Annotated in this window: 86 protein-coding genes, 1 tRNA gene and 2 pseudogenes; 50 read left to right on the forward strand and 39 right to left on the reverse strand. The window is 62.3% G+C overall.

The genetic code is table 11. The annotated features are described in order from the left end of the window. Window positions 1-527 precede the first annotated feature (527 nt). The 3 genes from B2M20_RS00005 to B2M20_RS00015 all read left to right on the forward strand — a co-directional run bounded on the left by B2M20_RS00005 (window position 528) and on the right by B2M20_RS00015 (window position 3,495). The gene (locus B2M20_RS00005) at window positions 528-1,064 is read left to right on the forward strand and encodes an invasion associated locus B family protein (RefSeq protein WP_079445063.1); all 537 of its coding nucleotides are present in this window, start codon (window positions 528-530) and stop codon (window positions 1,062-1,064) included. Window positions 1,065-1,214: 150 nt separating this feature from the next. Then, on the forward strand, window positions 1,215-2,642 hold the full coding sequence (gene tldD / locus B2M20_RS00010) for a metalloprotease TldD (RefSeq protein ID WP_079445064.1): 1,428 nt from the start codon (window positions 1,215-1,217) through the stop codon (window positions 2,640-2,642). A gap of 331 nt (window positions 2,643-2,973) precedes the next feature. Continuing rightward, window positions 2,974-3,495, forward strand: a complete 522-nt coding sequence (locus B2M20_RS00015; RefSeq protein ID WP_244553361.1) for a hypothetical protein — start codon at window positions 2,974-2,976, stop codon at window positions 3,493-3,495. Window positions 3,496-3,520: 25 nt separating this feature from the next. Here B2M20_RS00015 and B2M20_RS00020 read toward each other — a convergent pair whose 3' ends face one another. Then, window positions 3,521-4,264 (reverse strand): DUF4336 domain-containing protein, encoded by a 744-nt coding sequence (locus B2M20_RS00020; RefSeq protein WP_079445066.1) that lies wholly within the window; start codon window positions 4,262-4,264, stop codon window positions 3,521-3,523. A gap of 297 nt (window positions 4,265-4,561) precedes the next feature. Between B2M20_RS00020 and B2M20_RS00025 the strand changes: the two genes are divergently transcribed. Then, the gene (locus tag B2M20_RS00025) at window positions 4,562-5,482 is read left to right on the forward strand and encodes a pirin family protein (RefSeq protein ID WP_079445067.1); all 921 of its coding nucleotides are present in this window, start codon (window positions 4,562-4,564) and stop codon (window positions 5,480-5,482) included. Window positions 5,483-5,545: 63 nt separating this feature from the next. Here the strand turns inward: B2M20_RS00025 and B2M20_RS00030 are convergent, their stop codons facing one another. Then, entirely contained in the window at window positions 5,546-6,547 is a 1,002-nt protein-coding gene (locus B2M20_RS00030) for an adenosine kinase (protein ID WP_079445068.1), read from the reverse strand. Between the two features lie 121 nt (window positions 6,548-6,668). On the opposite strand from B2M20_RS00030, the gene murJ reads away from it, so the two are divergent. The 4 genes from murJ to B2M20_RS00050 all read left to right on the forward strand — a co-directional run bounded on the left by murJ (window position 6,669) and on the right by B2M20_RS00050 (window position 10,778). Continuing rightward, on the forward strand, window positions 6,669-8,228 hold the full coding sequence (murJ, locus tag B2M20_RS00035; RefSeq protein ID WP_079445069.1) for a murein biosynthesis integral membrane protein MurJ: 1,560 nt from the start codon (window positions 6,669-6,671) through the stop codon (window positions 8,226-8,228). A 99-nt stretch (window positions 8,229-8,327) separates the two neighbouring features. After that, a complete protein-coding gene (gene trpS / locus B2M20_RS00040) occupies window positions 8,328-9,371 on the forward strand; it encodes a tryptophan--tRNA ligase (RefSeq protein WP_079445070.1) in 1,044 nt (347 codons plus the stop codon). A 135-nt stretch (window positions 9,372-9,506) separates the two neighbouring features. Then, window positions 9,507-10,001, forward strand: coding sequence for a universal stress protein (locus tag B2M20_RS00045; RefSeq protein ID WP_079445071.1), 495 nt, complete (start codon window positions 9,507-9,509; stop codon window positions 9,999-10,001). A 213-nt stretch (window positions 10,002-10,214) separates the two neighbouring features. Then, complete coding sequence (locus B2M20_RS00050) at window positions 10,215-10,778, forward strand: NifU family protein (protein WP_079445072.1); 564 nt, start codon at window positions 10,215-10,217, stop codon at window positions 10,776-10,778. Between the two features lie 130 nt (window positions 10,779-10,908). Here B2M20_RS00050 and B2M20_RS00055 read toward each other — a convergent pair whose 3' ends face one another. Next, window positions 10,909-12,009, reverse strand: coding sequence for a DUF2778 domain-containing protein (locus B2M20_RS00055; RefSeq protein WP_079445073.1), 1,101 nt, complete (start codon window positions 12,007-12,009; stop codon window positions 10,909-10,911). 302 nt (window positions 12,010-12,311) lie between these two features. Here B2M20_RS00055 and tsaB point away from each other — a divergent pair, with 302 nt between their 5' ends. The 18 genes from tsaB (at window position 12,312) to pnp (ending at window position 32,393) form a co-directional block, all read left to right on the forward strand. Beyond that, a complete protein-coding gene (tsaB, locus tag B2M20_RS00060) occupies window positions 12,312-13,010 on the forward strand; it encodes a tRNA (adenosine(37)-N6)-threonylcarbamoyltransferase complex dimerization subunit type 1 TsaB (RefSeq protein WP_079445074.1) in 699 nt (232 codons plus the stop codon). Beyond that, entirely contained in the window at window positions 13,007-13,489 is a 483-nt protein-coding gene (rimI, locus tag B2M20_RS00065; RefSeq protein WP_079445075.1) for a ribosomal protein S18-alanine N-acetyltransferase, read from the forward strand. The genes tsaB and rimI overlap by 4 nt, the downstream gene beginning before the upstream one ends. 144 nt (window positions 13,490-13,633) lie before the next feature. Continuing rightward, entirely contained in the window at window positions 13,634-14,083 is a 450-nt protein-coding gene (locus tag B2M20_RS00070; RefSeq protein ID WP_079445076.1) for a Fur family transcriptional regulator, read from the forward strand. A 207-nt stretch (window positions 14,084-14,290) separates the two neighbouring features. Further along, window positions 14,291-15,712, forward strand: coding sequence for a tRNA (N6-isopentenyl adenosine(37)-C2)-methylthiotransferase MiaB (gene miaB, locus B2M20_RS00075; RefSeq protein WP_079445077.1), 1,422 nt, complete (start codon window positions 14,291-14,293; stop codon window positions 15,710-15,712). Window positions 15,713-15,716: 4 nt separating this feature from the next. Continuing rightward, on the forward strand, window positions 15,717-16,766 hold the full coding sequence (locus B2M20_RS00080) for a PhoH family protein (RefSeq protein ID WP_079445135.1): 1,050 nt from the start codon (window positions 15,717-15,719) through the stop codon (window positions 16,764-16,766). A 62-nt stretch (window positions 16,767-16,828) separates the two neighbouring features. Continuing rightward, window positions 16,829-17,338, forward strand: coding sequence for an rRNA maturation RNase YbeY (gene ybeY / locus B2M20_RS00085; RefSeq protein WP_158081476.1), 510 nt, complete (start codon window positions 16,829-16,831; stop codon window positions 17,336-17,338). Beyond that, window positions 17,339-18,466: a hemolysin family protein gene (locus B2M20_RS00090; protein WP_079445078.1), complete on the forward strand. Its 1,128-nt coding sequence runs from the start codon at window positions 17,339-17,341 to the stop codon at window positions 18,464-18,466. Between the two features lie 2 nt (window positions 18,467-18,468). Continuing rightward, window positions 18,469-20,070: an apolipoprotein N-acyltransferase gene (gene lnt / locus B2M20_RS00095; protein WP_079445079.1), complete on the forward strand. Its 1,602-nt coding sequence runs from the start codon at window positions 18,469-18,471 to the stop codon at window positions 20,068-20,070. Window positions 20,071-20,281: 211 nt separating this feature from the next. Continuing rightward, window positions 20,282-20,698, forward strand: coding sequence for a helix-turn-helix domain-containing protein (locus B2M20_RS00100; protein ID WP_079445137.1), 417 nt, complete (start codon window positions 20,282-20,284; stop codon window positions 20,696-20,698). A 19-nt stretch (window positions 20,699-20,717) separates the two neighbouring features. Beyond that, window positions 20,718-21,506, forward strand: coding sequence for a tRNA (guanosine(46)-N7)-methyltransferase TrmB (gene trmB, locus B2M20_RS00105; protein ID WP_079445080.1), 789 nt, complete (start codon window positions 20,718-20,720; stop codon window positions 21,504-21,506). Window positions 21,507-21,842: 336 nt separating this feature from the next. Continuing rightward, window positions 21,843-22,622: a ribosome maturation factor RimP gene (rimP, locus tag B2M20_RS00110; protein WP_079445138.1), complete on the forward strand. Its 780-nt coding sequence runs from the start codon at window positions 21,843-21,845 to the stop codon at window positions 22,620-22,622. 3 nt (window positions 22,623-22,625) lie between these two features. Beyond that, window positions 22,626-24,233, forward strand: a complete 1,608-nt coding sequence (nusA, locus tag B2M20_RS00115; RefSeq protein ID WP_079445081.1) for a transcription termination factor NusA — start codon at window positions 22,626-22,628, stop codon at window positions 24,231-24,233. 261 nt (window positions 24,234-24,494) lie between these two features. Beyond that, on the forward strand, window positions 24,495-25,160 hold the full coding sequence (locus tag B2M20_RS00120; RefSeq protein WP_079445082.1) for an RNA-binding protein: 666 nt from the start codon (window positions 24,495-24,497) through the stop codon (window positions 25,158-25,160). 68 nt (window positions 25,161-25,228) lie between these two features. Next, a complete protein-coding gene (gene infB / locus B2M20_RS00125) occupies window positions 25,229-27,847 on the forward strand; it encodes a translation initiation factor IF-2 (RefSeq protein ID WP_079445083.1) in 2,619 nt (872 codons plus the stop codon). A 152-nt stretch (window positions 27,848-27,999) separates the two neighbouring features. Further along, the gene (rbfA, locus tag B2M20_RS00130; RefSeq protein WP_079445084.1) at window positions 28,000-28,413 is read left to right on the forward strand and encodes a 30S ribosome-binding factor RbfA; all 414 of its coding nucleotides are present in this window, start codon (window positions 28,000-28,002) and stop codon (window positions 28,411-28,413) included. Window positions 28,414-28,418: 5 nt separating this feature from the next. Beyond that, window positions 28,419-29,645, forward strand: a complete 1,227-nt coding sequence (gene truB, locus B2M20_RS00135; RefSeq protein WP_087881076.1) for a tRNA pseudouridine(55) synthase TruB — start codon at window positions 28,419-28,421, stop codon at window positions 29,643-29,645. A gap of 2 nt (window positions 29,646-29,647) precedes the next feature. Beyond that, a complete protein-coding gene (gene rpsO / locus B2M20_RS00140; protein WP_079445085.1) occupies window positions 29,648-29,917 on the forward strand; it encodes a 30S ribosomal protein S15 in 270 nt (89 codons plus the stop codon). A 322-nt stretch (window positions 29,918-30,239) separates the two neighbouring features. Next, window positions 30,240-32,393 carry a polyribonucleotide nucleotidyltransferase gene (pnp, locus tag B2M20_RS00145; protein ID WP_079445140.1) on the forward strand — a complete coding sequence of 718 codons (2,154 nt, stop codon included), beginning with the start codon at window positions 30,240-30,242 and terminating at the stop codon, window positions 32,391-32,393. A 195-nt stretch (window positions 32,394-32,588) separates the two neighbouring features. Here the strand turns inward: pnp and B2M20_RS00150 are convergent, their stop codons facing one another. Further along, window positions 32,589-33,503, reverse strand: a complete 915-nt coding sequence (locus B2M20_RS00150; RefSeq protein ID WP_079445086.1) for a LysR substrate-binding domain-containing protein — start codon at window positions 33,501-33,503, stop codon at window positions 32,589-32,591. A 253-nt stretch (window positions 33,504-33,756) separates the two neighbouring features. Between B2M20_RS00150 and katG the strand changes: the two genes are divergently transcribed. Then, window positions 33,757-35,949, forward strand: coding sequence for a catalase/peroxidase HPI (gene katG, locus B2M20_RS00155; protein ID WP_079445087.1), 2,193 nt, complete (start codon window positions 33,757-33,759; stop codon window positions 35,947-35,949). 341 nt (window positions 35,950-36,290) lie between these two features. Next, window positions 36,291-36,887 carry a glutathione S-transferase family protein gene (locus tag B2M20_RS00160; protein ID WP_079445088.1) on the forward strand — a complete coding sequence of 199 codons (597 nt, stop codon included), beginning with the start codon at window positions 36,291-36,293 and terminating at the stop codon, window positions 36,885-36,887. Between the two features lie 53 nt (window positions 36,888-36,940). On the opposite strand, the gene fabI is transcribed toward B2M20_RS00160, so the two are convergent. The 3 genes from fabI to fabA all read right to left on the reverse strand — a co-directional run bounded on the left by fabI (window position 36,941) and on the right by fabA (window position 39,782). Next, the gene (gene fabI / locus B2M20_RS00165; protein WP_079445089.1) at window positions 36,941-37,774 is read right to left on the reverse strand and encodes an enoyl-ACP reductase FabI; all 834 of its coding nucleotides are present in this window, start codon (window positions 37,772-37,774) and stop codon (window positions 36,941-36,943) included. 177 nt (window positions 37,775-37,951) lie between these two features. Continuing rightward, window positions 37,952-39,175 (reverse strand): beta-ketoacyl-ACP synthase I, encoded by a 1,224-nt coding sequence (gene fabB, locus B2M20_RS00170; protein WP_079445090.1) that lies wholly within the window; start codon window positions 39,173-39,175, stop codon window positions 37,952-37,954. A gap of 82 nt (window positions 39,176-39,257) precedes the next feature. Continuing rightward, window positions 39,258-39,782: a bifunctional 3-hydroxydecanoyl-ACP dehydratase/trans-2-decenoyl-ACP isomerase gene (gene fabA / locus B2M20_RS00175; protein WP_079445091.1), complete on the reverse strand. Its 525-nt coding sequence runs from the start codon at window positions 39,780-39,782 to the stop codon at window positions 39,258-39,260. Between the two features lie 491 nt (window positions 39,783-40,273). Here fabA and irrA point away from each other — a divergent pair, with 491 nt between their 5' ends. Continuing rightward, window positions 40,274-40,780 carry an iron response transcriptional regulator IrrA gene (gene irrA / locus B2M20_RS00180; RefSeq protein WP_079445092.1) on the forward strand — a complete coding sequence of 169 codons (507 nt, stop codon included), beginning with the start codon at window positions 40,274-40,276 and terminating at the stop codon, window positions 40,778-40,780. A gap of 109 nt (window positions 40,781-40,889) precedes the next feature. Here irrA and B2M20_RS00185 read toward each other — a convergent pair whose 3' ends face one another. Next, window positions 40,890-41,393 (reverse strand): SH3 domain-containing protein, encoded by a 504-nt coding sequence (locus B2M20_RS00185; RefSeq protein WP_420799254.1) that lies wholly within the window; start codon window positions 41,391-41,393, stop codon window positions 40,890-40,892. Window positions 41,394-41,798: 405 nt separating this feature from the next. Between B2M20_RS00185 and B2M20_RS00190 the strand changes: the two genes are divergently transcribed. Further along, window positions 41,799-42,800: a 2-hydroxyacid dehydrogenase gene (locus B2M20_RS00190; protein ID WP_079445094.1), complete on the forward strand. Its 1,002-nt coding sequence runs from the start codon at window positions 41,799-41,801 to the stop codon at window positions 42,798-42,800. A 157-nt stretch (window positions 42,801-42,957) separates the two neighbouring features. On the opposite strand, the gene B2M20_RS00195 is transcribed toward B2M20_RS00190, so the two are convergent. After that, the gene (locus B2M20_RS00195; RefSeq protein WP_079445095.1) at window positions 42,958-43,758 is read right to left on the reverse strand and encodes a HesA/MoeB/ThiF family protein; all 801 of its coding nucleotides are present in this window, start codon (window positions 43,756-43,758) and stop codon (window positions 42,958-42,960) included. A gap of 181 nt (window positions 43,759-43,939) precedes the next feature. Between B2M20_RS00195 and B2M20_RS00200 the strand changes: the two genes are divergently transcribed. Next, on the forward strand, window positions 43,940-45,274 hold the full coding sequence (locus B2M20_RS00200; RefSeq protein WP_079445141.1) for a serine protease: 1,335 nt from the start codon (window positions 43,940-43,942) through the stop codon (window positions 45,272-45,274). A 32-nt stretch (window positions 45,275-45,306) separates the two neighbouring features. Here the strand turns inward: B2M20_RS00200 and mutM are convergent, their stop codons facing one another. Continuing rightward, on the reverse strand, window positions 45,307-46,188 hold the full coding sequence (mutM, locus tag B2M20_RS00205; protein WP_079445096.1) for a bifunctional DNA-formamidopyrimidine glycosylase/DNA-(apurinic or apyrimidinic site) lyase: 882 nt from the start codon (window positions 46,186-46,188) through the stop codon (window positions 45,307-45,309). Between the two features lie 33 nt (window positions 46,189-46,221). Further along, on the reverse strand, window positions 46,222-46,602 hold the full coding sequence (locus B2M20_RS00210) for a glyoxalase superfamily protein (protein WP_079445097.1): 381 nt from the start codon (window positions 46,600-46,602) through the stop codon (window positions 46,222-46,224). A 122-nt stretch (window positions 46,603-46,724) separates the two neighbouring features. On the opposite strand from B2M20_RS00210, the gene ubiE reads away from it, so the two are divergent. The 4 genes from ubiE to dut all read left to right on the forward strand — a co-directional run bounded on the left by ubiE (window position 46,725) and on the right by dut (window position 51,005). Then, a complete protein-coding gene (ubiE, locus tag B2M20_RS00215; RefSeq protein ID WP_079445142.1) occupies window positions 46,725-47,483 on the forward strand; it encodes a bifunctional demethylmenaquinone methyltransferase/2-methoxy-6-polyprenyl-1,4-benzoquinol methylase UbiE in 759 nt (252 codons plus the stop codon). Continuing rightward, a complete protein-coding gene (gene ubiB / locus B2M20_RS00220) occupies window positions 47,480-49,048 on the forward strand; it encodes a 2-polyprenylphenol 6-hydroxylase (RefSeq protein WP_079445098.1) in 1,569 nt (522 codons plus the stop codon). Before ubiE ends, ubiB begins: the two co-directional genes overlap by 4 nt. Window positions 49,049-49,113: 65 nt before the next feature. After that, a complete protein-coding gene (gene coaBC, locus B2M20_RS00225; protein WP_079445099.1) occupies window positions 49,114-50,550 on the forward strand; it encodes a bifunctional phosphopantothenoylcysteine decarboxylase/phosphopantothenate--cysteine ligase CoaBC in 1,437 nt (478 codons plus the stop codon). Next, entirely contained in the window at window positions 50,547-51,005 is a 459-nt protein-coding gene (gene dut, locus B2M20_RS00230; protein WP_079445100.1) for a dUTP diphosphatase, read from the forward strand. Before coaBC ends, dut begins: the two co-directional genes overlap by 4 nt. An 18-nt stretch (window positions 51,006-51,023) precedes the next feature. On the opposite strand, the gene B2M20_RS00235 is transcribed toward dut, so the two are convergent. Beyond that, window positions 51,024-51,269, reverse strand: a complete 246-nt coding sequence (locus tag B2M20_RS00235) for a hypothetical protein (protein WP_079445143.1) — start codon at window positions 51,267-51,269, stop codon at window positions 51,024-51,026. Between the two features lie 369 nt (window positions 51,270-51,638). On the opposite strand from B2M20_RS00235, the gene B2M20_RS00240 reads away from it, so the two are divergent. The 7 genes from B2M20_RS00240 (at window position 51,639) to trxA (ending at window position 64,259) form a co-directional block, all read left to right on the forward strand. Then, a complete protein-coding gene (locus B2M20_RS00240; RefSeq protein WP_079445101.1) occupies window positions 51,639-54,155 on the forward strand; it encodes a PAS domain-containing sensor histidine kinase in 2,517 nt (838 codons plus the stop codon). Continuing rightward, on the forward strand, window positions 54,152-55,675 hold the full coding sequence (gene tsaE, locus B2M20_RS00245) for a tRNA (adenosine(37)-N6)-threonylcarbamoyltransferase complex ATPase subunit type 1 TsaE (RefSeq protein WP_079445102.1): 1,524 nt from the start codon (window positions 54,152-54,154) through the stop codon (window positions 55,673-55,675). Before B2M20_RS00240 ends, tsaE begins: the two co-directional genes overlap by 4 nt. 105 nt (window positions 55,676-55,780) lie before the next feature. Beyond that, window positions 55,781-56,101, forward strand: a complete 321-nt coding sequence (locus tag B2M20_RS00250) for a PilZ domain-containing protein (protein WP_079445103.1) — start codon at window positions 55,781-55,783, stop codon at window positions 56,099-56,101. A gap of 289 nt (window positions 56,102-56,390) precedes the next feature. After that, window positions 56,391-57,113, forward strand: a complete 723-nt coding sequence (locus B2M20_RS00255; RefSeq protein WP_079445104.1) for a nucleotidyltransferase family protein — start codon at window positions 56,391-56,393, stop codon at window positions 57,111-57,113. A gap of 75 nt (window positions 57,114-57,188) precedes the next feature. Beyond that, window positions 57,189-60,341, forward strand: a complete 3,153-nt coding sequence (gene addB, locus B2M20_RS00260) for a double-strand break repair protein AddB (protein ID WP_079445105.1) — start codon at window positions 57,189-57,191, stop codon at window positions 60,339-60,341. After that, window positions 60,335-63,841 carry a double-strand break repair helicase AddA gene (addA, locus tag B2M20_RS00265; protein ID WP_244553362.1) on the forward strand — a complete coding sequence of 1,169 codons (3,507 nt, stop codon included), beginning with the start codon at window positions 60,335-60,337 and terminating at the stop codon, window positions 63,839-63,841. Before addB ends, addA begins: the two co-directional genes overlap by 7 nt. Before the next feature lie 97 nt (window positions 63,842-63,938). Further along, complete coding sequence (trxA, locus tag B2M20_RS00270; protein ID WP_011313390.1) at window positions 63,939-64,259, forward strand: thioredoxin; 321 nt, start codon at window positions 63,939-63,941, stop codon at window positions 64,257-64,259. A 214-nt stretch (window positions 64,260-64,473) separates the two neighbouring features. On the opposite strand, the gene B2M20_RS00275 is transcribed toward trxA, so the two are convergent. The 11 genes from B2M20_RS00275 to B2M20_RS00325 all read right to left on the reverse strand — a co-directional run bounded on the left by B2M20_RS00275 (window position 64,474) and on the right by B2M20_RS00325 (window position 74,678). Continuing rightward, window positions 64,474-65,802 carry a bifunctional folylpolyglutamate synthase/dihydrofolate synthase gene (locus tag B2M20_RS00275; RefSeq protein WP_079445106.1) on the reverse strand — a complete coding sequence of 443 codons (1,329 nt, stop codon included), beginning with the start codon at window positions 65,800-65,802 and terminating at the stop codon, window positions 64,474-64,476. After that, entirely contained in the window at window positions 65,799-66,758 is a 960-nt protein-coding gene (accD, locus tag B2M20_RS00280; RefSeq protein ID WP_079445107.1) for an acetyl-CoA carboxylase, carboxyltransferase subunit beta, read from the reverse strand. Before accD ends, B2M20_RS00275 begins: the two co-directional genes overlap by 4 nt. A 339-nt stretch (window positions 66,759-67,097) precedes the next feature. Then, entirely contained in the window at window positions 67,098-67,928 is an 831-nt protein-coding gene (gene trpA / locus B2M20_RS00285) for a tryptophan synthase subunit alpha (protein WP_079445108.1), read from the reverse strand. After that, entirely contained in the window at window positions 67,925-69,169 is a 1,245-nt protein-coding gene (gene trpB / locus B2M20_RS00290; protein ID WP_079445109.1) for a tryptophan synthase subunit beta, read from the reverse strand. The genes trpA and trpB overlap by 4 nt, the downstream gene beginning before the upstream one ends. Before the next feature lie 150 nt (window positions 69,170-69,319). Beyond that, complete coding sequence (locus B2M20_RS00295) at window positions 69,320-69,997, reverse strand: phosphoribosylanthranilate isomerase (protein WP_079445110.1); 678 nt, start codon at window positions 69,995-69,997, stop codon at window positions 69,320-69,322. A gap of 172 nt (window positions 69,998-70,169) precedes the next feature. Further along, complete coding sequence (locus B2M20_RS00300) at window positions 70,170-70,517, reverse strand: LapA family protein (RefSeq protein ID WP_079445111.1); 348 nt, start codon at window positions 70,515-70,517, stop codon at window positions 70,170-70,172. Between the two features lie 84 nt (window positions 70,518-70,601). After that, window positions 70,602-70,907 (reverse strand): integration host factor subunit beta, encoded by a 306-nt coding sequence (locus B2M20_RS00305; RefSeq protein ID WP_009796612.1) that lies wholly within the window; start codon window positions 70,905-70,907, stop codon window positions 70,602-70,604. 166 nt (window positions 70,908-71,073) lie between these two features. After that, on the reverse strand, window positions 71,074-72,051 hold the full coding sequence (gene sppA / locus B2M20_RS00310; RefSeq protein ID WP_079445144.1) for a signal peptide peptidase SppA: 978 nt from the start codon (window positions 72,049-72,051) through the stop codon (window positions 71,074-71,076). A gap of 174 nt (window positions 72,052-72,225) precedes the next feature. Further along, on the reverse strand, window positions 72,226-72,963 hold the full coding sequence (locus B2M20_RS00315; protein WP_079445112.1) for a sulfate transporter family protein: 738 nt from the start codon (window positions 72,961-72,963) through the stop codon (window positions 72,226-72,228). A gap of 231 nt (window positions 72,964-73,194) precedes the next feature. Next, complete coding sequence (locus B2M20_RS00320; RefSeq protein ID WP_079445113.1) at window positions 73,195-73,683, reverse strand: peroxiredoxin family protein; 489 nt, start codon at window positions 73,681-73,683, stop codon at window positions 73,195-73,197. Next, on the reverse strand, window positions 73,680-74,678 hold the full coding sequence (locus tag B2M20_RS00325; RefSeq protein WP_079445114.1) for a YiiX/YebB-like N1pC/P60 family cysteine hydrolase: 999 nt from the start codon (window positions 74,676-74,678) through the stop codon (window positions 73,680-73,682). Before B2M20_RS00325 ends, B2M20_RS00320 begins: the two co-directional genes overlap by 4 nt. A 324-nt stretch (window positions 74,679-75,002) precedes the next feature. On the opposite strand from B2M20_RS00325, the gene B2M20_RS00330 reads away from it, so the two are divergent. Together B2M20_RS00330 and B2M20_RS00335 are read left to right on the forward strand one after the other, a co-directional pair. Continuing rightward, window positions 75,003-76,439 (forward strand): flavin monoamine oxidase family protein, encoded by a 1,437-nt coding sequence (locus tag B2M20_RS00330; protein WP_079445115.1) that lies wholly within the window; start codon window positions 75,003-75,005, stop codon window positions 76,437-76,439. Further along, window positions 76,436-77,104 carry a Dph6-related ATP pyrophosphatase gene (locus tag B2M20_RS00335; RefSeq protein ID WP_079445116.1) on the forward strand — a complete coding sequence of 223 codons (669 nt, stop codon included), beginning with the start codon at window positions 76,436-76,438 and terminating at the stop codon, window positions 77,102-77,104. The genes B2M20_RS00330 and B2M20_RS00335 overlap by 4 nt, the downstream gene beginning before the upstream one ends. Before the next feature lie 51 nt (window positions 77,105-77,155). Here B2M20_RS00335 and pheT read toward each other — a convergent pair whose 3' ends face one another. From pheT to infC, 6 genes are all read right to left on the reverse strand, one after another. Next, complete coding sequence (pheT, locus tag B2M20_RS00340; RefSeq protein ID WP_079445117.1) at window positions 77,156-79,594, reverse strand: phenylalanine--tRNA ligase subunit beta; 2,439 nt, start codon at window positions 79,592-79,594, stop codon at window positions 77,156-77,158. Continuing rightward, entirely contained in the window at window positions 79,591-80,697 is a 1,107-nt protein-coding gene (gene pheS, locus B2M20_RS00345; protein ID WP_079445118.1) for a phenylalanine--tRNA ligase subunit alpha, read from the reverse strand. The genes pheT and pheS overlap by 4 nt, the downstream gene beginning before the upstream one ends. Window positions 80,698-80,702: 5 nt before the next feature. Continuing rightward, the gene (locus B2M20_RS00350; protein WP_079445119.1) at window positions 80,703-81,203 is read right to left on the reverse strand and encodes a DinB family protein; all 501 of its coding nucleotides are present in this window, start codon (window positions 81,201-81,203) and stop codon (window positions 80,703-80,705) included. A gap of 33 nt (window positions 81,204-81,236) precedes the next feature. Continuing rightward, window positions 81,237-81,596 (reverse strand): 50S ribosomal protein L20, encoded by a 360-nt coding sequence (gene rplT / locus B2M20_RS00355; RefSeq protein WP_079445120.1) that lies wholly within the window; start codon window positions 81,594-81,596, stop codon window positions 81,237-81,239. A 71-nt stretch (window positions 81,597-81,667) separates the two neighbouring features. Further along, a complete protein-coding gene (gene rpmI / locus B2M20_RS00360; RefSeq protein WP_011508684.1) occupies window positions 81,668-81,868 on the reverse strand; it encodes a 50S ribosomal protein L35 in 201 nt (66 codons plus the stop codon). Between the two features lie 405 nt (window positions 81,869-82,273). After that, a complete protein-coding gene (gene infC, locus B2M20_RS00365; protein ID WP_079445121.1) occupies window positions 82,274-82,813 on the reverse strand; it encodes a translation initiation factor IF-3 in 540 nt (179 codons plus the stop codon). Window positions 82,814-83,021: 208 nt separating this feature from the next. Here infC and B2M20_RS00370 point away from each other — a divergent pair, with 208 nt between their 5' ends. Continuing rightward, complete coding sequence (locus B2M20_RS00370) at window positions 83,022-83,798, forward strand: alpha/beta hydrolase (RefSeq protein WP_079445122.1); 777 nt, start codon at window positions 83,022-83,024, stop codon at window positions 83,796-83,798. A gap of 97 nt (window positions 83,799-83,895) precedes the next feature. On the opposite strand, the gene B2M20_RS00375 is transcribed toward B2M20_RS00370, so the two are convergent. The 3 genes from B2M20_RS00375 to B2M20_RS00385 form a co-directional block, all read right to left on the reverse strand. Continuing rightward, window positions 83,896-86,136, reverse strand: a complete 2,241-nt coding sequence (locus B2M20_RS00375; protein ID WP_079445123.1) for a DUF2235 domain-containing protein — start codon at window positions 86,134-86,136, stop codon at window positions 83,896-83,898. A 234-nt stretch (window positions 86,137-86,370) separates the two neighbouring features. Further along, window positions 86,371-88,059 (reverse strand): PAS domain-containing protein, encoded by a 1,689-nt coding sequence (locus B2M20_RS00380; RefSeq protein WP_079445124.1) that lies wholly within the window; start codon window positions 88,057-88,059, stop codon window positions 86,371-86,373. A 550-nt stretch (window positions 88,060-88,609) separates the two neighbouring features. Further along, window positions 88,610-88,684: transfer RNA gene (locus B2M20_RS00385), tRNA-Gly, on the reverse strand. A gap of 288 nt (window positions 88,685-88,972) precedes the next feature. Between B2M20_RS00385 and B2M20_RS00390 the strand changes: the two genes are divergently transcribed. From B2M20_RS00390 to B2M20_RS00400, 3 genes are all read left to right on the forward strand, one after another. Further along, complete coding sequence (locus B2M20_RS00390) at window positions 88,973-89,908, forward strand: thioredoxin family protein (RefSeq protein WP_079445125.1); 936 nt, start codon at window positions 88,973-88,975, stop codon at window positions 89,906-89,908. Between the two features lie 213 nt (window positions 89,909-90,121). After that, window positions 90,122-90,796 carry an LON peptidase substrate-binding domain-containing protein gene (locus B2M20_RS00395; RefSeq protein WP_079445126.1) on the forward strand — a complete coding sequence of 225 codons (675 nt, stop codon included), beginning with the start codon at window positions 90,122-90,124 and terminating at the stop codon, window positions 90,794-90,796. 136 nt (window positions 90,797-90,932) lie between these two features. Next, complete coding sequence (locus tag B2M20_RS00400) at window positions 90,933-91,133, forward strand: Trm112 family protein (RefSeq protein ID WP_079445127.1); 201 nt, start codon at window positions 90,933-90,935, stop codon at window positions 91,131-91,133. Window positions 91,134-91,246: 113 nt separating this feature from the next. Here the strand turns inward: B2M20_RS00400 and B2M20_RS00405 are convergent, their stop codons facing one another. The 4 genes and pseudogenes from B2M20_RS00405 to B2M20_RS00420 all read right to left on the reverse strand — a co-directional run bounded on the left by B2M20_RS00405 (window position 91,247) and on the right by B2M20_RS00420 (window position 95,110). Then, a complete protein-coding gene (locus B2M20_RS00405; RefSeq protein ID WP_079445128.1) occupies window positions 91,247-92,596 on the reverse strand; it encodes an ammonium transporter in 1,350 nt (449 codons plus the stop codon). Window positions 92,597-92,633: 37 nt separating this feature from the next. Beyond that, window positions 92,634-93,007, reverse strand: a pseudogene (locus tag B2M20_RS00410) (P-II family nitrogen regulator). A gap of 355 nt (window positions 93,008-93,362) precedes the next feature. Then, the gene (locus tag B2M20_RS00415; RefSeq protein ID WP_079445129.1) at window positions 93,363-94,679 is read right to left on the reverse strand and encodes an ammonium transporter; all 1,317 of its coding nucleotides are present in this window, start codon (window positions 94,677-94,679) and stop codon (window positions 93,363-93,365) included. Between the two features lie 92 nt (window positions 94,680-94,771). Further along, the gene (locus B2M20_RS00420) at window positions 94,772-95,110 is read right to left on the reverse strand and encodes a P-II family nitrogen regulator (protein ID WP_079445130.1); all 339 of its coding nucleotides are present in this window, start codon (window positions 95,108-95,110) and stop codon (window positions 94,772-94,774) included. A 233-nt stretch (window positions 95,111-95,343) separates the two neighbouring features. Here B2M20_RS00420 and B2M20_RS00425 point away from each other — a divergent pair, with 233 nt between their 5' ends. Beyond that, window positions 95,344-96,228, forward strand: coding sequence for a DUF4339 domain-containing protein (locus tag B2M20_RS00425; RefSeq protein WP_079445131.1), 885 nt, complete (start codon window positions 95,344-95,346; stop codon window positions 96,226-96,228). A 112-nt stretch (window positions 96,229-96,340) separates the two neighbouring features. Here B2M20_RS00425 and tesB read toward each other — a convergent pair whose 3' ends face one another. Then, on the reverse strand, window positions 96,341-97,201 hold the full coding sequence (gene tesB / locus B2M20_RS00430) for an acyl-CoA thioesterase II (RefSeq protein ID WP_079445132.1): 861 nt from the start codon (window positions 97,199-97,201) through the stop codon (window positions 96,341-96,343). Between the two features lie 169 nt (window positions 97,202-97,370). Here tesB and B2M20_RS00435 point away from each other — a divergent pair, with 169 nt between their 5' ends. Beyond that, entirely contained in the window at window positions 97,371-98,591 is a 1,221-nt protein-coding gene (locus B2M20_RS00435) for a ubiquinone biosynthesis hydroxylase (protein ID WP_079445133.1), read from the forward strand. A gap of 235 nt (window positions 98,592-98,826) precedes the next feature. On the opposite strand, the gene B2M20_RS00440 is transcribed toward B2M20_RS00435, so the two are convergent. Both B2M20_RS00440 and B2M20_RS18835 read right to left on the reverse strand, forming a co-directional pair. Continuing rightward, window positions 98,827-99,486, reverse strand: a complete 660-nt coding sequence (locus B2M20_RS00440) for a DUF3800 domain-containing protein (protein ID WP_158081475.1) — start codon at window positions 99,484-99,486, stop codon at window positions 98,827-98,829. A gap of 90 nt (window positions 99,487-99,576) precedes the next feature. Continuing rightward, window positions 99,577-99,663 (reverse strand): annotated as a pseudogene (locus tag B2M20_RS18835) (IS5/IS1182 family transposase); the annotation flags it as partial.

Consider the following 99,663-nt stretch of genomic DNA (forward strand, 5'->3'; position numbering starts at 1 on the left):
CGCCGCTCCGCCAAACGCTAATCCCAGAAACCGGCGGCCAAACCGGCGGCCAGACTGGCCCATCGACATCTTCATGCCGCTCGCGCTCCTTGTCATAAATAAACCCTAAACAAGCCCCTAAGCAGTTCCCGCCGAGGACGAGCCTGCTGCTCCTCTGACGCTTCCGCAAACAGCCTGCGCGCCGTTTAGCTAGAATGCGTCCAAAGCCGCCCCTCTCAAACCATAATTTGTCGCGCCTCGCAAGGACCAAGGACAGCGAGTTGAGCGATGCTTAAAACGGCCGTGCGGCGCGTGGGCTATAAACGCATCGGGCCGACGACGCGGAGCGAAACACAGGGTTCACGGCAGGACGCCGCTTGACAGGCGGATTGTCCGATGTAGGCACAGGCTCGGCCGCTTCGCAGATTCGGCCGTGGTTCGGGCTAATCCGGGCCGGGACCGCCTTCAAGGCGCCGTCATTGACCGTCAGGCGGCGAGGCATGGTCGAAAGCAGGGGATCGACCCGGATGGAGCCTTCTAAACAACATATGAGATATGCATTCCCGCGCATGGCGGCTCGGCGGCAGCCGCTCCGCGCTTTGGCGGGCTTCGCCGCCGCACTTCTCGTGGTCGGCTTTACCAGTGCGGCCGAGGCCCAGGGAGCCGTCAAATCCGTTCATGGCGATTGGCAGATCCGCTGCGATACTCCTCCCGGAGCGAAGGCCGAGCAATGTGCCTTGATCCAGAGCGTGGTGGCGGAGGATCGCTCCAATGCCGGTCTGACCGTGATTGTGCTCAAGACCGCCGACCAAAAAAGCCGGCTGATGCGCGTGGTGGCGCCGCTCGGCGTGTTGCTGCCCTCCGGCCTCGGGCTGAAGCTCGACAACGTCGACGTTGGCCGCGCCGGTTTCGTGCGCTGCCTCCCAAACGGCTGTGTCGCCGAGGTCGTTCTGGACGACAAGCTGCTTGGGCAATTGCGCAGCGCAAAGACGGCGACATTCATCATCTTCGAAACACCCGAGGAAGGCATTGGCTTTCCACTCAGCCTGAACGGGCTCGGCGAAGGTTACGACAAGCTGCCCTAGAGCCCGAATCTGAAGCTCGCCTCAGCGAGTAGCGCGACGCCACTCGAGAAGTTCGGCAGAAAAAGCCTCCCATCTGGCGGTAATCATACCTATCTTGAACTTCTGTCCGCCTGAACCATACGGAACGGGCACGTTGCATCCGGAGTTCGCATGACCAGCCCCACTAGCACATCTCTGCTCGAACGCGCGGATCTCGACCGCGATTCCGTACGCAACGAAGTTGCGCGGGGCCTCAAAGGCGCGGACGATGGCGAACTGTTTCTCGAATATAACCAGAGCGAAGCTTTGATGTTCGATAACGGCCGGCTCAAGCAGGCGACCTATGATACCTCGCAAGGCTTCGGCCTTCGCGCGGTCAAGGACGACGCCGTCGGCTACGCCCATTCGTCCGACGTTTCGCTGCCCGCTCTGATCCGCGCTGCCGATGCCGTCGGCGCCGTGCGCGGCGGCTATCAGGGCACTTTCGCGGCCGCTCCCTCCCATACTAACGTACGGCTTTACGGCGATGACAATCCGCTCGATGGCCTCGGCTTCGAGACCAAGGTCAAGCTGCTTGCCGAAATCGACGCCTATGTCCGCGATAAGGATCCGCGGGTGCGTCAGGTGTCCGTCAGCCTCGGGGCGACATGGCAGGTCGTTGAAATCATGCGGCCGGACGGCGAAAGCTACCGCGATGTCCGTCCGCTGGTGCGAGTGAACATCTCCGTCGTCGCCGGACAGGGCGACCGGCAGGAAACCGGCAGCCAGGGCTATGGCGGCCGCGAAGGCTATGCCCGCTTCATCGAGACCAAAGCGTGGCGGTCAGCGGCAGAGGGCGCTATCCGTCAGGCGCTGATCAATCTGGAATCGATCCCTGCGCCCGCCGGCGAGATGGACGTGGTGCTCGGCCCGGGCTGGCCCGGCGTGATGCTGCACGAAGCGGTAGGACACGGCCTCGAAGGCGACTTCAACCGCAAGAAGACGTCCGCTTTCGCGGGGCTGATGGGTCAGCAGGTCGCGGCCAAAGGCGTCACCGTGGTCGACGACGGCACCATTTCGGCCCGACGGGGCTCCCTTTCCATCGATGACGAGGGCACGCCGACCAACCGCACCGTGCTGATCGAGGACGGCATCCTGGTCGGTTACATGCAGGATCGTCAGAACGCACGGCTGATGGGAATGAAGCCGACCGGCAATGGCCGCCGTCAGGACTATGCCCACGTACCGATGCCGCGCATGACCAACACCTATATGCCGGCGGGCGATCGCGATCCGGCGGAAATCCTCGCGTCGGTGAAGAACGGCATCTATGCGGTCAATTTCGGCGGCGGCCAAGTCGACATCACCTCGGGCAAATACGTGTTCCAATGCACCGAGGCCTACCTGATCGAGAACGGCAAGATCGGCGCTCCGCTGAAAGGCGCCATGCTGATCGGCAACGGGCCAACCGATTTGCATCGCATCACCATGGTCGGCAACGATGTCGCGCTGGACGACGGCATCGGCACGTGCGGCAAGAACGGTCAGGGCGTACCCGTTGGCGTCGGTCAGCCGACCTTGCGAATGGAGCGAATAACGGTCGGAGGAACGGGCGGATAACGCGGATACGTCCGCATCCGCCGCGACGCCCATGGCGCCAATGCTCCACATTGTTGTTTTGACGCGCTTTCTTCACGCGAACTGGAATCCACTTCGCTCGAACGCGATAGCCGCCTGCGACATGAGCAAATGGCGCCGCTCGTCTACATCAAGGATTGCCGTCAGTACGGCCATCCGCCAACTGGCGGCTCGCGGTCGTAAGTCGCTGTTCCGGGCGACGAACACGCGCGTGTGAACCATATTTCCGATATTCGCTTGAACCCGAACCCATCATCAGGAACCTAATCGTACAGGTCGCGTTTTTGTTTCTGACTGTGCGTTGGTGGGTATGATGCCGATCTTCCGTTATTTTGTGGTGATGGGTTGCTGCCTTGCAGGCTTGCTTTTTGTCGCTGGTTTGCTGTGGCCCAGTGATCACGTGGAGATTGCTGATAACCGCCCGGCTGCCATAAACGTGGCAGCATCAACGGCAGAATCCGGATCTGCGAGCCAGGCATCGGCCGCAGGGCAGGCGGTTCTCAATACAATAGATAATTGGCGCCGGTCGGAGAAACGTTTCGAGCGGGCGAAGCAACATCCCCATCCTGTCGTCTATCCGAACGTCGCCACGCTGGCGCCAACCCCCGATCGTCTGCAGTGGGAACGCCATCTCCGTTATCTGCCGGCGGACCACGTCTACGAAGCGCGGGCGGAAATGCCGAAGGAAGCGACCGCGGAACGGTCCAAGGTCGCCGCGAAGCCAGCGACGCGTAAGCATATTGCCCATGCCCGCCCGGCAAGGATCGCGCAAGAGGCCGAGCGCCCGCGCTATGCCCGCAACGCCGCGTGGAATCCGTTCGGTCTGTTCGACTGATGCCGGCGGCCTCGCGAGCCCACCGTTATCGCAATAGCCACCGGAAGGCGCGGCGTAATTCGTCCGTGCCATTGCAATCGTACCATCGGCCATGGGCCAGAATAATCCGCTCCGGATTCCAGTCGATCATAGATTCCACGGCAAACCTCAACCGCGCCTTGTTGCGATAGGATGCACGCATGTCGCGCGGCATCGATCCGTTCGGGTCCTGCGCGCAGCCGAGCCGCGTCAGCCAGCGCATGAAAACTGAGTGCAGCTTGTGAGGCTCAAAATTCTCGATCAGATCGGTCACCACCAGCGTCCGGCTCCGGCGATGAAAGAAAACGACTTCCGTCATGTAGCTGCCCTCGACCGGAAGCGTCGCCACGCTGCTGTCCCAGGGGTAACCCCGATCCCGGTCAAGCGCTTGGCAATCGAAATCGATACGGCTGCCTGCCTGCTCGCGGATGCGCGGCGCGAGATAGACCTCGGTATCAGTAAAGGCGTTGTGCCAGTCCGGAATCCACCAGTAGTGGATCCGGTTGGGTCCGATGACCCAGCGCGGCCGGCCGAGGCCTTCGACACTCCGCTTGAGTTCGGGCGTCAGCCGCGTCGGCGAATGGACAAGCAAATCGCTCCCGATGCGGATGACTGTCATGCGGGTCGAGAACGGCATTTTCAGCAAAGGCGGGCCGAAGAGGATCGTCGGACCATCGACGATCCAGACGTCGTCGGCGACGCGCTTAAGCGTGTCGAGCGGCGGATAGGTCGCGGGCGTATCTCGTTCCATGGCACGACTGTCCAGCGCATCCCAAAACTGACCAATCTTCGGGCAAGATTACGCTCACCCAACGGACAAGAACAAAGTTTGATCCAGTGAACGACGGCTTCGTGAAGCCGGAATTGAAGTCCATTCTCTCCCGCGCGGTTGTCAACCGACCGACCGCGATAATTCAGAGCATGATCCCGAGAAGTAGAAACCGGTTTTCGGACAAGATCATGCTCAGTCAAAGAATCAAAAGAGTTTGATTTCAACGCAGCTGAATCGACCTTTAGGGTTCAATCGTTATTGTCTGATGGAGACATCATGAGCTGGCTTCCTTCCAACGACCCCACCCTCGGCGATCCCAAATCCTGCGATGCGCTCGAACTTGTCATCGTGCCGCGCACCCGAGATCTCGGCGACGGATTCGCCGTGCGCCGGGCGCTGCCTCATGGCAGGCGACAGATGGTCGGCCCGTTCATCTTCTTCGACCATTTCGGTCCGGTGCAGTTCGTCTCCGGCAAGGGCATGGACGTGCGGCCGCATCCGCATATCGGACTGGCCACCGTCACTTACCTGTTCGACGGCAGCATCATGCACCGCGACAGCGAAGGTAACATCCAGGAAATCCAGCCGGGCGCCATGAACCTGATGACCGCGGGTCGCGGCATCGCACATTCCGAACGCACGCCCGACGCGCAGCGTGCCAGCGGGCAGATGATGCTCGGCCTGCAAAGCTGGATAGCGCTGCCGAACGACAAGGAGGAGATCGCGCCGTCCTTCCAGCACTACGGCGCTGCCAGCCTGCCAACGGTGCAGGACAAGGGATTCCGCGCCCGTATCATCGCCGGCCGTTCGTTTGGCGCAACCTCGCCGGTCGAGATGGTGTCACCGTGGTTCTACGTCGAGGTCGCTCTCGAGGCCGGCATGAGCGTGCCGCTCGACGCGGACCACGAAGAGCGCGCGATCTATATCGTTGACGGCGAGATCGAGATCGCGGGCGACCGATACGAAGCGCCGCAGCTGCTGATTTTTCGTCCCGGCGACCGCATCACGGTACGCGCGACAAAGCCGGCGCGTATGATGTTCCTTGGCGGCGACGCGCTCGAAGGACCGCGGCACATCTGGTGGAATTTCGTCTCCTCGAGCAAGGAGCGTATCGAACAGGCAAAGCAGGACTGGAAAACCGGCCACTTCGCACCCGTGCCGAACGAGCACGAGTTCATTCCGTTGCCGGAAAACTGATCTTTATGTTGACGCGTTTTCGTTACGCGAACAGGTCACCACTTCGCTTGAAAACGCTATGGCCTACACCGGCAAGCCGTTCGCTTGTGCCAGTTCCTTGAGCGACACCTGCGGCCGTGCGCCGATGTGCTGAATGACCTCTGCCGCGGCGAGCGCGCCGAGCCGCCCCGCGTCTTCGTGGCTCGCGCCGCGCACCAGCCCAAACAGGAAACCGGCGGCGAACAAATCGCCGGCTCCCGTGGTGTCGACCAACGTGTCGATGGAGCACGCCGGGACCGCCGTTGTTTCATCCTTCGTCACGACGACGCAGCCCTTCTCGCTGCGGGTGACGATGCCGAGCGCAATGTCCTCGCGCAATTGCGCCAGCGCCGTTTCGAAGTCGGAGGTCTGGTAGAGCGAATGCAGTTCGGTCTCGTTGGCGAAGATCAGATCGACGGCGCCGCTTCGCATCAATTGCAGAAATTCGTCCCGGTAGCGATCGACGCAGAACGCATCCGATAAGGTCAGCGCGACTTGTCGCTTGGCGTCATGCGCGATCTGCGATGCCTTGAGAAACGCCTCCTTGGCGGCTTTGGGGTCCCACAGATAGCCCTCGAGATAGAGGATCGACGCGGCGGCGACGGTGTCCGGATCGATGTCCGCCGGCGACAGATCCTGAGCCGCGCCAAGATAGGTATTCATGGTGCGCTCGCCGTCCGGCGTCACCAGTATGTAGGAACAGCCGGTGGCGGAGCCGTCGGATGCTGGCGGCGTATCGAAGGCCACCTTGGCGGCCCGAATATCATGGGTATAGAGACGGCCGATTTGATCGTCCTTCACCTTGCCAACATAGGCGGTGCGAGCCCCGAACCCCGCAAGACCGACGATGGTATTTGCGGCCGAGCCGCCCGACATCTCGGTCGCGGGTCCCATGTCGGCATAGATCGAGGCCGCGCGCGCCTCGTCGATCAACGCCATGCCGCCCTTGGTCATGCCGTGGGCGGCGAGAAAGCCCTCATCGGTCCGCACCAGAACATCGAAAATCGCATTGCCGATCGCAAGCACGTCGTATTTCGCTGCAGTCATTAAGAATATCCTGTCGCGGCAATTGCGGTAAAGCGAGGAATCCGGTCAGACTCCTGACCTGTGAAGGTGCCGCGTATCACGGCACCTCCATGCCATCAAGCACGGTACGGCCAACCTCGCCATGATCCGCTCCGTCCTCACAGTCTCCTCAGGCACCCTGGCCTCGCGGCTGCTTGGTTTCGCGCGCGATGCGCTGACCGCGGCGCTGCTCGGCGCGGGCCCGGTCGCCGACGCTTTTCTGATGGCGTTTCAGCTCATCAACGTGATCCGCCGGATGCTCGGTGAAGGTGCCCTGAATGCGGCGCTGGTGCCGGCGTGGATGCGCCTGCGCGACGGTAGCGGCCTTGCCGCCGCATCGGCCTTCGCCGGCAACGTGCTCGCAACCGTGAGCGCGATGCTGATTGCGCTGGCCGTGATCGCCGGCGTGGCGATGCCGCTTCTCATGAGGGTGCTCGCGCCGGGTTTTGTCGGCAGCGAGAGCTTGCAACTCGTCGTCACCGACGCACGGCTGATGCTGCCCTATCTCGCTTTCGCAGGTCCCGCGACCGTCATCATGAGCCTGCTGAACGCCCGGCATCGCTTCGCGATCACCGCGTTCTCGCCGCTGCTGTTCAATGTCGCCCTGATCCTCGTCGCGGTGCTGCTGCTGTCGTTGCATCAGGACTCACATTTTGCCGCAGTGGTGATGGCGACAACCGTCGGCGTCGCGGGATTGCTGCAACTCGCGGTGCTTGCGCTCCTGACTCGCCGCGACGATCTCGCAAGTCCCTTACGAATATCGCTCGATCCCGGAATGCGGGATTTTGCCCGTAAGGCCGTCCCCGGCATGATCGCGAATTCAGGGCCGCAACTGCTGATCTTAGCCGGCGCAATCGTCGCGTCGACATCGCCGTCGGCCGTGTCGTGGCTTTACTTCGCAAACCGCCTGATCGAGTTGCCGCTGGGAATGATTGGCGTCGCCATCTCCACCGTGCTGGTGCCCGAAATGACCCAAGCCCTCAACAAGGGCGACAGAGCGGCGATGGTCAATGCCGAGTCACGCGGGATCGAACTGGCGGGAGCTCTCGCCTTGCCCGCGGCGGTCGGCTTGATCGTCCTCAGCGAGCCGATCGTGCGGGTGCTGTTCGAGCACGGCGCGTTTACCGCGGCCGACACGAGCGCAACGGCGCTCGCGCTGGGCTGTCTTGGCTTCGGCCTTCCCGCCTATGTGCTGATCAAGGCGCTGTCTCCGGCGTTCTTCGCACGCGGCAATACAATGACGCCGCTTATGGCCACACTGAGGGGCGTGGCGGTCGCGATGGTACTCGCGTTCGTATTCGGACGGCTGTTCGGGGTCGCGGGAATAGCTGTCGCCGTCGCGCTCGGTGCATGGAGCAATGCGGTGAGTCTCGTCCGCAGCATTGCTGGTACCTTTGGATTTTCCATCGATGCCGAAGCGCGCCGGCGTCTGCCGCGCATCGGGCTGGCGGCGCTCGTGATGGGCGGCGTTTTGTGGTTCGCTGGTCGGCTACTATACCCAATGTCCAGCGTGCACGGGTTGCTCCAGGCCGCCACGCTGGTCGTCCTGATCGCCGCAGGCGTCGTGATCTACGGCCTGCTGCTGTTGACGTTCAGGGTCATCGATCGGAACGACATACAAGCCGCGCTGATGCGATCGCGATCCGGCGACTTGCGCGCTTAGATTCCGCGTGGCAATGGACGGCGCGCCGGACCGAAGGCATGAGCCCCGCGTTTCGCCGCATGTTTTCCGAATCGCGCGCGGGCAAGCAGGAACCAAACGATGACGACACGGGTTTTTTCAGGCGTTCAGCCGACCGGCAATCTGCATCTCGGCAATTACCTCGGCGCCATCGTTAATTTCGTAAAATTGCAGGCTGACCACGAGTGTCTCTATTGCGTGGTCGATCTTCATGCCATCACCGTGCCCGTCGCCGTCTGGGGCGGGCCCAATGAGCTCCGCCGCGCCACCCGCGAAGTGACGGCAGCCTTTATCGCGAGCGGGATCGATCCGAAGCAGCACATCATCTTCAACCAAAGTCAGGTGGCCGGGCACGCCGAATTGACGTGGGTGCTCAACTGCGTGGCGCGGCTCGGCTGGCTCAACCGCATGACCCAGTTCAAGGAAAAGGCCGGCAAGGATCGCGAGAACGCGTCGGTCGGGCTTTACGATTACCCGGTTCTGATGGCGTCGGATATCCTGGTCTATCGCGCGACGCACGTTCCGGTCGGCGAGGATCAGAAACAGCACCTCGAACTCAGCCGCGACATCGCGCAGAAATTCAACAACGACTTTTCGGAGTCGATCGCCGCCAACGGTCATGGCGACACATTTTTTCCGCTGCCGGAGCCCGTGATCACGGGGCCTGCGACGCGGGTGATGAGCCTGCGCGACGGCACCAAGAAAATGTCCAAGTCGGATCCGTCCGATTATTCGCGCATCAATCTGACTGACGACGCCGATGCCATCGCGCAAAAGATCCGTAAGGCCAAGACCGATCCGGAACCTCTGCCGTCGGAGGAAAAGGGGCTGGAAAACCGCCCCGAGGCCGACAACCTGGTCGGCATCTATGCGGCGCTCTCAGGGAAGCCCAAATCCGCGCTCCTCGCAGAGTTCGGTGGCGCGCAGTTCTCGAGCTTCAAATCCAACCTCGTCGATCTCGCGGTCGCAAAGCTATCGCCGATCGCTCGCGAGATGAAACGGCTCACCGACGATCCGGCCCATGTCGACCAGATTCTGATCGAGGGCGCCGAGCGTGCCAGCGTGATCGCATCGGAGACCATGGACGCGGTGAAGGACATCGTCGGTTTCATCCGCGGGCGCTAAAGCCTTTCCGTTTGCGAACCGATATCCACTTCGCTCGAAAACGCTATAGTATGTCGCGGTCCGGAACCTGCTTGTCGAGGCAGCCGGTGCCGTGGCAGCATAGCGACGGGTTGCTGATTCAGCATCGGGACATGCATGAGCGCACAACGTCGAAGCTACGAGAGCGGTCACAAGCCAAAATATCTGGTCGTGGTCGATGACAGCGCTGAATGGGATCGCGCCGTTTATTACGCCAGCCGCCGCGCCATCCGCGTCGGCGGAGGCATCGTGATGTTGCGGGTGGTGGAGCCGGAAGACCGCAATCAGGAATGGCTCGGTGTCGCCGAAGTGATGCGGGCTGAGGCCTACGAAGGTGCGGATGCGGCGCTCGAGCGCGCCTCCGGCCGAGCCAACGGGATCGCCGCGATTACGCCTGAACGAATCATTCGCGAAGGCGATCCGCTTGAACAAATTCTGGATGTCATCGAGAAGGACGTGGATATTTCGATGCTGGTGCTCGCCGCCGCCGGCGGTCCCGAAGGTCCCGGCCCGATCATCACGACGCTGGCCAAGACCGCTGGAAACTTTCCGATTCCAGTGACGATCGTGCCCGGCACCCTGACGAACGACGCGATCGACGCGCTGTCCTAGAGCATGATCCCAAAAAGTGGGAACCGGTTTTCGGATAAGATCATGCTTAATCAAAGAAGGGTGATTCCACGAAGTCGGATCAGGCTCCAGGCTATTTCCGTCCATTCGGCCGCGGAACGGCTGCCCCGCTGGCGCCCTTGATCGTGCCTTCGTGATCGCTATCTGCTAGAGAACCCACGCGCCGGCCTTGAACCGGCGGCGACGGAGAGATCGATGTTCATTCAGACCGAAGTCACCCCCAATCCCGCTACCTTGAAGTTCCTCCCGGGCCGCACCGTGCTCGGCAAAGGAACAATGGAATTCACCGACCCCAGCACGGCCGGCCGCTCAATGCTCGCCGTGAAGCTGTTTGCCGTGCACGGCGTCACCGGCGTTTTTTATGGCTCGGATTTTATCACGGTGACGAAGGACGACAGCGACTGGCAACATCTCAAGCCGGCCATCCTCGGCGTCATCATGGAACACTACATGTCGGGCGCGCCGCTGTTGACGGACGGCGAGGGCGAGACGAACACAGACAACGACGTTGAATTTTTCGATGAAGCAGACGCCGAGACTGTGACCTTGATCAAGGATCTGATCGAGACGCGGGTGCGGCCGGGAGTCGCCGATGACGGCGGCGATATCACCTTCCGCGGCTTCAAGGATGGCGTCGTTTACGTGAACATGAAGGGTTCGTGCTCGGGATGCCCGTCATCGACCGTGACCTTGCGAAATGGCATCCAGAACCTTCTGAAACATTTCGTGCCCGAGGTCGTCGAAGTGCGGCCGGTCTAGAAGAGCGCGTCTTTTCGCAGGAGGCTTTGGCCTTTCCGCTTTCTGATGGATTCAGAAGCGGGCTCTCTGAATTTTTATTGGACGCGTTCTTCACGCGATTCCGGTATCGTCTGGCTCGAAACGCTATAGTTCAGAGTTTGGCAACGACAACCAGCCGCTTGATTTTGCCGCTCTTATAGGCGTTTAGAAACGCGTGGTAGTTCTTGAACGACACGCAGCCGTTGGAGGCGCCGCTCGGCCCAAGCATGTAGGTATGTGCCAGCAGCCCGGTGCGCCCGTATATCTTATCCTCGCCGCCGATCGGTTTCAGCCTGATCGCCTCCACGCCGTGGAAAGGGCGTTCACGCAACGACAGATCGTAGGTGTGTGGCGGCGTCACGCCGCGCATTCTCCTGTCGGCAGAACGCGGATCGTCCATCATATTGCCAAGCCCGGAATGCGCCTCAAGTGTATTGCCGTCCGGGAGGTAGACCTTACGCGCGGAAATATCATAGACGGCGGTGAATTGGTTGTATTGCGGGATGCGGCCGAGCGTCAGGCTCTCACCGTCGCTGGTCACCCCGCCGTCCGGTGCAGCGAACGCCAGTTGCAGGCCGGCCGCGGGCTTGCCGAACAGTCTCTCGAAGATCGACGGTTTCTTCGGCTCCGGCTCGACAGCGGCGGGGACTTCCGCGACCTCGCGGGAAGAGCTGGCAGCCTGCAGCTGACGCAGTTCGGACGGACGCGGGGCTGGCATCGGAACAATCGCGGCGACTTGGGGTGCCGGCGGGAGCGGCAGGGTCTCAGGTGCGGTCTCGACCGGAATTGAGGCTACGGTCTGCGGGGCATCCTGAGCCGGCTCAAATGAGCCGGGCGGCGGCCCGAGGAAGCGCGGACCATAGAGCCATGCCGTGCGGGCTCGCGCTTCAGGATCTTGAGCACGGGCCTTGGCCACAGGCGTTCCGGTGGTCGCCCTCACCACACGCGGCGCGGGTATTTCCCCCAATGCCTCGTAGGCCGCCGCGATGCGACGAACCGGTTCCACCGAAAGCCTGGATGCAAGCGGCGGTAACGATGCGGTCACCAACTCCGTGGGTCCGCCGGATACATGGGTATAAAGGGTCCAGGCGCAGGCCAGCCCGATGCAGGCGAGCGCGGCGGCGCCCAGAATATTTTGCGGGACCGCCTTGCGGGGCGAGTCGGCGGAATAGGCCGCCACATCATAGTAACGTCTGCCCGTAACGTATGTCATTCGCCCCACGTCCAGAGACACTCTACTTCCGATCCCTGCAGGCAGTGCCCGATAGTCTGCACGCCGCCGGCATGTCCGGATCAAGACTGCGCATGGCTGATTCGGTAACCCCAAGTTCCAGCGAAGCTGTTCGCAGACTCGCTGAGCGCCATTAAGGCGACTTTTAGTTAAATGCGGATTAAATCTGAGCCGGACCCCGAGACCACGGTAAACAGCCAGATCGCGGCAATCTGGTGTCTAAAACTCGGGTTCCTTCGTCCAAACCGCAGGTAAATCCTGGGCAGGGGTGCTAATCTGGCCCCATGCTCGTCCTTGCGATCGACACCGCACTCGATGCCTGCGCCGCTGGCGTCCTGGACACCAACGCCGGCCGCCTGATCGCTCAGGAAACGCTACCGATGAGGCGCGGCCACGCAGAAACTCTGATGCCGCTGATCGCCAGGGTCATCGAATCCGCCGGGATCGCCGTTGCGGCGCTGGACCGCATCGTCGCGACCACCGGTCCCGGCAGCTTCACCGGCCTGCGGGTGGGGCTGTCGGCCGCGCGCGGCATCGCGCTTGCCGCCGACAAACCGGTGGTGGGCGTGACCACCCTGGCAGCCTTTGCCGCACCGGTTATCGGCGAAAACCGCAAGTCGCCGGTGATCTCCGCGATCGATGCCCGACATGATCAGGTTTATTTTCAAACGATAAGTGGTGACGGCGCCACGCTGGTCCACCCGCGTGTCGCGCCGATCGAGGAGGCGCTCGCCGCGTCGCGCTTCGGCGCTCCGCATCTGGTCGGGAATGCCGCAAAACTTCTCGCCGACCGCTGGCCGACGCACCTAGCGCCCCCCGTCGCGGTGGATCCGCAGCCCGCACCTGATATCGCCTGGGTGGCATGGCTCGGCGCAGCAGTCAGTCCGAACGCCGCGCCGCCCCGCCCATATTACCTGCGCGCGCCCGACGCTAAGCCGGCCGGCAATTTCTTGCTTAAAACACAGACGCTGGCCGCATTATGATGAATTGGTTCCCAGGCAAAGAGCGCGCCGCTCCCATTGTCGAGCCCGCGAGCCCAAACGACACGGCGCGCCTTGCGGCGATTCACGGCGCATCGTTTCACCGCGGTTGGGGCGAAAGCGAATTCGAGGCCATGCTCGCCGAGCGCAACACACTGGTTCAGCGTCTGCGGCTACGATCGAACGTGATCGGGTTTGCCGTGTCACGCATCGCTGCGGACGAGGCTGAAATCCTGTCGATTGCAATCGACGCCGGCTATCGCGGCCAGGGATTCTCGCCCGGTCTGCTGTTCACGCACCTTGGCCACCTCGCCGGACGCGGCGTGCGGACCGTATTTCTCGAAGTCGAGGAAAATAATCAGCCGGCGCGGCGTCTCTATGAACGCGCCGGCTTTGTCGTTGTCGGACGTCGCGAACGCTACTATCGCGAGGCGGGCGGTCAGGAACTGAACGCATTGGTGTTGCGCCGTAACTTGTCGTAATATCCAAGCGGTGGCAAAAGGAACTAGGAAAACCATCGGCAACGGTGCATCGGTTTTTTGTCCGGTCGCACTCCCTTCCATCGTTCGCGCGCATTATCTACGTTTCTATGAGCGGATCATGCGCCATCGGAACCGGACACTTTGATGACGGCTCTTAAATCAACGTCCGTGCAGGAACCCACTAAAATTGAGGGGCGTTGCGCGGCCACTGGAATGCGTATGACCGAACAGCGCCGGGTTATTGCGCGCGTGCTGGCGGAGGCCTCCGATCATCCGGACGTCGAGGAGCTCTATCGACGCTGCGTCGCGGTGGATGACAAGATCTCGATCTCGACAGTCTATCGCACGGTGAAGCTGTTTGAGGACGCCGGCATCATCGAGCGGCACGATTTTCGCGAAGGACGCGCGCGCTATGAGACGATGCGCGACAGTCACCACGATCATCTGATTAATCTGCGCGACGGCAAGGTTATCGAATTTACGTCGGATGAAATCGAGGAGCTGCAAGCTGAGGTCGCGCGCAAACTCGGCTACAGGCTGGTCGACCATCGGCTCGAGCTCTATTGCGTTCCGATGGACGACGATAAGTCCTGAGTGCCTGTCGAAACGCTGCTACGCCGTAAGCTCCTCAGTGCGAAGTCATTTCGTGTGGGGCTCGTGCCGCCATGCTGACGCAAAGACAAGGACGTCCGGCGCGACCTCACCGATATCGGACAAGGGACGGGCGCTGGATTTTCGCCGCCCTCGCCTATAAGTGAACAGGGCGCCAATAAGCGCGCCACGTCCACCGAGCCAGGTTCCATGACGCCGCCGCGCAAGCTGCACATCAAGTCCTACGGTTGCCAGATGAACGTCTACGATGCCCAGCGCATGGCGGACACGCTGGCGCCGGAAGGATATGTCGAGACAGCCAGCGTTGAGGATGCCGACCTCGTCATTCTCAACACCTGCCACATTCGCGAGAAGGCGTCCGAGAAGGTCTATTCCGAACTCGGCAGGCTGCGCGCCGCCAAAGATCAGGCGGCGCGTGATGGCCGCGGCATGAGCGTTGTTGTCGCCGGTTGCGTCGCGCAGGCCGAGGGCGAGGAGATCATTCGGCGCGCGCCGGTGGTCGATGTGGTGGTGGGTCCGCAGAGCTATCATCATTTGCCGCAATTGCTCTTGCGCGCAAAGACCGACGGCCGCGCACTGGAGACCGAATTTCCGATCGCAGACAAATTCGGCTTTCTGCCGCAGCCGTCACGGCAGGCAATTCGTTCTCGCGGTATCTCGGCGTTCGTGACGGTGCAGGAAGGCTGCGACAAGTTTTGCACCTTCTGCGTCGTGCCTTATACGCGCGGTGCCGAAGCGTCACGTCCGGTGGCGAAGATCATCGAGGACGTCGAGCGCCTGGCAGGCAACGGCGTGCGGGAGATCACCCTCATCGGGCAGAACGTCAACGCCTATCATGGCGACGGTCCCGACGGGCAACCCTGGCCTTTCGGCAAGCTGCTGTATCGTCTCGCCGAAATTCCGGGCATCGTCCGGTTGCGCTACTCGACCAGCCATCCGCGCGACGTCGAGGACTCTCTCATCGATGCCCACCGCGATCTCGACGCCCTGATGCCGTTCGTGCATCTGCCGGTGCAGTCCGGATCCGACCGCATTCTCGCCGCCATGAACCGCAGACATACCGCTGATGACTATCGCCGGGTGATCGACCGGTTTCGTCATGTCCGGCCGGACATCGCGTTCTCGTCGGACTTCATCGTCGGCTTCCCGGGCGAAACCGAGGAAGATTTCGCCGCGACCCTCGCGCTCGTCGGCCAAATCGGATACGCTGCCGCCTATTCGTTCAAGTACTCGCCGCGGCCAGGAACGCCGGCGGCGGAAATGCAGGAGACGGTGTCAACGGCCGACATGGACGAGCGACTGGTGCGGCTTCAGAACCTGATCGACAGCCAGCAATCCGCCTTCAACCGGACTGCGCTGGGCAGGACGGTTGATGTGCTGTTCGACCGTGCCGGACGCAAGCCGGGCCAGATCGCCGGCCGCACCCCCTATCTGCAGCCCGCCCATGTAAATGCATCCGACGCCATCATCGGACAGGTGCTACCCGTAACCGTGGCGAGCCTGGAACGTTACAGCCTGTTCGGAACGCTGGCGTCCATGCCGACATTCCGCGCGCAGTTGAACGATGCTGCGCCGGCCGGCGCACAGTTCCAGACGACCGCCGGAGTCTGAACCCTTGCCCAAGAGCGCATCGGATTCCCTTCCACTTGCTCCCAGCCGGAAACCCGACATACACGGCCCGCCCGAAACGCAGGTCGTCATCGATTTCGAGGACAATCGTGCGGTATCCGCGCTGGTCGGCCCTTATGGACAGAATCTCGCACAACTCGAGCGGCGACTCGGAGTGGTCGTCGATTCGCGCGGAAACCACATCACCATCACCGGATCGCGCGACGGCTGCGACGCGGGACGGCGCGTGCTGGAAATGCTCTACACCCAGGCAGCGCAGGGCCATGATCTCTCGCAGGGCGAGGTCGAGGGTGCGATTCGCGCCGTGATCGCACAAGGCTCGCTGTTCGAATACGATGCCAAGGCGCCGCCCTCGACGTTTGAGGCCATCAACCTGCGCAAGCGCCCGGTGCGGGCCCGCACAGCCGCGCAAGATCTCTATATCCGCGCCCTGAAGCGTCATGAACTGGTATTCGGCATCGGTCCCGCGGGCACCGGCAAGACCTGGCTCGCGGTGGCGCAGGCCGCGCAACTGTTCGAGCGCAAGGAGGTCGATCGCATCATCCTGACGCGCCCCGCGGTCGAGGCCGGCGAGCGGCTGGGCTTCCTGCCGGGAGATCTGCGCGAAAAGGTCGACCCGTACCTGCGGCCGATCTACGACGCGCTATATGATCTGATGGACTCCCGCATCGTCGAGCGCGCGCTGCAAAGCGGCGAGATCGAGATCGCTCCGCTCGCCTTCATGCGTGGACGCACCCTGACCAATGCGGCGATCATCCTCGATGAGGCGCAGAATACCACCTCGATGCAGATGAAGATGTTTCTGACACGACTGGGCGAAAACAGCCGCATGATCGTCACGGGCGATCCCTCGCAAGTCGATCTGCCGAACGGTCAAACATCGGGACTGGCGGAAGCGACGCGGCTGCTCGAGGGTGTCGAGGGCGTAGCTCAGGTGAGATTTACCGCCGAGGACGTCATCCGTCATGAACTGGTCGCACGGATCGTCGCCGCCTATGAAGGGTTGTCACGGCGGCCGGCCACCGGAAAAACCTGATGCCGGACATGAGTGTAGAGAAGGGCCGGCCTGCGCAAGGCGCTGGCGGCGAAAAACATACAATGATCAGCTCCGCTTCTCCCGTGACTGAAATCCTTGTGGTCGCCGATTGCTGGCGAGCGGAGGCGGATGCCGAGGCTATCATTCATCGCGCCATCGAGACCGCTGCCGGGATGGTCGATGAGGACACCGGCGATGCCGAGCTCGCGATCATGCTGACTGACGACGCCGGCATCCACACGCTCAATGCCAACTGGCGCGGCATCGACAAGCCGACCAATGTCCTGTCATTCCCGGCGCTACAGCCTACGGGTCCGTCCCTTCCCGACGATCCGCCGCGTATGCTCGGGGACATTGCGATCGCCTATGAAACTCTGCGCCGCGAGGCCGATGACGAACACAAACCGTTCAGTCATCACCTCAGCCATCTGGCTATCCATGGGTTTCTGCATCTGATCGGTTACGACCACGAAACCGATGGAGAAGCAGGAGAAATGGAAAACCTCGAGCGGAGAATTCTGGCGCGGCTCGGGATTCCAGATCCCTACGCACCCCAAGAATGGACGACGTGAGTGCCTTCGGAAGACCAACCCAGCGATAACCGGCCGGCGCAGGAGAATCGCAACCTGCCGGTACCCGTGCACAATGGCGAGGTGCTGCGCCCGGCCCCCGAGCGCTGGCTGATGCGTGCGATCCGCTCGCTGTTTGGATGGAAGGCGGGATCAGTCCGAGCCGACCTTCAGGTGGTGCTTGACGCCTCGACGCCGGACGAGGCCAGCTTCACCGCCATTGAGCGCACCATGCTGCGCAATATCCTCAGCCTGCACGAACGGCGCATCGCCGATGTGATGGTTCACCGCGCCGATATCGTCGCAGTCAGGCGCGACATTCCGCTCGGCGAACTGATCAACCTCTTCGAAAGCGCGGCACATTCCCGTCTGGTGGTTTATCACGAGAATCTCGACGATCCCGAAGGCATCGTTCACATTCGCGACCTGCTGGCTTTCATGGCTGCGCGCGCGCGCGCCACACTGCCGTCCACGGCGAAACGCAAAAAGAAACCGCCGCCTGCCGGTCTCGATTTGCGCGCTGTCGATTTGGCGCTGCCACTGAGCGAAGCCAACATTATTCGCAAGTTGCTCTACGTGCCGCCGTCCATGCCTGCGATCGACTTGCTCGCGCAGATGCAGGCCTCGCGAATCCATCTGGCGCTCGTCGTCGATGAATATGGCGGCACCGACGGCCTGGTGTCGATCGAGGACATCGTCGAGCAGGTCGTCGGCGAAATCGATGACGAGCACGACGGCGATGAGCCGCCATCGATCGTGCGCCAGACCGAGAATTCCTTCATTGCCGACGCCCGCGCCAGCCTCGAGGACGTCTGCGCCATGATCGGCGAGGCGTTCGAAACCGGCGAAGCGGGCGAGGAGGTCGACACGCTCGGGGGCTTTCTCGTCACGTATGTCGGTCGCCTGCCGGTGCGGGGGGAGGTCATTTTAGGGCCGGGACCGTTCGAGATTGAAGTGCTCGATGCCGACCCTCGCCGCGTCAAGCGGCTGCGGATCGGACTGCGCAAGGAGCGTCCCCCCGTTCGACCGCGCGACGGGCGACGACGAGAGAATGCATCGGATATAACCTCTCAACCGCACGGCGATTCGGCCTCTCTTTCACCGCCGGGCGATGGAGGCGAAACCCCGTGAGCATGAGCATCGCAGGCAGCGCCAGAACGGCGGGCCTTGCCATTACGTTGTCATGGGGTTGGAAGCGCGCCCTCGTTGCGCTTGTCTCCGGCGCCCTCTCCTCGCTTGCCATGGAGCCTTTCAACGTCTGGCCGTTGCTGTTCGTAACCTTCCCGGTCGCAACCTGGCTGATCGACGGATCGGCCGCCGGCCGTCTCGGCGGCGTGCCGGCCGCGGCGCTCGCCGGCTGGCTGTTCGGGTTCGGTTATTTCGTTCCCGGACTCTACTGGATCGGTAACGCCTTTCTGGTCGATGCACAGACTTTCGCATGGCTGATGCCGTTCGCCGTCATCGGCCTGCCGGCCTATCTCGCACTCTTTACGTCGCTTGGTTTCGCCCTGGCGCGCTTGATTTGGACCAAGGATGCTTCGCGCATTCTCGCGCTCGCCGCCGCGCTGACGGTCGGCGAATGGCTGCGCGGACACGCTCTGACAGGGTTCCCTTGGAATGCATTCGGCTATGCGCTGACTGAGCCGCTGGCCCTGGCGCAAACCGCCTCGCTGATCGGCCTGTGGGGTTTGACGTTCCTTAGCGTCGCCATCTTCGCGAGCCCCGCCGTACTGATCGATGGCTGGAGCCGCGGTCGCCGGCCATGGCTCGCCCCGGTCATCGCGGGCCTGCTGCTCGTCGCCATGAGCGTCTACGGTTCAGTCCGGCTATCGCAGCATCCGACAGAATTCACAGATAACGTCAGACTGCGCATCATGCAGCCCAATTTGGCGCAGGACGCGCGGTTCAACTATTCCGCCAAGCAGGCGGTGATGCAGAGATATCTGGCACTCTCGGACCGCGCCACCGGACCGCAGTCAACCGGCGTCAACGGCGCAACCGTTCTGATCTGGCCGGAATCGGCTTTCCCGTTTTTTCTTACCCGCGAAGCCGACGCGATGTCGGAGATCGCCGATCTCTTGCCGAAAGGAACGATCCTGATTACCGGTTCGGTCCGCGCGCCCGACCTGCCGCCAAACGCCAGGATCACACGGGCGTATAACTCGATCTATGTTATCGGCGATGATGGCGGCATCCTGTCGATTTACGACAAGCTCCACCTGGTGCCGTTCGGCGAATTCTTGCCGTTTCAGGGACTGATGGAAAAGTTGGGCTTCGTTCAACTCACCAAGGTCCAAGGCGGTTTCATTTCGGGAACCGGCCGACGGACTATCGAACTTCCAAACGCGCCAAGCATGCTTCCGCTGATCTGCTACGAGGCGATCTTTCCGGGTGACATCGAATCCAGAGGCGGCCGGCCGGGCTGGATCGTCAACCTCACCAATGACGGCTGGTTCGGGATCAGCACGGGTCCTCACCAGCACCTTCAGCAGGCGCGGCTGCGGGCCATCGAGCAAGGCCTGCCCCTTGTGCGAGCGGCGAACACCGGTATTTCGGTGGTCACAGACCCCGTAGGACGTATTGTCGCGCAGCTCGATCTCGGCGTGGAAGGCATACTGGATTCCCGCCTGCCCGCTGCCGTTACGGCAACACCCTACGCCCGCGCTGGCGATATTCCCGCCGCAATCATGGTGATCATCGCGTTTGTTCTGGTGATTCGACGGCGTCGCGACTAGCCGCGGCGCGTGAATAATTTCATGCGAGTTTCGCTACAGCGCTTCCAATCGCACGATCGATATAGTTCGTGTAACAATTTGCGCAAGTGGTATAATGCAGCCGACTGTGGGATTAACTTCGAATTTTTATCATGTGATTGAGTTGAGTTTGACGATCATGGCACCGGGAGCGTATTCAAGGATCGCGGCCCCCTTCGAGGAGACCCAGGAGATGTCGACCAAGGCGCCCAATCCTGTTGACAAGCATGTCGGCAGCCGTGTGCGCATGCGCCGCATCATGCTCGGCATGAGTCAGGAAAAACTCGGAGAAGCTCTGGGACTGACATTCCAGCAGGTTCAGAAATACGAAAAAGGCACTAATCGCGTCGGCGCCAGCCGCATCCAGCAGATTTCCGAGATACTTCAGGTTCCGGTTTCATTTCTGTTCGAGGGTAGCCCCACGGGTATCTCCAAGACCGAGGGTCTGAGCGAGGCGCCATCCCCTGCTTATGTCTCCGATTTTCTTGCAACATCCGAAGGTCTCGCGCTGACCCGCGCATTTACCCGGATCACCGATGCAAAGCTGCGCCGCAGCATCGTTGATATGGTTGAACAAATTGCAGCCAAGGAACCGTTAGACCAGCGCTAGGCCTTCACCGGGCGTGGTGATGATGGCTGTCGCTTCCGACCTTCACGATCCGTGTCGTATTGCCGACGATACATCGCTTCGCCGTGAGTCCGGTCACGGCTCGTTTTTCGGACGCCGCAAGGGACATAAGCTGCGATCGCACCAGAGCGACCTGATCGCGCATCTGTTGCCGCGCCTCAGTTTCGATCCCGCCAAGATCGAGCCGTCCAACCTGACCGCGCTGTTCGGCGGCCAGGTTGATGAAATACGTATTGAGATCGGTTTCGGCGGCGGCGAGCATCTCATCGCCGAAGCGCTGGCCTTTCCGCATACCGGCTTCATCGGTTGCGAACCCTACGTCAACGGCATGGCCAAGATCCTCGCGCAGATCGAAGCGCGTGATATCAGCAATATCCGCCTGTTCGCCGGCGATGCATCGGAACTGCTGGCGTGGTTGCCTGAAAGCTCGCTTTCGCGGATCGATCTGATCCATCCCGATCCGTGGCCGAAGCGCCGTCACTGGAAACGCCGTTTCGTCCAGAACGCGACCATCGCGGCGATAGCGCGCGTCCTCCGGCCGGGCGGCGAATTCCGCTTCGTCAGCGACATCGCCGACTACTGCGCATGGACGCTATCGCATCTGGCGCGATCGCCGGATTTCCTCTGGCTCGCCGAACGCGCGGCCGACTGGCGCAACCCATGGCCGGGCTACACCATGACGCGCTACGGTCGCAAAGCCACGCGCGAAGGCCGCCGCGCGACGTATCTGCGGTTCAGGCGAACAGACCGATCATTGCGGACGTCGCCCGCGCCTGAGGGCAGAGCGTAGGTTTTCTTTGGCGGGATCGGCTTGGCATATCCCGTCTTATCTCCAGTGCCACGCTCGGGGAGAGCTGCGAACGATGAAATTCGCCTCTCACGCCCTCGCCGGGCCTTGCCGGGGAGCGCGAACACGGCTATATTTGTGGAAACTTTCTCATACGAGTGCGTAGCGAGAGTGGGACCCGTCGGGACCCGCTCTTTTTTATTACCTGAACGGGCCTCATGCGCCGCGGCGTATCCAGGTTCCTTCAGTCAACAATGCCGACACGGACGACAATAGTGAGCGGCAGAGCCTGTGACCGGCAGACCCATTAATATCTGCAAAGCGATCCTTGAACCGGATATGACCAATCCCGTTGCCCAGATCCCGGATCACGACCTGCTCGACGAGCCTCGTCTCGTGGTCGAGCCGGGCGTCGCCGCGCGGGTCTCGTCGGTCGTCGCTCCGGTCCTGCAAGGCATGGGATACCGCCTGGTCCGCATCAAGGTGTCGGGCGAAGCCGGCTGCACGGTGCAGATCATGGCCGAGCGGCCGGACGGATCGATGCAGATCGAGGATTGCGAGGCGATCTCGAAGGCGCTGTCGCCGGTGCTCGATATTGCCGATCCGATCGACAAGGCCTATCGGCTGGAAATCTCGTCGCCCGGCATCGACCGGCCGCTGGTGCGCCGATCCGACTTCGAACGTCACGCCGGCCACCTCGCGAAGGTCGAGATGGCCGTCGCCCATCAGGGTCGCAAGCGGTTCCGCGGCATTCTTCGGGGCGTCGAGGACAACGCAGTGCGCCTGCATCGGGACGACGTCCAACGGGACGACGATGCCGATGTCCTGCTGATCATGGAGGATATCGCCGACGCGCGGCTGGTTCTGACCGACGAGTTAATCGCGGAATCGATGCGGCGGGGCAAGATCGCGGAGCGCGAGATGAAACGGAATCTCGGCGTTCTGCCCCCGCTTCCGCCGCACGCTAAAAACGATCTACCGAAACACAACGCGCCGAAACGGAAACTCAAAAACGGCTCAAAAACCCCCGGGAAAAAGCCGCCGAAGAACACCAAGGAACATCGCCTGACCGCAGAAGGACTGCGGCGCGGCGACATTGATCCCATCGAAGGAGACTAAGTCATGGCCGCTGTCAGCGCCAATAAACTCGAACTGCTGCAGATCGCGGACGCAGTAGCGCGAGAAAAATCCATCGACCGTGGCATCGTGATCGCCGCGATGGAAGATGCGATCGCCAAAGCGGCGCGGGCGCGGTACGGCAGTGAGACCGACGTTCATGCGGAAATTCATCCGAAAACCGGACAGCTCCAGCTCACCCGCCACATGCTGGTGGTCGATCAGGTCGAAAACGCCGCGAACCAGATCTCGCTGAAGGACGCTCAGCGAGCCAATCCGGGCGCGCAGATCGGCGACACCATCGCCGACACGCTGCCGCCGCTGGAATATGGCCGCATCTCCGCGCAATCCGCCAAACAGGTGATCGTGCAGAAGGTGCGCGAGGCTGAGCGTGACCGGCAATATCAGGAGTTCAAGGATCGCATCGGCGATATCGTCAACGGCATCGTCAAGCGTGTCGAATACGGCAGCGTGATCGTTGACCTCGGCCGCGGCGAGGCCGTCATACGCCGCGACGAGATGTTGCCGCGCGAGGTTTTCCGCAACGGCGACCGGGTCCGGGCCTATATCTTCGACGTGCGCCGCGAAACTCGCGGGCCGCAAATCTTCCTGTCGCGCACCCATCCGCAGTTCATGGTGAAGCTGTTCGCACAGGAAGTGCCGGAAATTTACGACGGCATCGTCGAGATCAAGGCGGTGGCGCGCGACCCGGGTTCCCGAGCGAAGATCGGCGTGGTGTCGAGGGATTCCTCAGTCGATCCGGTTGGGGCTTGCGTCGGCATGCGCGGGTCGCGCGTTCAGGCGGTCGTCAACGAGTTGCAGGGCGAAAAGATTGACATCATCCCGTGGTCGCCCGATATCGCGACGTTCGTCGTCAACGCGCTGGCGCCGGCGGAGGTCGCAAAAGTCGTGATCGACGAAGATCGGGAGCGGATCGAGGTTGTGGTTCCCGATACCAACAACCAGTTGTCGCTCGCGATCGGGCGGCGCGGACAGAACGTGCGGCTCGCCTCGCAACTGACCGGCTGGGATATCGACATCCTGACCGAGCAGGAGGAATCGGAGCGACGCCAGGCGGACTTCGAGAATGCGACTCGCATGTTCATGGAAGCGCTCAACGTCGACGAGGTCGTCGGCCAATTGCTGGCGTCGGAAGGTTTTACCTCTGTTGAAGAACTGACGCTGGTCGATACGCGGGAACTCGCCGGCATTGAGGGATTCGACGATGAAACCGCGGGCGAATTGCAGAGCCGCGCCCGCGAATATCTCGAGCAACTCGAGGCCGAACTGGAAAGCAGGCGAAAGGAACTCGGCGTGGACGACGCTCTGAAGACGGTACCTGGCGTGACATTGAAAATGCTGGTCAAACTTGGCGAGAACGACGTCAGGACAGTCGAGGATCTGGCCGGTTGCGCCACCGACGATCTGGTCGGCTGGACCGAACGCAAGGAAGGCGAAGCGGTCAAGCACGCGGGTTATTTCGACGGCATCGAGATTTCGCGCGAGGATGCCGAGGCCATTATCATGCAAGCGCGCCTGATGGCCGGCTGGATCAGCGAAGCTGACCTGGCGAAACCGGCAGAGGCCGTCGCCGCTGAAGATCAGCCGGCATAGAGCACGATCCGGAAAAGTGGGAGCCGGTTTCGATAGATCATGCTCGTTCGTAGGATTTAGGCTGGAGTCTGATCTCAGTGCAGGGATTCACACTCCAGAACATTTTCCGGCTAAGTGGGTTTGGTTAGCGTGAAGAAAATGCTCACAACCAGTAACTTGCAGTCACCGCTTCTGCGGAACGTGCGCCAGGACCCCTTCCGCGAAAGCAGACTCGGCTTCGCGGGAAGACCTCGCCGCCGATGACAAGGGAATGTTCACGACATGCTCGCCATCGCCGACCCGGCAGATCTTGACGACGGACCGCGGACCAACAAATCCGCGACGACGCGGATGTGCGTGGTTACGCGCGAGGTGCGCCCGATCGGCGACTTGATCCGGTTCGTGGTCTCGCCTTCGGGCGAGGTTATCGTGGATCTGAAACGCAAACTTCCCGGCCGGGGTCTCTGGATTTCAGCCTCGCATGCTGCTGTTGCAGAGGCGGTCCGCCGCCACCAGTTTAGCAAGGGCTTCAAGCGGGACGTTCACGTATCGGCCTCTCTGGTTGAGAAGACCCGGCAGTTGATGGTCCGCAGCGCAATCGACGCGCTGGCGGTCGCCGCCAAGGCCGGTCAGGTCGTCGCCGGTTTCGCAAAAGCGGAGGACGCGCTGCTTCGTCATCAGGCGGTTGCCCTGCTTCACGCCGCAGACGGCGCCGCAGACGGAATTCGGAAATTGGACGCTACCGTCACTAAAATAGCCGTCCAGTCCGGTAAAACGCAGGAAATCCCGGTTGTCACCACCCTGACGTCGGCAGAATTGGATTTGGCACTTGGCAGGGCAAATGTGATACATGCAGCCCTGCTCGCAGGCCCGGCGAGCAAGACTTTCCTGCAGCGCAGCCAGATCCTGGTTCGATACCAGGATGGCGGGCAGCGGCAAGGCAGCTGAACACGGCAAGAATTCTAACGACACCACCTGTGCGATCGCGTACAGCGCAACAAGATTGGGACCGCTGAATGGTTGATACGAAAAATCCTGGCGACAAGACTCTGAGCGTCAGCCCGTCCAAGACCTTGACGCTCAAGCCTCGCGTCGAGCAGGGCACCGTGCGCCAGAGCTTCAGCCACGGCCGTACCAAGCAGGTGGTGGTCGAAAAACGCGGCAAGCGTCGAATCGGCGGCGACTCTCCCAGCCCAGAACCGGTGGGAACCTCGGAGCCGGCCGCCCCCAGGACGCTGGCTCCCAAGGCTCCACCGGCTCGTGCCGCGACACCCGCCGCCCCGCGCTCGGGTTCAGGCGTCGTGTTGCGGAAGCTGACCGAGGACGAGCGCAGCGCGCGAGCGAGCGCCCTGGCGGGAGCCAAAGTGCGCGCCGAAGAAGAGCGCCGTATTGCGGAAGCCGAAGCTGCGCGGCGCAACAGCAAGGAAGGCATCGAACAGGCCGAGCGCGAGGCCGCCGAGGCTCGCCGCAAGGCCGAGGAAGAGCGCCATCGTCAGGAAGAGGAAGCCAAGCGCAAGGCCGAACTCGAAGCCAAACGCCGGTTCGGCGAAACCGAGACCAAGGCTGCACCGGCCAAGACCACGACCACCACCACGCGCGCGGCGCCTCCGGCGCGGCCGGCCGCTGTCGCCGCCGACGGCAGCGACGAGGACGAGGCTCCGCGCCTGGTCCGTCGTCCCGGCGGCGGCCCCGCCCGTCCTGTGATCGCACCGAAGCCGGCTGCCAAACCGGCGCCCGCCAAGCAACGCGGCCGTCTGACGCTAGCGACGGCGTTGAGCGCCGACGACGTGCGCGAACGATCGATCGCCTCGTTCCGCCGCCGCACCCAGCGCCTGAAGGGTCATGCCTCGAATGAACCGAAGGAAAAGCTGATTCGCGAGGTCATCGTGCCGGAAGCGATCACCATCCAGGAGCTCGCCAACCGCATGGCCGAGCGCGCAGTGGACGTGATCCGGATGCTGATGAAGCAAGGCGCGATGCACAAGATCACCGACGTGATCGATGCCGACACCGCGCAACTCATCGCTGAAGAACTGGGCCATACCGTCAAGCGCGTCGCCGCGAGCGACGTCGAGGAAGGCTTGTTCGATGTGGTTGACGATTCCACCGATACCGAGCCGCGCTCTCCGGTCGTTACCGTGATGGGCCACGTCGATCACGGCAAAACCTCGCTGCTCGATGCGCTGCGCCACGCCAATGTGGTGTCGGGCGAAGCCGGCGGCATCACCCAGCACATCGGCGCCTATCAGGTCGCCTCGCCGGAGAGCGGCAAGAAGATAACCTTCATCGACACGCCTGGCCATGCCGCGTTCACCGCGATGCGCGCCCGCGGCGCCAAGGTTACAGACATCGTCATCCTCGTCGTCGCTGCGGACGACGGCGTCATGCCGCAGACCATCGAGGCCATCAATCACGCCAAGGCCGCCAAGGTCCCGATGATCATCGCGATCAACAAGATCGACAAGCCCGACGCGAAGCCGGAGCGCGTGCGCACCGAATTGTTGCAGCACGAGGTACAGGTCGAATCGATGGGCGGCCAGGTCGTCGACGTTGAGGTATCAGCGAAGAACAAGACCAACCTCGACAAGCTGCTTGAAATGATCTCCCTGCAGGCGGACCTGCTCGACCTTAAGACCAATGCCATGCGCCCCGCCGAAGGCACCGTGATCGAGGCCAAGCTGGATCGCGGCCGCGGCCCTGTGGCCACCGTGCTGGTCCAGCGCGGCACGCTGCGGGTCGGCGACATTATTGTAGCCGGCGCCGAAATGGGCCGTGTCCGCGCACTGATTTCGGATCAGGGCGAGACGGTCGACGAGGCCGGCCCGTCGGTGCCGGTCGAAGTGCTTGGATTCAACGGACCGCCGGAAGCCGGCGACCGCCTTGCCGTGGTCGAGAACGAAGCCCGCGCCCGCCAGGTCACGAGTTATCGCGCTCACCAGAAGCGCGAAAACGCCGCCGCCAGCGCCTCGGGCATGCGCGGCTCGCTCGAGCAGATGATGTCGCAGCTCAAGACCGCGGGCCGCAAGGATTTCCCCCTAATCATCAAGGCCGACGTGCAGGGCTCGCTGGAAGCCATCCTCGGCTCGCTGGAAAAGCTCGGCACCGACGAAGTCGCCGCGCGCATCCTCCATGCGGGCGTCGGCGGCATCAGCGAATCCGACGTCACGCTGGCGGAGGGTTTCAACGCCGCGATCATCGGCTTCAGCGTTCGCGCCAACAAGGAAGCCGCGGCCGCAGCCAAGCGCAACGGCATCGAGATCCGCTACTACAACATCATCTACGACCTCGTGGACGACGTGAAGAAGGCGATGAGCGGCCTGCTCGCGCCGACGCTGCGCGAAACCATGCTGGGCAATGCCGAAATTCTCGAAGTGTTCAACATTTCGAAGGTCGGCAAGGTGGCTGGTTGCCGCGTGACCGACGGAAACGTGGAACGCGGCGCCAACGTCCGTCTGATCCGCGATAATGTCGTGGTGCACGAAGGCAAGCTGTCAACGCTGAAGCGGTTCAAGGACGAAGTGAAGGAAGTCCAGTCGGGCCAGGAGTGCGGCATGGCGTTCGAGAACTACGGCGACATGCGCGTCGGCGACGTTATCGAGTGCTATCGCGTGGAGACCATTCAGCGCTCGCTGTGAGTCCGAATCTCACAAGAGAGCTGCGTTAATTGGGATACGGCGTCATGGCCGGACGCGTTCCGGCCATCCACGTCTAAAGCCAGATATCTCGAGAAAGACGTGGATGCCCGCGACAAGCGCGGGCATGACGACTGTTTGAAAGACGCCGTTTCATGCCGCGCCATCATCAGCAAGCTAAACAACCCGGTGCCTCGCAGCGCCAGTTGCGCGTCGGTGAGACCGTGCGTCACGCGATCGCCGAAATTCTCACGCAGGGTCACGTGCATGATCCCGTGCTTGAAGGACGTCTCATCACGGTGCCCGAAGTCCGCATGTCCCCCGACCTCAAGCTCGCGACGATCTACGTGATGCCGCTCGGCGGTCGCGACACCACCGACGTGATCGAGGCGCTCGACCGCAACAAGAAATTCCTGCGCGGCGAGATCGCGCGGCGCGTTAACCTGAAATTCGCACCTGATATCCGCTTCCGCGCCGACGAACGATTCGACGAAGCGGAACGTATCGAGAAATTATTGAGAACACCTGCGGTGCAGAGAGACCTCGCACCGGATTCGGACGAAAGCTAACGATCATGACGATGCAAAACGGCACATTCGATTCGCCAATCGGCGAATCGGACGGGCCCGAGAAAAATAATTCTGATCGCGGAAATAATTTTTCCGACACATCGCCACATGACGAGGACAGCTCCCTCTCCCGCTCGGAGCTCGAAGAGAGCAGAACTCGCTCCGAGAGGATTGGGGTGGGCGAGTTTTCCTCGGCGACCCGTCAGACGAGTGAGGTTCGCCACCCCACCCCGCAAGCGGGAGAGGGAAGAAAGAAACAGAACAACCAGCCGCGCCGCGACAGGCGCGACGTGCATGGCTGGGTGATTCTCGACAAGCCCATCGGCATGACCTCGACCCATGCGGTGGCGGTCGTGAAGCGGCTGTTTTCGGCCAAACGCGCCGGGCACGCCGGCACGCTCGATCCACTGGCCTCGGGCGGTCTGCCGATCGCGCTTGGCGAAGCCACCAAAACCGTTCCTTTCGTCATGGACGGCCGCAAGCGCTACCGCTTCACGGTGCAATGGGGCGAGGAGCGCGATACCGACGACAGCGAGGGCCGGGTTACGTCGACAAGCGCGAACCGCCCCGATGCGGACGCGGTCCGGGCGCTGCTGCCACGCTTCACCGGCACGATCGAGCAGACCCCGCCGCAATATTCCGCGATCAAGATCCAGGGCGAACGGGCCTATGACCTCGCCCGCGACGGCGAGACCGTCGCTTTGCAGCCGCGACAGGTCGAAATTCACCAACTGACCCTCGTGGAACACACCGATGATGGCCGGTCCGCGTTCGAGGCCGAGTGTGGCAAGGGTACCTATGTGCGGGCACTGGCTCGCGACATGGGACGGATTCTTGGCTGTTACGGCCACATCAGCTCGCTAAGGCGGACGCTCGTCGGCCCGTTCGGCGAGGCGGACATGATTCCGCTGGAAGAATTGGAAGCTTTGTGCAATAGAGCCGCGTCCGGCGAGGGAAACCTCGCGGACGCTCTTCTGCCCGTTGAGACCGCGCTGGACGACATCCCGGCGCTGGCCGTCACTCGGGCTGATGCGGCAAGGCTCCATCGGGGCCAGGCCGTTTTGTTGCGCGGACGGGATGCACCCCAGAGTAGCGGCGTTGTCTATGTCACGGTGGCGGGCCGGTTGCTGGCCCTCGCCGAACTGGGGCACGGCGAACTCATCCCCAAGCGCGTGTTCAACCTGACCGGGCTGACAGCCAGTTCCGGCCGCAACGAAAACGAAAGAGGCTGACGATGTCGGTGACCGCCGAACGCAAAGCGGAAATCATCAAGTCCAGCGCCCGCAAGTCGGGCGATACCGGTTCGCCGGAGGTTCAGGTCGCGATCCTGTCGGAACGCATCTCCAACCTTACGAACCATTTCAAGAGCCACACCAAGGATAATCACTCCCGTCGTGGTCTCCTGAAGCTGGTCTCCACGCGTCGTTCCCTTCTCGATTATATCAAGAAGAAGGACGAGGCGCGTTACAAGGCTCTGCTCGAGAAGCACAACATCCGCCGTTGAGCAAAGTCCGCGCGCATCCTTGCGCGCTTGATGCGTGGACTGAATGTCCGCGCCATGTGTGTGATCTGCAAAAAACGAAATGCGCTTTTTGCAAACAGATCACGCCCAAGAAGAGCGTGTCCAGCAGCAATCCGGCGGCTGGGCGATGACGGGTCAAATGCCCGTACCATCGGAAGGATGGACGCCATTCAAGACCTGAAGACCATGGCAGGATCGCCGGACGCTGACACAACTACGATCGTTGTGGCCAGCGTCTCGCAATCTTGCGCATGGTCTTTGCGTCTGGCGTCCGTGCTTTCGTGAACCCATGAAAGACAACAAGATGTTCAACAAGCATTCAGTCGAGATCGACTGGGGCGGGCGTCCGCTCAAACTCGAAACCGGCAAGATCGCCCGCCAGGCCGACGGCGCCGTGATCGCCACTTACGGCGAGACCGTCGTGCTCGCTACCGTCGTCGCAGCCAAGGCGCCGCGCGAAGGCGTCGATTTCCTTCCGCTCACAGTCGACTATCAGGAAAAAACCTACGCTGCGGGCCGCATTCCCGGAGGCTATTTCAAGCGCGAAGGCCGGCCGACCGAAAAAGAGACGCTGGTTTCCCGCCTGATCGACCGCCCGATCCGTCCGCTGTTCGCCGACGGCTGGCGCAACGAGACCCAGGTCATCGTCACCGTACTGTCCCACGACATGGAGAACGATCCCGACGTCCTGGCAATGGTGGCTGCGTCCGCCGCGTTGACGCTTTCCGGCGCCCCGTTCAAGGGGCCGATCGGCGCGGCGCGCGTCGGCTTCATGAATGACGAATACGTGCTCAACCCGACGCTGGACGAAATGGTTGATACCCGGCTCGAACTGGTTGTCGCCGGCACCGCCGACGCCGTGCTGATGGTTGAGTCCGAAGCCAAGGAGTTGAGCGAAGACATCATGCTCGGTGCCGTGATGTTCGGCCACCGTCACTTCCAGCCGGTCATCAACGCCATCATCGAGCTGGCCGAGAAGGCTGCGAAGGAGCCGCGCGAAGTCAGCCAGGCCGACGACAGCGCGCTCGAGAAAGACATGCTCAGCCTGATCGAAGCCGACCTGCGCCCGGCTTACGCCATTGCCGACAAGCAGCAGCGCCAGAATGCCGTTGCCGCTGCCAAGGCCAAGGTCATCGCGCATTACTTCCCGGAGGGCCAGGAGCCGAAATACGACAAGCTTCGCATCGCCGGCGTGTTCAAGCACCTCGAGGCCAAGATCGTGCGCTGGAACATTCTCGATACCGGCAAGCGTATCGACGGCCGCGACGTCAAGACCGTGCGCAACATCGTCGCCGAAGTCGGCGTATTGCCGCGCGCCCACGGTTCGGCGCTGTTCACTCGCGGCGAGACCCAGGCGATGGTCGTGACGACGCTCGGCACCGGCGAGGACGAGCAGTACATCGACGCGTTGTCGGGAACGTACAAGGAAACCTTCCTGCTGCACTACAACTTCCCGCCCTACTCGGTCGGCGAGACCGGACGCCTCGGCGGCACCAAGCGCCGCGAGATCGGTCACGGCAAACTGGCGTGGCGCGCGATTCATCCGGTGCTGCCGCCGCATCACGAGTTCCCCTACACCATCCGCGTCGTCTCCGAGATCACCGAGTCCAACGGGTCATCGTCGATGGCCTCGGTCTGCGGCGCATCGCTTGCGCTGATGGATGCCGGCGTTCCCTTGAAGCGGCCGACCGCGGGCATCGCCATGGGCCTCATTCTTGAAGGCAGCCGCTACGCGGTGCTGTCGGACATTCTCGGCGACGAGGATCATCTCGGCGACATGGACTTCAAGGTGGCTGGCACCGAAAGCGGCATCACCTCGCTGCAGATGGATATCAAGATCGCCGGGATCACCGAGGAGATCATGAAGGTCGCGCTCGGTCAGGCCAAGGACGGGCGCATCCACATCCTCGGCGAGATGGCGAAAGCTCTGACCAACGCCCGCGCCGAGCTCGGCGAATACGCGCCGCGCATCGAAACCTTCAAGATTCCGACCGACAAGATCCGCGAAGTGATCGGCACCGGCGGCAAGGTGATCCGCGAGATCGTCGAGAAGACCGGCGCCAAGGTCAACATCGAGGACGATGGCACCGTGAAGGTGGCCTCGAACGACGGCGAAGCGATGAAGGCCGCGATCAAGTGGATCAAGTCGATCGCTTCCGATCCGGAGGTCGGCCAGATCTACGAGGGCACCGTGGTCAAGGTGATGGAGTTCGGCGCCTTCGTGAACTTCTTCGGCGCCAAGGACGGCCTCGTCCACATCAGCCAACTCGCGGCTGGCCGCGTGCAGAAAACCTCCGACGTCGTCAAGGAGGGTGAGAAGGTCAAGGTCAAGCTGCTCGGCTTCGACGATCGCGGCAAGACTCGGCTGTCGATGAAGGTGGTCGATCAAGAGACAGGCGAAGACATCGAGGCCAAACAGAAGGCCGAAGCGCCGGCACGCGAGGCCGCAGGCGAGTAGGCGTCGTCAGGCGCGGTCAAAGTTACGAAAGGGCGGCTTTGGAGCCGCCTTTTTTTGTTCCACTAAAGCGTTTTCAAGCGAAGTGGGCACCAGTTCGCGTAATGACACCGCGTCAGAAAAATCATAGAGCGCTTCTTTCGATTGAAACGCTTCATCGGAGTACAGCCAGCTCCTTCTCCCCCTTGCAGGGAAGGGTTAGGAGCCGTTCGTCGCAACACAATCCTTAACCACATCGCCGAGCGCCTCGAAATCGGCCTTGCGCGGAGAGGTCCTGCGGAAGGCCAGTCCGATGCTGCGGCCAGGTTGCGGCTCTTCCAGCCGTAGAAATTTCACGCGGCTGTCGCGCGCCTCGACATCGGCGGCGATCTGCGGGATCAGCGTCACGCCATAACCACCAGCGACCATCTGCATCACCGTGGCAAGGCTGGAGGCGCCGAATGTCATGCCGGTTGCGCCCGGCGTCGGCCCACGCGGGATCGTGGCGCAGAACGCCAGTGCCTGATCGCGCAGGCAGTGGCCGTCCTCGAGCAGGATCAGGCGCGACTGATCGATGTCTTGCGCGGCGACACGACGTTCGCAGGACCGGGGATCGCTTGCCGGAACCGCCAGCAGGAACAGGTCGTTGAAAAGTTCGAGCGTATCGATGTCAGGCTCGCCGAGCGGCAGCGCCAGCATGGCGGCGTCGAGCGCGCCGCCCTTGATCTCCTCGACAAGCAGCCGCGTCTGCGTTTCCCGCAGTTCAAGCTGCAACTCGGGAAACTTCGATTGCAGCGCGGGCAGGATACGCGGCAGCAGATACGGCGCCAACGACGGGATGATGCCAAGCGTTAGGCGTCCCGTCAGGGGGCTTGCGCGATGGCGGGCGAAATCGACAAGATCGCGCGCCGACGCCAGCACGTCCTCAGCACGGCGGGAGATCTCCCGGCCGAGCTCGGTCAGTAGCACCTCGCCGGGACGCCGCTCCACCAGCGTGACGCCAAGGAACTGTTCCAACTCCCGTATCTGCATCGACAGCGCCGGCTGGGTGATGGCGCAAGCCTCCGCGGCGCGTCCGAAATGACAGTGGCGCGCGAGCGCGGCGAGGTAGCGGAGCTGTCTGAGCGTGACCATTTTCGATCAGATAAGCTTATCACGGTGTGAAGGCAAATCGACTGGACCTTATCAAAAACTTCTCCCAAACTGCTGTCATCCTCGTGTTGCCGGAGGACTGCGGCACCGTCGGGCCTAACCTTTGTCACCATCAACGCCGGCACACCCGAACGGACAAGCATGGTTCCGCGTTGAGGCCTCCATCGGGTGACCGCGGCTTCTGGGTTGCCAAGGCAGCCATCGGCAACGCGACAGCACAGCATCGGAGACAATCATGGACGCAAAGACCAATGACAAAGGCGCGGGCAAGTGCCCTTTCGCGGGCGGTCACGGACACAGCAATCGTGACTGGTGGCCGGAGCAACTGGACGTTCAGGTCCTTCATCAGAAATCGAACCTGTCCGACCCGATGGGCAGGGACTTCGACTACGCCAAGGAGTTCGCCAGCCTCGACCTGAGCGCCGTCATCAACGACTTGAAAGCACTGATGACCGACTCCCAAGATTGGTGGCCGGCCGACTTCGGTCATTACGGCGGGCTGATGGTCCGCCTGGCGTGGCATAGCGCGGGAACATACCGCACCACCGATGGCCGCGGCGGCGCCGGCGGCGGTCAGCAGCGTTTCGCGCCGCTCAACTCGTGGCCGGATAACGTGTTGCTCGACCGCGCGCGACGTCTGTTGTGGCCGATCAAGCAGAAGTACGGCCGCAAGATTTCCTGGGCCGATCTCTACGTTCTCGCCGGCAACGCCGCGCTGGAATCGATGGGCTTCAAGACCTTTGGGTTTGCCGGTGGCCGTGCCGATGAATGGGAGCCGCAAGAACTGTTCTGGGGTCCGGAAGGAACGTGGCTGGGCGACGAGCGCTACAGCGGCGAACGCGAGCTTGCCGAACCGCTCGGCGCCGTGCAGATGGGCCTGATCTATGTCAATCCGGAAGGACCGAACGGCAAGCCAGACCCGATCGCAGCCGCCAAGGACATCCGCGAAACCTTCTTCCGCATGGCGATGAACGACGAGGAGACCGTCGCGCTCATCGCAGGCGGCCACACCTTCGGCAAGACCCATGGCGCAGGCGATGCATCGCTGGTCGGCCCGGCACCGGAATCGGCCGCGATCGAGGATCAGGGCCTCGGCTGGAAAAGCAAATTCGGCTCAGGCAAAGGCGCCGATTCAATCGGCAGCGGCCTGGAAGTCACCTGGACGCAGACGCCGACGAAGTGGGACAACAACTTCTTCGATACGCTGTTCAAATACGAATGGGAGCTGACCAAGAGCCCGGCTGGCGCTCATCAATGGCAAGCGAAAGACGCGCCCGCCATCACGCCTGATGCCTTCGACGGATCGAAGAAGCACGTGCCGACCATGCTGACCACGGACCTCTCGCTGCGCTTCGATCCCATCTACGGGAAGATCTCAAAGCGCTTCCACGAGAACCCGGACCAGTTCGCGGACGCCTTCGCCCGCGCCTGGTACAAGCTCACCCATCGCGACATGGGACCGCGCCAGCGTTATCTCGGTCCGCTGGTGCCGAAGGAGGTGCTAATCTGGCAGGATCCGATTCCTGCCGTGGACCACGAAGTCGTCAACGACAACGACATCGCCGACCTGAAAGCGAAAATCCTCTCATCCGGTTGCACCGTGGCGCAACTGGTTTCGACCGCCTGGGCCTCGGCCTCGACCTTCCGCGGCTCCGACAAACGTGGCGGCGCCAATGGAGCGCGCATCCGCCTCGCTCCGCAGAAGGACTGGGAGGTCAACCAGCCGACCCAACTGAAAGCAGTGCTGGCGAAGCTCGAAGAGATCCAAACCAAATTCAATGGCGCGCAGACGGGCGGCAAAAAGATCTCGCTCGCCGACCTGATCGTGCTCGGCGGATCGGCTGCGGTCGAGAAGGCGGCCAAGGATGCCGGGATCGACGTGAAGGTGTCGTTCACGCCGGGACGCATGGATGCGTCGCAGGACCAGACCGACGTCGACTCGTTCGCTCCGCTCGAGCCGCGAGCCGACGCCTTCCGCAACTACACCAACAGCAAGAAGCAGCAGTTCATGGCGCCCGAGGAAGCGATGGTGGACCGCGCGCAATTGCTGAAGCTGACGGGCCCCGAGCTGACCGTGCTGATCGGCGGTCTGCGCGTGCTCGGCACCAATGCCAGCGACTCCAAGCACGGCGTCTTCACCACCCGGCCGGGCAAGCTGACGAACGACTTCTTTGTCAACCTGCTCACCATGGATACCGAGTGGCAACCGGTTGCCGGTCAGGATGGCGTGTACGAAGGCCGCGACCGTAAGACCAATACGCTGAAATGGACCGGCACCCGCGTCGATCTGATCTTCGGCTCGCACTCCCAGCTCCGCGCGTTTGCAGAAGTCTATGCCTGCGCCGACTCCAGGGAAAAGTTCGCGAACGACTTCGCCGCCGCTTGGGCCAAGGTGATGAACGCCGACCGCTTCGATCTGAAGCCCTGATCGCAGCGATCACGCGGCGCGACGATTCTCGTCGCGAAATGCAGTTCAGCACAAAGCCCCTGCGATCACATCGCAGGGGCTTCGTCATCGATTCCGATATTTGAGAGCGGGATGGAAAACCGCTGCACACTTTTCCTCATCCCGCTCCAGTGTCGCGATATGGCGATCCCGTTCACTTACAAGGGGCTATCCAGCCCGCCACACCAACGGCCAAACGATCGCGGGATCATGATCCCGAAAAGTGGAAACCGGTTTTCGGACAAGATCATGCTCAACTAAAAGCAGATCAGGTCCGATTCAATGCAGGTGAAACAGACTCCGGAAGAAAGGATAACTGTTCGATGATGAAACTCTATTGGTCGCCGCGCTCGCGTTCGTTCACTACGCTCTGGCTGATGGAGGAAACCGGACAACCCTACGAGCGGGTCTTGATCGACATCTCAACCGGCGCGCAGAAAGCGCCGGAATTTCTCGCCATCAACCCGATGGGCAAGGTGCCCGCACTGACTGACGGCGACATTGCGACCGCCGAGGCGGCGGCGATCTGCGCCTATGTCACCGAGCGTTTTCCGGATGCAAAGCTAGCCCCGCCGCTCGGCGATGCGCGCCGTGCAAAATATCTGCAATGGCTGTTCTTCGGACCGAGCTGCATCGAGCCGGCATTGATCCAGATTTTCACCAAGCTCGAGGTGCCGTCGAGCACGGCCGCGTGGGGGAACGCCACTCAGGTGTTCGATGTGCTCGACAAGGCGCTGGAAAAGGGGCCGTGGATTCTCGGCAACGACTTCTCCGCCGCCGACATCGTAATCGGCTCCGGACTGAACTTCGCGATCCGCCAGTTCAAGATGGTGCCGCCACGGCCAGCCTTCGATCGCTACATCGACCGCTGCATGGCGCGGCCGGCGTTTCAACGTGCGGAGACAATCGCGGCAGGATGATTCAGCTTTTTCGCTTGTGAGAGAAGACGCAACTAACGCGCCGCTTCAAAGCCCTACTTCGCCGCATCGTTCGACGCGCCGTTGCTCATGCCGTCGCTACGCAGCGCGTCGGGCTGCGGCATCGCAATGATGTTGTAGCCGGAATCGACGAAATGAATCTCGCCGGTAACCCCGCCGGACAGATCCGACAACAAATAAAGCCCGGCGCCGCCAAGTTCATCGAGGCTGACGCCACGTCCTCGCGGCGAATGCTTCTGCTGGAACGCAAACATGAAGCGTGCATCGCCGATCCCGGCACCGGCCAGCGTGCGGATCGGGCCGGCCGAAATGGCATTGACGCGGATGTTCTGCCCGCCGAAATCGACCGCCAGATAGCGCACCGATGCTTCCAGCCCTGCCTTAGCGACGCCCATCACGTTGTAGTTCGGCATCGCGCGGTCGCCGCCATTATATGTCAGCGTGAGCATGCTGCCGCCGTCCGGCATCAGGGCAGCGGCGCGTTTCGCCGCTTCGGTGAAGGCGAAACACGAGATCAGCATGGTGCGCGCAAAATTCGCGCGCGTCGTGTCGGCATAACGGCCATTCAGTTCGCTCTTGTCGGAGAACGCGATGGCATGAACCAGGAAATCCATTTTGCCCCAGGCCTTGCCGATATCGGCGAACACCTTGTCGACAGAGGCGATGTCCTCGACATCGCACGGCAGCACCATTTTGCTGCCAACCGATTCGGCGAGCGGCCTGACCCGTTTGGCCAGCGCCTCGCCCTGGTAGGTGAAGGCCAGTTCCGCGCCGTGCGCGGCCAGTGTCTTGGCGATACCCCAGGCGATCGAGTGGTCGTTGGCGACCCCCATGATCAAGCCGCGCTTGCCTTGCATCAGGTGTGTCATGCGAGACTCCGTCGTCCCCGGCTCCGTGCCGGGCATCCACGCCTTAGCGACGTGGACAGGTTAAAAGGTTTGGATGGCCGGGTCATCCGCGCAAGACATGCTTGGCGCTAAGCCCGGTCTTGACAATATCGATATCGCCGCGACGCCGCAGATCTTCAGCACCGCCGCTCAAACCGATTACGCATCTAATCGTTTGAACACCAGCGTGGCATTGGTCCCGCCGAAACCAAACGAGTTCGACATCGCCGTGCCAATTTTGGCGTTGTCGATACGCTTACGCACAATCGGCATATCCGCGAACACCGGATCGAGTTCGGTGATGTTGGCGCTTTCGCAAATGAAGCCGTTGTTCATCATCAGAAGCGAATAGATCGCTTCCTGTACGCCGGTCGCGCCGAGCGAATGTCCCGTCAGCGACTTGGTAGCGGAAATCGGTGGGCACTTGTCACCCGTGCCGAACACCTTGCGGATCGCCTCGATTTCCGGCGGATCTCCCGCTGGCGTCGAGGTCGCATGCGGGTTAATATAGTCGACTTTCGTTTTCACCGTCGACATCGCCATCTTCATGCAGCGCTCGGCGCCCTCGCCCGACGGCGCAACCATGTCGTAGCCGTCGGACGTTGCGCCATAGCCGACGACTTCGCCGTAAATGCGTGCGCCGCGGGCCTTCGCATGCTCGAGTTCTTCCAGAACCACGACACCGGCGCCGCCGGCGATCACGAAGCCGTCGCGACTGACATCATAAGCACGCGAGGCTGTCGCCGGCGTATCGTTGTATTTCGAGGACATCGCGCCCATGGCGTCGAACAGCACCGAGAGAGACCAGTCGAGTTCCTCACAACCGCCGGCGAAAATGATGTCCTGCTTGCCGATCTGAATGGTCTCATAGGCGTTGCCGATACAGTGGTTGGACGTCGCGCAGGCCGATGAAATCGTGTAGTTGACTCCCTTGATCTTGAACCAGGTGGCGAGCGTCGCCGACGCGGTGGATGACATCGCCTTGGGCACCGCGAACGGACCGACGCGCTTGGGGCCTTTGCTCCGCGTGATATCAGCCGCTTCCACGATTGTACGAGCGGACGGGCCACCGGAACCCATGATGATTCCGGTTCGCTCGTTGGAGATGTCATTCGGCTCCAGACCTGAATCGCGGATCGCCTGCTCCATCGCAACGTGATTCCATGCCGCGCCTTCGGCAAGGAAGCGCATCGCGCGACGATCGATCACGTCGGCCGGATTCAGCGTCGGCGCGCCCTGCACCTGAGAGCGAAAACCGAGCTCCGCATACTTCTCCGCGCGCGTGATGCCGGATTTGGCCTCGAAGAGACTGGACAGCACTTCCTGAGTATTGTTTCCGATCGACGAGACAATGCCCATCCCCGTGACGACCACCCGCCTCATGATCTCCTCGCATCAAAGTCATATTGTCTCATGAAGCGTCCTCGTCAAAAACCCAACCTGCATCGTCCGGCGACCTCGGCCGTCACGTCCCCGGTTTTGCATCCTGCTTGAACAGACCGACCTTCAGGTCTTTCGCGCGGTAGATAATATCATCGTCGGCGGAAAGCCACCCGTCCGCGATTCCGAGCACGAGCTTCGAGCGCATCACCCGCTTGACGTCGACATTGTAGACGACCTTGCGAATGTGCGGCAGCACCTGACCGGAGAACTTCAGGTCGCCGATACCGAGCGCACGTCCACGGCCTTCACCGCCCGTCCAGCCCAGAAAAAATCCAACCATCTGCCATAGCGCATCGAGGCCAAGGCAGCCGGGCATCACCGGATCGCCCTTGAAATGGCAGCCGAAGAACCAGAGGTCGGGTTTGACGTCGAGTTCGGCGCGGATCAATCCTTTTCCAAACTCCCCGCCATCTTTAGTGATGTCGGTGATGCGATCGAACATCAGCATCGGTGGCAAAGGCAACTGGGCGTTTCCCGGCCCGAACAGCTCCCCCCGGCCGCAAGCCAGCAAACCCTCGTAATCATAGCTGCTGCGCCGGTCCTGCATGCTGCGTGGCCTTTCTCTCTGTTGGGCAATGATGGTTGGAAAGGCGCACGAGACGTGTGCTTTTTCAACTGAGACGGACACTGATCCTAAAGATCAGCGCATTGTGGCTCTCTAACACAGGGTCCGGAGGGGGCAAAGAGCACCCGTTTCGCGTGAGCGTCTGGCGATCCTATGTGATGCAGGCGATGATTCGAGCGAGGCGGGCAACCGTGCGATTCGCCTGACCTGCCAAGCCGATCGTAAGGTGACGGTTACGGGGACAGCTACCCTTCGTCCCCACTTGCGATCCGGGCCAGAAAACGGAAATTATTGATAAGTATATATATTTTGTACTCCGCACGCGTCAGGCCCGCTGAAAAGCGCGGAACTCGGATACGAGTTTTGAGCCGTTCTAGTTGCGAAAAACTTGCATCTAAGGACCTTCTTTCCTATAGTAGGAGACAGCAAGCTCCCTTGGGGAACGGTTGACGGTTGGATTAAGAGTTTTTCGGATGCATGGCGTGAGTACAAGCGAGAACATCGTAGTTGTGACCGAGGACGACCATGATGTATCAGCGGTCGGTCATGGGCGGCAGCCGACTCTGACAGGCTGCCCTTGGCACGACGTCAACGAAATGCTGCAATCGGTCGGGCTGCGGCCGACCCGGCAGCGTATGGCGCTTGGCTGGCTGTTGTTCGGCAAGGGCGCACGCCATCTCACGGCGGAAATGCTTTACGAAGAAGCGACTCTCGCCAAGGTTCCTGTTTCGCTCGCCACCGTTTACAACACGCTCAATCAATTGACCGACGCCGGACTGCTGCGCCAGGTCAGCGTCGACGGCACCAAGACGTATTTCGATACCAACGTCACCGCCCATCACCACTTCTATCTTGAGAACAATCACGAACTGGTCGACATCCCCGATCCGCATCTGGTGATGCCGAAGATGCCGAACGTGCCGGAAGGCTACGAGATCAGCCGTATCGATATGGTTGTACGGCTGCGCAAGAAGCGGTAATCCGACTCGCAGTTTCGAACGATGTTCCCGCTGCCCGGCCCTGCGCCGGGCATTTGGTTTTGTGAGAGGTGTTTAGTCCAACGTTCCGGCGAACGTGGCCGGACGACGATCAGTTGATTTTCTCATCGGCATAGACGCCCCAGAGTCGCTGCTGCTCGATCCAGCCGTCGAAGCCGTCACCCGCAACATGGCACCATCCCGACGCGCAATGTTTGACCTGCGCCACGACGCCAGCCTGCAAGCGGGCAGCCACATTGCCTTGAACATCCGCGCGATCATACAGCAGCGCGAAGTCGTTCTTCGTCTTCATCGTGACGACTGCGGTGCGACGGCCTGACAGCAGCGAGTGATAGACCCACCCCTCGGCTCCCTCGGAGTCCCGGATGCGGCGCCAATTCTCGAATTCCGCAGTGATTTCGACGGGGAGGCCGGCCTTGGTATAGACCCAGGCGACGTCGTTATCCTTGGTCGGACCGGCGCGGACGTTCACGTGGTCGGACTTCAGGCTCACATAACGCGGAACCGGCAGTCCGCTGGTGGATAGCGCGGAGTCCTTGGCGGCGGCGGTGGTTTCGAGCCCAGCCGCACTCAGCATCGCCGCTGCGAACACCATGGAAATAGTGCGCCATTTCACCATCATCACCTGCCCCCGAGACGTCCACCATACCACCCGAACCGGCCGCCCCGTCTTCCGGACCCGTCTTGCCTTGGCACGACCTTCTGCTAGAGAGGATCAAACCCAGGATGACCGGGGAGAAGCCCGGGAAAGTGCACGGAAGATGCGAGGGACCCGGGATACCAGGGAGACAGCCGATATCAGCCAGCGACTGCAGTTTCGAACGTGTGGGTTAACAGGGACTGAACGGTATGTCCGCAGAACCTGATTCGCTTGGATTGTGGGTTGCCACAGGCAGTTTCCGAACTCGAACGCGTGGCGTCACCGCGTGACTCCAATGTTTCATCAAAGGTTGCCGCAGGGGTCTACGAATTTCGAAAATCGGAAACTAGAGAGCATCAAATGTCGATCAAGAAAAAGCCTCTGGTTGTCGTCACGCGCAAGCTGCCGGACTCGGTCGAGACTCGAATGCGCGAACTCTTTGACGCGCGGCTCAATCTTGACGACCGGCCGATGACGACCGAACAGCTCATGGACGCCGTCCGCACCGTCGACATCCTGGTCACGACGGTGACCGACGATATTAACGGGACCGTGCTGAAACAGCCGGATTGCAAGCTGAAGCTGATCGCGCAGTTCGGCAACGGCGTCGATAATATCGATGTTGTCGCCGCGCACGAGCTCGGCATCACCGTCACCAACACGCCGAACGTTCTTACCGAAGACACCGCCGACATGACCATGGCGCTGATTCTCGCAGTCCCGCGCCGTTTCATTGAGGGCGCCGCGCTGCTGACCGCGGGCGGTGACTGGCCGGGCTGGTCGCCGACATGGATGCTCGGCCGGCGGCTCGGCGGCAAGCGGCTCGGCATTATCGGCATGGGCCGCATCGGTCAGGCCGTGGCGCGCCGGGCCCACGCCTTCGGCCTGCAAATCCACTACCATAACCGCAAGCCCGTGGCGCCGAAGATCGCCGACGAACTCGGCGCGACCTATTGGGATTCGCTCGACCAGATGCTGGCACGGATGGACATCATCTCGGTGAATTGTCCGCATACCCCGGCCACCTTCCACCTCTTGTCGGCGCGCCGCCTCAAGCTGATCCGCAAGGACGCCTATATCGTCAACACTGCGCGCGGCACTGTGATCGACGAGGACACACTGACGAAACTGATCGAGGCCGGCGAAATCGCCGGCGCGGCGCTCGACGTGTTCGAACATGAACCTGCAGTCAACCCCAGGCTGGTCCGCCTTGCCAAGGCCGGCAAGGTCGTGCTGCTGCCGCATATGGGGTCCGCCACCATCGAGGGCCGCGTCGAAATGGGCGAGAAGGTTATCATCAACATTCGCACCTTCCTCGATGCGCACAAGCCGCCGGACCGCGTGCTGCCGAGCATGTTGTGAGGAAGCGCTCCGCAAACCCCGTCATTGCGAGCGGCGCAAGACCGGCTGCGCCGGGTTTGCGTCAAGCGAAGCAATCCAGGACCGCATAAAAAAACTGGATTGCTTCGTCCGCTTCGCCTCCTCGCAATGACGGCAAGCGAACCTGCACTATCATCCGTCAGCGATACGCGCTTAAATCCCTGATGGTCGGATGATCGCCGTTGAGCGGATTCGACGGATCGCGCCTATAATTCAGCGTCTCGAACCGCATCGCGCGCGCATCCACCATCAATAAACGCCCGACCAGCCCCTCGCCGAATCCGACGATCTCACGGATCACTTCCAACGCCGTCATCGAGCCGAGCACGCCGGCCAGCGCGCCGAGAATGCCCGCTTGCTGGCAGCTCGGCACCGTGCCCTCCGGTGGCGGTTCGGGGAACAGGCAACGGTACGTCGGATTGAACTCGCCATCGGCATTCGTCTCGTGCGCGCGGATCGTCGTCAGCGATCCGTCGAACACCCCGAGCGCGGCGGTCACCAGCGGCTTTTTCGCCAGATAACAGGCATCCGCCACCAGATAGCGTGTGGTGAAATTATCCGAGCCGTCGGCGACGACGTCGTAGTCTGCAAACAGTGACAACGCATTCGCCGCATCCAGCCGCATATGATGGGCGTGGAATGCGACGTGCGGGTTGAGCGCGCGGATTTTGTCAGCGGCGCTCTCAACCTTGGGACTGCCGATATCCGGCGTCGCGTGAATGATCTGGCGCTGCAAATTCGACAGCGTCACCACGTCGTCATCGATGACGCCGAGCGTACCCACGCCCGCGGCCGCCAGATACATCAGCGCCGGCGCACCGAGACCCCCGGCTCCAATCATCAGCACGCGCGCATTGCGCAGCGCGTTCTGGCCAGGGCCGCCGACTTCGCGCATCACGATGTGGCGGGCATAGCGTTCAAGTTCGTCGGCGCTCAGCATCGTCCTGCCGTTCTCGTCTCGATCCAGCGCCGCACGCGGGCCAGAACCTCAGTGGCTGCTGTTGCCGGCCACGCAGATGTGTTTCAATATAGCGTTTTCGAGAGAAGTGGAATCCGGTTCGCGTGACGAAAACGCGTCAAACCAAGACTCTAACGCCGTTTCAACGGAGGCGAAAGCTGCCATGCGAACGACGATGGCCGCGGCATTGATGATCGTGGCCACCACGATGTATGCCCAGGCGCAAACCGGCGGCACTGCCGGAAGCGCGAAAAACAAACCGGCAGCCGCCCGCCCGCCGGCGCAAACCCCGGCCGATACCGTGAGCGCGATGGCACCCGCGGCGCTTCAGGCACTTCAATCCGACCTGGCATGGACCAGCCACTATAACGGCCTCATCAATGGCGAGGTCAGCGACAGGCTCATCGCTGCGATCAAGGCATTCCAGAACGATCAGGGCGGCAAGCAGACCGGTGTGCTTAACCCGCAGGAACGCGGCGTTCTCGCCGCGGCGGCGCGGAAAGCGCGCGCGAATGTCGGCTGGAAGATCGTCGCCGATGCCGCTATCGGCGTTCGGCTGGGCCTGCCGGCGAGGCTGGTGCCGCAGCAATCGAGAGAGGGCGAAAGCACGAAATGGAGTTCTTCAACCGGCACGATCCAGATCTTCGTCATGCGCCGCAAGGAAGCCGGCCTCACAACCGCAAGGCTGGTCGACCACGAACGCAAGCAGCCCGCCGGTCGCAAGATCGACTACAGCGCCGTCAAACCGGATGTCTTCGTGCTGTCAGGCACACAGGGTCTGAAGAAGTTCTACATGCGCGGCCAACTCCGTGATAGCGAGGCGCGCATCCTGACCATTCTCTACGATCAGGCCACCGAAGGCGTCATGGAGCCGGTAGTGATCGCCATGTCGAGCGCATTCGACCCGTTTCCGGCGAACGGTCCGGCGCTTCGCAAGATGGTGGAATATGCAAGCGGCGTGACTGTCAGCAGCGACGGCGCGATCATCACCGGACGCGACGCCACCGACGGATGCCGGTCGATTGTCGTCGCGGGCCATGGCAATGCCGACCGGATCGCCGACGACAAGGATCACGGCCTCGCGCTGCTGCGCATCTACGGCGCACATGGATTGCATCCGATCGCGCTCGGTCGCGATGCGGCAAAAGGTGGAGTCGATCTGGTCGGCATCACCGATCCCCAAAGCCAGGGCGGCGGCTCCGCCGTCAGTCGCATCAAGGCCTCGGTGACGCAGGGCGGCGATGAATTGATGCTGACGCCGGCACCGGCCTTGGGTTTTTCCGGCGCGGCGGCGCTCGATGCAAACGGAAAGCTCGCAGGGCTTGCACTCCTGAAGCCGGCGGACATCGCCGGACTTTCGGATGCGGCGACGGCCGCACAGGCCGTGCTCGCTCCAGTGGAAGCCGTCCGCGATTTTCTGAAAGCGAACGATGTGACGTCCGACGGAACGCTTGATGCAGAAGCCGCCGTGGTTCGCGTCATCTGCGTGCGGAGATAGGTCGACACATCCACTCGGCTGGCTGAACCGGGTTACGTCTGGCAACCCGGACACCAGAACGTCGAGCGTCCGTTCTGGGTGAAGCGCCTCACCGTGCCCTTGCATGTCGGCGTCCGGCACTTGTCGCCCTCGCGATCGTAGACCCGAAACGAATGCTGGAAGTAACCGAGTTCTCCTGTGGTCTGACGATGATCGCGAAGCGAAGAACCTCCCGCCTTGATCGCCTGATTGAGCACGTCGTGAATGGCAGCGACCAGTCGTTCGGCGCGCTCAGACGGCGCACCCGTTTTCAGGGCAAGCGTTGCGGCGAGACGGCGCGGCGAAAGCCGCGCGCGAAACAGCGCCTCGCACACATAGATGTTGCCGAGCCCCGCGACCACGCGCTGATCGAGCAGCGCGGCCTTCAGGCTGGTCTTCTTGTCGCGGCACGAACGCGCCAGCATCGCCGCGTCAAATTCATTCCCAAGCGGCTCCGGGCCGAGTCCTCTCAGTAGCGGCTCGTCGTCGAGCGCTTCGCGCGCGACAACCTTCATGTACCCGAAACGGCGCGGATCGTTGAACACGATCTCGACGCCGGAGGACATCGTAAAACACACATGATCGTGGGCGCGGCCCTCGTTACGCCGATGGTGAAAATCGCCCGGAGCCGCGGCTCCGGCCGCATCGATCACGCGAAAGGATCCGGACATGCCGAGATGCATCAGCAGCACGTCGCCGGATGCGAGGTCCGCCAGCAGGTACTTTGCCCGCCGCCCGAGCCCGGTCACGACCTGGCCCTCCAGACGGGCGACGAAATCGGTCTGGAACGGAAACCGCAAGTCCTTGCGCCGGGTCTCGGCGCGGACGATGGTCACTCCCTCCATCGCTGGCTGCAAGCCGCGGCGTACGGTTTCGACCTCGGGAAGTTCAGGCACCGCTGCGCTCGTTTCGTGGGATTCTCCGGCGTTCTAAGCCGGGGTCTCGTTTTCTTCGCTGAAGACCAGGCAGTTATAGAACGGATCAGTCACCGTCATGGTGGTAGCGCCCCAGGGCTGGCGCTCCAATCCCGGCCGGGCATAGCCGTAACGCTTGGCAAGCAGCCCAGCCTGATAATCCGCAAGCCCCGTCGTCTCGATGATGATCCGTGCGCCGGGCGAGCAGCCTCCATGGTGTTCGCTGAGATGCAGCACCGCCGAGCCCAGCGATATCCCCATGTAGAGCGGCAGATCCGGCTCGAACCGATGTTCGAAATCGACCTTGAAGCCGAGAAAATCGAGGTAGAACTCCCGCGCCTTGCGGACATCGAACATCCGGAGGGTGGGGGTCACGCTGGCAAACTTTGGAGACATGGACGCTTCCCTCTTGATGTCGCCGGTTAACCACTCTCCGATGGCGATCCATCCTCAGATCGACCTGGCTTGTAGCGCAGCGCAGCATGGCAGGCTATGGTTCGGTCATGGAGAAAATGGGCATGGATCGAGAGGACCAAACGCATTTCGGCTTCAGGGACGTCCCCCTGGTGGACAAGCAAACGCTGGTGAACGACGTCTTCCACAGCGTGGCGCAGCGTTACGACCTGATGAACGATCTGATGTCCGGCGGACTGCACCGCGTCTGGAAGGATGTGTTGATCACGGCGCTGAACCCGCCGCGCAGCGATGCGCCATTTTCGCTGCTCGATGTCGCAGGCGGCACCGGGGACATTGCCTTTCGGGCCGCGAAAGCCGCGGGCCACGGATTTCAGACCACCGTCTGCGACATCAATCCGGATATGCTCGCGGTCGGCCGCGAGCGCGCCATCAAGACACATCTCGATCATCAGGTGTCGTTCGTCGAAGGTAACGCCGAGGCATTGGCGTTCGCGGATCGCAGTTTTGACGCCTATACCATCGCTTTCGGCATCCGCAACGTGCCGCGCATCGACGCCGCGCTGCGCGAAGCGTTTCGGGTGCTAAAGCCAGGCGGCCGGCTTCTCTGTCTCGAATTCTCGACGGTCGATGTGCCGGGACTCGACAAAATCTACGATCTGTTCTCTTTCAAGGTGATCCCGCCGCTCGGCCGCACCGTCACAGGCGACGCCGACTCCTATCAGTATCTGGTCGAATCAATCCGCAATTTTCCGAAGCCGAATGCCTTTGCCGACATGATCCGTGACGCCGGCTTCGCCCGCGTGACCTGGCAGGCGCTCTCCGGCGGCATCGTCGCACTACACTCGGGCTGGCGTTTGTGATCTCCGCATTATCCCACGTCGCGCGGCTGGCACGCGCCGCGTTCGTGTTCGCGCGCGAAGGCGTGTTCGGCGTCGTCGATCCCTCGCTGGTGCCGCCGCCCGGACAGCTCGCGCTGCGCATGGCCCGCCTCGTCGAGCGCCGCGGCGCGAAATCCGGCTCGCGGCTGACGCGCGCGCTGACGCGGCTCGGGCCGGCCTATCTCAAGCTTGGACAATTCCTGGCCACGCGCCCCGATGTCATCGGCATCGCCATGGCTCGCGATCTGGAAAGCCTGCAGGACCGCTTGCCGCCGTTTTCACAAGCGGAAGCTGAAGCGGTGGTCGCGGCGTCTTTGGAAAGACCCGTGACACAGGTTTTCGCAAGTTTCGGACCGCCGGTGGCGGCAGCCTCGATCGCACAGGTCCATCGCGGCGAGGTCGAGAAGAACGGCGTCCGAAAGCAGGTTGCGGTCAAGGTGTTAAGGCCCAACGTCGGCGCACGCTTTCGACGCGACCTCTCGGACTTTTTTTTCGTCGCCAACAAGGCCGAAGCGCATTCGGCCGAAGCGCGGCGGCTGCGCCTCATCGAAATCATCAACACCATGTCGCGATCGGTAGCGATGGAAATGGACCTGCGGCTGGAGGCGGCCGCACTGTCGGAGATGGCGGAGAATACCCGCGACGATCGGGACTTTCGCGTTCCTACTGTGGACTGGGATCGCACCACTCACAACGTGCTGACGATGGAGTGGATCGACGGCATCGCGCTGAACGATCATGCGCGTCTTGCGCAAGCGAAAGCCGATCTGCCCGAACTCGGCCGCAAGGTGATCCAGAGTTTTCTGCGCCATGCGCTGCGCGACGGCTTCTTTCACGCCGACATGCATCCGGGCAACCTGTTTCTCGACGATTCGGGCCGGCTGGTCGCGGTCGACTTCGGCATCATGGGACGGCTGGGATTGAAAGAGCGGCGTTTCCTTGCCGAAATTCTGCTCGGCTTTATCACGCGTGACTACCGCCGCGTCGCCGAGGTGCACTTCGAGGCCGGATACGTGCCGGGCCATCACTCGGTGGAGAATTTCGCGCAAGCGATCCGCGCCATCGGCGAGCCGATCCACAATCGCACCGCCGAGGAAATCTCGATGGCCAAGCTGCTGACGCTGCTGCTTGAGGTCACCGGCCTGTTCGACATGCAGACGCGCCCCGAACTGATCCTGTTGCAGAAGACCATGGTGGTGGTCGAAGGAGTGGCGCGCAGCTTCGACCCTAAATTGGATATCTGGACGGTGGCCGATCCGGTCGTCCGCGAATGGATTACGGAGAATCTCGGCCCGATCGGACGGATGCAGGGCGCGATTGCCGGCGCCGGCGAGCTTGGCCGCCTGCTCGGTGGGTTGCCGGCGATCGCCTCGCGAACGGTCTCTCTCATCGAGCAGTTCGAGGCGATGGCGCGCGAAGGGCTGACATTGGGGCCTGACACCATTGCGGAGATCAAGCGGGCTGAAGAACGCAGTCAGCGCTGGAATATTCTGGCGCTCTGGGTCATCGCCGCGGCGCTTATGGGTCTGCTCTGGACCGCACATTGATTGAGTTGATTGCAGTGACACCAATCGACTGATATCAATGCTATCATACGTATCGCGGGACTATTATGGCCAGCCTGACCATCCGCAAGCTCGACGACGCCATCAAGGCCGAGCTGCGGATGCGGGCCGCCCGCAACGGCCGTTCGGTCGAGGACGAGGTCCGCGTTATCCTGCGCGAGGCTGCAACTCCCGCTGCGCCGACGGTCACCACCGCCAGCAACGCATCCCGCAACGCAGCAATCCCACGCTGGCATAATTTACGACACAATAGCAATGGTTTACTTAGAATAACACTGATCATTGGCGGCGGGATCGCCGCTTATAAGGCGCTCGATCTGATCCGACGATTGAAGGAGCGCGGTTTTATTGTGCGGTGCGTCATGACAAATGCTGCGCAGCAATTCGTCACGCCCCTGAGCGCCGGGGCGCTTTCAGATGAGCGTTGCTATACCGACTTATTCGATCAAGGCAGCGAATTCGACGCGGGCCATATCCGGCTCGCGCGGGACTGTGACCTCATCGTCGTAGCGCCTGCAACAGCCGACCTGATGGCAAAGATGGCACACGGCCACGCTGACGATCTCGCGAGCGCCATTTTACTCGCCGCGGACAAGCCGATTTTGCTGGCACCGGCGATGAACCCGCTGATGTGGAACAACCCGGCGACACGTCGCAACGTGGCGCAGCTCGCGCGCGATAGCGTCGCCATGGTCGGCCCCGAGGCCGGCGAGATGGCGGAAGCGGGTGAGGCCGGCGTCGGCCGCATGGCCGAGCCTGTGACGATCGCGACCGCCGCCGAGCGGATTCTCAGGCCTCCGCAGGCGCAACCATTGAAGGGCCGCCGAGTCCTGATCACCGCCGGACCGACCCTCGAGCCGATCGATCCCGTGCGCTATATCGCCAACCGCTCCTCGGGCAAGCAAGGCTTTGCCATTGCAGCGGCGGCGCAGGCAGCCGGAGCCGAGGTGGCGCTGATTTCCGGTCCGGTCGACCTCGATGACCCCGCCGGCGTCACCGTGGAGCATGTCGAATCCGCGCGGGAGATGCTGGCGGCTGTGGAAGCCGCGCTGCCCACCGACATCGCGATTTTCTCGGCTGCGGTTGCCGACTGGCGCGTCGCGCACGAAGGCGCGCAGAAATTGAAGAAGACCGCGGCCGGGATTCCGCCGCTGCAACTGACAGAGAACCCGGACATCCTCGCAACCATCTCAAACCTGCGCGACAAACGCCCGCCCCTCGTGATCGGCTTCGCCGCCGAAACCGAACATCTCATCGAGAATGCCAAGGCAAAATTCGCACGCAAAGGCTGCGACTGGATCGTCGCCAACGATGTCTCCCCCGGAACCGGCGTGATGGGCGGCGACCGAAACACCGTGCATCTGTTGACGCGCGGCGAAGGCGGCGAGATCAAGACCGAGTCCTTCGCCGTCATGACCAAGGAAGAGGTGGCCGCAATGCTGATCGAACGCATTGTCTCAACCATGACGGATTCGTCGAAGTGAGCGGCCCGATCAAGGTTGACGTCGTGCAACTGCCTCATGCCGAGGGTCTTCCGCTGCCTTGCTACCAAAGCAGCCAGGCGGCCGGCCTTGATCTCGTCGCCGCAATTCCCGAACAGGCGCCGCTGGTTCTCGTCGCCGGACAGCATGCGATGGTTCCGACCGGGCTGATCATCGCATTGCCCGACGGATTCGAGGCGCAGGTGCGGCCGCGCTCCGGCCTCGCTGTCAAGCACGGCGTTACCGTGCTGAATTCGCCCGGCACCGTGGACGCCGATTATCGGGGCGAGATCAACGTTCTCCTCGTTAACCTCGGAACGGCATCATTCACCATCCGCCGCGGCGAGCGCATCGCGCAGATGGTCGTGGCGCCGGTGACGCGGATTGAACTCGCGCGCGCAGTGTCGTTGTCGGTAACGACCCGCGGCAGCGGTGGATTTGGTTCGACCGGACGCTAGCTTCACGGATGCGCGGACTCATCGTTCGGGCGCGGGCTCGTTTGCTTTTGGCGGCACCACAATGGCGCCGGCGTTGGGGTGATGATCTTCGGCGAGCGTTCCCCGCCGGACGCCATCACCCGGCATTCGTCCATCAAATAGGAACGGCCGTGTCCCATCCGCGCTGCCAACGGTCGGCGTGTGCGATTGTCCAGACTTGGTATCTTGCGCGTTGGCCGCGGTCACGACCAGTGCCAACACAAACGCGATTGCTAATCGCAACATGACGGCTCTTCCTCTTGCGCGCGGGACAAGCGCGCGGCGACGCGACTCAGTTTCGGCCACTGTCGGGGAGGAACCGGGCGCCAGGATGACGGCCATCCATGTCTTTGGTGGGATTCATACTTCGCGACGTCATACCCGGCATAAAACCGGGCATGACGATTCAATCAAACCTCATCCCGCTTTAGCCCCTGCCGCGCGTCTTTAAGAAAATCGTTTCGAAAATGTCGCGGCCGCGCATTTTTCCATTGCCGGATTCCCGTTCACGGTCTGGACTCTTACCCCCCGAGTCCGCTTAAGCATAATGGTGGTCGATTCGTGAACGGCGAACGGTTTGCCGGTCGAACATCGTCGTGCGGTTTTGGGGCAAAGATGTCAGGCGTAATCGGCGTGATGCGTCGGACCTTACTGTCGTGCACCTCGCTGGTGCCGGGCGGCATCGCCGGTGCCGGCGCGGTCAGCCTCATTGACATATCGCCCGCTTGGGCAGCCGAACCAGCGCTGGCCGAACGGCTGCTCCAGACTTTCATGAATCTCAGTCGGCAGGATTTGACTGCGCTGGCAATGGCGCTCGGCGTGCTGAGTTTCTCGGTGGTCGCCGCTATCCTGCTGATGCGCACGCGCATCCGCGCCGCCGCGAACGAACAGCGGCTGCGTGCCGAAATCCGCGACCTTCAATCGGAGGCCGACCGCTTTCGCGCCCTTCTATTCGTGGAACCGCAGATTTTGATTTCGTGGGGCGCGGGCGAGGACCGTCCCCAGGTCAGCGGCGATACCGCGCTGCTGTTACCGCAGGAGCCAAAACAGCCCTTGCGGGTTTTGGCGTTCGGAACCTGGCTGCTGCCTGAGCCGGCGTTGCAGATGGATCACGCGGTCGATGCGCTGCGCAATGCCGGAGAAGGCTTTCTGCTCAATCTGGTCACGTCGGCCGGACGCACCGTAGAAGCGATGGGCCGCGCCATCGGCGGCCAGGCCATCGTGCGTATCCGCGATCTCGGCGGTTTGCGGCGCGACCTCGCCGAGATGACGCTGCGTCATAACAGTCTCCTGGCAGAAACAGAGATGCTGCGGGCCTTCGCAGCCGCAGCGCCATGGCCTCTCTGGGCGAGAGGCGAAGACGGCAATATCTCCTTCGCCAACGCGGCCTATGCGCGCGCCACCGAAGCCGCCCACGCAACCGACGCAATCCAGCGCAATCTCGAACTGCTCGACAGCGAGGACCGTATCGCGATGGCGCGGGCGCTGAACGATCATGCCACTTTTACCGCGCGGCTGCCGATCGTTATCGGCGGCGAGCGGCGGATGCACGACATCCACGCACTGCGGACCACCGGCGGGAGCGCCAGCATCGCGCTCGACGTCAGCGAGGCTACGGAGCTAAGGCAGGCGCTGACGCGGATGGCGGACGCACATCGCCGAACCCTCGACCAATTGTCATCGGGCGTCGCCGTGTTCGACGGGCAGCGGCGGCTCGCTTTCTACAACGACTCCTACCGCCGGCTGTGGGATCTCGACCGTCCCTTTCTCGATGGGCATCCCGACGACTCCAGCGTGCTCGATCGCCTGCGCGCGGCGCGCCGATTGCCGGAACAGCCGGACTTCCGCGCATGGAAAGCACGCCTGCATGAAGCCTATCGCGCCAACGAGGCCGTCAAGGACGTATGGTATCTGCCGGACGGGCGCGCACTCAGCATCGTCACCACGCCGAATCCGGAAGGCGGTGTCACCTACCTGTTTGACGATGTCACGGAAAGCCTGAATCTGGCTCGGCGATATGACCGGCTCATCACCGTGCAGCGCGAGACCCTCGACAGCCTGACCGAAGCAGTCGCGGTTTTCGGCAGTAACGGACGCGCGCAACTTTTCAATCCGGCTTTTGCGCGGATGTGGAAGCTTTCGCCCGAGGCGCTTTCGCAGCAGCCGCATATCGATACGGTCGAGGCGTGGTGCAAACCGTTGTTCGACGACAATGACGCCTGGCAGACGATCCGCAGGGCGGTCACCGGCATCGACAATCGCACCTCAGTGCCGCTCAAGCTCGAGCGCAAGGACGGTAGCATCCTGGACTGCATGACCATGCCGCTTCCCGACGGCGCCACCATGCTGACCTTCCATGACATCACAGATAGCGAGAACGTGGAACGCGCGTTGCGCGAGCGCAACGATGCGCTCGAGACCGCCGATCAGATGAAAATCGATTTCGTCCATCACGTCTCGTACGAACTTCGCTCGCCCCTGACGACCATCATCGGCTTCGCGCATCTGATGAACGATCCCGGCACGGGGCCGCTCACCGAGAAGCAGGCCGAGTATGTCAACTACATCACCTCGTCGACAGACGCGCTGCTGGCGCTGACCAACAACATCCTCGACCTCGCCACTATCGACGCCGGCGCCATGACGCTTGAACTCGGGCCGGTCGATGTCCGTAAGACCATCGCGGCGGCCGCGGAAGGCATTCAGGACCGCCTGACCCGCGATCGAATCGTGCTGAATGTCGATGTCGATCCGGACATCGGCAACTTCATCGGCGACGAGCGCCGCATCGTTCAGGTTCTCTATAACCTGCTTGCCAATGCCGCCAATTTCTCGCCGCCGGACGCCGTGATCACGGTGAGCGCCCGGCGCGCCGAGCACAACGTGAGATTTGCCGTGATGGACGAAGGTCCCGGCATTTCGCCCGACGTCAAGGACAAGGTGTTCGACTGGTTCGAAAGCCACGCGAACGGATCGCGCCATCGCGGCCCCGGTCTGGGCCTTTCGCTGGTGCGTTCCTTCGTGGAACTCCATGGCGGGCGCGTGCATTTCGATTCCACCACCAAGAGCGGCACCCGGGTCGTGTGTGATTTTCCACTTGACCAAACCGCCCACCGAAACGCCGCCGAATGAGTGGACCGTCGAGATTCGCGACCGCGCTCCTCAACGAGACTGCGACCGCGCATCTCATGGCCGACCTGGCGCTCCTGATCGGTCCCGGGGACGTCATCACCCTGTCCGGCGATCTCGGCGCAGGCAAGACCTCCGCCGCGCGCGCCATGATCCGGTATCTCGCGAGCGACGACACGATCGAGGTACCGAGCCCGACCTTCACCCTGGCGCAACATTATGATCTGCCGCCCTGTCCGCTGCTCCACGCCGACCTCTATCGCATCAGTGGCCCCGATGAACTTGAGGAGATTGGCCTCGCGCCGCTGCCCGAAGACACGCTGGTCCTGATCGAATGGCCGGACCGCGCAGCCGGCGGCCTGCCTGCTGATCGGATCGACATCGCCATCAGCCACAGTCCGGCACTCGGATCAGCCGCGCGCGCCGCCGAAATCACCGGGTATGGCAAGGCCGCCTCTCAGGTTTCGCGGCTTGCCGCGCTGCGCCGATTCCTCGACGATGCCGGGTGCTTGGACGCGGAACGGCGCCGCATGCCCGGAGACGCTTCGACGCGCTCATACGCCCGGATAATCTGCAGCGACGGCAGTTTCATCCTGATGAACGCGCCACGGCGACCCGATGGACCGGCGATCCACGACGGCAAATCCTACAGTGCGGCGGTGCATCTTGCCGAAGACATCAAGCCCTTCGTCGCGATCGCCCGCGGCCTGCGCGACCACGGCTTCTCCGCGCCGGTGATCCATCATGCCGATCTGGAGTCGGGATTCCTGATTACCGAAGATTTCGGCAGCGCCAGCTTCGTCGAAGGCACGCCGCCGACGCCGATCGTCGAGCGTTATCAAACGGCTACCGATCTGCTGGCCGCGCTGCATTGTCAGACACTGCCCGACACGCTTCCGGTGGCGGCGGACATCGCCTACACCATTCCGGTGTTCGATACCGAAGCGATGCTGGTCGAGGTCGGCCTGATGCTGGACTGGTATCTGATCGACCGCGGCATTGAACCGAGCGAAGACCTGCGCGCGGAGTTCATGACAATCTGGCGCGCATTGCTGGCGAAACCGAGTGCTGCGTCCAGAACCTGGGTGTTGCGTGATTTCCACTCGCCCAATTTAATCTGGTTGGAGCAACAGCGAGATATCCGAAAGGTCGGCATCATCGACTTTCAGGACACCGTGCTCGGTCCCGCCGCCTACGATCTGGTCTCGCTTTTGCAGGATGCACGGGTGGATGTTCCCGAATCGATCGAACTCGCGTTGCTTACCCGCTACGTGAAGGCGCGGCTGGAATCGGACGCGCGGTTCGATCCCGCCGGTTTCGCCGAGCTGTATGCCATCATGTCGGCACAACGCAACACCCGGCTGCTCGGCACGTTCGCGCGACTCAATCGGCGCGATGGCAAACCGCACTATCTGCGACATCAACCCCGGATCTGGACCTATCTCACGCGCTCGCTGGCTCACCCGGCGTTATCAGCGGCCCAAGAGTGGTATCAGAATCACGTTCCGCCTCCGGCGGGTTGAACCGTTTTATTTTACGCCTTTTTTTAGAAGTAGCGCCGTAGCTTCGGAGCCCGGGATCTATCCTGCGGATCGCGGCACAGTCGTCCTTCCAAGAGGGAGCACATCATGGGTGTAGAACGGCGCAAGGGCGAGCGCGTCACCTTCGAGCGCGGTTACAGCGCGCGCATGATGGGCATCGACGGCACCTGGCGCCGCGACTGCACCATCGAGGACGTATCGGAAATCGGCGCCAAGCTGACTATCGAAGGCTCCATCGAAGGCCTGCATCTCAAGGAGTTTTTTCTGCTGCTGTCATCCACGGGCCTCGCCTATCGCCGCTGCGAACTGGCCTGGGTCAATGGCGACCAGGTTGGCGTCAATTTCCTGAAGCAGAGCGACAAAAAGAAAAAGACAAGCCGGCAAAACAGCGCCACGGCGGACACCTGATCCTGGAGCGAATGAAGAACAAGCGCGGTGCGGTTTCCGCCCGGATCCCGTCATTCAATCCGGCAGCCCCCTCCGCTATCATGGGCGCGTCATCATCTCGGGCGTGTATCGCCGGGGTTATCAGTGCGATTCGTAACGCGGCGTGATACAGGGCCTTTACGCTTCTGATGGAATCAGAAGCGTGGTTTTATGATTCTGGTCTGACGCGTTTTCTTCACGCGAACCGGGGTATCCACTTCGCTCGAAACCGCTATAGTTCGCTGAATCGACGATGTGCGTGAGCTAAGACATGCCAGTTACTCCTACCAAAGCCATGGTACTCGCCGCGGGCCTCGGCCTGCGCATGCGACCGCTGACCGAGCGGATGCCAAAACCCATGGTGCCGGTGGCCGGCAAGCCGCTGCTCGATCACGTACTGGACAAGTTGGCGGAGGCCAGCGTCGAAGAAGCGGTCGTTAACGTGCGTTATCTTCCCGATCAGATCATCGATCATGTCGCGCACCGCATCAGGCCGCGGATCATTATCTCCGATGAGCGCAATGAGGTGCTGGGCACCGGCGGCGCCGTGGTCAAGGCCCTGCCGCTGCTCGGCGAGGCGCCGTTCTTCCATCTCAACGCCGATACGATGTGGATCGACGGCGCGCGTTCCAATCTGATGCGGTTGACCGAGGCCTTCGATCCCGCGCGCATGGACATTCTGCTGCTAATGGCGCCGACCGTGAGCAGCATCGGCTACAGTGGCAGCGGCGATTACGCCATGCTGCCCAACGGCGCGCTTCGCAGACGGAAAGAGAACCAGGTCGTGCCGTTCGTTTATGCCGGCGCCGCCATCATGTCGCCCACGCTGTTCGCCGGCGCGCCGACAGGAGAGTTTTCGCTGACGACGATATTCGACCAGGCCGGCAAGCGGGACCGGCTGTTCGGGCTGCGGCTCGACGGCCTCTGGATGCATGTCGGAACACCCGATGCCGTTCAGGAGGCCGAGAAAGCGGTCCTCGCGGGCGTCATCTGACGCCTGCCTTTCAACCGGCCGCCGCTCCTCTCCCGCTCATGTCATGATATGCCTGATCTCGAATCAGGATTCCTCATGCGCGTCCACAACGTCCCCTCGTCAGTACCGTTTCTACGTACCGTCATCACCGCACTGATCGACGGCGAACTGATCGAGGGATTCCGTCCGCGCGCGCAGCCCGAACGACTTGCCGAGGCCACGCTCTACCTGCCGACCCGCCGCGCCGGCCGCATGGCGCGCGATATCTTCCTCGACGTCCTGGATCTCGACGCCGTGATCCTGCCGCGCATCGTCGCGCTCGGCGGCATCGACGAGGACGAACTGGCTTTCGCGCAGGCAGTCTCGCTGTCGCCGGAGTCGCTCGAATTGCCGCCGGCGCTCGACGGGCTCGCGCGCCGCCTCGCGCTCGCGCAGCTTATCAATGCATGGGCGGATCGGCTGAAACCGGGTGAGCCGGCGCAAGCGCCGCTGGTTCTCGGCGGCCCGGCCTCGACGCTGACGCTTGCCGAGGATCTCGCGCGACTGATGGATGACATGGCGACGCGCGGCGTGGACTGGCGCGCGCTTGACGGGCTCGTGCCCGAGGCGCTCGACCGCTATTGGCAGCTCACGCTCGATTTCCTGAAGATCGCGCGAAACTATTGGCCGGATCATCTTCAGGAAAAGGAGCGGATCGAACCGGTGGCGCGGCGCGATCGCCTGATCGAAGCCGAGGCCGCGCGTCTCCTCACCCATCATGCGGGACCCGTGATCGCGGCCGGCTCCACCGGTTCGATGCCATCGACTGCAAAACTGCTGCATATCATTGCAACTCTGCCGCAAGGCGCGGTGGTGCTGCCGGGACTGGATACCGACCTCGACGAAGACGCATGGCAACTGATTGGCGGCCGCAAGGATAAAAGCGGCGCATTCATCACGCCGCCCGCCGCCGGTCATCCACAGTTCGCGCTGCACGGCCTGCTCACGCGGTTCGGCATCGCGCGACGCGACGTGAGAGCGCTTGGCTCCCCTGCGCCATACGGGCGCGAGATGCTGGCGTCCGAGGCAATGCGGCCGGCGGAGGCGACCGCGCAATGGCACACCCGGCTTGCCGAGCCCGAGGTCGCCGAGAAGATCGCGGCCGGACTGCAAAGCCTCGCAGTAATCACCGCCGCCAATCCGGAAATGGAAGCGCTCAGCATCGCTGTTGCCATGCGCGAGGCTCGCGACCTGAACAGGACCGCGGCGCTTGTGACGTTCGACCGAGCGTTGGCGCGCCGGGTGATGGCGGCGCTCGGCCGCTGGAATCTCGCCTTTGACGATTCGGGCGGTGACCCGCTGATGGACACATCTGCGGGAATATTCGCACGGTTGGTCGCCGAGACGGCGTGCAACGGCCTGGAGCCGCCGACCCTGCTGGCCCTGCTGAAGCATCCGCTGTGCCGGCTCGGTCGCTCCACTGGAGGATGGGCGCGCGCAATCACAACACTGGAGCTTGCGATCCTGCGCGGCACCCGGCCGCCGCCGGGCAGCAAGGGACTCGCGGATGAGTTTGCGCAATTCTGCGGCGAACGCGACAAGCTCGATCGCGGCGAGAATTCTTCTCTGCATCGCAGCGAGCCCCGCGCCGCGCTGAAGCCACATCATCTTGACGAAGCCCGCGCCCTGATCACGGCCTTGCAGAAGGCACTTACGCCGCTCGAAAGCGATGGCGCATCAAGGTCGGCGGACTTCACCATTCTCGCCTCGCAGCATCGCCAGGTAGTCGAAGCAATGTCGCATGACGATCAAGGCGTTGCCGTCGCATTCGACGGCCAGCATGGCCGTGCGCTCGCCGAGGCGTTCGACGATTTGCGCGAGGCGGGTGACCGCAGCGGTTTGACGGTCAAGATCGCGGATTATCCGGAAACGTTCGAGGCCGCGTTCGGCGACCGCGTCGTGCGCCGGCCGCAGACGACCACGGCGAGCCTGCGCATCTATGGGCCGCTGGAGGCGCGTCTCACTCAATGCGACCGCATCATTCTCGGCGGACTCAATGAGGGCGTATGGCCGCCCGCGCCGCCGACCGATCCCTGGCTCAGCCGGCCGATGCGACACGAACTCGGGCTCGATCTTCCGGAACGGCGCATCGGACTTTCCGCGCACGATTTCACTCAGCTTCTCGGTGCCGAGGATGTCATCCTCAGCCACGCCGCCAAAGCCGGCGGCGCGCCGGCGGTTGCATCCCGTTTCCTGCATCGGCTCGAAGCCGTCGCCGGCACGGCACGCTGGACGGCTGCGAAACAGGCGGGAGCGCGATACATTCAATATGCGGAAGTGCTCGATCGGCCCGACGAGGTTACGCCGGTCGCGAAACCCGAACCAAAGCCGCCGCGTGTGGCGCGGCCGACGCACTTGTCCGTGACTGCGATCGAGGACTGGCTGCGCGATCCCTACACCATCTATGCCAAATACATTCTGAAGCTCTTGCCGCTCGATGCCGTTGACATGCCACTGTCGGCGGCGGACCGCGGCTCGGCGATTCATGACGCGCTCGGCGATTTCACAAAGCTGCATCCGGCAAACCTGCCCGACGATGCGCAGGACGTGTTGCGCGCCATCGGAGAAAGCCGTTTCGCGCCGCTCATGCAGCGGCCAGAGGCGCGCGCGCTGTGGTGGCCACGCTTCCAGCGCATCGCGGCGTGGTTCGCGGAATGGGAAGCGTCGCGACGAACGCAACTCGTGAAGATCGACGCCGAGGTTAGCGGCAAGATCGAGATCCCGATCGACGGTGATCGCAACTTTATTCTGTCGGCGCGCGCCGACCGCATCGAGCATCTCATCGACGGCCGCTTTGCCGTTCTCGACTACAAGACCGGCAGCCCGCCGAGCAATAAGCAGGTGCGGCTCGGCTTGTCGCCACAGCTCACGCTGGAATCCGCGATCCTGCGCAAGGGCGGTTTCGCGGGCATTCCCCCCGGCGCACCGGTCAGCGAGCTGATGTATGTCCGGCTTAGCGGCAACAACCCACCCGGCGAGCCACGTCAGGTCGATCTCAACAACAGCAAGACCGACAAACAATCGCCGGATGAGGCAGCCGATCGCGCTCTTCAAGAACTCACGGCGCTGATCCGCGCTTTCGACGACGAGCAACAGGGCTATGTATCGCTCGACCTGCCGATGTGGAAAACACGCTACGGTGCCTATGACGATCTCGCACGGGTCAAGGAATGGTCGGCTGCGGGCGGGCTGGGGTTAGAGGAATGGTGAAGGCATCCCGCTCCGTTCATCCCGACGCCAGCGCGCGCCAGCAGCGTGCGTCCGATCCGGCAACCTCGGTGTTCGTGTCCGCCAATGCCGGATCGGGCAAGACTCACGTGCTGGTGCAGCGCGTGATCCGCCTGTTGCTCAACGACGTTCCCCCGGCGCGCATCCTCTGCATCACCTTCACCAAGGCCGCCGCCGCGAACATGGCGGAGCGGGTGTTTTCAACGCTGGGTCACTGGGTCACGCTCGACGATGAGGCGCTGGACGCAGCGCTGCGCGGCGTCGGTATCGCGCAGCCTGACGTGAAATGGCGAGAACGGGCGCGCAAACTGTTTGCATCCGCGCTGGAAACGCCGGGCGGCCTGAAGGTGCAGACCATTCACGCGCTGTGCACGCGGCTGTTGCAGCAGTTTCCGTTCGAGGCGCAGGTGCCGGCGCGCTTCACCGTGCTCGACGAGCGCGACCAGACCGAGATCATGGAGCGCGCGAGCATCCGTATCATGCTTGACGCTTCGCAAAATCCTGACAGTCCGGCCGGGCGAGCGCTGCGATACGCCATGGGGGCGGCCGCTGACTCGACACTGCGGGACGTCGTCAACCAGGCCTGTCTCAGCCGCGATCACGTCATGGTCCGGACCGAAGACCGTGGCATCGAGCAGACGATCCGGGATGTTGCCGATGCGCTCGGTGTCGATCCAGCCGAGCGCGTCGAGGATATCGAGCGCGAGATCGTCGACGGGCCGAACCTGCCGAGGTCGGAATGGAAATCGCTCGCCGCGATTCTGAAGACAGGCAATAAATCCGACATCGACCAGGCGAACCGCCTTTGCGAGGCGCACGTCATGGTGGGAGATGCCGCGCAAGCCGATCGCTATCTCGACGTCTTCCTGACCGGTGATGGCGGCCGGCGCAAATCCTTCGTTACAAAGAAGATCAGCGATGTCCGGCCCGACATCGCTGAAATGCTCGATCGCGAGTGCACCCGTGTGATCGCGCTGCTCGAACGCCGACGCGCCATCAACATCCGCGACCGCACGCAATCCCTGCTGATCATCGCGACCGCAGTCGCCTCCAACTACCAGCGCGAGAAGCACGAGCGCGGCCTTCTTGATTACGACGACCTGATCGACAAGACGCTTCGGATGCTGGAGCAGACATCGCCGGGATGGGTCCACTACAAGCTCGATCGCGGCGTGGATCACGTGCTGATCGACGAGGCGCAAGATACGAGTCCAAAGCAATGGGACATTGTCGAGCGCATCATCGCGGAGTTCACCACCGGTGAAGGCGCGCGCGAAGGCGTCAAGCGAACCGTGTTCGCGGTCGGCGACGAGAAACAGTCGATTTTCTCGTTCCAGGGCGCGGCCCCGCGCGAATTCGACGAGCGGCGGCGCAAGCTGGAGCAGAAATTCCGCGATGCCGAGCTCCCGTTTCGCAAGGAGGATTTCATCTACTCATTCCGATCCGGAAAAACGATCCTCGAGTCGGTCGACCATGTGTTCCGCGATCCGAATATCTATTCCAGCATCCATGCGGTCGGCGCACATCCCGTGCATGAATCGCTGGCGGACGCCGCACCCGGCATCGTCGATCTCTGGAATCTGGAGGAGCGCGACCAGCGCGAGGAGATCGAGGGCTGGCGCGCGCCGTTCGATCAGGTCACCTCAACCAGCCCCGAGGTCAAACTTGCACGGCGCATCCGGGCCGAGATCAAGACGCTGATCACGCAAGGCACCATGACCGGGCATCTGGGCAATCGTCGTCCGCTCGGCTATGGCGATATCCTGGTGCTGGTGCGGCGACGCGGTAACACCTTTGACGCCGTCATCCAGGCGCTGAAGCAGTCCGGCATTCCCGTGGCCGGCGCCGACCGCCTCAAGCTGACCGAGCACATCGCGATCATCGACCTGATGAATCTTGCGGATGCGCTGCTGCTGCCGCGGGACGATCTGGCGCTTGCAGTGGCGCTGAAAAGCCCGCTGTTCGGCCTCGACGACGACGACCTGTTCACGCTGGCATGGCAGCGCAAAGGCTCGCTGCGCGACGCACTCGCCGAGCATGCGCCAACGAACGATAAACTCCGTGACGCACTCGAGCGCCTCAAGCGGTGCGAAAGTCGCGCCACACGCGAGACGCCGTTCGCGTTTTTCGCGTGGCTCCTGGGCGGCCAGGGAGAGATCGATGGCGGACGACGGCGCATCCTGCGCCGGCTTGGCCATGAAGCCAATGATGCGCTCGATGAGTTTCTTGAACTGGCGCTGACCTATGAGCGCAAGGCCCCCGCGTCGCTGCAAGGCTTCATGGCGTGGTTGCGCGCTGCGGATACCGAGGTGAAGCGCGACATGGAAATTTCGCGCGACGAAGTGCGCGTGATGACCGTGCATGGCGCGAAAGGACTCGAAGCCTCGGTGGTGTTTCTCGCCGACACTTCGACATCGCCAGCCGACACCGAGCGTCTCAGCTTGATTCGTATGGCGCGCGGCAATGCTCCCGCCGGCGTTGCCGGCGTGACGATCTGGGCCGGCAAGAAGGCAGAGGATCCGCCTTGCGTGGCGCAAGCTCGCGCGGCCATGACCACGGAAACCGAGCACGAATATCGCCGTCTGCTTTACGTCGCGATGACGCGCGCGGCCGACCGCCTGATCGTCGGCGGCTGCAAACCGGGAAACCGCAAAGATGTCCGAAAGTTCTCCTGGTACGACCTGATCGAGACAGGTCTGGGCAATTCCGGCCTTGCGATGCACGAGTTCGAAACCGCCGCCGGCAAGGTTAAGCGTTTCGCCCGGCCGGGGGAAACATCGGATGACACACGTCCGGCGCTGCCGGCCGCCACCGTCGCCGAGATCAGGTTGCCGCCGCCCTGGCTGCACCGCATGGCCACGCCGGAACCGCCAGCGAGCCGACCGCTACAGCCCTCGGATACTGACGAGGCCATACATCTTCGCTTGCCGGCCAGCGCCTTCCCGGATCAGCGCCACCGCGCGCGACTGCGGGGCACGCTGGTGCATCGCCTCCTGCAATCCCTGCCGGACTTGCCGCCAGATCGCCGTCGAGACACGGCACTTTCCTATCTCGCGCGCAACGCGAACGACTGGAGCGCCGCCGAACGCGATGCGCTGGCGGCGCAGGTCATGGCGGTGCTCGATGATGCGAGGTTTGCGCCCGTGTTCGCCGCGGGCAGCCGGGCTGAGGTCGCGATTGCCGGGCGGCTGACCACTCGGCGGGGCGATCCCGTGCTGGTATCCGGTCAGATCGATCGTCTCGTGGTAACTCCCGACGGAATTTTGGTCGTCGACTACAAGACCGGCCACGCACCACCCCCGAACGTTGCCGGCGTACCGCCGGCCTATATCCGCCAGCTCGCGCTCTATCGCGCGGTGCTTGCAAGCCTGTACCCGGAACTGCCTGTCAAGGCGGCGCTGCTCTGGACCGAGGCGCTTGAAATGATGGAGATTTCAGCCGCGGCGCTGGATGCTGGCCTGGAAGCGATCATCTCGGTGTGAGAAACCTTGACCCGGGAAGATCGCCTTCTTACCTTGATCGCAGTTTCACGTGCATTCGTTCGTAGCGCACGATCTCATCGACACAACGAGGTATTCCATGGCTGTTGGCAAGGTTTCGGACGCCAATTTCGAAGCGGAAGTGCTCAAGGCGACTGGCCCGGTCGTGGTGGATTTCTGGGCGGAGTGGTGCGGCCCTTGCCGCATGATCGGCCCGGTTCTGGACGAAATCTCCAGCGCGATGGGCAGCAAGGTCAAGATCGTGAAGCTGAACGTCGACGAGAGCCCGAGGACGGCCTCGAAATACGGCGTGATGTCGATTCCCACCTTGATGATTTTCAAGGACGGCGAGCTGGCCTCGCGTCAGGTCGGCGCCGCACCGAAGCAAAAACTTGAGCAGTGGATCACTGCCACAGTCTGATCTTTTCGCACCGAATCCCGCAAACGGCCGGCTCAGCGCCGGCCGTTTTGTTTGGGTGCGTTCGCCGTCCTTCTCCCCTTGCGGGAGTAGGTGTTTTGTCGGCGTCATTGCGAGGAGCGTAAGCGACGAAGCAATCCAGCTCTTACTTTGTCCTGAATTGCTTCGCTCCGCTCGCAATGACGGTGGGTTCGATCCAGCCCGAATTCAATAAACTTTAGTTCGGCGGCGTGCCGTTCTCCGCCAGCACGTGGCCGGCGAGATACAGCGATCCGGCGATCAGAATGCGCGGCGGAATTTCGTAGGCGAGACGCGCGACCGATTGCAGCGCGGCCCCGACGCTCACCGCGGTTTCGGCGCGCATATCGAGCGCGCGGACCGCTTCCGCCAGGACCTCCGGAGGCATCGCATTCTCCATGTTCGGAATCGGCACGGCAATGACATGGCGCGTTAGGCCGGCGAAGTTGGCGAGAAAGCCCTGCGCGTCCTTGTTGCCCATCATGCCTGTTATCACCACCAGCGGACGCGACAGCCGCTCCTCAAGATCGCCGAGCGCCGCCGCCGCTACCCGTCCGCCATCGGCGTTGTGGCCGCCGTCGAGCCAAAGCTCGGCGTCGCGTGGCGCCTGATCCACGATCCGGCCGGATGTCAGCCGCTGCATCCGCGCCGGCCATTCCGCGCCGGTAACGCCGCGCTCGAACGCCGTTGTCTCGATGCTGAACCGGTCCTGCGCCCGCAGCGTCGCGATCGCAAGGCCTGCATTGTCGAACTGATGCCGGCCGAACAGCCGAGGGGCGGCGAGGTCGAGCAGACCGCGTTCGTCCTGATAGACCAGTCGCCCGTGTTCCACGTGGACGTGCCAGTCCTGGCCGGCGGCGTGCAGCGGGCTGCGCATCTGCTTCGCCCGCTGCTCGATCACAGCCTGCGCCTCCGGCAATTGTTCGGCGGAGATCACCGGCACGCCACGCTTGATGATGCCGGCTTTCTCGCCGGCAATCTGCATCAGCGTGCCGCCGAGAAACTCAACATGATCGATGCCGACCGGCGTGATAACGCTCGCCAGCGGCGTTTCGACGACGTTGGTGCTATCGAGCCGGCCACCGAGGCCGACCTCGAGCAGCAGCACGTCGGCGGGATTTTTCGCAAACAGCAGAAAGGCCGCCGCCGTCTTCATCTCGAAAAGAGTGAGCGGATCGCCGCCATTAGCACGCTCGCATTCAAGCAGCGCGTCACGCAATGGGTCATCGGCCACCAGCGTTCCGGCCAGCCGCACGCATTCGTTGATCCGCACCAGGTAGGGCGAGGTAAAGACGTGCACGCGCAAACCTGCAGCCTCGAGAATCGCGCGCAGGTAGGCAATGGTCGAGCCCTTGCCGTTGGTGCCGGCGACATGAATGACCGGCGGCAGCTTGCGTTCGGGATGATCGAGCCGGTCGAGGATGCGCCACATCCGGCCGAGCGTGAGATCGATCTTTTTCGGATGCAGCTTCGAGATCCCCGCAACAACGTCGTCGAGCGGCGCTTGGCGGGGCGGAACGGCGCTCACGCCGGAGGTGCGGCTGGCGTCGCCGGCGGAGCCTCCGGAACGGCAGCCGGTTCGGCCGGCTCATCCGGCTGGACAAGAGAAGCTGGTTCTGGCGCCGTCTCGATCGTTTCCGGCGCCTTGGTCAACAGCCGGCACAGCCGCGCCAGCGTCGGCCGCAGCTCGTGACGATGCACCACCATGTCGATCATGCCGTGGTCGCGCAAATATTCGGCACGCTGAAAACCCTCCGGCAGTTTCTCGCGTATGGTCTGCTCGATGACGCGGGCTCCGGCGAAGCCGATCAGCGCGCCGGGCTCCGCGATCTGAACGTCCCCAAGCATCGCATAGGAGGCCGTGACGCCGCCGGTGGTCGGATTCGTCAGCACCACGATATAGGGCTGGCACGCCTCACGCAGCATCTGTACCGCGACCGTGGTGCGGGGCAGCTGCATCAACGACAGCACGCCTTCCTGCATCCGCGCGCCGCCCGACGCCGCGAACACGATGAAGGGGCATTGTTTTTCGACCGCGAGTTCGAGACCTCGCACGATCGCCTCGCCCGCCGCCATGCCGAGCGAGCCGCCCATGAAATCGAAGTCCTGCACCGCGACCACGACGGCGGAGCCTTCCAGCTTGCCGAACCCGACCTTCACGGAATCATGGAGCCCGGTCTTGGCGCGGGCGTCCTTGATGCGGTCGACATACTTGCGCTCGTCGCGGAACTTCAGCGGATCTGCAGGCACCTCCGGCAATGCCACATCGTACCAGGTCTCGTTATCGAAGATCGAGCTCAGCCGCGCATCCGCGCTCATGCGCATGTGATAGTTCGATCCGGGGATGACGAACTGGTTGCTCTCGACGTCCTTGTAGAACACGAGCTGCCCGGTGTCGGGACACTTGATCCAGAGATTATCCGGCGTCTCCCGCTTGAGGATATTGCGGATTTTCGGCCGGACGACGTTAGTCAACCAATTCATCGAAGACGCTCCATAAGCGAGCAGCAATACCCCCGGTGCGGCAGCGGCCGGCGCAAGGCAAAGGGGCGCTCCGCCGGAGTTTTCTAGAGCATTTTGCTCTGATTGAATCAGAAGCTCTAGATTGTTGTTTTGACACGCTTTCTTTACACGAACCGGTATCCACGTCGCTCGAAAACGCTATAGCTTAAATAACGCGAAGGAGCGACCCCTCTCGGCCTTCTCGCGCATAGATGCGGCTTGGGTCCCTCTTCTGCAAGGGAGTGTTGAAACCGGTATGCCCGGGCCTTCCGTCCCAATTCTTATAGAGGGACGACGCCGAAAATCCCTACACACCTTTCCTCACCCGCTTTTGGCGGACCGTACGCCCTCGGCCAGCGACGCTGCGAGACCAGCGACCGCGTTGACCGTTTCGGCCGTCGCCTTGCCTTCGGCGTCAAGGCTGCCGCTGAGCACATCCACCAGCGCCGAGCCGACCACCGCGCCGTCGGAGCGTTCGGCGATGCCGCGGGCCGCATCCGGGGTGCGGATGCCGAAGCCGACGCAGACCGGCAGGCTCGTATGGCGCTTGATGCGCCCGACTGCCTCGCCGACAGCCGCCGAATTCGCCGCCGCGCTGCCGGTGATCCCGGTGATCGAGACGTAGTACACGAAGCCGGACGTATTCGCGAGCACCGCCGGCAACCGCTTGTCGTCAGTCGTTGGCGTTGCGAGGCGAATGAAGTTCAACCCGGCTTTCATCGCCGGAATGCACAATTCGGAGTCTTCCTCCGGCGGCAGATCGACGACGATCAGACCGTCGATGCCAGCTGCCTTCGCATCGTCAAGAAATTTCTCGACGCCGTAGATGTAGATAGGATTGTAGTAACCCATCAGCACGATCGGCGTCGAATCGTCGTCTTTCCGGAAATCGCGGATCATCTGGAGGGTCTTGGTCAGCGTCATGCCCGCCTTCAGCGCCCGCAGGCCCGCAGCCTGGATGACCCGACCATCCGCCATCGGATCGGTGAAGGGCATTCCGATTTCGATGATATCCGCGCCGGCCTTGGGCAGCGCCTTGATAATGGCGAGCGAGGTCACGGGGTCCGGATCGCCCGCCATCAGAAAGGTGACGAAGGCCGAGCGGTCCTGCTTCCGCAACTCGGCAAAGCGCGTGTCGATACGGGTGGTCACTTCTTCCTGCCCTTCAGAATATCGCCGACCTGCGGCACGTCCTTGTCGCCGCGGCCCGAGAGATTGACCACCATCAGATGATCCTTCGGTCGCTCGGGTGCGAGTTCGATGACCCGCGCGATCGCATGCGACGATTCCAGCGCCGGGATGATGCCCTCCAGCCGCGTGAGCAGCTGAAACGCCGCCAGGGCCTCCTCGTCGGTCGCAGACAGATATGTGACACGGCCGGTCTCGTGCAGCCACGAATGCTCCGGACCGATGCCGGGATAATCCAGCCCCGCGGAAATGGAATGCGCGTCCTGGATCTGGCCGTCGTCATTCATCAAGAGATAGGTGCGGTTGCCGTGCAGCACGCCCGGCCGTCCACCTGTGAGCGAAGCCGCATGCAGCTTATCGAGGCCGTGGCCCGCGGCCTCGACGCCGAAGATCTCCACCGAGGATTCGTCGAGGAAAGGATGGAATAGCCCCATCGCGTTGGAACCCCCTCCGATGCAGGCGACCAGCGAATCCGGAAGCCGACCCTCGGCCTCCTGCATCTGCTGGCGGGTTTCGTCGCCGATGATCGACTGGAAGTCGCGCACCATCATCGGATAAGGATGCGGCCCCGCCACCGTGCCGATGCAATAGAAGGTGTCGTGCACGTTGGTCACCCAGTCGCGCAGCGCCTCGTTCAGCGCGTCCTTCAGCGTGCGGGTGCCGGACTGCACCGGCACCACTTTGGCGCCAAGCATTTCCATGCGGATGACGTTTGGCTCCTGCCGCGCCACATCCACCGCACCCATATAGACCACGCAGTCGAGGCCGAAGCGCGCGCATAGCGTTGCGGTGGCAACGCCGTGCTGTCCGGCTCCGGTCTCGGCGATGATGCGCTTCTTGCCCATGCGCCGCGCCACCAGAATCTGGCCGAGCACGTTATTGACCTTGTGCGAACCTGTGTGGTTCAGCTCCTCGCGCTTCAAGTAAATCTTGGCGCCGCCAGCGCGGCCCGAGGCCACGGAAATTTCCCGAAGATGCTCGGTGAGACGCTCGGCGAAATACAAGGGCGACGGCCGGCCGATGTAGTCCTTGCGGTAGCGCGCCATGTCACGCTGGAACGAGGCGTCGACCCTGGCATCGGCATAGGCCTTCTCAAGATCGAGGATCAACGGCATCAGCGTTTCCGCCACAAAGCGGCCGCCGAATATGCCGAAGTGCCCGCGTTCGTCGGGGCCGGACCGGAAGGAGTTGGGGAGGGAATTCATTTTCACCCTTCGTCATGGCCGGATTTATTCCGGCCATCCACGTCTTGCTTGCTGTGAATCTCGATAGAGGTTGATGCCCGCGGCGCAGACAAAGTTACGCAATCCACGACTGCTCTGCGCGAGCATGACAGCTGCCGTAGTGCTCCGGGACTACTCCACATGCGAGGTCACTCCGCGCAAACTGGTTTCCGCCGCTCGCGCGGCACGAATGAAATCTCTGATCATTCCGGCATCCTTGACCCCCGGCGAGCTTTCCACGCCTGACGAGACATCGACCCCGCCGGCGCGGGTGATGCACACCGCATCGTGAATATTGCCTGCGGCCAGACCTCCCGACAGCATGAATGGCACTTCGAGGGACAGATTTTCCAGAAGGCGCCAGTCAAAGGGCACGCCGAGTCCGCCCGGCCGGGTCGCGTCCTTTGGCGGACGCGCATCGAACAGCAAGCGGTCGGCGACGGCGGCATAGCCCGGCAGCTCTGCAAGATCGGCGGCGGTTTCAACGCCGATCGCCTTCATCACGGGCAGCCCGAACAGCCGCTTGATCTCGCGGATACGGGCAACGGTTTCCTTGCCATGCAATTGCAGCAGATCCGGCCGCATGGCCTCGATGATTCCACTCAACGTCGCATCGTCGGCGTCGACGGTCAGGGCCACCTTGCCCGCCCGGCCTCGCACCTGCGGGCTGAGTTCTCGCGCGCGCGGAAGCTCAAGATGCCGCGGCGACGGTGGAAAGAATACGAAGCCCACCATATCGGCGCCGGCTTGCAAAGCAGCGTCAAGCGTCTCAATGGTGGACAGGCCGCATATCTTGACGATCAGGGGCATGGTCTCGAATGATCCGGCGCAAGCCGGCCGATCGCCGCTATCAAGCGCGACGGGAGTTCTACAACGTCGCAAGCGGCTTGTCTCGCCCGGGCGAGAACGCCATTTGAACGTTCTTTTCCTTGCGGCTGGCGGCCAGTCACGATGATTTTGGATCGAATCGATCCAAAAGGCGCTATCCGGTCCGCCGGGTCAAGTCCGGCAACCGCGACGTCTCACGCGACTCGTAGCGGGATCGCAGATCGGCCAGTTCCACGCGCGCTTCTCGCGCATCCGTCTCGTACTGGCGAGACGTATGCCGCCAGCGGCGCTGCCTGAGCCAGGTCGCGGTGCTCCCGGCGACTACGCCGAAAATCGCAACCGCGATAATGAGAATGAACAGCGGCAGCGTGACGCCGGTCTCAGGGTCACTTCCACCGAAGGGATCGAACGTCACCGTCACCAATCGGCGATTGGCGAATGCGAATACGATGAAAAGGACACCAAGCGGAATCAGGATCAAGCCGGTGAGGAATTTGCGCATGATCTCTCTCGCGACGCAGCGTCAGTCGGCAATCGTGCTGACAGGTTCACTCGCCGATTGATGGGGCCGCTCCCCTGAACGTTCCTACGCGCTCGCTTCGCTCGTCGCATTCTCGCGATTGAGCCGCTCACGCATTTCCTTACCGGTCTTGAAAAACGGTACACTTTTCTGATCGACCGGGACGTGTTCTCCCGTACGCGGATTACGGCCCGCGCGGGCAGGACGATGTTTAACTGAAAACGCACCAAAACCACGCAACTCGACGCGATCGCCCCGCGCAAGAGCGGCGACGATCTCATCGAGGATCGCGTTCACGATGTTCTCCACATCCCGCTGGTAGAGGTGCGGGTTGTGTTCGGCGATGCGTTGAACGAGTTCGGATTTGATCATCGAGACTGAGGCCCGTGCGTGGGAAGCCCATTTCCTTGGAAATGGTCAGGACTGTCAAGACGCTAAATGCGATTCGGGCCGTTAGAGAAACCCGCCGCGATGCCTTGCATCGCAGCATCCGAGGTTCCCCGCGGCGCAAAATGCCCGCTCACGACCGGCTCGGACCTCAGTTCGACGGTGCGGGCTGCCATAATGCCAGCATTCCGTTGAGATTGAGGCGATCTGCCGCCCCCACGATGCCGGTCTGCTCGACCTGTCGAGCGATGCTGCTCAATCCCAACGCGTCAAAGGCCACCGAAGCGGCGGTACGAATAAACGTCAGATCGGTCAAACGCGGCGACAATTTGAAATCACGCACCGGCAGGTCGGGCGCGACTTTCTTTTCCGCCACAAGCCACGCGATCGCAGCCTTTTCGTCGCCAAGCTGATCGACCAACTTGAGGTCTACCGCCTGCCGTCCGGTGAAAACGCGCCCATCGGCGACTTTCTCGAGCTGTGCATCGTCCATGCCGCGCCGGTTCTGCACCAGACCCCGAAACCAGGCGTAGGAATCCTTCACCAGGGCATCGATCGCGGCCCGCGCCTCCGGACTGGTCGGTTCATATCCGTTCGGGGCCGCCTTCAGCGGCGATGATTTCACCTCCTCAACCTTGACTCCGACAGTTTTCAGAAGGTCGGTGATATTCGGATATTGAAACAGCACGCCAATCGAGCCGACCAGCGCCGTCTGCTGCGCGACGATGTGATCGGAAGCGAGCGCCGCGATATACCCGCCCGACGCGCCGAGCCCTTCCACCACCACAACCATCGGTTTCTTGGCCTTCAGGCGCGTCAGGGCGTCGTAAAGCTCTTCGGATCCGGCGGTGGTGCCGCCCGGCGAGTTGATGTGGACGATGACCGCGGGTGCGTTCGATTTTCCGAGTCGCTCCAGCGCCTCGACTCGCTTTTGGTCGCTTCGGATCAGACCGTCGATGTTGACACGCTGGATCGCGGAGGCGCCGGTCAGCTTGCCGCCCCAAGGCGTGGCGTAAGCGCCGACTGCAACGACAGCGCCGATCACGATCAAAGCCGACGCCACGCGCCAGAAGGTAAGCTTGCGGCGCAACCTGCGGCGATCGACGATCACATCGGATTCCATCGACATCGACATTTCTCCTCAAGGAATATTGCGGTCGATCACACCGTCGCCGGTGCATGACATTTGGGCTCGTCAAACTACACCAATCGCGGCGTAATATGAAGAAAGCATGGCCGGCTCCGATCATGCGCCGGAACGTGAAACCGTGCCGTTTGACCTGGCCGTTTGACTTGGCCCCGGCTAGCGGCTGCGCCGGTCCGGCGTGATTAACTCGGGTCGCGGCCCCGACAGCCGCTTGTGCAGGTGGACCATGAAGGCCATGCCGAACAGCGGCGTCGCCAGATTAACGATCGGAATCGCCACGAAAGCTGCGATGACGAGGCCGGCCACAAACACTGTAGAGGCGTTATCGCGGCGCATCGCCTTGGCCTCCGCCGGTGAACGGAACCGCATCGCCGCAAGCTCGAAATATTCCCGGCCGAGCAACCACGCCGTTGCAACGAAGAACACGATCACGCCCACGCCCACGAACACGAACGGCAGCGCAATCAGATAGACGAGCAGCGTCAGCAGCGCCGTCTTGACGCCCTCGGCCATCGCAAGGCCAATCGGCAATGCCGCGCCTGAACGGTCGGCTGGATAATGCTCGTGCTCGACGATCTCCGCGACGTCGTCGACGAACACGCCAGCAACCAGCGAGGTGATCGCAGGCATCAGAAACACCGCGCCGAACACGATGCCCAAGCCTGCGGCAATTGAAAGGACCCAGGCGAGAATATTGAGCGGCGTGTGGAAGGCCGGCCCCAGCATGGTCTCCGCCCAGAGTTCGCCCGATCCGGCGAGCCAGCTCAAGAGCCGCTGCAGTCCGATCGAGACCACGACGATCAGCACAAGCGCGAGCCCTATCGCGCGCCACAGGATGGCGCGCATCGGCGGCGAAAGAATCTGCGTAAGGGCGTTGACAGCAGCGCCGATCATAAGGGTGCGTTTCCCCAAGGAATCCTGCGCTCAGATAAACACCGCGATCCGCGCCGGCAAGAGCACGGGACCATGAGCGCCTCGAGGAGCGCAAATGCTGCAAGCGAGATGCGAACTTCGGATTCGGGGCACAAGAGCGGGATGAGAAAAAGTATGGAGCGGTTTTCCGTAAAACGCGTCAGATCAAAACCGTAGAACCACGCTTTTGATTCTTTCAGACACGGAAAGGCTCTAGGTGGCGTAGGTCTGCGCGCCCGCGAGTTCGGCCGCGACCATGGCGCCAAGCGCCATGTCACTCTGCTGACCGAAGCCGTGATGAACAATGCGGCCGTTGCGGCCGATCAGGATGCTGGTCGGCGTACCCTGCATTCCGTAGCGGTCCATAGTGACCGGCAGCGGGGTGCCGTCGCCCGCGGCATCGACGCCGATCGGAAACGTCAGCCGGTATTCGTGAATAAAGGCCTGAAGCGAAACCGGCGTCATTGCAGCGTGATGTTCGAATACCGTGTGCAGACCTATCACCTGAAGATCGGTCGCCTTGAACAACTCATAGGCGCGCTGCGTCTGCGGCGTGCCGTGCGCGACACAGCCGGGACATAGCATCTGGAAGGCATGGAGCAGCACCGGACGGCCGCGCAGTGCAGCCAGCGTCAGGGGCTCGGCCGTGTTGAACCATTGCGAGACGGCAAGTTCGGGAGCGGTGATGTCGGCGTCGGTCATGGAATTGCCTCGCGAGGCCATTTGAGGACCGGATCCGGCACGCTCTCCGGGTCGGATGTTGCGGCGGGCACGCAGGACTGCTGTCGTGCCCGCGCGCTGCGGACATGTGCCGCGTCCCCCGTTTCGGATCGCGGCCGCGGCGAGGAGCTTTCGTCGGCGATCATCTCTTCCACCGGCGCGGGAGCGAACGACGGCAAGCCCGCCCCGACTTGAATCGGGTCCAAAACACTCGCCACTTCCGCGAGCGGCTTCTGCTTGTCGGCCCAATGGAGCGAGAGGTAATCGAAACCCCGCACGATCGTGGGCTTGACGATCTCAAAATAGGGCGAGATGTCGAAATCTCGCGGCATATAGAGCGAGGAATCGCGAATGTGCAGAATCTCGCGCCGGGCGTTCCGGCTGCCGGCGCGGGTGATCTTCGGCAGGATCGGATAGCGCACCGCGCCGAACGCCTGCGCGATCAACGCCGAGCAGATAATCTTGGTCGGATCGCCAGACCCGAACGCGATCATGCGCCGCCGCCAGCGCTGCGGCACCGGCAGCGGAAACAGGTAACGCATCAGATCGACGATGTTCTTGGTGTCGTAGCCGAAGCCGATCCGGTTGATGGCGTAGCGGCACACCGTGACGCGATCCTCGTGCGACAGCCCGACCGGGCGGCACAACCGGGTGTGATACGGAAGATATTTCGACAGCGGCGCCGAGATGACACCTTCGCCGACATTGGCCTCGATCAGCACATGCGACTCGCCATCGGGCTCGCTGGCGCCGTCGATCGGGCCGACATAAAGCGCGGCATGCGACCATGTCGATTGCGTCAGATACTTGATGATGCCGGAAATACGGCTATTGCCTTCGACCAGGAGAACGTCGCCCTCCTGAATGAGGCCGCGCACGCGCTCCGGATCGCTCGGCGTGAACGGCTCGTACCCCGGCAGCTCCTTCTGGAGGTACGCCGCAATCCATTTTCCGACCGTATCGAGCACGAAACCCATGGCAGTCTCTCTCCGCCTTTCGACCTGACCGGTTTTCCCTCCTTACCATGGCCAAAACCCGTTGCAATTCGGTTCATAGCTGCAATCGCGAAATAACCATCGATTCACCATGACAGTTGCCGCAGGCTGATTGATGCGGCAAGTTCGCCGTGTCCCGAATCCTAAGCCTGCCAGACCGTCGGATCCGAAAAGAACACTGAAAATCTACGATTCTCTGGTGGCATGGAATCAGACCGTTCGTTTTGGAACATGCAAAACGGGAAGCGATTTTTTTTAAAACCACCACGCCGGTCATTCCTGCATTTGAGTCTTGGAAACCATGCCATGAGAATGACACGCCGCGATTTCCTGTCGGCATCCGCCGCCTGTGTGGCAGGAATGGGCATCGGCCGCGCGCCGGCCGCGCCGCTGCCGCGTGATGTCGAGATCGTCGTGATCGGCGCAGGCGCCGCAGGTATCGCGGCGGCGCGACGGATTCAGGCGGCAAATCGCACCGTGCTTGTGGTCGAAGCGGCAGACAGGATCGGCGGACGCTGTCACACCGATACCAGGACTTTCGGGACGCCGTTCGATCGCGGCGCACGCTGGCTGTTTGAGCCCGACACCAATCCGATGATCCGGCTGGCGCGAAGCGTGGGTACGGAGATGTTTCCGGCCCAGCTCGGCCAGAAAATCCGCATCGGGCGGCGTAACGCGCGGGCGGGCGAAACCGAGCAATTCCTCGCGGCGCTGGTGCGCGCACGGCGCGCCATCGGCGAGGCCGCGCGCGGGAAGATCGACGTCGCCTGCGCCTCGGTGCTGCCCGGCGATCTCGACGTTTGGGCTCAGACGATCGATTTCGTGATCGGCGCCAGCGCCACTGGAAAAGATCTGAAAGATCTCTCGGTGATGGATCGGGCGAGCGCGCCTGAGCGCAACGCCGCGATTGATTGCAAACATGGCCTCGGCGTGCTGCTCGCGACGCTCGGCCAAGCCATACCGGTGAGTTTGTCGATGCCTGTCAGCCGGGTGACCTGGGCAGGCCGCGCCATTGGAGTCGAGACGCCCGCGGGCCGTATCGACGCACGCGCCGTCATCATCACCGTATCCGTCAATGTGCTGACCGCAGGCAACATCCGCTTCACGCCCGACTTGCCGAAGCGCTCGCTCGACGCGGCTGCGAAATTGTCTCTCGGCAGCTACGATCGCATCGCGCTGTGGCTGCCCAACAATCCGCTCGGCCTTGGACACAATGAAACCATGATAGAGCAGAGCAGCGACGGAAAGACCGCGCTTCTCGTGGCGAACGCGGGCGGATCGTCGTTGTGCACGATTGATATCGCGGGCAGCTTCGGTCGCGATCTGTCGGCGCAAGGAGCAGGCGCGATGACGGCCTTCGCCACGGAGTGGTTGACAAAGTTATTCGGTAGCGATGCTGCGGCTGGGGTGAAGCAGTCCGCCGTGACCAGATGGAACGCCGACCCCTATGCGCTCGGGGCGATGTCGGCCGCAGAACCCGGCGGCCACCCCTCGCGGAGAATCCTGATGGAGCCGCTGGGCAACCTGTTTCTCGCCGGTGATGCCGCGCACGAGACGCTGTGGGGTACCGTCAACGGCGCATGGGAGAGCGGCGAGCGAGCGGCTGACGCCGCGCTGCGAAAAATCGGCGCGAGCAAGGAGCCAGCACAGCCGTCAGCGTCAAAGCACAAGCCATTGCGACACGACAGACGAACGCCGTCGCGAAGCGCAAACGACGCCTTCGGCTTTCCGCTGCCCCGATGACGCAACCGAGGGCGCTGATTTCATGGTCGTCAGGCAAAGACAGCGCCTTCGCCCTGCATGAGATTCGCCGCGAGGGCGCGTTCGATGTCGTCGGCGCACTGACCACGGTGAACGACAGTTTCGGCCGCGTCTCGATCCACGGCGTGCGCGAAAAGCTCTTGCACGCGCAACTCGCGTCCGCAGGACTGCCGCCGCTCGTCGTGCCGATTCCCAATCCGTGCCCGAACGATGCCTATGAAGAGCGGATGACGCGGGCGATGGCGGATGCAAAGCGGTCCGGCATCACGCATGTCATCTTCGGCGATTTGTTTCTCGCGGATATCCGCGCCTATCGCGAACAAAAGCTCGCCGGCACTGGTATCACGCCGGTGTTTCCATTGTGGCGCCGGCCTACTTCGGCGCTTGCGCGCGACATGATCGCGAGCGGACTGGAAGCGCATCTGGTCTCGATCGACCGAGCGAAGCTCGACCGTTCGTTTGCCGGCCGCAACTTCGATGAGAGGCTACTGAAGGACCTTCCGGCCGGAATCGATCCGTGCGGCGAAAACGGCGAGTTCCACACTTTCGTTTTTGCCGCGCCGATATTCTCGCAGCGAATCGAGGTCGTACGCGGCGACATTGTCGAGCGCGAGGGATTCGCTTACTGCGATCTTGTGCCTGCGTAATCGTTCCAGTGTACTTGATGCGAACCGGTATCCGCCTCGCGTCAAAACGCTTTAACCGCGCAAGTTGCCGCCGGTTCTTTTCGCGACTTCAGCGACGACCTTCGCCGCCACCGCGTCGATCTCCTGATCGGTCAGCGTCTTGTCACGCGGCTGCAGCGTCACCGCGATAGCAACCGATTTCTTGTCCGCATCGATGCCCTTGCCTTCGTAGATATCGAACACCGTGACGCCCGAGATCAGCTTCCTGTCCACGTTTTGCGCCGCGCGCACGATATCGGCCGTTTTCACAACGCGATCGACGATGAACGCGAAGTCGCGCGCCACAGGCTGGAACGGCGGCAATTCCAGCACCGGCTTTGCGCGAGTCGGCTTCTGCTTGGCTTCCGGAATGCGGTCGAGAATCACCTCGAATGCGAGTAGCGGACCATCAGCCTTCAGCGCTTCGAGCACGCGGGGATGCAGTTCGCCGAAATAGCCGAGCACGTTCTGCGGTCCGATCTGGATCGCAGCCGATCGTCCCGGATGCAGCCATGCCGGAAAGTTTTTCGATTCGCTGCCGGCGCCGATCTGCAATGCCTGTGCCGGCGCACCGGCGGCAGCCAGCAAGGCAAGCGCATCGGCCTTTACATCAAGCGCATCCGCGGTGGCCGAGCCCGACCAGTGCCTCCCGAGACCCGCCGACGAGGCCATGCCGCGGCGAAGCCCGGCGGCGGCCATGAATTGATCCTGCGCACCGTCGCCTCTGAAAATCTGCCCGACCTCGAACAGCGCGACGTCGGGAAAGCCCCGGTCGGCATTGGCCTGCGTGATCGCGACGAGACCCGGCAGCAGGCTCGGCCTCATGTCGGAAAGATCCGAGGCAATTGGGTTGGCGAGCGCCAGTTCCTTACTTCCGCCGCCGAATAGCTCGGCCTGCGGCTTGGCGATGAATGACCAGTTGACGGCTTCGACCATGCCGCGCGCCGCCAGCGCACGCCGCGCGCGTCGGGTGCGTGACTGGATCGGCGTCAGCACAGGTTTGCGCGGAGCCTCGCCACGATCGAACGGCGTCATCGGTACCTTGTCGACGCCAACGATACGCACGATCTCCTCGACGATGTCGGCCTTGCCCTGAACGTCAGTGCGCCAGGTGGGGATAGCGACCTTCACAACGGGGCCGCTGCCAGCCACCATGAAACCGAGATGGCCGAGAATGCGCCGCACTTCGACCAAAGGCACATCGATAGCCGCCAGCCGCTTGATTTCACTCAAGGGGAAATCGATCACGCGATCATCGGGCAGCGCCTGTCCGGCAACGACGTTCTCCGACGGCGTGCCGCCGCAAAGCTCGATCACGAGCCGCGTCGCCATTTCGAGACCGGGCACCATGAAAGCAGGATCGACGCCGCGCTCGAAGCGATAGCGCGCGTCTGAATTGATGCCGAGCCTGCGGCCGGTCTGCGCAATATTGATCTCGCTCCACAGCGCCGATTCGATCAGCACATCGGTGGTGGTCTCGTCGCAGCCGGATTGCTCGCCGCCCATGATGCCGGCGAGCGATTCGACGCCCTTGTCATCGGCGATGACGCAAACATTCGGATCGAGTGTGTAAGTGCGGCCGTCGAGCGCCAGCAGCGTCTCACCGTCGCGCGCGCGACGGATCGTGAGATGGCCGTGTACTTTCTTCGCGTCGAACACGTGCAGCGGGCGGCCGCGGTCGTAGGTCATGAAGTTGGTGATGTCGACCAGCGCATTGATCGGGCGCAGGCCAATCGAAGTCAGGCGCTTTTGCAGCCATTCCGGCGACGGGCCGTTCTTCACCCCGCGGACGAGGCGCAGCGCGAAACCCGGACACAGCGCGGCATCCTCCACCGTCACCTTCACCGGACACGGAAATTCGCCCTTGATCGGCTTGATGGTCGGGTCCTTGAAGCGGCCCATGTCGGCAGCGGACAGATCGCGCGCGATGCCGTGCACGCCCGTGCAATCCTGCCGGTTCGGCGTCAGGTTGATCTCGATCACGGGATCGCCGAGTCCGGCCCATTCCGCATATCCCACACCGACCGGCGCATCCGCCGGCAATTCGATGATGCCGTCGTGATCCTCGGAGATTTCAAGCTCGGCCGCCGAGCACAACATGCCGCGGCTCTCGACGCCGCGGATGGTGCCGACGCCGAGCGTGATATTCTTTCCCGGAATGTGGGTGCCAGGCGGCGCGAACACGCTGACAAGGCCCTCGCGCGCGTTCGGCGCGCCGCACACCACCTGGATGTAAGCAGGCTCACCCTTGTCGCTGGTCTCGCCGGTATCGACCATGCAGACCCTGAGACGATCGGCGTTCGGATGCTGCACAGCGGAGACCACGCGCGCGATGGTGAACGGCGCGAACGTCTTCGATTTGTCCGCGATGTGCTCGACCTCGAGCCCGATCATGGTGAGCTTGTCGGCGAGTTTGTCGAGCGGCTCGTCGGTGTCGAGATGCTCTTTCAGCCAGGAGAGGGTGAATTTCACGACGACAATCCCCCCGCCAGCGTCGGGATCTCAAGCGGCTTGAAGCCGTAGTGAGTAAGCCAGCGCACGTCGCCTTCGAACAATTGCCGCAGATCGGCGATGCCGTATTTCAGCATGGCGATGCGGTCGATCCCCATGCCCCAGGCGAAGCCCTGATAGACTTCGGGATCGATGCCGCACAGCTTCAGCACGCTCGGATGCACCATGCCGCAGCCGAGAATCTCCAGCCAGTCCTCGCCCTCGCCGAAGCGAATCTCGTTCTTGTCGCGGCGGCACTGGATATCGACTTCCAGCGACGGCTCAGTGAACGGGAAGAACGAGGGACGGAAACGCATGTTAACGTTGTCGACCTCGAAGAAGGCCTTGCAGAATTCGTGCAGGATCCATTTGAGGTGGCCGAGATGCGATGACTTGTCGATCACAAGCCCCTCGACCTGATGGAACATCGGCGTGTGGGTCTGATCCGAGTCGCTGCGATAGGTGCGGCCAGGGCAGATGACGCGAATCGGCGGTGTCTTGCTCAACATGGTGCGCACCTGCACCGGCGAGGTATGGGTGCGCAGCAGGAGGCGCGAAGGCTTTTCTCCGGCCTCCGAGCCGGCTGCCTCCTTCGGGTTGAAGTAGAAGGTGTCGTGCATCTCCCGCGCCGGATGGCCTTCGGGGAAATTCAGCCGCGTGAAATTATAGTCGTCGGTCTCGATATCCGGACCTTCGGCGACCGCGAAACCCATGTCGGCGAAGATCGTGGTGACCTCGTCCCACACCTGGCTCAGCGGATGGATGCGGCCGGCTTCCGCGGGCGTCTCGCGCAGCGGCAGCGTGACGTCGATCGTTTCCGACGCAAGGCGCGCGTCGAGCGCAGCGGATTTCAGTACCTCGCGGCGTGCGTTGATGGCGGCGGCCACCCGGTCCTTCAGCATGTTGATCGCAGCGCCGCGCGTCTTGCGTTCGTCCGGAGACATCGCGCCAAGCGTCTTGAGCAACGCCGTCACCGCGCCGTTCTTGCCGAGCGCCGCGACGCGCACCGCCTCCAGCGCGGCTTCGTCGCCTGCATTGTCGACAGCGCCGGTCAGCTCCTGTTCGAGAATCTCGATGTCGGCCATCCCTTTTACTCCGGCATGATGAACAAGTCGGTCTCGCGCGGCTTGCCGCCCGCCTGCGTCAGCATCGCGTGAACCTGCCCGCGATGATGGGTCTGATGATTGAAGAGATGCATCACGAGCTGCCAGCGCGGCTTGGTCACGTTGCTCCCGGTCGCGCCGGAGAACCAGGTAAGATCTGCCTTGATCCAGTCCGGATCGAGACCGTCGGCCCACTCGATCAGCCGGGCGTCCGCGGCGCGACGCTCGCGCTTGAGTTCGCTCCAGTCGGAAACAAGCGTCGGCGACTGGCCGATCCCGCACCCGGGCCTCGGCCAGTCCGAGAACCGGCTCATCCACATGCGGTCGGCCCAAAGCAGATGATTGAACGTGCCGTGGATCGAGCCGAAGAACGCGCCGCGATCGCGGCGGCGTTCGCCGTCCGACAGCCCATCGGCCACCGTGTAGAGGTTGTCGTTCTGCCAGCGGTTGTACCGGGCCATCCGCCGGGCATAGCTGATATCGATCATCCGTCGCTCCCGACGGCCGACCGTCGCGAAGCCTCAGGCCGCGAGCGCGGCCTTGGCCTTCTCGGCGATCGCCTGGAACGCGGCGGGCTCGTTGATGGCGAGATCCGACAGCACCTTGCGGTCGACCGTGATGCCCGACTTCGACAGGCCGTCGATGAAGCGGCTGTAGGTCATGCCGAATGGCCGGACGGCGGCGTTGAGGCGCTGGATCCACAGGGCGCGGAAGGTGCGCTTCTTGCGCTTGCGGTCGCGGAAGGCGTACTGGCCGGCCTTGTCGGCGGCGGCCTTCGCGGCGCGAATGGTATTCTTCCGGCGGCCGGAAAAACCCTTGGTGATCTTGTAGACTTTCTTGTGCTTGGCATGAGCCGTCACACCGCGCTTGACGCGAGCCATGACCGATCTCCTTCAAAGTGACTGGTGAATTTGACGCCGCTTGGCGCGGCGGGATTGCAACAGGTCGGCCGTCAGGCGTTCGGCAAGAAGTACTTCTTGATGTTGTCGCCGTCGGTCTTGAACAGGATGCGGGTGCCGCGAAGCTGACGAATCTGCTTCTTGGTCCGCTTGATCATGCCATGTCGCTTACCGGCGTGGGCGGACACCACCTTGCCGGTCCCGGTCACCTTGAATCGCTTTTTAGCGCCCGATTTGGTCTTCAACTTGGGCATTTGGCTCTCCTGTTGCCACGAAAAAATGCGCCCCAAGGGGCGCTTTTCGCGGCGAAATGCTCGCTAGAGCGTTGAAAATGCTCGACTATATCTGAAATGACATCGCCGGCATGGTCGTCGCCACGGCAGCCCTTGAATCAGCCGGGCGGCGAAGATCGGGCTTATGGCAGAGGATGGCCGGATTGGCAACGATTTAGGGAAAGAACGATCGCTATTCCCAGCCGGAAGGGGCTGCCCGGGGAGATGTGCCCACTTAAAAAATAGCTGAAGGCAAGTCGCTTGGAACAGACACGGCGCGCTCCCTCTCCGCTTGCGGGTTAGGTCTTGCAGAGGCTCGTCGAAACTGGCCCGCCAGATGTCTCGCGAGCCAATTTCGGTCGAACTCTTAAAGAGATGAACGCAGCCTCAGCGCGGTGCCAGCACCATGACGACCTGGCGGCCCTCGAACCTGGCGTCCTGCTCGACCTTGGCGTAGGCGGCGACGTCGGCCTTCACCTTGTCGAGCAGTTTGGTGCCGATCTCCTGGTGAGCCATCTCGCGGCCGCGATAGCGCAGGGTGATCTTGACCTTGTCGCCCTCTTCGAAGAACCGCTGCATCGCCTTCATTTTCACGTCGTAGTCGTGATCGTCGATCATCGGACGGAGCTTGATCTCCTTGATCTCGACGACCTTCTGCTTCTTGCGGGCTTCGGCGGCTTTCTTCTGGGCCTGAAACTTGTATTTCCCGTAATCCATGATCTTGCAGACGGGAGGACTGCTGTTCGGGGCAATCTCGACCAGATCCATACCGGCATCCATGGCCATCTTGATGGCGGCGATCGTTTCCACGGTACCTTGGTTGGTGCCGTCCTGATCGATCAATTGAACCTGGGCATTGCGGATTTCATCGTTGGTGCGCGGTCCGTCTTTCGCGACGGGCATTGGCGCTCTACTGGGACGGCGAATGGGTGGCTCTCCAATGTTGTGAAAGAAGCGCCTACTTTGAAGGAATAAGCGGCTGCGGGCAAGCGGGGGAATTTAACGCGGGGCAAAACCATCGAACGCGAGGTATTTTGGTCACGCCGATCAATTTCGATCCGCTACTTGTTCCGCATCGAGCAGGCATTCAAATGGGGGAACGGCACTGCCGGAAACACGCAAACGGACGGACGCCATGACGAGCGAGACGGCAGCGCAATTTATCGAGGTCGGCGGCGGCGACGCCATGCGCCGGATCGCCGTGCAGGCACGGCGCGGGGACTCCCCGGGCCTGTTCTGGCTCGGCGGCTTCAAATCCGACATGGCGGGCACCAAGGCGCTGGCGCTCGATTCGTGGGCGGCCGAACGCGATTTGGCCTGCGTGCGCTTCGACTACTCCGGTCACGGGACTAGCGGCGGCGAGTTCACCGATGGCACCATAGGACGCTGGCTCGAGGAAAGCCTCGCGGTGTTCGACGCTTTTTGCGAGGGGCCGCAGGTGGTGATCGGCTCATCGATGGGTGGCTGGATGGCGCTTCTGCTCGCGCGCGAGATCGCGCGACGGGCATCCTCCCGCGCCACGCTCACCGGCCTCGTGCTGATCGCACCGGCGCCGGATTTTACCGAGGAGTTGATGTGGAAGACCTTTTCGCCGGAGGCCAGACATGCCATCGAAACTGATGGTGTCTGGCTGCGGCCGTCCGATTACGGCGATCCCTATCCGATCACGCGCGAACTGATCGAGGAGGGCCGCAGCCATCTGCTGCTTGACCGCAGCATCTCGACCGGCTGCCCGGTGCGCATCCTGCAGGGCGCGCAGGATCTCGACGTGCCGTGGCGTCACGCCTTAACGCTGACCGAACGGTTGCCGAGCGATGACGTGGTGCTGACCATGATTCAGGACGGCGACCACCGGCTGTCGCGTCCACAGGACATCGCGCGCATTTTGGCGGCGGTGGCGGAGTTCTTCTGAATCAGCGGATGGCCGATCATGCCCGGCCTGCGGCGAGCATCCTCATCTCGAAACGTTCCTCGGCGGGCTATCCGGCTCGAGCATCCGGAAGGCCACTCTATCTGCGCTTAACTGTGAGTTTGGCGGAGCCTTCATTGTTGCGATAGAATGCGTCGTAGAATCCGGGGATGCCCAGCACCGCATCGTTGACGAACACAAGCAACTCGCCGCTGCGCGTCGGCCGGATCACGGCCTCGATGGTGCCGTCTTCCGGATCGGGATCGAGAAACACCTCCTCGCCGCCAACCGCGCCGTAGCGCAACACCAGGCGGAACCACGGCCGCGTTAGCTCGCGACGCAAGGGAACGCCGAGCACCAGCGCCAGCTGCTGATGCCAGTTCGGCGCATCGGTCGAGTAGAATCCGCCGAGCGGGGACCGAATGCCGCCGTCCCGGAACGGCTCGGTGGTCTCCACCTTGACCACATAGCGCGCGCCATTGCCTTGGACGAAAATCCCGGTGTTGTTGCACAGGCCGGATGTGGCGAAGGTCACGCTGGCTTCCTCGCCGCGAGTTAGCGCTTTCGCTTGGGAGTTTTCGCGGCAGGTGAAGCCCGCGATATCCTGCGCGTTGTAAAGCAGGTGGCTGGTCAGCGTGACCCCGAGATAGACGAACAGCAGCGCAAAGAAGGCCGGCGCGCCGCGCCGCTTCAGCCAGTCGTGAAAAGCGACGTAGATGCGGCTGGTACGCAGCCGATAAATCCAGTTTGTCGGTCCCTTGGTGGGCGCGCACGGGGCGCGCCGCCAGATCGCGCCCATCGTATCAGAGATGCCGGCCGCGAGCCATGCGCTCCAGGCGATCAGCACAATCACGGTGATGAGCAGGAGTGAAAACTGCACCGGGCTGCGAGCGTAGCCGTCGATCCAGGTCTGCGCGAATCCGGGCAGGAAGCCGCCGACCAGGCGGATGATGTCCGAGATCCAGCGGACCGGGCTGAGATACTCGTCCTTGGCAGGCAGCTTGCGCAACAGCGGGTAGAGCGCGAGCCAAAGCGAAACGCCGACAGTAAGGAAATAGACGATGCGGCGCTTCCACACCTGGTTCCAGACATGCTCTTGCGCTTCGGCGCGTTTCGCCGCCTGATCCGAGGTTTCAAGCCCGAACGCATCGGGCGTGACGATTCGCCCATCATAAGTCGCGATATCGTAGACCGCGGGAAGCCCCACCGGCGCATAGGCGTGGGCGCGGCTTGCGATTCGGCACAAAGCGCTCTCGTGAATCTTCGGTCTCGCCACCGACACCACGTCCCGTTTGGTGTAGGCGTAGCTGGAGAGAAGCTCGATCTTGCGCGGCCCGTAACGATAGTATCCGCCGACACCCTTGCGCGGATCATAGAGCCGGCCATCCTTGTCGCACATTGCGACGGCATGCTTGAAGGTGTCGGGATCGGCTGGCGGTGCCCCCTGATCCGACTTGAAGCGCAAACCGCAGGCCTGCGCTTCCCGCAGCATCCAGACCAGTGAAATATAAGCCAGTGAATCGTCCGGATAGCCGCCGCCGACGTTGGAATGAACGCCAGGAAACCAGACCTGACTCACCTGTTCGTCGGCAAGATAGCGCTCACCGTCCCCGCGAAGCCGGGCAGACTGTGCTCCGCTCTCATCCCACAATTCGGGATGGAAAGTGGTTCGCTCCTCGTCGATCGACAGCGCCTGGCAGGCCCGCATCACCCGCGTCAGATCGAGCTTGTGGTCGGGCAATTGCAGCGGCCAGATGAAGCGGCTGACGCCTCGCGTCATCTCGTCGATCGGCAACCCGTAGGCGGTGACAGTATCCCACACGCCAACGAAGCGGATGCGCTGGATCACGCGATTGTCTGCCTTGTCGTAATCGTCGCGCCAAACCAGATCGCGCAAAGCCCTGAACAGATGCTCGATGCGCCAGACCGTATGATAGCGTTCGCGGCGATAGGCGCGATAGGCTGCGCGCGCCTTGCGATCCAGTTCTTCCTCGGTGGCGGCGGCAATCAGTCCTTGATTAAGGATCAGCCCCATCACCACGCGAATGGTGAAGGCGCCCCGGCTAAAGCCAAAGCCGAATATCTGGTCACTTTCGTCAAGCCAGTTGCGGCAGGCGAACTTGTAGATATCGATAACGTTGCGTTTCAGCCCGAAGCCGAACGCGCCGCCGAGCACGGCGAGCGGCTTGAACGACGACGTGCCGACGCCGTCATCGTAGAACGCCACCTGATCCGATCCGGAAAGATCAAGCCCTTCGAATGTGCGCCAGACGTTGGTGCGCCAGACCTTCGCCGCGGAATTTCCGGTGCCATCAGAGAGCAGAACGATTTTCCGGCCCATGCCAACTCCCGGAACGATGTCGCCCGACGTTGATCCGCCTTCTCTCGAAAGCCAACGACGCCCGCAGCGGGCGTCGCTTCTCTTAGCGTCAACTCAATCGCGGCCAGTTAGCCTTGCCAACTGAGGGAGGAAGGTTGGCAACGGCTAACTCATCCCTGTGACATTCACGATGGGTTCGAGGTCATCGCCAAAGCATCGACCATCAACCCCATCGTTCTCCTGATCAACCAATCGTCACAAGAAATTGGCGACCGCTTTCGTCGAGGATGCCATCGCGGAGCTAAATCCCGCGCGAAGGCTTGTCAGGAACTGGGCGAGGGGCGACGGACCGACGCTCTCGCTCTTGCGACGGGTCTCCAGCCGCTCCATGCTCAAGCTCGACGCTTCAGCCTGATCAGCCAACGACACAAGCGCCTCCTGTACCATCTCTTCGCCACGGTCAGATTCGATCACCGTGGCGTATTGGATGACCTTGATCGCCTTGCCCTTGGCGTCGAGGACCGGAATGTACGAGGCCCGGATCCAGACTTCCTTGCCGTCCTTCCCGATGCGCTTGTACTCGGCCGATTGAGCCTCGCCGCGATTGAGCTTGGCCCAGAATTCGCGATAGGCAGAACCTGCACGCTCCGAAGCCTCCACGAAGATGCCGTCATTCTTGCCACGAACGTCGCCGAGGGTGTAACCCATCGCCTTCAGGAACTTGTCGTTGGCGGCGATAATCGTACCGTCCGGTTTGAATGCGGCCATTGCCTGGGCGCGTTCGATGGCGGCAAGCTGATCCGCGTTTTCCAGCGCCTCGAGTTTCCTGGCGGTGATATCGGTCGCGACTTCAATAACCTTCGTGGGTTTGCCCCTCGAATCCAGGACCGGATTATAAGAAGCCTGCAACCAGACGATCTTGCCGTTCTTGCCGATACGCTGATACTCGGCTGACTGTGACTCGCCGCGATTGAGCTTGGCCCAGAATTCGCGATAGGCGGCGCTGGATCGTTCGCCGGCCTCCACGAACATGTGATGGTGATTGCCCTGGACCTCGTTGAGGAGAGAGTAGCCGAACGCTTTCAGGAAGTTATCGTTCGCGGTCAGGATCTTTCCATCCATTCCGAATTCGGCGACGGCCTGCGACTTTCCGATGGCCGCGACCTGGCCCTCCAGCTCAGCCGCCTTCAATTTCTGTTTGGTGACGTCAGTCGTGAACGCGACAACCTTGAACGGCTTTCCGGTCTCGTCCACGATCGGATTGTAAGTCGCGAGAATCCAGACTTCTCTCCCGCCTTTACCAAACCGCCTGTATTCGGCCGATTGAGTCTCGCCGCGATTGAGCTTGGCCCAGAGTTCGCGATAGGCCGCACCTGACCGCTCCGACAGCTCCACGAACATGCCATCATGCTTCCCCTGCACTTCGCTAAGGGCGAAGCCCATCGCGTTAAGGAAGTTTCTGTTCGCGGTAATGATCGTGCCGTCCAATTTGAATTCGACCACTCCCTGCGCGCGTTCGATGGCGGAAACCTGACCCGCGTTTTCCAGATTCTTGATTCTTTTCGCGGTGATATCGGACGCGAGCGCGATAACTTTTGTCGGATTCCCCCTCGAATCCAGCACCGGAATATAGGACGCCTGAACCCAGACTTCCCGGCCGTGATTGTCGATGCGTTTGTACTCGGCCGATTGGGTCTCGCCCTTATTCAACCTGGCCCAGAAGTCGCGGTATGCGGCGCCGGACCGTTCGTCGGTCTCCACGAACATGCCGTGGTGCTTTCCGCGAACCTCCGCCAGCGTGTAACCGAGTATGCTGAGAAACTTCTCGTTCGCCGTGATGACCGTTCCATCAATTCCGAGCTCGATGACGGCTTGAGACTTGCTGATCGCTGCGGCTTTCGCGGCATTTTCTTTCGCGATCGACCATTTTTTGAAGAAAAACATTGATCCTCCCCAGGAGTTAGATCCAAGACTACCAAAGCTCACGACTCGCGGGCGAAGCTTGGTAACTTGATGATGAATGGAATCGGTTAAAACGAGGTTAATCGGCCTGGATCGCGAAGACATACCCGCAGCTCTTTGGTGTCAGAGAGCTTCGGCAGCCGCCCGGACTTTCCGCTTTTCTTAGTTTTTTCAACGGCTAACGCTTCCCCTGGTATCGGCGACGAAGCAGCCGGCGAAGGTTATCCGCCTTTGTTGCACCGCGATGGCAGCGACCGTTTCCTGAAGAAGTGCAACATTCATAACCGCCTGCTGCGGCCTCGGTATGCTTGAGTCGCGTGAGTCTAGTTCCAGCCTCGACGGTCAGAACGGCATCAAAGTCGCCCCCGCAGGTCGTCAGCATGGTGCGCTGCGATCTCGAACACTTCGAGCTGGAACCAAAGAACCATCTGGACCAGCGACAAATCCGTTCCGCACGGGATTGTCGCCTATGGTCTGGCATGTTCCGTTAGCCTGTTGCCGAGGGCCAACTGGAACGCGGACACGGGAAAATTGGAGCGGGCGAAGGGATTCGAACCCTCGACCCCGACCTTGGCAAGGTCGTGCTCTACCCCTGAGCTACACCCGCATCCGAAAACAGGCAGCCGATCGACGGCCGCCGAAGGGCAGAGCTATGCCAAATGCGGCGTGCGAATGCAACAGCCAGATATGAGGTCGTCTCTCCCAAAGTCCCCTCCACTGGACGGCAGCCGCGATACCGGAGCCATCGGAGAACCAGGAGGGAACGATGCCCCGCCCGCCAATTGCAATATTTCCGCGCAGGGACCAATTTATGGGTTCGGATCGTGCTAGCACGGATATGTGAACTTTGGGGCGGCGCAGACCGCTCCTTCCGGGGACATCAGGCGAGGATCACGTGACCATAGTCGAGCACGGCAGCGAGCCGCCACCGCAGGCGTCGGATCTGATCAACGAGACGACGACCCAGACCTTCATGAAGGATGTCATCGAGGAATCGATGCGCCAGCCGGTGCTGGTCGATTTCTGGGCGCCGTGGTGTGGACCATGCCGCCAATTGACCCCGATCCTGGAAAAGGCGGTGCACGCCGCCGCCGGCAAGGTCAAGCTGGCGAAGATGAATATCGACCAGCATCCTGCCATTTTTCAGCAGCTTGCGGCACAAACCGGTAATCAGTCGATTCCGGCGGTGTTCGCTTTTACCGGTGGGCGACCGGTGGACTTCTTCATGGGCGTTGTGCCCGAGACCCAGATCAAGAGCTTCATCGACAAGCTGACGCAAGGCGCGGGGGCGGCGCCCGGCACTCCGAATATCGAGGAAATCTTGCAAGAGGCGGAAGCCGCGCTCGCCGCAGGCGACCCGACCACGGCGGCCGAGGTCTATGCCGAGGTTCTCGGTATCGACGCCGCCAATCTTCCGGCGATCGCCGGACTTGCGCGTTGCTATGCGACCACCGGCGCGATCGACAAAGCCAAGCAAACACTCGCGCTGGTGCCGGAGTCGAAGCGCGGCGACGCCGCCGTGACAACCGTGCAGGCCATGATCGACCTCGCCGAACAGGCGAGTTCACTCGGTCCGGTCGTCGAACTCGAGCAGAAGGTTGCGGCCAACCCGCTCGATCATCAGGCGCGATTCGACCTGGCTACCGCACTGAACGCTGGTGGCCAACGCAGCGAGGCCACCGATCACCTGCTGGAAATCATCAGGCGCGACCGCAAATGGAACGATGATGCCGCCCGCAGGCAGCTCGTGCAATTCTTCGAAGCGTGGGGCGCCGCGGACGAAGCCACCGTCGAGGGCCGCAAACGCCTGTCGACGATCCTGTTTTCTTAAGCGGTCCGGTCTCACATTTGCGTCCGTTCAGCGAACGGCCTGCGAATGTAAGACAGGGCAGGACCGCTACAAGCTTTGCCCGTGAGAACATTTTCCGGCTAAGTGGAATCCGGTTAGACGTTAGAAAATGCTCTCACTTAATAACTTGCGCGTATTCTCATCGCAAAACCGGTATCCACTTTTGCGGAATACGCGCTAGCACCGGACTCGTTCATGCCCATCAATGCCGAATACCGCGGACCCGGTGACCTTCCCGAAGTGATACCAGTGTTCCCGCTGCCCGGCGCACTGCTGCTGCCGCGCGGCCAAATGCCGCTCAACATCTTCGAAATGCGCTATCTCGCAATGGTCGACGACGCGCTCCGGGACGGCCATCGTCTGATCGGCATGATCCAGCCCGACATCGCCCATTCTGCGAGCGAGGACAAGCCGGAGCTGTTCCATGTCGGCTGCGTCGGGCGCATCACGCAGTTCGCCGAATCCGGCGACGGCCGTTATATCCTGGAGCTCACCGGCGTCTCGCGTTTCAAGGTCGTGGAAGAGCCGACGGTGTTGACGCCCTATCGCCAGTGCAAGGTCGATTTCTTTGCTTACGCCGATGATCTGACCGCACGCAAAGGCGAGGACGCCGTCGACCGCAAACGACTGCTCGAGGTGCTGAACGATTTTCTCAAGGTCAACGACTTGAAGGTAGACTGGAGCGACATCGAGAACGCCCCGAACGAGGCACTGGTCAACGCGCTAGCAATGATGTCGCCCTATGGCCCGTTGGAGAAGCAGGCGATGCTGGAGGCAACTGACCTTAAAACGCGCGCGGAAATCTTGATCGCGGTGACCGAAATGGACCTCGCAAAAAAACGCACCAGCGGCGACCCCGGATTGCAGTAGCTAACGAAACGTCTCAACTGGTGGAGTGGATTGGACATTCGCCACCGACGTGCGGCAAACTCGGCAAGCGAATGTCAGATTCAACCACAACCCATATGAACCCACCCGCCCGACTTGATCCTTCGAAGAGACCCGTATGACGCCGCCCCCCTCCGATCGTCCCGAAGATACCGTCGATCCAAAGCTTCTGGAGATTCTGGTCTGTCCGGTCACCAAGGGACCGCTGGAATTCGACGGCAAACGGCAGGAACTGATTTCGCGCTCGGCGAGACTAGCCTATCCGATCCGCGACGGCATTCCGATCATGCTGCCGGAAGAGGCTAGGAAGATCGAGTGAGGGTAAATCGAGCGAGGATGATGCACGCCGCCCTGGCTCTTCATTTCTCATCGGAAGAGGCATCGTCCTGACGGCGGCGACGCCACTCGGAGCGCCGCAGCCGTGCTCTCGCGTCATTGCACCACCTCGCCGTGCTGGCTGATGTCGAGACCTTCACGTTCGTTCTCGCCGCTGACCCGCAGACCGATCACCGCCTTGATGGCAAGCAGGATGATCAGGGTGACGATGGCGTCGTACACGACCGTGGCGAGGATGCCGTAGATCTGGACGATCACCTGATGGGTGTTGCCGTCGATCAGGCCCGTGCCGGCCTTGTTGATGGCGGTGCGGGCGAACACGCCGGTGAGCAGCGCGCCGATGATGCCGCCGACGCCGTGGACGCCGAAGGCGTCGAGGCTGTCGTCATAGCCCATCATGTGCTTGAGGCCGGTGGCGCCCCAGTAGCAGCCGATGCCGGCGACGGCGCCGATGACCAGCGCGCCACACGGATCGACGAAGCCGGAGGCCGGGGTGATGGCGACGAGACCGCCGACCGCGCCGGAGCAGATGCCGAGCGCGCTCGGCTTGCCGCGCAAGCCCCACTCGACGACCATCCAGGCCAGCGCCGCGGCGGCGGTTGCGATCTGGGTCACCGCCATCGCCATGCCGGCCTGCCCGCCCGCCGTCACCGCCGAACCGGCGTTGAAACCGAACCAGCCGACCCACAAGAGCGACGCGCCGATCATGGTCAGCACCAGGTTATGCGGCGCCATGTTCTCGCTGCCGTAACCCTTGCGCTTGCCGAGCACCAGCGCGCAGACGAGGCCCGCGACGCCGGCGTTGATATGGACCACGGTGCCGCCGGCGAAGTCCAGCACGCCGAGACCTCCGAGGAATCCGCCGCCCCAGACCCAGTGCGCGACTGGCGCATAGACCAACAGCGACCACAGGCCCATGAACCACATCATCGCCGAGAACTTCATCCGATCCGCGATCGCGCCGCAGATCAGCGCTGGCGTGATGATCGCGAACGTCATCTGGAAGCACATGAACACCGATTCCGGGATCGTCGGCGCGGCGGCGGCGATGGAGTCCGTACCCATGCCCATCAGCAGCATGCGCGAGGCGCTGCCGAGAAAGTTCGTACCCTCGGTGAAGGCCCAGCTATAGCCGATCACCATCCAGAGCACGGTGGCGAGGCAGGTGATGGCGAAACTCTGCATCACCGTGGCGAGCACATTCTTCTTGCGCACCATGCCGCCGTAGAACAGTGCGAGGCCGGGGATCGTCATCATCAGCACGAGCGCGGTGGAGGTCAGCATCCACGCGGTGTCGCCCGAATCCAGTTTGGGCGGCGGTGGCGCGGCAGGGGCGACCGCTGCGGCGCTCTGGGCAAGCGCGACGTCGGCAAATCCCGCAAGGCCGGCTGCGGCGAGTATCGCCGCGATGGCCAGTCCCGCGCGGGCCGGGCGTTCGAACGTCATGTGCTTTACTCCTGATTGAGGAAGGATGAGCGCGAAATCAGATCGCGGCGGCATCGAGATCGCCGGTGCGGATGCGAACCGCATGCTCGAGGTTGATGACGAAGATCTTGCCGTCGCCGATCCTGCCGGTTCACGCCACCGAGTCGATGGTTTCGACGACCGCATCGACCAGGCCGGAATTGACCGCGGCCTCGGCCTTGATCTTCGGCAGAAAGCTCACGGTGTATTCGGCGCCGCATAGATTTCCGAACGGCCTTTCTGGCGGCCGTATCCCTTGACTTCCGTCACTGTCAGACCGTGCACGCCGATCGCGGTCAGGGCATCGCGGACCTCTTCGAGCTTGAAGGGCTTGATGATCGCCATAACGATTTTTTCATGTGTCCGGCCCCCGCCTGGGCCCGGCTGCAACATGCCGGGCGGTCTCGGCTGAGACTCCGCGCCGGGAAGGGTCGCGGCGCAGGCGCAGCCGCAACCAGGGAATCAAATGCTGTGCCAAACCGGCCCAATTGCTTAACGACCTATGAATTCAAGGCTTTTTGGCTCGGCTGCCACGCGGTGCGACATCGGACGGAACACTCCGCTCAAAGCCTGACCACACCTGCCCAAAAGAAAGGCAGCGTCCGGCTTTCAGGATATTTTGCTCAAGGGGAAGGCATCAGGAGTGCGTTCGAGAGGTTCGAAACACCGGTACCGATCAGAAAAGCCCCCGCTTCTGAAACCAGAACCGGGCCAAGGAAAACGCCGTCATATCGAAGTCGTCATGCGGCTATTGCAGCGCCTCGCCGTGCTGGGAAATGTCGAGACCTTCCAGCTCGTTCTCGCGGGAGACCCGTAGCGCCACGAAAGCGCCGACCAGCTTGAGGAGGCCGTAAGTCACCGCACCTGACCAGAGCAGGGTGACGGCCACGCCATAGAGCTGCAGCAGCAACTGGCGCGGATTGCCTTCGAGCAGGCCAGGCACGCCGCCGATCGACGAGGTCGCGAACACCCCGAGCAGCAGGGTCCCGGTCAGTCCGCCAATGCCGTGGACGCCGAATACGTCGAGCGAATCGTCATAGCGGAAGCGATGCTTGAGGCTGGTGCAGGCCCAATAGCAGATCAGTCCGGCAACGATTCCGATGATGATGCCTTGCAGGGGCGTGACAAAGCCGGAGGCCGGCGTGATCGTGCCGAGACCCGCAACCGCGCCCGAGATCATGCCGAGTACGGAGGGCTTGCGCCGCGTCGCCCACTCGATGGCTGCCCATGTCAGCGCGCCGGCGCAGGCGGCGAGATGCGTGGCGATAATCGCCATCACCGCGCGCGAATTCGCAGCCAGCGCGGAGCCGCCGTTGAATCCGAACCAGCCGACCCACAAAAGCCCCGTGCCCATCACAGCGAGGGACAAATCGTAGGGCGACAAATTGTCCGAACCATAGCCGTGACGGCTACCGAGGACTTTCGCCGCGACCAGCCCCCCTACGCCGGCGCTGAGATGCACCACCAGCCCGCCCGCGAAATCCTGCACGCCGGCAGCGCCGAGGAAGCCGCCGCCCCACACCCAATGCGCAAGCGGAATGTAGACAAAGATAAACCAGCCGATCGAAAACAGCAGATAGGCCGAGAAGCGCATCCGGTCGGCCACCGAGCCCGCCACCAGCGCCACGGTGATGATCGCGAAGGTCATCTGGTAAAGCATGAACAGTGCTTCGGGGATGGTCTTTGCCGCGGGATTGACGGCGTCCATGCTCATACCGGCGAGAAACATGCGGCCGGGCGATCCCAGCCACGGCCCGTCGCCTGTGAACGCCAGCGAGTAACCGAACGCCACCCACAGAATCGAAATCACCACCACCGCTGCGAGGCTTTGCGCCATCGTCGCCAGCACGTTCTTTTTGCGCACCATGCCCGAATAGAACAGCGCCAGCCCCGGGATCGTCATCATCAGCACGAAGGCCGTGGCGACGATCATCCATGCGGTATCGGCGGCGCTGACAGTTGAAGTGGCGCTGTCCGCAAAGGCCGGCGTCCCTGTCGTTACGAAAATCGTGATTGCAACGATTGTCGTCGCAGCGCCTGCTGCCCAACGCAAAAGTGCCCCCATTGTTGTTCCCCGACTTTCGGATTCTCTTATGTCACCGACGTGGTGCAGCGGTCTTCGCGCTGCTTCGCCGCGCCGGGAACACGTTCACATCGTCACAGCGCGTCGCTGTCGGTCTCGCCCGTGCGAATGCGCAGGGCGTGATCGATTGGAATCACGAAGATCTTGCCGTCGCCGATCTGGCCGGTGCGCGCGGCCGCGGTGATGACCTCCACCGCCTTGTCCGCAAGCTCCGACGACACTGCGACCTCGATCCGTAGCTTAGGCAAGAAGTTTACGACATATTCGGCGCCGCGATAGATCTCGGTATGGCCCTTCTGGCGGCCGTAGCCTTTGACCTCGGTCACGGTCATGCCATGCACCCCGATCGCGGTCAGCGCTTGGCGGACCTCGTCGAGCTTGAAAGGTTTAATAACGGCGACGACGAATTTCATGATGACGCTTCCGCTCAATGGACAATACGTTAGCTGACTCCGCACGATTGAGTCTGACATCTTTCCGTGCAACTCGCACAAAAAACTTGCAGCCTGGACGAAAAACATGCCGAGGGTTTGTCACAGTGTGGAGACCTCGGCACGGACGGGGCCGGTTTTTCGCCTGAACCAGGTTCGCGTCGTTGCGACTAAAGGGGACCACCGGCAAGAGCCGATGCGTCTTGGGGAAATTCATGCCGAACCGTCTGTGGTTTTTCGCCTCTGGAAACACCCAGCAAGGCCCGTATTCCGAAGACCGGCTGCGGGATTTCATCGTCCGCGGCACCGTGAACGCCGACACTCGCGTCTGGACCGAGGGCATGTCCGCCTGGGAAAGAGCCGGCGATATTCCGGGCCTCCTGTCCGGTGCTATGGCCGCTGCGCGCATGCCGCCGGGGCCCGCGCATGGAGGCGAGTCGCTGACCGGCAGTGACGGCCGTGCCGGCGACTCGCTGTCGGCGGATTTCAGCATCTGGGAGTTGCTCGGGCGCAGCCTGATCTTCGTCATCGGCTTCCTGCTGGTCGTTCCGGCACCCTGGGTGGCCACGAGCTTCTACCGATGGTTCATCTCTCAGGTACGGGTGCCGCAGCGGCCCGATCTCGGATTTACCGGCCAGCCGATGGATATCTGGTGGGTATTCGTGTTGAGCGCGCTGTGCACCTACTCCGGCGTGACCGGTATACCTTATATCGAGTTCATCCTGATTCCGGTGCAGGCCTGGCTGTCGTGGATGACGATTAAATGGATCGTGGCGAATATCAGCGCCAACGGACGGCCGCTTCAGCTTTCGTTCCGGGGCGACGCCATGCATTACGTCGGCTGGACTGTGCTGCTCCATCTCTCGCTCATCACCATCATCGGCGGGGCATGGGTCATCACGGCGATGACGCGCTGGATGTTCCGCAACATTGATGGCACCCGGCGCGAGATTATCTTCAATGCCAGCGGCCTTGAGGTGTTGTGGCGAACGGTGGTGGTTGCGATCGGCTGCATATTGATCATCCCGATCCCATGGGTGCTCAGCTGGATCGCGCGCTGGTACATCTCGCAGATCGAACTGTCGCCGCGGGCGGCTTAGATAATGATGATTTCGGATCGAATCGATCCAAGATCATGCACGTGATCGATTCTCACATCTTGAAAAGCGGGATGCGGGGCGGAAAACCGCACACACTTTTCCTCATCCCGCTCTAGCGCCGCTCGCGCACCGAGCCTTCCTGCACCACGGACGCGACCAGCGTGCCGTCCTGCTTGAAGATCAGGCCGCGGGCGAGACCACGGCCGTTCTGGGCATTCGGCGAATCCTGCGCATAGAGCAGCCACTCGTCAGCGCGGAACGGGCGGTGAAACCACATGGCATGATCGAGCGATGCCGCCATCATATGCTTATCGAACAGCGTGCGGCCGTAGCGCGCCATCACCGCATCCAGCAGGGCGAAATCCGACGCATAGGCCAGCGCGCACATGTGCAGCGCCGGGTCGTCAGGCAGACTCGACGCGGTGCGGATCCAGACATGGACACGACCGTCCTCGATCTTCTCGCCGAAGTAGCGGTTGAGTTCGACCGGGCGCAGTTCGATCGGCCTGTCCGATTCATAGTAACGGCGGATGAACTCGGGCACCTCCTTGAACATCGGCTGCTTGACGAATTCCTCCGGCGAGAGTTGCTCCGGCGGCGGCACGTCGGGCATCCGATCCTGATGATTGAAGGCGCCTTCCTCTTCCGCATGGAACGACACCATGAGCGAGAAGATGGCGCGGCCGTGCTGGATCGCGGTGACGCGCCGCGTCGAGTAGCTTTTGCCGTCGCGCAACCGCTCCACCTGATAGATGATCGGGATCGCGGGGTCGCCCGGCAGAATGAAATAACAATGCAGTGAATGCGGCAGGCGGCCTTCGACGGTGCGGCACGCGGCCACCATCGCCTGCGCGATCACCTGCCCGCCGAACACCCGCTGCCAGCCCGTCTTCGGGCTGTTGCCGCGGAACAGGTTTTCCTCGATCGGCTCCAGATCGAGGATCGAGATCAGATCGATCAGACTTTTGGACATCGCGGCGCCTTCACCATGAACTCATGCGTTGTCATACCGTAAATCCCGGGGGTTCGCGGCCTCTAGCCGTCCTGGAACGACGACACGGGCCGAGCGGGTGCTAAAGAAGCAACGTTTGGAAACCCGTTTCGACCGGCTATACTGCGGCAGCACAGAAGCAAGGCGTACCATGACGACACAACAGAGCATTGTCATCTGCGGCGGCGCATTCGCGGGACTGGCGCTGGCGCTGGCGCTGCGCCAGGGGCTGGGCGCCGGAGTTCCGATCGTGGTCGCCGATCCGGCGCTGGCAAACCGGCCGAGCCGCGATCCGCGCGCTACCGCGATCGTTGCCGCCTGCCGCCGCCTGTTCGAGACGCTCGGGGTCTGGAACGAGGTCGCCGGCACCGCGCAGCCGATCCTCGATATGGTGGTCACGGATTCCAAGCTCGAGGACGCCACCCGTCCGACATTTCTGACGTTTACCGGCGAGGTCGAGCCGGGCGAACCGTTCGCGCACATGGTCGAGAATCGTTATCTGATCGAGGCGCTGGCGTCTCGTGCGGAAGCGGAGGGCGTCGAGTTGCGCGCGACCGCGGTGACGGGAAACGACGTGCGGCCGGGCGGAGTCATGGTCTCGCTGGCCGACGGCTCGACGATTGACGCAAGCCTTCTGGTGGCGGCAGACGGTGCGCGTTCAAGGCTGCGCGAGCGCGCCGGAATCGCCACCCACGGCTGGGAGTACGACCAGTCCGGCATCGTCGTCACCGTCGGCCACGAACGCGACCATCAGGGCCGCGCCGAAGAACATTTTCTCCCCGCCGGGCCGTTCGCGATCCTGCCGCTGACAGGCCGACGCTCGTCGCTGGTATGGACCGAGAAGCGGGCGGATGCCGCGCGCATCGTCGCGCTTGCCGAAGAAGAATTTCATGCCGAACTGGAGCAGCGCTTCGGCCTGCACCTCGGCGAGATCAAGGCGCTCGACAAGCCGCGCGCATTCCCGCTTCACTATTTCGTCGCGCGCTCATTCATCGCCGAGCGGCTGGCGCTGGTCGGCGACGCGGCGCATGTGATTCACCCGATCGCGGGTCAGGGCCTGAACCTCGGACTGAAGGATGTCGCTGCGCTGGCGGAAACCATAGTCGACGCTGTCAGGCTCGGCATCGATCCGGGGCAGCCCGATGTGCTCGAGCGCTATCAGCGCTGGCGGCGCTTCGACACCATGGCGATGGGCTTCGCCACCAACACGCTCAATGTTTTGTTCTCGAACGAATCGGCGCTGCTGCGCAGCGTGCGCGACATCGGCCTCGGTCTGGTCGACCGAATGCCGCCTTTGAAGAACGCGTTCATCCGCCAGGCGGCGGGACTGACCGGCGAGATGCCACGGCTTCTAAAAGGCGAGGCGCTGTAGGCCTCGCGAGATCGGTGTCGAAGTTTGATTTCCGCTACAACAGCCGGATTGTGCTTGGCGTGGATCAAGCCTTAGAATAAACGAGTCATACCAATAGTTTACTAACGTATTGATTCACAACGATGAATCTGCTATAGGTTTAACCTGAGCAGGCAACGTCGGGACCACTCCGAGTCTCCAATCGCGCGAGGCAATGATCCCTTCAAAAGGATCATATTAGGAGCCGGGGGCCTGCTCACTTTTTCCTCCAACTATTCGCATTAGCTCCGTAGAAAGTGAAAAGCTCCTTCTGCGGATCGGTAAGGTTCATTTCTCCAAGCAGCGGCATTGGTTTTACGCCAAACCCGAGATACCAGCGTCTCCCATTATGATGCATGAGTGGCTTTAGAAGCTTTGCATAGGACGGATCGCACTCGACTTGAGCACCTCGGTTGAGTTCAACGGCTTGGAAAAAAGAACCCGCGATTACATCGGCCAGTTGAAGGCCTGCTCTGTCACCATGATCGTGTGCATAAATTTCATCGAAATCGATGACAGACCAAACAAGCTCCTTGTAGCCTAAAACCTGAGCGCCCCTCTCGTAGAACATCCTCCGAAGGTAATCGGTAAAATCCTTGTAGGTGAGGTCACCACGTCGGGAAAATATAATGCGAAGCTTGTCTTGGTCTTTCCGCGCTTCTGGGACATGTTGGGCGCAAAACGCCGTGACGCGTTCCAATAGCAAGCGAGTCAGAAACCAATAAATCCAGGCTTTATTGTCATCGTCTAGGCGCGGATTTTTGTATTTCTCGATGTTCTTTTTGTTGGACATCGCGACGAAACACCTCGCAGGCTTCGTCGCCAAGGCTGCACAAACGTGTGTTTTTTTGAAAGGCAGCAGCTTGTTGAAATGCAAGTCAGCCCGCCTACTGATAAACTGTTTTTGAACGTCCCGAGTCCATGTGACCATCTCGGAATCGTTTTGAATCCTTACTAGGGTCCGGACTCATAACCAGTAACTGACCAGCGCAGCGATGCAGACGGCTGCGAGGAAATTGATTGCGAGACGATCATATCTGGTGGCGATGCGGCG

Source organism: Nitrobacter vulgaris, assembly GCF_002028545.1.
Taxonomy (GTDB): Bacteria; Pseudomonadota; Alphaproteobacteria; order Rhizobiales; family Xanthobacteraceae; genus Nitrobacter; species Nitrobacter vulgaris.

Bases quoted from the DNA above. Each gene is read 5' to 3' on its own strand.
- B2M20_RS00005 (WP_079445063.1), top strand. From the start codon at position 528: ATGAGATATGCATTCCCGCGCATGGCGGCTCGGCGGCAGCCGCTCCGC.
- tldD (WP_079445064.1), top strand. From the start codon at position 1,215: ATGACCAGCCCCACTAGCACATCTCTGCTCGAACGCGCGGATCTCGAC.
- B2M20_RS00015 (WP_244553361.1), top strand. From the start codon at position 2,974: ATGCCGATCTTCCGTTATTTTGTGGTGATGGGTTGCTGCCTTGCAGGC.
- B2M20_RS00020 (WP_079445066.1), bottom strand. From the start codon at position 4,264: ATGGAACGAGATACGCCCGCGACCTATCCGCCGCTCGACACGCTTAAG.
- B2M20_RS00025 (WP_079445067.1), top strand. From the start codon at position 4,562: ATGAGCTGGCTTCCTTCCAACGACCCCACCCTCGGCGATCCCAAATCC.
- B2M20_RS00030 (WP_079445068.1), bottom strand. From the start codon at position 6,547: ATGACTGCAGCGAAATACGACGTGCTTGCGATCGGCAATGCGATTTTC.
- murJ (WP_079445069.1), top strand. From the start codon at position 6,669: ATGATCCGCTCCGTCCTCACAGTCTCCTCAGGCACCCTGGCCTCGCGG.
- trpS (WP_079445070.1), top strand. From the start codon at position 8,328: ATGACGACACGGGTTTTTTCAGGCGTTCAGCCGACCGGCAATCTGCAT.
- B2M20_RS00045 (WP_079445071.1), top strand. From the start codon at position 9,507: ATGAGCGCACAACGTCGAAGCTACGAGAGCGGTCACAAGCCAAAATAT.
- B2M20_RS00050 (WP_079445072.1), top strand. From the start codon at position 10,215: ATGTTCATTCAGACCGAAGTCACCCCCAATCCCGCTACCTTGAAGTTC.
- B2M20_RS00055 (WP_079445073.1), bottom strand. From the start codon at position 12,009: ATGACATACGTTACGGGCAGACGTTACTATGATGTGGCGGCCTATTCC.
- tsaB (WP_079445074.1), top strand. From the start codon at position 12,312: ATGCTCGTCCTTGCGATCGACACCGCACTCGATGCCTGCGCCGCTGGC.
- rimI (WP_079445075.1), top strand. From the start codon at position 13,007: ATGATGAATTGGTTCCCAGGCAAAGAGCGCGCCGCTCCCATTGTCGAG.
- B2M20_RS00070 (WP_079445076.1), top strand. From the start codon at position 13,634: ATGACGGCTCTTAAATCAACGTCCGTGCAGGAACCCACTAAAATTGAG.
- miaB (WP_079445077.1), top strand. From the start codon at position 14,291: ATGACGCCGCCGCGCAAGCTGCACATCAAGTCCTACGGTTGCCAGATG.
- ybeY (WP_158081476.1), top strand. From the start codon at position 16,829: ATGATCAGCTCCGCTTCTCCCGTGACTGAAATCCTTGTGGTCGCCGAT.
- lnt (WP_079445079.1), top strand. From the start codon at position 18,469: ATGAGCATCGCAGGCAGCGCCAGAACGGCGGGCCTTGCCATTACGTTG.
- B2M20_RS00100 (WP_079445137.1), top strand. From the start codon at position 20,282: ATGTCGACCAAGGCGCCCAATCCTGTTGACAAGCATGTCGGCAGCCGT.
- trmB (WP_079445080.1), top strand. From the start codon at position 20,718: ATGATGGCTGTCGCTTCCGACCTTCACGATCCGTGTCGTATTGCCGAC.
- rimP (WP_079445138.1), top strand. From the start codon at position 21,843: ATGACCAATCCCGTTGCCCAGATCCCGGATCACGACCTGCTCGACGAG.
- nusA (WP_079445081.1), top strand. From the start codon at position 22,626: ATGGCCGCTGTCAGCGCCAATAAACTCGAACTGCTGCAGATCGCGGAC.
- B2M20_RS00120 (WP_079445082.1), top strand. From the start codon at position 24,495: ATGCTCGCCATCGCCGACCCGGCAGATCTTGACGACGGACCGCGGACC.
- infB (WP_079445083.1), top strand. From the start codon at position 25,229: ATGGTTGATACGAAAAATCCTGGCGACAAGACTCTGAGCGTCAGCCCG.
- rbfA (WP_079445084.1), top strand. From the start codon at position 28,000: ATGCCGCGCCATCATCAGCAAGCTAAACAACCCGGTGCCTCGCAGCGC.
- truB (WP_087881076.1), top strand. From the start codon at position 28,419: ATGACGATGCAAAACGGCACATTCGATTCGCCAATCGGCGAATCGGAC.
- rpsO (WP_079445085.1), top strand. From the start codon at position 29,648: ATGTCGGTGACCGCCGAACGCAAAGCGGAAATCATCAAGTCCAGCGCC.
- pnp (WP_079445140.1), top strand. From the start codon at position 30,240: ATGTTCAACAAGCATTCAGTCGAGATCGACTGGGGCGGGCGTCCGCTC.
- B2M20_RS00150 (WP_079445086.1), bottom strand. From the start codon at position 33,503: ATGGTCACGCTCAGACAGCTCCGCTACCTCGCCGCGCTCGCGCGCCAC.
- katG (WP_079445087.1), top strand. From the start codon at position 33,757: ATGGACGCAAAGACCAATGACAAAGGCGCGGGCAAGTGCCCTTTCGCG.
- B2M20_RS00160 (WP_079445088.1), top strand. From the start codon at position 36,291: ATGATGAAACTCTATTGGTCGCCGCGCTCGCGTTCGTTCACTACGCTC.
- fabI (WP_079445089.1), bottom strand. From the start codon at position 37,774: ATGACACACCTGATGCAAGGCAAGCGCGGCTTGATCATGGGGGTCGCC.
- fabB (WP_079445090.1), bottom strand. From the start codon at position 39,175: ATGAGGCGGGTGGTCGTCACGGGGATGGGCATTGTCTCGTCGATCGGA.
- fabA (WP_079445091.1), bottom strand. From the start codon at position 39,782: ATGCAGGACCGGCGCAGCAGCTATGATTACGAGGGTTTGCTGGCTTGC.
- irrA (WP_079445092.1), top strand. From the start codon at position 40,274: ATGCATGGCGTGAGTACAAGCGAGAACATCGTAGTTGTGACCGAGGAC.
- B2M20_RS00185 (WP_420799254.1), bottom strand. From the start codon at position 41,393: ATGGTGTTCGCAGCGGCGATGCTGAGTGCGGCTGGGCTCGAAACCACC.
- B2M20_RS00190 (WP_079445094.1), top strand. From the start codon at position 41,799: ATGTCGATCAAGAAAAAGCCTCTGGTTGTCGTCACGCGCAAGCTGCCG.
- B2M20_RS00195 (WP_079445095.1), bottom strand. From the start codon at position 43,758: ATGCTGAGCGCCGACGAACTTGAACGCTATGCCCGCCACATCGTGATG.
- B2M20_RS00200 (WP_079445141.1), top strand. From the start codon at position 43,940: ATGCGAACGACGATGGCCGCGGCATTGATGATCGTGGCCACCACGATG.
- B2M20_RS00210 (WP_079445097.1), bottom strand. From the start codon at position 46,602: ATGTCTCCAAAGTTTGCCAGCGTGACCCCCACCCTCCGGATGTTCGAT.
- ubiE (WP_079445142.1), top strand. From the start codon at position 46,725: ATGGATCGAGAGGACCAAACGCATTTCGGCTTCAGGGACGTCCCCCTG.
- coaBC (WP_079445099.1), top strand. From the start codon at position 49,114: ATGGCCAGCCTGACCATCCGCAAGCTCGACGACGCCATCAAGGCCGAG.
- B2M20_RS00235 (WP_079445143.1), bottom strand. From the start codon at position 51,269: ATGTTGCGATTAGCAATCGCGTTTGTGTTGGCACTGGTCGTGACCGCG.
- B2M20_RS00240 (WP_079445101.1), top strand. From the start codon at position 51,639: ATGTCAGGCGTAATCGGCGTGATGCGTCGGACCTTACTGTCGTGCACC.
- tsaE (WP_079445102.1), top strand. From the start codon at position 54,152: ATGAGTGGACCGTCGAGATTCGCGACCGCGCTCCTCAACGAGACTGCG.
- B2M20_RS00250 (WP_079445103.1), top strand. From the start codon at position 55,781: ATGGGTGTAGAACGGCGCAAGGGCGAGCGCGTCACCTTCGAGCGCGGT.
- B2M20_RS00255 (WP_079445104.1), top strand. From the start codon at position 56,391: ATGCCAGTTACTCCTACCAAAGCCATGGTACTCGCCGCGGGCCTCGGC.
- addB (WP_079445105.1), top strand. From the start codon at position 57,189: ATGCGCGTCCACAACGTCCCCTCGTCAGTACCGTTTCTACGTACCGTC.
- addA (WP_244553362.1), top strand. From the start codon at position 60,335: ATGGTGAAGGCATCCCGCTCCGTTCATCCCGACGCCAGCGCGCGCCAG.
- trxA (WP_011313390.1), top strand. From the start codon at position 63,939: ATGGCTGTTGGCAAGGTTTCGGACGCCAATTTCGAAGCGGAAGTGCTC.
- accD (WP_079445107.1), bottom strand. From the start codon at position 66,758: ATGAATTGGTTGACTAACGTCGTCCGGCCGAAAATCCGCAATATCCTC.
- trpB (WP_079445109.1), bottom strand. From the start codon at position 69,169: ATGAATTCCCTCCCCAACTCCTTCCGGTCCGGCCCCGACGAACGCGGG.
- B2M20_RS00295 (WP_079445110.1), bottom strand. From the start codon at position 69,997: ATGCCCCTGATCGTCAAGATATGCGGCCTGTCCACCATTGAGACGCTT.
- B2M20_RS00300 (WP_079445111.1), bottom strand. From the start codon at position 70,517: ATGCGCAAATTCCTCACCGGCTTGATCCTGATTCCGCTTGGTGTCCTT.
- B2M20_RS00305 (WP_009796612.1), bottom strand. From the start codon at position 70,907: ATGATCAAATCCGAACTCGTTCAACGCATCGCCGAACACAACCCGCAC.
- sppA (WP_079445144.1), bottom strand. From the start codon at position 72,051: ATGTCGATGGAATCCGATGTGATCGTCGATCGCCGCAGGTTGCGCCGC.
- B2M20_RS00315 (WP_079445112.1), bottom strand. From the start codon at position 72,963: ATGATCGGCGCTGCTGTCAACGCCCTTACGCAGATTCTTTCGCCGCCG.
- B2M20_RS00320 (WP_079445113.1), bottom strand. From the start codon at position 73,683: ATGACCGACGCCGACATCACCGCTCCCGAACTTGCCGTCTCGCAATGG.
- B2M20_RS00325 (WP_079445114.1), bottom strand. From the start codon at position 74,678: ATGGGTTTCGTGCTCGATACGGTCGGAAAATGGATTGCGGCGTACCTC.
- B2M20_RS00330 (WP_079445115.1), top strand. From the start codon at position 75,003: ATGAGAATGACACGCCGCGATTTCCTGTCGGCATCCGCCGCCTGTGTG.
- B2M20_RS00335 (WP_079445116.1), top strand. From the start codon at position 76,436: ATGACGCAACCGAGGGCGCTGATTTCATGGTCGTCAGGCAAAGACAGC.
- pheS (WP_079445118.1), bottom strand. From the start codon at position 80,697: ATGGCCGACATCGAGATTCTCGAACAGGAGCTGACCGGCGCTGTCGAC.
- B2M20_RS00350 (WP_079445119.1), bottom strand. From the start codon at position 81,203: ATGATCGATATCAGCTATGCCCGGCGGATGGCCCGGTACAACCGCTGG.
- rplT (WP_079445120.1), bottom strand. From the start codon at position 81,596: ATGGCTCGCGTCAAGCGCGGTGTGACGGCTCATGCCAAGCACAAGAAA.
- rpmI (WP_011508684.1), bottom strand. From the start codon at position 81,868: ATGCCCAAGTTGAAGACCAAATCGGGCGCTAAAAAGCGATTCAAGGTG.
- B2M20_RS00370 (WP_079445122.1), top strand. From the start codon at position 83,022: ATGACGAGCGAGACGGCAGCGCAATTTATCGAGGTCGGCGGCGGCGAC.
- B2M20_RS00375 (WP_079445123.1), bottom strand. From the start codon at position 86,136: ATGGGCCGGAAAATCGTTCTGCTCTCTGATGGCACCGGAAATTCCGCG.
- B2M20_RS00380 (WP_079445124.1), bottom strand. From the start codon at position 88,059: ATGTTTTTCTTCAAAAAATGGTCGATCGCGAAAGAAAATGCCGCGAAA.
- B2M20_RS00395 (WP_079445126.1), top strand. From the start codon at position 90,122: ATGCCCATCAATGCCGAATACCGCGGACCCGGTGACCTTCCCGAAGTG.
- B2M20_RS00400 (WP_079445127.1), top strand. From the start codon at position 90,933: ATGACGCCGCCCCCCTCCGATCGTCCCGAAGATACCGTCGATCCAAAG.
- B2M20_RS00405 (WP_079445128.1), bottom strand. From the start codon at position 92,596: ATGACGTTCGAACGCCCGGCCCGCGCGGGACTGGCCATCGCGGCGATA.
- B2M20_RS00415 (WP_079445129.1), bottom strand. From the start codon at position 94,679: ATGGGGGCACTTTTGCGTTGGGCAGCAGGCGCTGCGACGACAATCGTT.
- B2M20_RS00420 (WP_079445130.1), bottom strand. From the start codon at position 95,110: ATGAAATTCGTCGTCGCCGTTATTAAACCTTTCAAGCTCGACGAGGTC.
- B2M20_RS00425 (WP_079445131.1), top strand. From the start codon at position 95,344: ATGCCGAACCGTCTGTGGTTTTTCGCCTCTGGAAACACCCAGCAAGGC.
- tesB (WP_079445132.1), bottom strand. From the start codon at position 97,201: ATGTCCAAAAGTCTGATCGATCTGATCTCGATCCTCGATCTGGAGCCG.
- B2M20_RS00435 (WP_079445133.1), top strand. From the start codon at position 97,371: ATGACGACACAACAGAGCATTGTCATCTGCGGCGGCGCATTCGCGGGA.